Origin of the sequence: Nocardia sp. NBC_01503, from assembly GCF_036327755.1 — a bacterium.
GTDB lineage: Bacteria > Actinomycetota > Actinomycetes > Mycobacteriales > Mycobacteriaceae > Nocardia.
Genome location: NZ_CP109596.1, coordinates 3946292 through 4061634, shown reverse-complemented (window position 1 = coordinate 4061634; position 115343 = coordinate 3946292). Strand labels below are relative to the sequence as shown.

Here is a 115343-nt window from a genome sequence, read left to right as displayed (position 1 = left end):
ACTCCACTTTCGCACTCGGCGTTGCCATTTCGATCGTGGTCGGTTCGGCCATGTTCGGCGGTATGACACTGCTGCCGCAGTACCTGCAGGTGGTGCGCGGGTCCAGCCCGACGCTGGCCGGTATGCAGATGCTGCCGCTGGTGGTCGGCATGATGGTGGCCTCGATCTTCGCCGGTCAGACCATCTCTCGCACCGGGCGCTACAAGATCTTCCCGCCGCTCGGCGCGGGTCCGCTGGTGCTGGGCCTGTTCCTGCTGCACTTCATCGGCGCGGACACCCCGCTGTACCTGGCCATGCTGTTCATGCTCATCGTCGGCTTCGGCCTGGGCAATCTGATGCAGCCGCTGACCCTGGCCATCCAGAACGCGCTGCCGCCGCAGGATATGGGCGTCTCCACCGCCGCGGCGACCTTCTTCCGGCAGATCGGCGGCACGCTGGGTGTGGCGGTCTTCCTGTCGATCATGTTCTCGCAGGTCGGGCCGAATATCAGCACCGAACTGCAGTCGGCGGCGACCACGCAGGAGTTCAAGACCGCGGTTGTCGAGGGTATGCACAGCAGCAACCCGGCCGAGTCCGCACTCACCAATGGTCTTGCCACCGGCGATCATTCGGCCGCGGCGAAGGTGCTCGACGACAGCTCGGTCATCCAGCAGCTGAACCCGACACTGGCGCATCCGTTCAAGGTCGGCTTCGCCAATGCCATGGACACCGTATTCCTGGCGGCCGCGGGGGTGGCGCTCATCGCGCTCATCCTGGTGCTGTTCTGGAAGGAGGTGCCGCTGCGCACCGCGGGCGGTATCCAGGCTCGGGCGCAGAAGGTCGAAGAGGCCGCGGTCGAGGCCATCGGCTAGCGGTAGCAATTCGACTGCGATAGCAACCGACCAGCAGTTTGACACGCACACATCCGGTCGCCTTCCCAAGGAAGCGGCCGGATGTGTGCGTTACTTGTGTGTGCGTGCGTTTCCCATCTCGCCAGGTTCATTTCGACCCGAGGATGTGATGTGGTTATGTCCCCCAACCAGCGTTTTCGCACCGGCGTAGTGGCCGCCTCCGGCGCGCTGCTCCTGGCGCTGGCGTCCGGCCCGCTGACGGTGGCTACGGCGACCGCCGCGCCCGTCAACCCCAACTACCCGCTCGCGCCCGATCCGAGCGCACCCGGCCAGCAACAGAAGGACGAGAAGTCGGAGAAGGCGAGCAAGCTCGGTGGCAGTGTGACGACCAAGGTCATCGACCTCGCCACGGGCGTCGTCAAATGCGGGCTGAATATCGCCCTGCCGTCCGTGAAATGCACCCTCTGACAAACTCTCGCAACTCGCGGCTCCGCAGCCCCGCGCCGGGGCTGCGCCCCCGAACCCTCGAAAGCTCCCAGGGGCTTCGCCTCCGACGCCGAACAGCTCTTCAGGGCCGGTCAGATCAGGCTGATCTGACCGGCTTTCTCGTCCAGTTCGGCCAATAGGTCCGGGCCGTTGTTGCGGACACTGTTCACCAGGGAGGGCACTGGGCGGATGAGGATGTCCGAAACCGCTTCCACCCCAGGGGTTTCCAGGAGCTCCGCCGGGGCGGGGTGATCGGGATCCAGCCAGGCGTCCCAGTGTTCCCGGGGCATGGGCAGGGGCATGCGGTCGTGGACCTTGGTCAGATCGCCCACGGCGTCGGTGGTGAGGATGGTGCAGGAGAGCAGGGGTTTGGCGTCATCGCCCAGGCTGCGATCGCGCCAGACCGACCACAGGCCCGCCATGTAGAGGCGGCCACCATCTGCTCGGGACATGAAAAATGGCTGTTTGACGGCCTTTCCGGTCGCGCCGGGCTCGGTGACCCACTCGTACCAACCGTCCATGGGGACCAGGCAGCGGCGCTTCTTCACGGCATCGCGGAAGGATGCGGTGGTAGCGGCCTTGTCGGCGCGGGCGTTGAACAGCGGTTTGCCCTTGGCCGGAATGCCGGGCTCTCCCGCCTTGCTCCACGGGGGGATCAGACCCCAGCGCATGGCCCGCAGACGTAGCGTCGCCGGATCCTCGGGATGGTCGCGGTCGTGCCGCTCCACCACCGTGAGGACCTGGTTGGTGGGAGCCACGTTGTAGTTCGGGTTGAAGCCCGTATCGCCGGTCTCGTCCAGAGCATCCAGTTCGACGGCCAGCTTGGCGGGATTCGTCGTTGTCGCGTATCTGCCGCACATGTGGACCATGCTGCCACCGCGTACCGACAAACACCCGTCTCATCATGTGATGGCGATTGACTTCAGTTGTGACCTATGAGACGTTCGTCCCATGTCTGCTACCGACACCGCCTCGATCGATCGGGACGCCACACTGACCTCCGTCAACCCCGCCACCGGCGAAACCCTCGCCACCTACCGAATCGATGACGAGGCCGCGGTGCACGCCGCCGTCGCCAAGGCCCGTACCGCCGCCGCCACCTGGGGCGCACTGACCTACGCCGAGCGCAAGCGGCATCTGCTGCGCTGGAGCAGCAAGCTCGTCGCCAAATCCGATGAGCTCTGCGCACTCATCCACGCCGAGAACGGCAAACCCCTCGACGACGCCTATCTCGAGCTCATGCTCGCGCTCGAGCACATCAAATGGGCCGCCTCGAATGCCGAGAAGGTGCTCAAGCCCAAGAAGGTCGCGCCCGGCGCGCTGATGGCCAACTTCGCCGCCCACCTGGAGCAGCGTCCACTCGGCGTCGTCGGCATCATCGGGCCGTGGAACTACCCGGTGTACACGCCCAACGGATCCATTGCATACGCGCTCGCCGCCGGTAATGCCGTGGTGTTCAAGCCGAGCGAATTCTCCACGGGCATAGGCAATTTCGTGGCCGCCGCCTTCGCCGAAGCCAATCCGGAGCTGCCGGACGGCGTCTTCGTCACCATCAACGGGTTCGGGGCGACCGGTGCGGCACTGGTGCGCGCGGGCGTGGACAAGCTGGCCTTCACCGGGTCCACCGCGACCGGTAAGAAGATCATGGCCTCGGCCGCCGACTCGCTCACCCCGGTGTTGCTGGAGTGCGGCGGTAAGGACGCGGTGATCGTGGCCGCGGACGCCGATATCAAGGCCGCCGCCGATGCGGTGGCGTGGGGCGCGACCGCCAACTCCGGGCAGACCTGCGCGGGCGTGGAGCGGGTGTACGTCGACAAATCGATCGCGGAACCGTTCATTGCCGAGGTCAAGCGGATTCTCACCGATATCAAGCCGGGCTCGGACGCCAAGGCTTCATACGGGCCGATGACCATGCCGAGCCAGATCGATATCGTGCGACGGCATATCGAGGACGCCATCAAGAACGGCGGTAAGGCCGTACTGGGCGGGCCCGAATCCATCAAGGGGCCTTTCATCGAACCGGTGATCCTGGTCGATACCGATGAATCCTCGGATGCGGTGTGCGAGGAGACCTTCGGGCCGACCGTCACCATTCGCACCGTGAACGGGATCGACGAGGCGGTCGAGCTCACCAACCGCAGCAAGTACGGGCTGGGGTCGGCGGTGTACTCGGCCAAGCATGGGCTCGAGATCGCGCGGCGGCTGAATGTCGGTTGCACATCGGTGAATTCGGTGCTCAGCTATGCCGCGATCTCCGGGCTGCCGTTCGGGGGCGTGGGCGACTCCGGGATCGGGCGCATCCACGGTGCACCCGGACTGCTCGAATTCTCGCGGCCGCACTCCATTGCGGTGCAGCGCTTCACGATTCCGGGCATGGCGCTGCTGTCGTACTCACGGACCGACAGCACCATGAAGCTGCTGCGCAAGATCGTGCCGTTCCTGCACGGACGAAACAAGTAGGGGTATCCACGCTCAGGGCCGCCAGGGGTTTCACCCCTGAAACCGCCCCCGGACATGCGGATGCGGCGCGGCCCCCGGACATGCGGATGCGGCGCGATGCCGGTTCCCTTGCGGGAACCGGCATTCCACGTCTACGGGGTTGGGGGCAGGGTCGGGGGTGTGAAGAACTCCTCCAGCGGGATCGGGCCGGTATAGCGGCGGCAGTTGCACGGCACCCAAGCTTTGAGGCCGTTGCCGATCTTGCGGAAGGTCTCGCCGTGACACTGACCCGCGTCGCGATCGTGAACCGCGAGATCGTGGCCGCAGCCGCAGAGAGCATTGGACTGGGCAGCCTTCTTGGTGGGGCGGGAGCCGAAACGGCCGAGAACCCAGCCGCCTCCGACGAGTCCGGCACCGATGAGGAGGCTGAGGGGATCAATCACCCCGCTAGTATACGTACCTATATACGTATATTGCCAGGCACGCGGGGGGGTCATTTGGTACTCGAGCGGGCGCTATGCCGGGAAATTCACACATTTCCGGCTCCTTCACCGGACGAAAGGGGCGGGGAGCCCCGCGCGGCGGGGATCATTTGGGAAGATGAGGTGTGACTTTCTGGCCCGCGCCCCATGTCCGCACTCCCGTCCACGCCAGCGTGACCCTGCCCGGGTCCAAATCCATTACCAATCGGGCCCTCATCCTCGCCGCCCTGGCCGATGGCCCGTCCACCCTCACCGGTGCGCTGCGCAGCCGCGACACCAACCTCATGATCGACGCGCTGCGGGCCATGGGCACCGATATCGAGGGCGACGGGGACACCCTCACCGTCACTCCCCCGAAGGAATTCACCTCGGCGATGGTGGATTGCGGACTCGCCGGAACGGTCATGCGCTTCCTGCCATCCGTCGCCGCACTGGCCACCGGCGATGTCGCCTTCGACGGTGATGATCAGGCGCGCGTCCGGCCGCTCGACACCATCCTGGACGCCCTGCGCGGGCTCGGCGTCGATATCGACGGCAACGCACTGCCTTTCGTGGTGCACGGGATGGGCGCGCTGCGCGGCGGACCGGTCACCATCGACGCCTCCGGATCCTCACAGTTCGTCTCCGGACTGCTGCTCTCGGCGGCCCGGTTCGAACAGGGCATCACCGTGAATCACGATGGCGCGCCGCTGCCTTCGATGCCGCATATCGAGATGACAGTGCAGATGCTGCGCCAGGCCGATGTGCGAGTGGACGCGCCCGCCGATCCGCGCAAGGCGCAGACCTGGACCGTCTCCCCCGGCCCCATTCGGGCGGTGGACTGGGAGATCGAACCCGATCTCTCCAATGCCACCCCGTTCCTGGCGGCGGCCGCCATCACCGGCGGTGAGGTGAGCATTCCGCACTGGCCGCGCTACACCACCCAGCCCGGCGATGTGATTCGCGAAATCCTGGTGCGCATGGGTGCGGAATGCCGCATCTTCGACGGGATTCTGACCGTGCACGGCCCGGATCGCCTGGCGGGCATCGATATCGACCTGCACGATGTGGGCGAGCTGACGCCGACCGTGGCAGCCCTTGCCGCGCTTGCGGATTCGCCTTCACGACTGCGCGGGATCGCGCACCTGCGCGGGCATGAGACCGATCGACTGGCGGCGCTGTCCACCGAGATCAACCGGCTCGGCGGCAAGGTCACCGAGACCGAGGACGGACTCGCCATCACACCCGCACCGCTCTCCGGCGGGCAATGGCATTCCTACGCCGATCACCGGATGGCCACCGCCGGTGCGATTCTCGGCCTGGCGGTACCCGGAATCGAGATCGAGGATATCGGCACCACCGCCAAGACCCTGCCGAACTTCGTCGGTCTGTGGGAAGCCATGATCGATGGGCAGGGCCACTGAAGCGCCGCGAGTACGACGAGTCCGATGTCCGGATCCGTCCGGGCAAGAGTTCCCGTCCCCGCACCAAAACCCGTCCGCAGCATCTGGATGCGGAGGCGGCCATGGTGGTCGCCGTCGACCGGGGCCGCTGGGGTTGCGTGCTCGACGACGATCCGGAGCATCGGATCGTCGCCATGCGGGCCCGCGAACTCGGCCGCACCCCGATCGTGGTCGGCGATCAGGTGGATCTGGTCGGCGACCTCTCCGGTAAACCGGACACGCTCGCACGGATCGTACGGGTCGCCGAACGCCGAACGGTATTGCGCCGCACCGCCGATGACACCGATCCCTTCGAACGGATCGTGGTCGCCAATGCCGAGCAACTCTTCATCGTGGTCGCACTGGCCGACCCGCCGCCGCGCTCCGGATTCGTGGAGCGCGCCATGGTTGCCGCGTATGTCGGTGGGCTGCAACCGATTCTGTGCCTCACCAAACATGATCTGGCCGCCGACTCCGAATTCGCCGCGCTATTCGAGGATTTGGATCTGACCATCGTGTACGGCGGAACCGAGGACCCCCTCGAACCGGTACTGGAGATATTGAACGGCCGACTCACCGCACTGATCGGCCACTCCGGAGTCGGCAAGTCCACCCTGGTGAATCGCCTTGTCCCCGACGCGGATCGAGCTGTCGGCGTGGTCTCCGGTGTCGGCAAGGGTCGCCACACCTCCACCCAATCGGTGGCCCTGCCCCTCGAAGTGGGCGGCTGGGTCGTGGACACCCCGGGCATCCGTTCCTTCGGCCTGGCCCACATCACCCCCGACGATGTCATCGGCGCGTTCTCCGACCTGGCCGACGCCATCGAGGATTGCCCGCGCGGCTGCACCCACCTGGGACCGCCCGCCGATCCCGAATGCGCGCTGGACAATCTGCCGGGCAAACAAGCCCGGGTAGCGGCCATTCGACTCCTGCTCACCGCGCTCAACACCAATGATCCGTGGTTCAAGGGCGTGCAGCCGACCGTCTGAACGCGGCCACGATGGTCAACGCGAACAACGCGGCCGCGAGATAGGCGAACCAGTCGCCGAACCGGGCGTACACGGTGCGGCCGGACGCCAGGGGCAGATCGGCCAGCACCGCGCGGGTGTGGTCGAGATCCGTTCCGGCGGAGGCCGATACGTGACCTCGCGGATCGCTGGCCGTCAGTTCGCCGAGTTGCGCGGCACGCGCTACCGGGATACCGGATTCGATCCCGCGAATTACCGCCATACGGCTGTGCAGCCAGTGGTCGTCGGTGAAGTCCAGCGCGGGGACGAGCAGCAATCGGGATCCGAGATTGCGGTTGTCACGCACCAGGTTCGGGCGATCGAGGTCGAAACAGATTGCCAGGGACCAGGGTTCACCCGGCACAGGCTGATAGGCGGTGCCCGGGGTGAGATCGTCCTCCAGTCCGGGGACCAGGTAATGCTTGGCGTAGATCACGCCGGAGGGGTAATCGATTGCGGCATTGATACTTTCGCCCGCACGAGTCAACACCAGACCCGCGACGATATGGATACCGCGGCGGGTGGCCACTTCCGTCATCGGTCCGGAGAGCTGCGGCAGGGTCGATTCATCTGCCCGCCAAGCCTTCTCGGGGAGTACTATGGCCCGCGCACCACGATCGGCCAGAGCTTCGATTTCGGTGAGCGCACGGGAGATCATGTCGCGGCCGTCGGCGGAATCCACCGGAATATAGTCCGGCGGTTGGGAAACCGCGACCAGCCCCACTCGAACGGTGTCACCCCGCACCGGCGTCGCCAGCCGCCAGGCCCCGAACCCGGCCACTGCCGCCACCATCGCCAGCGCCGGAATGGCGATCCGAATTCGCTGCCGCCCGGTCGAATTCACCATTGCGGCGAGCACCGAAGGCGCCAGCAGAAGCAGGAACGTAATTCCCCAAACACCGGTAATCGACACCGACTGCATGAGCGGCAGCACGCCCGCCTGCGTATAGGCCACACTCCACCAGGCCCCGGTATTTCCCGCCAGCGAGAGTACGAACTCCAGCGTCACCCAGCCCGCGGGCAGCGCCAGGATCGCGATTGCGGGCCGATTCCGCAGCAGCAGTGCACGATTGAGAACGATCAGGGCACCGAAGACCAGGGCCGATCCGCCGAGCAGTGCGATCGTGAAGGGTGCGGGCTGTTCGAGGGTATCGCGAAAATAGGACCACAACTGGGCTTCGCCACCCAGCCACGACAGCGCTCCGGCCGCGAACGCCACCCCCGCCGAAACCCTCGGAACCAGCAGTAACACCGGCAGTGGAGCCAGGAAGGCCAACCCGGGCACGGGCCGCAACCCGGTTCCGAAGTGCCAGAGCACCCCCGACACCACGACCGCACCGAGCATGTACACGGTCTGCCGCATATGCCCCTCCTCCAATGGGATAGCACCCGCAATCCCATTCATCGTGGCGAAGGTGATTACGTTCGGCATCACCCTGGGGTACGCCCGCCATCTCACTCCCCCGTATGGGCAGCGTCATAAAAGGCGTTCTCCCACAATGTGATCGACGGGCGGGCAGCCGTGTCGTATCCCCGGCACCGAGTCCGCCGAATGACGTGGCGCCACATTGATCCCATGATTCGGTCTACCCTTGATAGGCATGGCGAATGATCAACAGGAGGGACCTCGCGCGGGCCGTCGCAGGCTGCGGCCGCGGAATCCGCTTCCGGCCGTCGGACGCGCACTCGCGCGGCGACCGATTGTCATGCGGACCGCACCCGCGGTGCGGGCATTGGAGAAGGTGACTCGGCGGCTCACCCACGGTCGGCGTGGGGTGCTGGACCTGGCCGGACTGCCCGCACTGGAATTGACCGTCGCGGGGCGCAAGACGGGGCAGCCACGTACGGTATCGCTGCTGTACATACCGGATCCGGTGGATCGGAAGGCGTATCTGCTGATCGGATCCAATTGGGGACAGCCGAAACATCCGTCGTGGTCGGCCAATCTGGCGGCCGCCGATCATGCCGAATTACACGTCGACGGTGCGCGATTCACCGTGAATGTGCGACAGCTGCGCGGGGTGGACCGGGAACGCGCCTGGGCACGCGCCGTCGCCTTCTGGCCGGGCTATGTGATGGAGCAGCGGCTCGCCGGAACCCGGATATTCCGGCTCTTCGAACTCACCAGGGCCTGAACGCCCGCCGATAGCTCGACGCCGAACATCGTTGTCACGGTATCGGATGCGGGCGCTGCCCGAACTCGCTAGATTGCCGGAGTGGATGACCATGAGCGGGGCGAATACTCGCCGCTCCTAGATGAAGACCTGGGGCCCGGCGCGCCGGTAACCCCGGAGGTGCGGGTCGGGCGCAATGACGACGGCGCGGGCCTGCCCGAGTGTGTGCGCTGCGGACGACCGGCGGCGCTGTACGTACGGGCGGTATGGCTGTCCATGCGCGCGGTCCTCAGCGGAGATACCGACGTGGACAAGATGATTCAGGTGAACGCGTGCGGACCCTGCACCGGCAGCGTCGCGGGCATGATCCTGATCAACTGGGACCCGCGACACTGGGGTGAATCGGTGAACCTGGACTGAGGATCGCGCTACAGGATTACATCGCGGGGCCGAAGCAGACCTGCTGGCCGCTCACCGACCCCCCGATCCCGCAGAGGCCGAGAATGAAGGGCAGCAGCAACCACTTCGGGTCCTTGATGATGTCCTGGATCGCCAATTCGGCCGACCCGGCGCTGCTGCCACCGGTGGTGACATCGATCGGTTGCAGTGTCACCGGTGCGGGCACGGCGGGTTCGGCGGTCGCGGTCGCGGCGCCGCTGACAATGGCGGCGGTGATCGATACGGCAGCGACGGTCGCGCGAAGTGAGCGATGCATGGGGCCATGCCTTCCAGCGGTCTTTCGTGAATAAGTGCCGGGAGCATATACACATCTGAAGTAAGAACACTTCAGATTGACCTCGAGAAAATCTGAACCCGCTGGCACACCTATGGAACGAGAGCGCCCCGGATGTCTCCACCCGGGGCGCTCCCGCACATCACACAGTCGAAATCAGCGGCGGCGCTTGGACTTCGGCGCCTTGTCCAGCTTGCCCTGGGCGCGGGCGGCCTCGCGGCGCTCGCGGCGGGTGCCGGAGTCGGAGTTACCGTCGCCGTACTCCTCGGCATCGGAGTGCACGGCACGGTGGCCGCCCTCATCCGGACCCGAGTAGCTCAGCGCGCGCGGCGCGGGCTCGTCGATTCCCTTGGCGCGCAACGCCGCCGGAGCACCATTGGCGACCGGGGCGGCCTCCTCGGTGGGCAGCGGACGATTGCCGACCGGGGACTGCAGGCCCGCGCCGACCGAGACACCGGTGGGCTGCGGCTGCTGCACCTCGACCTGGAGGTTGAACAGGAAGCCGACCGACTCCTCCTTCAAACCCTCCAGCATGGCGGCGAACATATCGAAGCCCTCACGCTGGTACTCGACCAGCGGATCGCGCTGGGCCATGGCGCGCAGGCCGATGCCCTCCTTGAGGTAATCCATCTCGTAGAGGTGCTCACGCCACTTGCGGTCCAGCACCGACAGCAGGATCTGGCGCTCGAGGTTGCGCATACTGCCCTCGCCCGCCAGACCGTCGATCTCGGCTTCGCGGTTCTCGTAGGAGGCGTGCGCGTCATCGAGAACGGCGTCCAGCAGCTCCTCGCGGGAGAGCTCACCGACCTCGCCGTCGGCGGTCTCGCCGGTGAGGTCCTTGTAGTCGATGCCGATGGGGTACAGCGTCTTCAACGCGGTCCACAGCTTGGCCAGATCCCAGTCCTCCACATAGCCCTCGGCGGTGGCGCCGTTGACATAGGCGGTGATCACATCGGTGATCATCTCCTGGACCTGACCCTCCATATCCTCACCATTGAGGATGCGGGCACGCTCGGCGTAGATGACCGTGCGCTGCTGGTTCATCACCTCGTCGTACTTCAGAACGTTCTTGCGGATCTCGAAGTTCTGCTGCTCGACCTGGGTCTGCGCGGACTTGATGGCACGCGAGACCATCTTGGCCTCGATCGGCACATCGTCCGGCAGGTTCAGGCGGGTCATGATCGACTCGAGCGCCGCGCCGTTGAAGCGCCGCATGAGCTCATCGCCCAGCGACAGGTAGAAGCGGGACTCACCCGGATCACCCTGACGGCCGGAGCGACCGCGCAGCTGATTGTCGATACGACGCGATTCGTGCCGCTCGGTGCCGAGCACGTACAGGCCACCGGCCGCACGCACCGCCTCGGCGTCCTCCTCGGTCTGCTCCTTGACGCGCTCGAGTGCGGGCAGCCAGGCCGCCTCGTACTCGGCCGGGGTCTCGACCGGGTCCAGGCCCTGCCGGCGCAGCAGAATGTCGGCGATGATGTCGGCATTGCCGCCGAGCACGATATCGGTACCACGACCGGCCATATTGGTGGCGACGGTGACCGCGCCGGGCCGACCCGCCTCGGCGATGATCTGGGCTTCCTGCTCGTGGAACTTGGCGTTCAGCACCGAGTGCGGGACACCGCGCTTGGTGAGCTGCTTGGACAGGTACTCCGAGCGCTCGACCGAGGTGGTGCCGATCAGCACCGGCTGGCCCTTCTCGTGCCGCTCGACGATATCGTCGGCGACCGCGGCGTACTTGGCCTCTTCGGTCTTGTAGATCAGGTCCGACTGGTCGGCGCGGATCATCGCCTTATTGGTCGGGATAGGCACCACGCCCAGGCCGTAGGTCTGGTGCAGCTCGGCCGCCTCGGTCTCGGCGGTACCGGTCATACCGGACAGCTTGTCGTAGAGGCGGAAGTAGTTCTGCAGCGTGATGGTGGCCAGGGTCTGGTTCTCCGGCTGGATCTCGACCGCTTCCTTGGCCTCGATCGCCTGATGCATACCCTCGTTGTAGCGGCGGCCCACCAGGATTCGACCGGTGAACTCGTCGACAATGATGACCTCACCGTCACGGACGATGTAATCCTTGTCGCGGGTGTACAGCTCCTTCGCCTTGATGGCGTTGTTCAGGTAGCTGACCAGCGGGGAGTTCGCGGCCTCGTACAGGTTGTCGATACCGAGCTGATCCTCGACGAATTCGACGCCCGCCTCGTGCACACCGATGGTGCGCTTCTTGATGTCGACCTCGTAGTGCAGGTCCTTCTTCAGCAGCGGCGCGATACGCGCGAACTCGGCGTACCACTTCGAGGAGGCATCGGCCGGGCCCGAGATGATCAACGGCGTACGCGCCTCGTCGATCAGAATCGAGTCGACCTCGTCGACGATGGCGAAGTTGTGCCCGCGCTGCACCAGATCGTCCAGCGAGTGCGTCATATTGTCGCGCAGGTAGTCGAAGCCGAACTCGTTGTTCGTGCCGTAGGTGATATCCGCGGCGTAGGCCACGCGGCGCTCGGCCGGGGTCATACCGCCCAGGATGACGCCGACATCGAAACCGAGGAACCGGTGCACGCGGCCCATCCACTCGGCATCGCGCTTGGCGAGGTAGTCGTTGACGGTGACCACGTGCACGCCCTCGCCGCTGATGGCGTTCAGGTAGGCGGGCAGCACACAGGTCAGGGTCTTGCCCTCACCGGTCTTCATCTCCGAGACATTGCCGATGTGCAGGGCGGCGCCACCCATGATCTGCACCTTGTAATGCTTCTGGTTCAGCACGCGCCAGGAGGCTTCCCGGGCGGTCGCGAAGGCCTCCAGGAGCAGCTCGTCGAGGGACTCACCCTCGGCGTAGCGCTCCTTGAACTCCTCGGTCTTGGCTTGCAACTCGGAGTCGGACAGCGCCGTGAACTCCTCGTCCAAGGCGATGACTTCATCCGCCAGGTTCGCAAGCCGCTTGACCGTGCGACCTTCACCAATCCGTAGCAACCTCGAAAGCGTCAGCGCAGGCACGGGTCTTGTAGTCCTCTGGTCGGTGTTGTCGGTAGCCCCCACCAAGGCAGGGAACGGTGCGCGCGAGCGCGCAATCACTGCCATGGTAATCCGGAGCCCAGCTTAGGTGCCGAAGTGCATGAGTGCAGGTCCGGTCAGCGGCTATCCGAGCGGCCTCCGTCATCCGGATAGTCGTGCTCCGTCATCCCGGCGCGTTTTTGGCCGGGATCCACCTCCGGCTGTGGATCCCGGCCAAAAAACATGCCGGGATGACGGGGACTTTGCTCAGCGAATGACTTTGTGTCCGAAGCTGTTTCAACCCCGCTGGCGTACCATGTACAAAGGTCCGGCGCGTAATGGCCGAACCGGGGGCGTCGGCTACGACGTGAAATATCGGGCAGTGGCGCCCGGACCGTTCCCCCAGGTGATCGGATTGCGATAGCTTGCCACCAACACCGGCGCGCGCCGCCGACGCCTCGGCGGGGGGACTTTATGCGGGCGCACGGCAGAATTAGGGAGTAGCGGGCAGCGTGATCACCAGACTGACACCGCAGGACGCATCGTTCTACCGGCTCGAATCCAGTAGTAATCCGATGCATATCGGCTCCCTCGCCATCCTGCGCAATGCGGTGCCCGCCGGAAACTCCGGGCACGCACCGCTGGATTACGACAGCCTGGTACACCTCGTCGAATCACGATTGCCGCTGGTACCGCTGTACCGGCGCAAGGTGCGCGAGATCCCGTTCGCGCTGGGCCGGCCGGTCTGGGTGGACGACGCGCATTTCGACATCACCTATCACATCCGCCGGTCCGCCCTGCCCGAACCGGGCACCGATGAACAGCTGCTCGACCTGGTCGCACGGCTGGCGTCGAGACCGCTGGACAGCACTCGGCCACTGTGGGAGATGTACCTCGTCGAGGGGCTCTCGGACGGGCGGTCGGCGGTCTTCACCAAAACGCATTCGGCGCTGGTGGACGGGGATTCCGCACTGGAGATCGGGCATGTGATCCTGGACACCTCGGCCGACCCGCGCGATGTCGCCGACGACGCCTGGATCGCGCATCGTGAACCCGCCGATCTGGAATTGCTGGTCGGGGCGGTCCTGCATCTGGCCACCCAGCCGCGCGAGGCCCTCGAGGTGATGCGCCATCACGGTGCGGAGGCGTTCGCGGTGGTCGACGCCACCGGGAAGGCCGTACAGAAGATGGTGTCCATGCTGCGGGCCGCGGCGCTGGGCGCACCGGACAGTCCGCTCAATACCCGCACCTCACGCAATCGGCGGGTGGAGGTGGTGCGCACCGATCTCGAGGATTACCGCAAGATCCGCAAGCGCTTCGACTGCTCCATCAATGATGTGATCCTGGCCGTGGTCACGGGGGCGCTGCGCAATTGGCTGCTCTCGCGCGGGCAGGTGCTCACCGAGGCCGACACCCTGCGCGCGGTCGTACCCATGTCCGTGTACGCGGACGGCGCGGAGTTGAAACCGGCGGGCGAGGTCACCTCGGTGCTGGTGGATCTGCCGGTGGGCGAACCCAATCCGGTGATCCGGATGTCCCATATCAAGCACGCCACCGAGGCGCACGCACGGCATCAACTGGGGGTGCGGGCGCGCACGCTCGTACATATGGCCGGATTCGCTCCGGCGAGCCTGCATGCCATGAGTGTGCGATCAGCGAGTACCTTTGCCGAGCACACGTTCAATCTGGTGATCACCAATGCGCCGGGTCCGCAGCAGCCGATGTACATCGGCGGAGCGCGGATGCTGGAGATGTACCCGGTGTCGCCGCTGCTGCGCAATCAGGCTTTGAGTATCGGACTCACCTCCTATGACGGGCGGGTCTGCTACGGGCTCACCGCCGATCGCGACGCAATGGCCGATATCGCGGTATTGACCGCTTCGGTGCACGAGTCGATGGAGGAGATGCTCGGTGCCTGCGTCCAGTGAGTCGTCCGGCGTGGCGAAGAAGCTACGCGTGTACGTCCCGGCCACCGTGCCGATGCTGCGGGAACTGGTCACCGACCGGGAGATCCGAGCCATCAACGACACCGCGTTCGCCGTCACGCCCGCACTGCGCGAGGCGTACGCCTCCGGGGATGACGAAGAGCTCGCCGAGGTCGCGATGGCGGAGGCGGCGCGGGCGTCGCTGCGGCTGCTGGCCGAGGACTCCGCGCTCGACGACAAGGACGACTCCGACGACGCGAGCCCCGCGCGCGGGCCGATCTTCCGCCGCGCGGTCATCGCCGCCGACGTCGACGGCGCCACGCTGCGCCCCGACCTCGACGACGCGGTGGTGCGGCTCTCCGCCGCCATCCCCTACTCGGCGATCGCCTCGGTGCACGTCGATCTGGCCGAGGCCGAGCCCACGGTGGCGAAGGCCGTGGATGTCATCGACGCCGCCGATATGGGTGATACGGACGCCGAGTTCGTCCTCGGCGATGCCGAAGACCACCAATTGGCCTGGTACGCGGCGCAGGAACTGCCGTTCCTGCTCGACCTCCTCTAGGAGCGCAGAGACAGGGGCGCTGACGCTGGGTCTTGGGGCTTCGCCCCAAACCCCGCTGCGCAGCGAGGCTGACGCCAGGTCCCGAGCCGCGCCCCGCCCCCACTGCGGCCAGAGCGCTCGGGCGCTGAGTCGTGGCGGCTCGAAGCCCCGTTCACGCTGTCGCCTTCCTCCCCTGAGTCGCGTGACCCAGCCCCGCGTAGACCCTCTTTCCTGTCTGGCGGCGACGTCGTAACCTACGATGCCGTAACCTTGCTGTGACAGCGTGCGACCGGGGTCCGAGAGGGCGTTCGGTCGTGGCGCGCGGGCATGGTGAGCAGCGATGATGCTGCGCTGTGCGGCTGCTGTCACCGCTGCGGTGGCGGGGCCTGCGACCCGTTCGGGGTCGCGTATGACGACACTGCGCTCTGAGCGCACGACCGACAGGAACGTTCGGGAAAATGGCATCGAAGAGTGGCGGATTCTCCGCGCGGGGACTCCGGGAATGGCTGGAGGCTCCGGTCTCCGAGGGCGCGACCGCGGGACGCACGAAGTTGAATGCGCTGCGTGGTGCGGCCGCACGGGTCACCACTCCCCTGCTGCCCGATGACTATCTGCATCTGGTGAATCCGCTGTGGTCCGCGCGGGAACTGCGCGGGCGCATTGTGGAGGTGCGCAAGGAGACCGCGGATTCGGTCACCCTGGTGATCAAGCCGGGCTGGGGTTTCGACTTCAAATTCGCCCCGGGCCAGTACATCGGTATCGGCGTGCTGGTGCAGGGCCGCTGGCATTGGCGCTCGTATTCGCTGACCTGCCCGCCGGATTGGACCGATCCCGAGCATAAGAGCAAGCGGCTCATCTCGATCGCGGTGAAGGCCATGCCGGAGGGGTTCCTCTCCAGCCATCTGGTCAATGGTGTCGCGGTCGGCAGTGTGGTGCGGTTGGCCGCGCCGCAGGGCGGATTCGTACTCCCCGAGCCGCCGCCGTCGAAGGTGCTGTTCCTGACCGCGGGCTCCGGTATAACCCCGGTGATGGCGATGCTGCGCACCATGGATCGGCGCGGTGTGGTCCCGGATGTGGTGCACGTGCACTCCGCGCGCACCCCCGAAGATGTCATGTTCGGCAATGATCTGCGCGAATTGCACGACAAGCACCCGAGTTTCACCGCGAACCTGCACTACACCGGCGAGAACGGCAAGTTCGCGCTGAGCGATCTGGATGAGCTGGTCCCCGACTGGCGCGAGCGCGACACCTGGGCGTGCGGCCCGCTGGGCATGCTCGACGAGATCGAAAAGCATTGGGCGACCGCCGATATCATCGAGAAGCTGCATGTGGAGCGCTTCGAGATCGAGCGTTCGGCCACCGGCGAGGGTGGCACCGTCACCTTCGCGCGCACCGGTAAGTCGGTCGAGATCGACGGTGCCACCACGCTCCTGCAGGCGGGTGAGGGTGCGGGCGTGCAGATGCCGTTCGGCTGCCGTATGGGCATCTGCCAGACCTGTGTGGTGACCATCACCGACGGTCATGTGCGCGATCTGCGCAATGGAAATGAGCGCCGGGCGGGCGACAAGGTGCAGACCTGCATCTCGGCCGCCGCCGGCGATTGCACTCTTGACGTATAACGCACACACCAGCCACCCCACGGCCGCCCTGTAACAGCTACCCTCGATGAAAGCCCCCTCCCTCCGATAACACCTTCCTCACAATTCCCCCCAAGTTCGCGGCCCGTCTCGGTTCTGGACCGAGTGGAGCGGGGGAGCGAAGCGGAGGAGCGGAGGGAGGGAAGAATCGAGACTCCCAGGGCCGCGAACCCGCCCGCTGCGAAGCGGCGGGCCAACGGCACGGCACCCGCCCGCAGCGAAGCGGCGGGCCAAAGGCACAGCACCCGCCCGGAGCGAAGCGCAGGGCAATTAGACACGGAGGATCGCCGGTGGCTATCACCGACATCAAGACGTTCGCCCACCTCACCGAGGCGGATATCGAGACCCTGGGTCAGGAGCTCGACACCATTCGCCGCAATGTCGAGCTGTCGCTGGGTGAACGGGATGCGAAGTACATTCGTCGCGTCATCCGCGCCCAGCGGGTGCTGGAGGCGGCGGGCCGCGCCACCCTGTTCGCGAGCCGGAATCGGTGGGCGTGGCTGGGCGGTACCGCGCTGCTGTCGGTGGCCAAGATCATCGAGAATATGGAGCTCGGGCACAACATCAGCCACGGGCAATGGGATTGGATGAACGATCCCGAGATCCACTCCACCACATGGGAGTGGGATATGACGGGTGCGTCGGCGCAGTGGAAGACCGCGCACAACTATTCGCATCACACCTATACGAACATCCTGGATATGGATGAGGATCTGGGCTTCGGCATCCTGCGCATGACGCGCGATGAGGAGTGGAAGCCGATCAATCTCGCTCAGCCGGTGGCGAATCTGGTGTTGGCGGCCCTGTTCGAGTGGGGTATCGCGCTGCATGATCTTTCGGCGGTGAAGGAACAGCAGGGTGTCGATCCCAAGGATTGGTTCTCCGAGCCGAACAAGGAGTTCTGGCGTAAGGCCGGTAAGCAGGTCGTCAAGGATTTCGTGATCTATCCGGCGCTGACCGGTCCGGCGTGGAAGTCCACGCTGAAGGCGAATGCCACCGCGAATCTGGTCCGCAATCTCTGGGCGTACGCGGTGATCTTCTGCGGTCACTTCCCCGATGGCGCACAGAAATTCACCGAGGAGCAGTTCGAGAACGAGACGCAGGGCGAATGGTATCTGCGGCAGATGCTGGGTAGCGCCAATTTCGAGGCGGGCCCGGCGATGGCGTTGATGAGCGGCAATCTCAGCTTCCAGATCGAGCATCACCTGTTCCCGGACATTCCGAGCAATCGGTATGCCGAGGTGTCGGTGAAGGTGAAGGAGCTGTGCGACAAGTACGACCTGCCGTACACCACCGGATCCATTGCCAAGCAATATCTGCTGGCGTTCCGCACCATTCACAAACTGGCGCTGCCGGATCAGTGGCTCAAGCGCACCTCCGATGACGCGCCGGAGACTTCTTCCGAGCGCAAGTTCGCGGGTGTCACGCTGCCGCCGCTGCCGTCCATGCCCTCGCTGCAGGATGGTCAGGAATGGCTGGCCGAGCACAATTGGACGGGTGTGGACCCGGTGACGGGTGAGCGGCGCGGCCTGCGTTCTGCCATGCAGGAGGCCAAGATCGCGCTCAAGGAGAAGGCCCGCCACGAGAAGGAAGTACTGCGCGAGGCGAAGCTGTCGCTGCAGGAAAAGGCAAGGCATGAAAAGGCTTTGCTCACCGAGAAGGCGGGGCGCCGGCGTTCGCTGAAGGATATTCTGCGCCGTAGCCGATAGCAGGTTACGATATCGAACGCAATGCGGCGTTCGACACGTTACGGATTCACTTGCCCGGAACCTACGGAGCCGTAACCTACGGTACTGTAACCTGCATGGCGATCTCGGATGTCAAGGAATACGCACACCTCACCCCGGAGGATGTCGAAGCTATCGGTGCGGAGCTCGACGCCATCCGCCGCGAAATCGAATCCTCCCGGGGCGAAAGCGATGCCCGATACATCCGCCGGGTGATCCGGCTACAGCGCGCCCTCGAAATCAGCGGACGCGGCGCGCTTTTCTTCAGTCTCTTCCCGCCGGCGTGGATCGCGGGCACGGCATTGCTCGGTACGGCCAAGATCATCGAGAATATGGAGATCGGCCATAACGTCATGCACGGCCAATGGGATTGGATGAACGATCCCGAGATCCACTCCACCTCGTGGGAATGGGACAACGCCGGTCCCTCCGAGCACTGGAAGATCACGCACAATTTCCTGCACCACAAGTACACCAATGTGCTCGGCATGGACGACGATATCGGCTACGGCCTGCTGCGCGTCACCCGCGATCAGCGCTGGAGCCCGTTCTATCTCGGCCAGCCCATCTACAACCTGCTGCTGCAGAGCTTCTTCGAATACGGCGTCGCCATCCAGCATTTGGAGCTCGGCAAGGTCGCGAAGAAGAAGTGGGCCAAGGACTCCCCTGAATGGAAGCAGTTCGAGGCCGACCGCGCGCTGGTGCTCAAGAAGATCGGTAAGCAGGCCGGTAAGGATTACCTGCTGTTCCCGCTGCTCACCGGTCCGGCGTTCTTCGGCACGCTGACCGCGAACCTGGCCGCGAATGTCATGCGCAATGTGTGGACCAACGCCATCATCTTCTGCGGTCACTTCCCCGATGGTGCGGAGAAGTTCACCAAGGGTGATGTGGCGAATGAGACGCAGGGCGAGTGGTACCTGCGCCAGATGCTCGGCAGCGCGAACATCTCCGGCGGCAAGCTGCTGCACTTCATGTCCGGCAACCTGAGCCATCAGATCGAGCACCACCTGTTCCCGGATCTGCCCTCCAACCGGTTGGCCGATATCGCGGTGCGGGTGCGCGCCATGTGCGACAAGTACGACCTGCCGTACACCACCGGTTCGCTGCCGGTGCAGTACTTCAAGTCGTGGCGCACCATCATGAAGCTGTCGCTGCCCAACAAGTACCTGCGCCGCGGCACCGACGACGCTCCGGAGACCAAGTCGGAGAAGGCGTTCGGCGGTGTGGCGAGCATCGATCCGACCACGGGTCGCCGCACCGGCCTGCGCACCGCCCTCGCCCAGGGCCGTAAGCGCCTGAGCCGTCGCGAGCCCGCCCTGGTCGGCTGACCCTCCGAAAGTACTCGCGACCGCGCCCCCACCGCTCCGGTGGGGGCGCGGTCGTATCCGGGGCCGATTCCACGGGGCGGTGCGTGGATCCCGGCCGACCGCACGCTGGGACCGGCCCGCCACCGGTATGACCGGGCTGCCTGATCACTCGGGTGGGGCCATCGGAAACGGGTGGTGGCGCGAGAAAGCGGCGAGGGTGCGGGCTGCCAGGAAGGGCCGAGGCGGGGCCTGGTTCACTGGTCGGCGTGTGTGCTGAAGGTCCCGTTACCCCTGATGAATGTCTGAGCGTCTACGACGCCATCCGTCTGCGCCGCGATGTGCGTGCGGAGTTCTCCGGGGAGGTCGTGGACGACAGCACCCTGTTGCGGATTCTGGAGGCGGCGCATCGCGCGCCGAGCGTCGGCAATTCGATGCCGTGGGATTTCATCGTGATTCGCGATCCGGCGATGCTGCGCAAGTTCGCCGACCACGTCGCGGACAAGCGGCGCGAATTCGGTGCGGCGCTGCCCGCGGATCGCTCGGAGACCTTCAATCCGATCAAGATCGAGGGGATCACCGAATCCGGTACCGGCATCGTGGTCACCCATAATCAGGCGCGCGGCGGCACCCATGTGCTGGGCCGGGCGACCGTCCCCGAAACCGGTATCTACTCAACGATTCTCGCCATCCAGAACCTGTGGTTGGCGGCCACCGCCGAGGGCGTGGGCGTGGGCTGGGTGAGCTTCTACGACACCCCGGTCCTGGCCGATCTGCTCGAATTGCCGGACCACATCAAACCGGTCGCCTGGCTCTGCGTCGGCCCGGTCACCGAATTCCAGCAGATCCCCGACCTGGAACGCCTCGGCTGGCGTACCCGCCGCCCTCTCGAAGAAGCCATCCACTGGGATCGCTTCAGCCCCGGCAACCCCTCCGAGTAGCCGATTCCACCATACGAGCAGCGCCGCTGACGGCATCGGCCGGTTACGCCAGCCGCCCCGGCATGACCCTCGCGCGGGACATACGACAGGCCCGCCGGGCCGGTCTCGGTGCGGCAGGCCTGTCGTTCGGGTGGATCAGACGCGTTCAAGGACGGCGGAGGCTCCGATGCCGCCCGCCGCGCAGATGCCGAGCAGCGCGGTGGACTTGCCGGAGCGGGTGAGTTCATTGGCCATGGTGGTGACCATGCGGGCGCCTGTCGCGCCGAACGGGTGGCCGAGGGAGACCGAGCCGCCGTGGATATTCAGTGTGGCGGGGTCGATTTCGCCTACCGCGTGGTCGCGGTCGAGGCGCTGTTTGGCCCAGTCGGTGCTCGCCAGGGCCGAGACCACGGAGAGGGTTTGGGCGGCGAAGGCTTCGTGGATGTCGACGAAATCGATGTCCGCCAAGGACAATCCGGCTTTGTCGAGGGCGCGGGGCATGGAGATGGCGGGGCCGATGAGGACCTGGTCGCGCGGGTCGACGGAGACGTAGCTCCAGGAACGGAAGGCGGCGAGCGGCTCGAAGCCGAGGGCGCGGGCCTTCTCCTCACTCATGAGCAGGACGGCCGAGGCACCGTCGGTAAGGGGGCTGGCATTGCCCGCGGTGACGGTGCCCCCCTTGGCGAAAACCGGTGCGAGCGTGGACAGTTTCTCCACGCTGGTGCCCGGCCGGACCAGGCCGTCCCGGGTGATGGTCTTACCCTCGGGCGTGGTCACCGACAACACTTCGCTGTCGAACCGCCCCGATTCGATGGCCGCGGCCGCCCGATGATGGGACCGTGCCGCGAACTCGTCCTGCGCCGCCCGCGAAATCCCGTGGATGCGAGCCATTTTCTCGGCGGATTCGCCCATGACCTCACCGGTGGTGCGCTCTTCGATCTTGGGCCGTCGCGGCACCAGGTCGATGAAGGGCGCCAATTGCGCTGCGGCCGTGAGGTAGTCCTTGGCCTTGGGCTTGCCCAGTGCCAGCGGCGCGGCGGCATGCACCACCTTCTGCGGCAGCTTCACCTCGGCATTGCTGGTGGAGTCGCTACCCCCGGCGATCATGATGTCGTACTCACCGCGCTCGATGGCGGCGGCGGCGGAGGTCACGGCCTGGAGCCCCGAAGCGCAAGCCCGCGTGACGGTGTAACCCTCACAGCCCGGATCCAATCGCAGATCGAGGGCGATCTCGCGCGCGATATTCGGTGCGGCACCGGGCAGGATCACCCCGCCCCACACGATTGCTTGGACCTCACCCTTCGGCAGTCCCGTTCGCTCCAGCAGTCCGCGCACGGCGGTATCGGCCAGGTCGATGGAGTCCATCCGCGTGTAGTCGGAGAATGCCCTGACGAACGGGGTCCGCACCCCGGACACGATGACAGCACGGCGAGCGCCCTTGGTAGCCACGGAGATTCCTTTCGAGAATGCCTTGGCTCACCAACTTACCGCGAGGTAAGAAAGAATGCGATACGCGTTGTAACAGAAACCGCAACCCACTGATCTCGGGAGATGAGGGTAACTCCCCAGCCACCTCGTACCAGGCCACCTCGCCAACCGGCGGCCCGGTACGAAAGTCGCGGGGCTCCCCGAGACCGGCAAAAGTCGCGGGGAGGCGGTTATGACAGACGGATGATGCCGTAGTCGAAGGCGTGGCGACGATAGACGACCGACGGTCGGTCGGTCTCCTTGTCCTGGAACAGGAAGAAATCGTGGCCGACGAGCTCCATCTGGTAGAGGGCGTCGTCAACCGTCATGGGGATGGCGGGATGGGTCTTGGTGCGGACGACATGACCCGGACCGGCTTCGCCGTCGAGGTCCTCACCCGCGTGATCATGCGCACCCGACGACCCGTTCGGCGACATGAACAGCGATTCGTCGATCAACCCGGCCGTCGCCCGAGACACCGAGATCGGCGTCTTGTCCCCATGATGTACGCGACGGCGGTCCTTGAGCCGGCGTAACCGGCCCTCCAGCCGCTCCACCGCCAGTTCCAGGGCGGCGTAGAAGCTGTCCGCGCAGGCTTCGGCCCGGACGACCGGACCCTTGCCGCGGGCGGTGATCTCTATTCGCTGGCAGTTCTTGCGCTGACGACGGTTGCGCTCATGTGTGAGCTCCACGTCGAACAGATAGATGGTGGGATCGAAGCGCTCGAGCCGAGAGAGCTTGTCCGCGACGTGGATTCGGAAATGTTCGGGAACGCCACCCTCACCGAGGGTACGGCCCTTGACGACTATTTCCGCCTGGGTTGCCCCGGTGGGTTGGTCGTCCTCTGGGATGAAGTCATCCAGCAGCACCGCGGTGTCTGCGTTCTTGGCTGAAGGTCGTGAAGATGTCGTCACGCGTACCTCCCGGATCTGGCCGCACAAATCGCTCACGCGGCGGGATTGAAGCGTGTGCCGATCGAAATCGCCCGGCACATCATGTCCGAGGCGCCACCTCCAAACTTCGAGTTCGGGTGTCTGATCGCCACGCTAGTTCGCCAGCGACCTGTCCGCCAGTGTTCACGCAAATTTCGAAGAATCAAGCGTGGCAGGTAACCAGCGCGGCACGAAGGGTCACTCCGGCCTCGTACAGCGCACGGGTCGATTCGCACACCGTGGCTCCCGTGGTCAACACGTCGTCGATAAGCACTACCTCGGCATTTGCCGGGAATCGGGCGCTGTCGGCGCAGCCGGGAGCTACGATGATCCGCCCTCGTAGATTGTGCTGGCGGTCGCTGGGATTCAGGCCGACCGAATCCCGCACACCCGGTCTCATACGCAGTACCCCAACCAATCGGCAATCGGGCAGCCAACTCGCCGCGACGTGCGCGGAACGCAGTACCGGGTCACCGCCGCGACGGCGGGCGGCGACCTTTCGGGTGGGCGCGGGGACCAGAATCAGGGGCCGCGAGCCGTCCCGCAAATGATCCAGCCCCCTGGCCAGGGCCACCCCCAGCGACTGTGCCAGATCGGCGCGTCGCTGCTCCTTGGCAGCGAGTACCGCGCGGCGGGGCGCGCCCCGGTAGGGCGCGAGCGCCCAGCACGGCATACCGGGATCGGCCCTGGGGCGCAGGCGGATCGGTGGTCCGGAGAGTGCGGCCGCGCAGCGCGCGCACCAAGCGGTGCCGCTCACCCCGCAGCCCCCGCAGGCGCGCGGCAGGATCAGATCCAGCAGCTCCCCCATGCTCTCCAGTGTGCGCCTAGCCGGGAACCACCGGGACCGCATTGCCGCCGAGTCCCGGAACTTCGCGCCAGTAGTATTCGCCGCCTTCGGGATTGCGGGTCAGCTCCAGCACGGCGCGTGAGTCCGCGACGTATTCGTGGTCGGGCGAGACGCTGGCGACGCGCACCGGCGGGGTGAGGTTCTGGGTGGTCTGCGGTTGAAACCCGGAGCCGTCCACCAGGACCCCCGCAACGGGGTCCACATTGCCTTCTCGCGTGACAATGACACGCTCGTCCGTCTGCCAGTCCACCGAGACGGCGTTGGTGCTCAGACCGACCGCCAGCGGCAGGGGTGAGGTGAGCGCGAACTTGCCGCCGGACTGCGGCGTGACCACCGCGACGTACACCTTGCCGTTGGCGATCAGGGCCGCGCGAGCGCCCGAGGGCGAGATGCGCAATTCGGTGATGGGTCCGCGCGGGGTGTTGGAATTGGCGGCCGCCGCGGTCAATTCGGTGATGTCGACGTCCTGTATCGAGACATTGCCGGTGCTGCGATCGTGTACGGCGCGGATCACCCGGTCGCCGTCCACGACGGCCCACGCGGAGGTGCCGTCGGACGGCCAGGACGGGCGGGTGAAGGTGCCACCGGTGGCGACCGGGAAGCCCTGTCCGTCGTAGGTGCCGATGATCAGGGTGCGGCCCGGTTCCGGTTCGGGGCGGCCGGAATTGGCGACGGCGGCGACGAGTTGCCCGTCCGGGGAGAGCGCCACCGATTGCAGGGTGTGCGTGCTGCCGAAGAAGCCGGGCGCGGCGGTGATGCCGTTATCGGTGACCGCGACCAGGGAGCCGTCGCGGACGGCGTGCAGTCCGGCGCGGTTGTGCGCGATGGCGTCCGGGCTCATGGTCTCCACGTCGGCGCGGTTCCAGCCGGTGGCGGCGTAGCGGTCGTCGAGGGGTTTGCCGTCGGCGAGCAGCAGGTACGGTCCGAGCACCTCGGCGCCCGCGAGAGTGAGTACGACCTGGGTTGCCAAGAGCTCCTTGGCCTTCGGGTCGAGCCCGGCGGCGCCGGCGAAGTCGATCTGCACCCCGCCCGAGCCGACGCCGACATTGTCGGTCTCACCATTGGCCTTGGTGATGGGGCCGCGCAGGGTCACCCCACCGGAGAGCGGATTGCGCACGGCCGGTGCCAGCGCCTGCTGTGAGCCCTCGGCGAGCAGGTCCAGGAGTCGTTGCGGCAGTTGGTCCTTGCGCGCGGAGACCCAGCGCAGGTCCGGAACCATGGCCATACCGGAGAGGTTCGGGAAGAACAGCGAGTACCGCTTGTAGGACTTGGCGAAGGCGGTCTGTTCGATGATGACGCCGGGCGGTAGTTCGTCCACCCGCCATTCGCCGTCGACCTTCACCATCTCGACCTTGTTCTCCAGGGTGCCGTCGGTGGCGCGGTAGGCGCCGTCGGCGGCGAGTTCGCCGATCTTGCGGGCGCGGATCACATAGGTGGCCGAGTCCGCGGTGCGGGATTCGCGCAGGGTGTCGGGGCGGTCCACGATGGTGGTTCCGGCGGCGTCGTCCCAGCGCACGTCGGCCGCGGGCGAGAGGAATTGCCGGGCCGCCTGATGCCGATTGGTGGGGTCGGCGGTGGCCTGGAGGAAGTCGCGCAGCAGCTGATCGGGTTCACGCCCCGAAATGGGCGGTGTCGGACCGGCACTGGTGGGTTGCCGGTCCAATGTGCCCAGCGCCTGCGGAGCCGAGGAGTCGGGTAGGTTCGCGCACGCGGTGAGGCCCATCAGGCATGCGACAACCACGAGCGCCCTCGCGAGGCGCGGCTTACCCATTCTCATGGCTTTCCGTCCCCTTGGTCGGCGAGCACGGTGTCATCGGGACTGTCCGGCGGTGTTCTGCCGGATGGGAGCGGTAACACGGTCTGCGCGCCGTCGCCGTTTTCGGATTCCGATGCGGCGGGGGCGGTTTCGAGTTCGGCGGTCGGGCTCGCCACCGGTTGTTCATAGGGTTCGGCGGTGGCGAGTTCGTAGGGTTCGCCGGTGGCCGGGTCGATGGGGTCGGCGGCGGCCAGCTCGAATTCGGTTGGGGTGGAGTCGGTGTGGTCGGTCGCGTCGACGGTGCCGATATCGAGGGCGATTTGTTCGGGGGTGATGCCGCTGCGGCTCTTGGCCGGTTCCAGTGGCAGCGGGCTGACGCCGAGCTTCTTACTGCGCACCAGCGGCAGGGTGAGGCGGAAGCTCGCGCCGACGCCGATCTCACCCCAGGCCTCGAGTTTGCCCTCGTGCAGGTTGGCGTCCTCGACACTGATGGACAGGCCCAAACCGGTTCCGCCGGAACGCCGCATGCGTGAGGGGTCCGAGCGCCAGAAGCGGTTGAAGACCAGTTTCTCCTCGCCGGGTCGCAGGCCGACGCCCTGATCGCGCACCACGATGGCGACGGCATTGGCATCGCTGTCACCGCGCATGCGCATGAGGACGGGTTTGCCCTCGCTGTGGTCGATGGCGTTGGCGAGCAGATTGCGCAGTACCCGCTCCACGCGGCGCGGATCGACCTCCGCCACAAGGGGTTCCTCGGGCATGTCGACGACGAGTTCGACACCGGATTCCTTGGCCAGATGCCGCACGGTGGAGACCGCGGCCCGCGCGCACATGCGCACATCGAGCGATTCCACTTGCAGCTCGGCCACACCCGCGTCGTGCCGGCTGATCTCGAGCAGGTCGTTGAGCAGGCCCTCGAACCGATCCAGTTCGTTCACAAGCAGTTCGGCCGAGCGCGCGAGGGCGGGATCGAGGTCGTCGCTGGAGCCGTGGATGAGATCGGCGGCCATGCGGACGGTGGTCAATGGTGTGCGTAGCTCATGGCTGACGTCGGAGGTGAAGCGCCGCTGTAGGTTTCCGAACTCCTCGAGTTGGGTGATCTGGTTGGAGAGGCTTTCGGCCATCTCATTGAACGACATGGCCAGCCTGGCCATGTCGTCCTCCCCTCTGACGAGCATTCGCTCTTTCAGGCGTCCGTCGGCGAAGCGGGAGGCGATCCGGGCGGCGGATCGAATGGGCAGCACCACCTGTCGCGTCACCAGCGCGGTGATGGCGGCGAGCAGCACCAGCAGCACGATGCCGCCGATGAGCATGGTGCCGCGCATGAGATCGAGCGAGCGTTTCTCATTGGTGAGCGGGAAGATCAGATAGATCTCCAGCGTGGGGATATCGGCGGCGGGGCTGCCGATGACCAGCGCCGAGCCGCGATAGCCGTCCGGATCGGAGACCGTCGCGAACTGGTAGCTGACCTGGCGCTCCTGCACGAAATGCCGTAGCTCGGGCGGGATCTCCTGGATCGGCCCGGCGGACAGCTCGGATTGACTGTCGCCGACCATGGCCAGCGCGGAGTCGTAACTGCCTGCCGCACCGCCGGATTGGGAGCCGCCGCCCCCGGCCAGGGCGCGGCGGGCATCCTCCAATCGGGCCAGCTGGGTGCTGGAGTCGTGCACGCCGGTGAGGGTGGCCTGCACCGTGTTCCGGGCGCGGCTCATCTCCTCGACGGCCGCATTGATCTTCGCGTCCAACAGCCTGTCGGTGATCTGCGAGGTGAGCACGACTCCGAGAATCGTGATCACGATCAGTGACAGGGTGAGGGTGGACACGACAACGCGCAGTTGCAGGGAACCACGCCAGACGTGGCCCAGTCGCTCACCTACGGTGCGGAACCAGGCCACCACTACCGCCAGCCACCGCTGAACGCGGTTTCTGGAGCCAGCGATCACGGCGGTCCGGCCTTGTAACCCACCCCGCGCACGGTCAGTACGATCTCCGGATTCTCGGGATCCTTCTCCACCTTGGCGCGCAACCGCTGGACGTGCACATTGACCAGGCGAGTATCGGCGGCGTGCCGGTAACCCCAGACCTGTTCGAGCAGTACCTCACGGGTGAACACCTGGCGGGGCTTACGAGCGAGCGCCACCAGTAGATCGAATTCCAGTGGAGTGAGCGAGATCTGCGCACCGCCGCGGGTCACCTTGTGCGCCGGCACGTCGATGACGATGTCCGCGATGGACAGCAGTTCCTGTGGCTCTTCCTCGGTGCGGCGCAGGCGGGCTCGCACGCGAGCAACGAGTTCTTTCGGCTTGAACGGCTTGACGATGTAATCGTCGGCGCCAGACTCCAACCCCAGGACGACGTCGACCGTATCGGTCTTCGCCGTCAGCATCACGATGGGCACTCCCGAATCGGCTCGCAGCACCCGGCATACATCGATACCGTTCATGCCGGGCAGCATGAGATCCAGCAACACGAGATCCGGGCGCAGCTCCCGGACCGCGGTCAGCGCCTGCGTGCCGTCACCGACGACGTGAGGGTCGAATCCCTCACCCCGCAAGACGATCGTGAGCATCTCAGCGAGAGCCATATCGTCGTCGACGACCAGAATCTTGGGCTTCATAAGACTATGTTGTCACCTCTCCGGCTCCAATCAGGCCGCCACGCCTACACTCGTGACCTGTCGGCGCACATCCAACCCTATCCGCCAACGATTTCCGCGAGCCGCGCGGCAAGTGTTGCCGGATCGTCACCGCTCCGATGCACCCACCACGTTCCGTGCCAGTTGGTTTCGGCTAGCTCACGGTAGACGGTTCCGGTGCGCCGTTGCAGCCCACCATCTTTTTCGTACGCGTCGAGTGCGCGCGTCGCGTCCTGCGCGCCGCGCGTTCGGGCGCGTTCCTCGGCGATTTCGACCGGGACATCCAGAAGGATCTGGACATCCGGGACAGGCAGGGCAAACCTCGCAAACTCCAATTCGGCTACCCAGGCCACGATTTCGCCGTCGGCGTCCTCTTTCAACCGGGCCGCCGAATAGGCGGCATTGGAGGCCACGTAGCGATCCAACAGCACAATGTCATTGTCCGCCAGCAATTTCGAGAGTTCCGCGCGCGCGTCGGCGCGATCGCGGGCGAACAGCAATGCCATGGCGTTCACCGAATCGGCGAGATCACCGTGCCGGCCGCGCAGCGCCTCCGCCGCGAGATCGGCGTATACCGAGACTCCGTACCGCGGAAACGCCAGTGTCGCCACGCGTAGACCGCGGGCGCGCAGATCCTTGATGACGGCATCGGTCAGCGTGCGTTTACCCGCGCCGTCGAGCCCTTCCACCGGAACCAGCACACCCATGGCCGCGAGCGTACCGAATGCACCCGGGTGCGGGCTCCCGTGGTAACCGCTCGAATGTCGCTATAGTCCGGCCATGACTTTCGGAAATGTTAAGTCATCCCAGCTCAAGCGCGCTTTTGCGGTCTTCGGAGTGGCCGTTGCCGCCGCCGGATTGACCGCCTGCGCGGGCTCGGACGATTCCGGCTCCACCTCGGCGAACTCCGGCACGCACGCCGATCCGCAGCGCGTCTTCGATCTACAGGCGCATCGCGGCGGGCGCGGTATGACCATCGAGGAGTCGCTGCCCGGTTTCGCCAAGGCCATCGAACTGGGTGTCGGCACGCTCGAACTCGATATCGTGCTGACCGAGGACAAGGTCCCGCTGGTGTGGCACGATCCGAAGATCCTGCCGGAGAAGTGCTCCGATACCGCGCCCGCCTTCATCGACGATCCGCAGTATCCGTATGTCGGAAAACTCGTGCACGACCTCACCTCCGCGCAGATCGACACCCTCGACTGCGGTAGCAAGCTCGCGGGTTTCCCGGAGGCGCAGGAGCTGCCGGGCAATCGGATCGCCCGCCTGCCCGAGGTCTTCGATCTGGTGCGGAGCTACCCCGGCGCGTTCGACGCGCTGCGGTACAACATCGAAACCAAGCTCGAGGCCGAGCATCCCGAACAATCCGCCACCCCAGCCGAATTCGTGGATGTCATCCTCGGTGCGATCAGCACCGCCGGAGCCACCTCGAAAGTCGAGATCCAAAGTTTCGACTGGCGCAGCCTGCCCTTGGTGAAGGCCGAGAACCCCGCAATACCCACGGTCGCCCTCTACGACGACACCACCTTCAAACCGGACAGCATGTGGCTCAGCCCCATCCGCTACGCCGACCACCCCGATGACCCCTTGGCGGCGATCAAAGCCCTCGGCGCGGACATCTCCTCCCCCGCCTACGTGAACCCCTGGGACAGCGAAGCCAAGGTCGGCGACCCCAACTTCACACTCACCACCACCGAGGCATATGTGGCCCGCGCGCACGCCCTGGGCCTGAAGGTCATCCCCTGGACGGTCAACGACAAGCAGACCATCGCCCTGGTGCTGGACCAGGGCGTCGACGGCCTCATCACCGACTACCCGAACCGAGCGCGCGAGGCAATGAAGGAAAAGGGCTACCTGCCGCCCCCGTCCTTCCACAAGTGAGCAAAACTGAAACGAACGCGATTCATCTCTTGTAGGGTGCGACGCACTGGTTCCCCCTGCAAGGAGCACACCTGATGAATTCCCGTCTTGCGCACCACCTCCCGCGTGCCGCCGTCGGCGCGTTCGCGATCGCCGCGGCCATCGCCACCGCCGGCACCGCCGCCGCGGCCCCGGTCACCCTCGACCCGGTAGCCACCTCCTCCCCCACCGGTTCGGCCGACTCCGGCTCCGGCGGTTCGGGTTCGAGCAATGTCGGCGGCACCGGCTCCAGCGCAAGCGAACTGATCAACGCCGCCATCTGCACCCTCAAGGGCGGCAAGTGGGTCCCGATCCTGGACATCTGCCTGTAGTCGAGGCTGCCTCTCGACCACAGAAACGGCCACCGCTCGCCCAAGCGACCGGTGGCCGTTTCGCATGCGCGAGACGAGCCGTCGATCTGTAGCCTCGAAGCGTGACCGACCCGTCGATCGACCACAGCCGACTCCCGGAACGGCTCACCTGGGAAGAGTTCGTCGCGCTCCCGGAGGAGCTGGCGCAACTGGTCGAGGGCCTCGAGCACGGTCGAGTTATCTGGGCGCGGACCGGTCCGCGCCGTAACCAGCGGGCGGCAGTGCGCTTCCGCAACGCACTCGAGACCGCGTGGTCGGAAATTTCCGGCGGCTCACCGGGGCAATGCTACGAGGCCGACAGCGAGCAGCCGATCTTCTTCACAGGCAAGGACGACTTCCTCAAACCGGACTTCATCCTCTATCGCTGTCTGCCGACCGACGAGGACGACGTCCCGGCGGCATCCGTGGTCATCGCGGGTGAAGTCCTGTCCCCATCCAATTCGGTATTGGACATGGCACGCAAGACCCAGCGGTACGCCGAGGCCGGGATCCCCTGGTACTGGGAGGTCGAGCCGAGCAAGGAGTCCGTCCGCGTGCGAATCAACGCGCTGCTGCCGGCGTCCGAACACCGCCCCGCCGGGGTGACACCGCTCCGGCCGTACCACTACGAACCGGTGGCGTCATGGGAAGGTGCGGGCGATCTGGCATACCACCTGCCATTTCCGTTCCGCATCCCCGCCGCAAGTCTCGCTTACACGCCAGGATCATCCAACCAAGCCGGCGGGTAATCCCACGACAGTCGAGACCAGATTCGCCGGACACTCCCCTTTCGACCACGTTCTGCGGTCTCGAGCCGGGTGCACGGATCGACACCGCCGAAAGAATCTTCGGGATAGGCGATCCGATCGCCTCTGTCGTTGTCGAGCGCGTCGACGACCGCGTTCGTGGCGGCGTTCCGAATCTTGCACAGGGCGTCGAGCGCGTAACCCGGCTGCATACCGTAAGCCTGCGGCGAAAACGCCTGCGATTGTTGCGGATACGGTTGCCCGTGACCCGAAAATCCCTGCTGCATAAGCGGTCTTCCCCCTCCAGGAACAACTCCAACCCGCACCGATCTTGGCCGGGTTCGAGCAGCCTGTCCAATCAGCCCGCAGCCCTGGAATCAGACCGGAATTGCGGTCGCGGATGAGCCGCGACCGGGCATGGCCGCGAAACCAAAGGCGCGCGGGACAGAAACGACGATCGGGCCGGTCGCGTAGGCGACCGGCCCGATCAGGTTGTGCTACAGCGTGTTCGGCTCAGTAGCGGTAGTGCTCGGGCTTGTACGGGCCTTCCACGTCCACACCGATGTACTCGGCCTGGTCCTTGGTGAGCTTGGTGAGGGTGCCGCCCAGGGCCTCGACGTGGATCTTGGCGACCTTCTCGTCCAGGTGCTTGGGAAGGCGGTAGACCTCGTTGTCGTACTCGTCGGGCTTGGTCCAGAGTTCGATCTGGGCGATCACCTGGTTGGAGAACGAGTTCGACATGACGAAGGAGGGGTGGCCCGTCGCGTTGCCGAGGTTCAGCAGGCGGCCTTCGGACAGGACGATGATGGCGCGGCCGGTGTCCGGGAACGTCCACAGGTCGACCTGGGGCTTGATGTTCAGGCGCGCAGCGCCCGAACGCTCCAGGGCGGCCATATCGATCTCATTGTCGAAGTGGCCGATATTGCCCAGGATGGCCTGGCCCTTCATCGCCTTCATGTGATCGAGGGTGATGATGTCCTTGTTGCCGGTCGAGGTGACCACGATGTCGGCATCGGCGATGGCCTGCTCGACCGTCACGACGTCGAAACCGTCCATCAGGGCCTGCAGCGCGTTGATCGGGTCGATCTCGGTGACCTGGATGCGCGCGCCCTGGCCCTTGAGCGATTCGGCGCAGCCCTTGCCGACGTCGCCGTAACCGCAGATCAGCACCTTCTTGCCACCGATGAGCACATCGGTACCACGGTTGATGCCGTCCACCAGCGAGTGGCGGGTGCCGTACTTGTTGTCGAACTTGCTCTTGGTGACCGAGTCGTTGACATTGATCGCGGGGAAGGTCAGCTCACCCGCGGCGGCGAACTGGTACAGCCGCAGCACACCGGTGGTGGTCTCCTCGGTGACACCCTTGACGCTCTCGGCGATCTTGCCCCACTTGCCCTTATCGGCTTCCAGGCTCGCGCGCAACAGGTTCAGGAACACCTTGTACTCGTCCGAATGCGTCTCGTCCTCGGGCGGAACCACACCGGACTTCTCGAACTGGGCGCCGCGCAGCACCAGCATGGTCGCGTCACCGCCGTCGTCCAGGATCATGTTCGCGGGCTCGCCCGGCCAGGTGAGCATCTGCTCGGCGGCCCACCAGTACTCCTCGAGGGTCTCGCCCTTCCACGCGAACACCGGGACGCCCTTGGGCTCCTCCTCGGTGCCGTTGGGGCCCACCACGATCGCGGCGGCGGCGTGATCCTGGGTGGAGAAGATATTGCAGGACGCCCAGCGGACCTCCGCGCCGAGCGCGACGAGGGTCTCGATCAGGACGGCGGTCTGCACGGTCATATGCAGCGAGCCCGAGACGCGCGCGCCACGCAGCGGCTGCACATCGTGGTACTCGCGGCGCAGGGCCATCAAACCCGGCATCTCGTGCTCGGCGAGCCGAATCTCCTTGCGGCCGAACTCGGCCAGTGACAGATCCGCCACCTTGAAATCGATCCCGTTGCGGACGTCGGCGGTCATCATGCTGCTCACTGCGGTCGTCATCTGCCTCTCCTGGTCGGCCTGCTTCCCCTGGCAAGGCTAGTCGGTGCCCGGGGTGGGCGACACACGACGGCAGGGTCCCGCCCTCGAAGGGTGGGACCCTGCCGTTTGCCCGGACGAATCAGATCAGGCCGCCGCCGCCATACCGTCACCGTGCTGGGCGAGGAGTCGCTCGCGTTTGCGGGGTTGGATGTTGGCTCGCGAGATGTCCCCGCCGTAATGGGCGAGGAGTCGCGTATCCATGACGTAGCGCCATAGCGGCGGGAACAGGGCCAGCAGGATCATGGTGGCGTATCCGGCCGGAAGCTGCGGCGCCTCCTCGGAGGTACGCAGAGTCTGGTACCGCCGTCCCGGATTCGCGTGGTGATCGCTGTGCCGCTGCAGATGGAACAGGAAGATATTGGTGACCAAGCGGTCGCTGTTCCAGCTGTCACGCGGTGAGCACCGCGCCCAATTGCCATTGGGTCGCCGTCGCCGCAGCAACCCGTAGTGCTCGACATAGTTCACGGTCTCCAGCAGCGCGATGCCGATCACCGCCTGCAGCAGCAGGTACGGCAGGATGCGCAGCCCGAATCCGCCCAGCAGCGCGCCGAACAGCACCACCGTCATGCTCCACGCCTGCAGCACATGGTTGTGAATGCTCCACCAGCCGTGCCCTTTTCGCCGCAGTCGCGCCCGCTCCAGCTTGATGGCGGAGCGGAATCCGCCGATCACGCTGCGTGGCAGGAACCCCCACAGCGTCTCGCCCATGCGCGCACTCGCGGGATCCTCCGGGGTGGCGACGCGCACGTGATGGCCGCGGTTGTGCTCCACGAAGAAATGCCCGTAACCCGACTGCGCCAGTGCGATTTTCGACAGCCAGCGCTCCATCCGCTCCACCCGGTGCCCGAGTTCGTGCGCGGCGTTGATGCCGATACCGCTGACGAAGCCGAGGGTGGCCGCGAGCCCTAGTTTGTCGATGACCGACAGGTCGTCACCCGCCCACATGACGGCCGCGATGAGTAGGCCGATCAACTGGACGGGCAGGAACATGTAGGTGCACCACCGGTAGTACCGGTCGTTGCTGAGTAGCTCGTAGTCCTCATCGCGCGGATTGCTGCCGTCTTCCCCGACGACCCAGTCCAGTACGGGTATGACAATCAGAACAATGATGGGTCCGATCCACCAGAACACCTCGGCCTTGGTGTGCAGCACCAGCTGTGAGGGCAACAAAGCACTCGCAGGAGCTATGAGCCCCAACACCCACAGGTGTCGTTTGGGATCCGGCGAACCCGACCGTTTGCCGACCATTTGCACGTTTGCCCCGCTAATTAGATACCTCAGAACTTCGCAGGTAGATATGTACAGACTCTATCCCCGTTACAACACCGATCCGCGGCCAAAGGTGGCAACTGTTACACCGAGATGAATCGCCACCCGGGCAACTGACCATGTGATGGCAGTCACCGCACATCACAGGCAAACCGGTGGTGAATCGGAGCTCAATGCAACCACACGTAGCGAACCTGTGGCCGCCCCGTGCGACCGTAGTCCGTCCGGCGTTCCACCACGCCGTCTTCGGCCAGACGTTCCAGGTATCGCCACGCGGTAACCCGCGAAACGCCGACGACTCGCCCGGCCTCGCCCGCCGACACCCCTTCGGGCGACGCGCGCACCGCCCGCGAGACCTCCTCCATCGTCTGCGGCGCAATGCCTTTCGGCGAGGTGGCTCGCTGATCCGGCGTGCGCAGTACCCCGAAGGCTCGGTCGATGTCCTGCTGCGAGAGCGCCGCCTCCCCCGCGGGCAGTGCCGCCCGATACTCGAGATAGCGCTCGAGCTTCTCGCGGAATGCCGAAAAGGTGAAGGGCTTCAACAGATACAGCACCACCCCGTGTGCGACGGCCGCGCGCACCATGGCGAGATCGCGCGCGGAGGTGACGGCGATGACGTCCGGGCGCGGCCGGAGCCCCGCCAGAGCCGCCGCGACGGCCAGACCGCTCATATCCGGTAAACCGATATCCATCAGGACGAGGTCTATCGAATTGTCACCGCGCTGTGACCTTCCGGCGGCGGCGATGGCATCGCGTCCGGTATGCGCGACGGCGACGACCTCGAATCCGGGCAGGCGTTCGACATAGGAGCGATGCGCCCGCGCGATAGCCGGATCATCCTCCACGATAAGCACTCTGATCATGCGCATCCCTTAGGCATCGCCGGTCTCCGTCTCCTCGGCGGCCGCCTCGGGTAGCGAAAACCGCACCACGACAGCGGATTCCGGCTCACGCCCGGCGTTGAGTTCGCCATCGTGCCGAGCCACCAGACGGCGGACCAGCGCCAATCCCAAACCGTGGTGGTCGGTTTTCGTGGAGTAGCCACGCTCGGTGGCGCGGCTGAACAGCTCCTCGGACATACCGGGTCCGCTGTCGGCAACCCGGACATACAATTCGGTCTCGTCCCGGCGCACGGTCACCTCCACCCAGGCGTCCTCATCGCGACCTACCGCGTCCAGGGCGTTGTCGACGAGATTGCCGAGCAGCGTGACCATTTCGTGCGCGGTGAGCGGTTCGGTGGAGTCCAGCAGGGTGTCACCGGTGATGGTCAGCTCCACCCCGTACTCGGCGGCCTGTTCGACCTTGCCCAGCAGCAGTGCCACCACGGCGGGTTCGGCGACCGAACCGGTCAGCCGGTCGATGAGCGCCTGGGAGAGTTCGAGTTCCGCGGTGGCGAAGGCGACGGCCTCGCGGTGGCGGCCCAGTTCGACCATGGTGACGACCGCGTGCAGCCGATTGGCCGCCTCGTGCGCCTGCGCGCGCAGCGCGTCGGCGAAACCGCGGACCGAGTTCAATTCACCCAGTACATCCCGCAATTCGGTGTGGTCGCGGAGAGTGAGCACGGTGCCCACTCGGCGTCCGCTGTACTCGACCACATCCTGATTCACCACCAGGACGCGGTCGGCGGTGACATGCATTTCATCGCGCACCACACCGGATCCCAAGCGTTGCAATGAGATGGGCAGGTCGGTACGACCAACCGGTCCGTCCGGAAGTTCGAGCAGCCGCCGCGCCTGATCGTTCACCACCTCGGCCCGCTCACCGGCCTTGTCGAAGACCAGCAGACCCTCGTGCACCGAATGCAGCACCGCGTCGTGATGGTCGTACAGGGCGCGCAGTTCCGCGGGTGCGAGTCCGACGGTCTGGCGTAACAGCCTGCGCCGCAACAGCAGTGCGCCCAGGGTCGCCAGCACCAGACCGGAGGCGGCCGCGATGAGAATCATCGGCAGCTGCTCGGTGACCTGTGCGCCGATATGGGTGCGGGTCACGCCCGCCGAGACCAGCGCGACGATCCGGCCGTCCGCATCGCGCACCGGAGTGACCGATCGAATCGACGGACCCAGAGTGCCGGTGAAGGTTTCGGTGAAGGTCTCCCCCGCCAGCGCCCGTTCGATATTGCCGCTGAACGGTTTTCCGATGCGCTGGGGATCGGTATGGGTGTACCGGGTGCGATCCGGTGCCATCACCACGATGAAGTCGACCTCGGTCTGCGTGCGAATGGCCTCGGTGACCGGTTGCAGCAGAGCCGTCGGATCCGGGCTCCGCACCGCCGCGAGCGTCGAGGGAGCCCGCGCGACCGCCACCGCGATGTCGGTGACCCGCGCGCGGGTGGCGGCATCCTGCGCATGCCGCGTCTGCAGCACCACCAGCGCCGTACCGACGCAGATGACCACGGCCAGCACCACCAACTGCACCACGAACGCCTGCCCCGCGACGGTGCGCCCGCGTCTGGGCACACCCGGGTCCGTTCTCCGACCGATCACCGCACCTCCGTGAACAAAACTTACGAAACAGTGACCGGCGTCACTGCTCCAGGACATCATTCTTCACACAGTGGGGTGAGCGGGCTCACACCAATGGAAGACGTAAGGACCGGACCAACGCATGAGTACCACGACACCGACCGCCCACCGGCGCGACCGCACGCATTGGCTGTACTTGGCCGTCATCGCCGCCGTACTGGCGGGCATTCTGGTCGGCTGGCTGGCACCGGGGTTCGGCAAACAGGTGGGTGAGCTCGGCACCCTGTTCGTGAACCTGATCAAGATGATGATCTCGCCGGTCATCTTCTGCACCATCGTGCTGGGTATCGGTTCGGTGCGGGCCGCGGCGAAGGTCGGCAAGGTCGGCGGAATGGCGCTGGCCTACTTCCTGATCATGTCGACGGTGGCCCTGGCGATCGGTCTGGTGGTCGGCAATCTGCTGCATCCGGGCAGTGGGCTCGATATCGCCGGGCACGCCAAGGAGACCGCCAAGTACGTGAAGGACGCACAGGGCGCGGGCGGCACCTGGGACTTCCTCAGGGACATCGTGCCCACCACGCTGGTCTCGTCACTGACCACCGGCAAGGTGCTGCAGACGCTGTTCGTGGCACTGCTGGTCGGCTTCGGCATCCAGGCCATGGGCGCGACCGGCGAACCGCTGCTGCGCGGTATCGGACTGGTGCAGAAGCTGGTGTTCCGAATTCTCACCATGATTCTGTGGCTGGCGCCGATCGGCGCGTTCGGCGCGATCGCGAATGTGGTGGCGCGCACCGGACTCGACGCGGTGAAGGAGTTGGCGCTGCTCATGGTGGCGTTCTATCTCACCTGCGTGGTTTTCGTCTTCGGCATTCTGGGCACACTGCTGCGCGCGGTCTCCGGGGTATCGATCTTCAAACTGGTGCGGTACCTGGCGCGGGAATACCTGCTGATCGTGGCCACCTCCTCCTCGGAGTCGGCGCTACCGCGCTTGATCGCCAAGATGGAACATCTGGGCGTGGAGCGCTCCACCGTGGGTGTCGTTGTGCCGACCGGGTATTCGTTCAATCTGGACGGCACCGCCATCTACCTGACCATGGCCACGCTCTTCGTCGCCGATGCCATGCACAAGCCGCTGTCCTGGACCGAACAGCTCGGCCTGCTGATCTTCATGATCGTGGCCTCCAAGGGCGCGGCCGGTGTCACCGGCGCGGGTCTGGCCACCCTGGCCGGCGGTTTGCAGAGCCATCGCCCCGAACTGCTGGACGGTGTCGGCCTGATCGTCGGTATCGACCGGTTCATGTCCGAAGCCCGTGCGGTGACCAACTTCTCGGGTAACGCGGTCGCCACCGTCCTCATCGGCACCTGGACCGGAACCATCGAACCCGCCCGGGTGCGGGCGGTCCTGGACCGGCAGTTGCCGTTCGACGAAACCACCATGGTCGACGATCACCCCGAGGCCGTCCCGATGGAGAAGAGCCCGGTTCCGGCGTAGCTGCCCGCGATCACCGCCGGAACCAGAATCGCTGCGGCGCAATGCCGTACCGCCGCAGCGCAGCAGTCCCGCACCCTCGCCTCCGCGATCTCGAGGGTGCGGGACTGCGTCGTCTCAGCCGACCGGAACGGTATCCAGGGCGAGGGTGGCGGCGATGGCCTTGGCCAATTCGCCACCCTTCACGGTGAAGTGCCGCGAGTAGTAGGTCAGATGCTCCTCGTGCTCATGGAAATGATGCGGGGTGAGCACCGCCGAGAAGACCGGCACATCGGTGTCCAACTGGACCCGCATGAGCGCCTCGACCACGGTGGCGGCCACGAAATCGTGCCGGTAGATACCACCGTCGACGACCAGCGCGCACGCGGCGACCGCGGCATAACGACCGCTCTTGGCCAAACGCTGTGCCTGCAAAGGGATTTCGAACGCGCCGGGCACCTCGATCACATCGACCTCGGGGTATCCGCGTTCGGCCAGACCCGCACGGGCGGCCTCGACGGCATTGTCCACGATCTCCGCATGCCAGCGCGCGGCGATGACGGCGATCCGACGGGACTCGGTGATGGGTGACATGAGTATCTCCTGTTCGCGTTGTCACCCAGGGCATGACGACGCGAACACGCCCAGCCGCGAGCGCGGACAGGTGCGAACCGTCGCGTTCTCTTTCATCCGGACTGTGACCGTCGGCTCCGGAATCACACCGGGATCTGCTGACCCGCACCATCCGAGGATGGCGCGGCGCTCGCGGGCTCATGCGTGCCGGATAGGCCGGACGCCATGACCGCCGGTGGGGATTTCCACCCCGCCCTGAGAACGTCTTACGGTTTCGGACTCTAGGCGCTGGCCCGGCCGGAATCAATGTGACGACGGCCGGTGCCCCGCTCACCGGTCAGTACAGCAGCACGTCCGCATCGGCGGGCAGCGCATCCACCGGCCACCAGCGCAGATCGGTGGATTCCGAACTGCGCACGGGGACAGCGCCTTCCGGCGCCTTGATCTTGAACAGCAGATCCAGGTGCCGGGTGGGCACGCCCAGCGAGCACTTGATCGGATGGGCCTGCGCTCCGTACAGACCTGGCTCCAGGGTCAGCCCCGCGATCCCGGACTCCTCGGTGGCCTCCCGGAACGCGGCGGCCGCGACCGTATCGTCGGACTCCTCGCAGTGCCCGCCGAGCTGAATCCAGCGACCCACGCGCGGGTGCAGCGTCAGCAGCACCCGCGATTCGTCATGCGAGAGCACGATCGCCGAGGCGGTGATATGCCCCGCCGCATGCTCGCGCAGGCATCCACGCGGCGCGGACCCCAGAAACGCCAGCATCGCCTCACGCAGCGACTGCTCGGGACCCGTTGCCGGAGCCCAGGTTTCGAGCAATTCCACCGCCGACTCGTGCAACGACTCCGCGCTCACAGGTGGGCTCCCGTCCTGATCAGCCGGCGCGCCACACCCGCCCGGTCATCCCGGCGCGCCACACCGACCCCGTCATCCCGGAACGCTTCTTGGCCGGGATCCACAGCGCCGATCACAGCTCCACCAGTCCGATCCCCGGCTCGCGCGGATCACGCGGTACGAGCTCCTCCAGTGGGTAGCCGATCGCTATGGCTCCCAGCGGATTCCAATCCGAGGCGAGACCGAGCACCTCACGGGTGATCTCCGGGGCGAAGATGGTGGAGCCGATCCAGCAGCTGCCGACGCCCTTGGTGGCGAGCGAGACCAGCAGACCCTGTACGGCCGCGCCCACCGCCACATTGAACATGGTGGCCTCGTTGGCGCGGCGGCGTTCGTCCGGATAGTCGTGCGCACCGTCGGGCACGCAGAACGGGATGATCACCTCGGGGGCGTCGAACAGGATGCGGCCCCGCGAGACTCGCTTCTCCGCGCGCTCGGGCGAGAGCCCGTCACCGGCGAGATCCTGGTGCCACTTCTGCGCCATGGCCTCGAGCAGTCGATCGCGCAGGCCGCGCTCGCGCAGCCAGACGAAGCGCACCGGGCGGGTGTGATGCGGGGCGGGAGCGGTGAGCGCCTCACCCACGGCAGCCCGAATCACCTCGGGATCGACTGCGGCATCGGCGAATTGGCGCACCGAGCGGCGCATGAGCAGGGCCTCGCCGCGCCCGCGCGCGATGGCCTCCTCGGTGCCGAGCCAGAACAGGTCCTCCGCGCCGCGGCGCAGCAGATCGACCGCGCCGGAGCCGTCGTCGGTGTACTCGAGTCCGCGCACCACCGCGACCGGGACCGCACCCAGTTTGCCCTTCACCAGATCCGCGGCCGCGGCCAGTTCATCTGCGATGGCGACCAGGGTGACGTGCAGTTCATTGCCTTGCCCGTCGATGGCGCCGTCGTAGTCGTGCATGACCATCAGTCCGGAGGATCCGATGGCGGCGTCGATCTGACCGTTGCGCCAGGCCCGGCCCATGGTGTCGGTGACGACCACGGCCACCCGCACGCCGAGGCGTTCGGCGAGCGCGGTGCGCAGCGCCTTGGCGCTGGCGTCCGGATCGACCGGCAGCAGCACCAATTCGCCCTTTTCGACATTGGAGCCGTCCACACCGGAGGCGGCCTGCACGATGCCGAGCTTGTTCTCGGTGATGAGGGTGCGGTTCTTGCGCGCGAGCACGCGCACCGCCTCCTGCCGCACCAGTTCGCGGCGCGCCGCATCGCGCTCCTCGGGATCGACGGGCGCGCTGACAATGCGCCCCTCGACCTTCGAGACGATCTTGCTGGTCACCACCAGCACATCGCCGTCCCGCAACCAAGGCGCTTGTGCCGCAATATGTTCGGCGATGTCATCGCCCGGCCGGAACTCCGGCAGCCCGGTGATCGGCAAAATGCGCAATTCGCCGCCCGACGCATGATCGCCGGGCGTTGCGGCCGGGCCCGGTACGGGAAGGCCGTCGGGCGCGTTCGATTCTGTGGTCACGCTGTCACTCCCGCGAAGTTTCGCATTCCCGTTGGCGCACTCATGGTTTCACGCCCGCGATATCCAGGGCCTGACGCACCATTTCGGCGGTGGCGGCGGGATCGGACATGAGCAGCGGGACGCTGCGCACCTCGACGCCGGGTACCTCGGCGGTATCGGTGCTGTGAATGAGCCAGCCGTCCAGGATGCCGGTGCCGGTGCGCGCGCCGTAGTGGTTGCCGACGGCCTCGGCGCTGGTCTCGACACCGATCACGGAGAGGCATTCATCGGCCATGCCGCGCAACGGTTTTCCGTCGATCACCGGCGACAGGCCGATGATCTTGGCGGTGGTGGTGCGCAGCGCGCCCCGGATACCGGGCACGGCCAGGATGGATCCGACGCTCACCACGGGGTTCGAGGGGGCCAGAAGAACGACGTCCGCGGACGCTATGATTTCCGTCACACCGGGAGCCGGTTTTGCTTGATCCGCCCCAATAGTCACGAATCCATGGGTCTCTACGTTTGCTCGGTATCGCACCCACCACTCCTGAAAATGGATCGCGCGACGTTCGCCAGGACTCTCCGGGTCCCCGATAACAACGTGCGTTTCGGACCGATCGTCGGTTGCGGGCAGCAACCGCACACCGGGCTCCCAGCGTTTACACAGGGCCTCGGTCACCGCGGAGAGCGGGTACCCCTGACGCAGCATTTCGGTGCGAATGAGATGGGTCGCGATATCGCGATCACCCAGTCCGAACCAATCGGGCTGAGCGTTGTATTTCGCCAATTCCTCTTTGGCGTTCCACGTCTCGTTCGCATGCCCCCAGCCGCGTTCGGGGTCTATGCCCCCACCCAGGGTGTACATGCAGGTGTCCAGGTCAGGACAGATGCGCAGACCGTGCATCCAGACGTCGTCACCGACATTCACAATGGCGGTTATCTCGGCCCCGGGGACCAGTGCGCGCACGCCCTGCAGGAACCGAGCGCCGCCTACTCCGCCGACCAATACCGCGATCCGCAGACCGGTGCCGGGTGCGGTGTCCGCTTGTTCTCGAGTCACATCCGCACAGCCTATGCGGTTCGGGTGCGGACACGCCCCATGGGATATTTGCTGTGAATTTGCTGTCTGATCTGCGGGAACCTTCCCGAACGGGGTCCGAGATGGTAACGGAATAGCTTCGGCGGCTTGACCATCGCCACGCCCGGCGTGTCTAATCACAGGCATGTCATTCCGGGTCCGCGCGAGAGCTCAAGGCGCGGACGGTATTTCGAACAGGCGTTCGTACATTCGGAATGGCGAACAGCTCGGGGATGGCCGCGGGACTACGTCGCGGTGTTGGGCCGTCGGTGGGATCGGTTCCGACGGATTAATCATTCTGCGCTAACACACAGTGAGGAGGCGGAGCGATGGCCGATGAGCTGGCCCCGTCGAATATTCCAGGCGGTGTATCGCAAACCGATTCCACAGCTGGCGCAGCACCTGACTTCTGCGCCGATGCTTGGAACGGAATCGAGGGGGGTGAACCGATGACGATACGGCCGGGGGGCGGTCAATGGGCTCGTGCGCAGTACCAGCCCGAACCACCGCGCCTGAGCCTGATCGTCACGGGCAATGATGAAGCGTTCGACAGTTTTTCCCGCGGCGGTCGCCAGATGACCGAGGCGGAGCAGTGGCAAGAACGGGCGCTCTGCGCCCAGACCGACCCGGAGGCGTTCTTCCCCGAGAAGGGCGGCTCCACCCGCGAGGCCAAGCGCATCTGCCTGGGCTGCGAAGTTCGCGACGAATGCCTGGAGTACGCCCTCGCCAATGATGAGCGGTTCGGCATCTGGGGCGGACTCTCCGAGCGCGAGCGCCGTCGCCTCAAGCGCGGCATCATCTGAACCGGGCTTGCTGTGTACCCAACACAGCAAGCTTTGAAACACACTGAGCGGCAGCCGTTTTCACTGCCGCCGTGTGGTCCGGAGTAATTCGCTATTCACCCGGTTCCGGATCTATCACATCCGGTTCCACTCCGAGGTAGGTGGCGATCTGCTGGACGAGAACTTCGCGCAGCAGGTCCACCAGGTCGTCCGGGTCACCCGCACGCAGCTCCAAAGGCTTGCGGAACAGCACGACTCGGGCGCGGGTCGCCTGGCCGTATCGGTCCACCCCTGCCGGGATGAGGCGCGACAGGGGTACCGGGCCGTCGGCGACGACCTCATCGGGCCACGTCACCGAATCCGGATGCAGCGGACGGATTTTCGGCACATCGTCGACCGCGATATCCAACTTCGTGAGCTGGTCGTGCCAGCGACTCTCCAGCGGTGCGAACGCCTCCAACACGAGACGGTCGAACTGCTGCCCGCGCGTACGCCGGGCAGGGACCGTCGGCGGCAACATGGGCCCGCGCACACCCCGCCCGCGGCGGATGACAGACCGCGCCGTAGGCGGCCTCTTACGGGAACGGGTCATAATACGAATCTACTGTGTCCATCTGCGCCGCCTTCGGCGACGCGGGTTCGCGGCCCCGAAGTCCCGGTTCATCCCTCCCTCCGCACGGTGTCGTCGGCGCCGCCTTCGGCGACGCGGGTTCGCGGCCCCGAAGTCCCGGTTCTTCCCTCCCTCCGCTCCCCCGCTTCGCTCCTCCGCTCCACTCAGTCCAGAACCGGGACGGCCGCGAACCTTTGGGGTGATGTCCTCTGGGGCGACGGGCCCGACGGAGCGTGCAAATCTGAAGTGAGGCCGACCTCATTGAGCGTGTCTATCCCCCTCGGCGCGCCCGGAGGGTTACCCTGCATGGCGTGATTCCCATGCGTCGTTGCTGCCGTCCAGGCTGCAAGAATCCGGCCGTTGCGACGCTGACCTATGTGTACTCGGACTCGATGGCCGTGGTCGGACCACTGGTCACCGTCGCCGAACCGCACTCCTGGGACCTTTGCGAAACACACGCCTCCCGCATCACCGCCCCCAAGGGCTGGGAATTGGTCAAGCATGAGGGCGGCTTCTCCTCCGGCACCCCCGACGACGATGACCTGACCGCCCTGGCCGAGGCCGTCCGCGAAGCCGGATTGCGGCGCCGCACACCGGAACCCGACCCGCGCGGCTACACCGATTATCCGCCCGCCACTCAGCGCCCCAATCGCACCGGTAGACGCGGGCACCTACGGGTACTCCCGGACCCACCCAGTTGAGTTGCGGCAGATAGAGCGCCGGATGTCGCGAACGGAACGACTGATTTCGCACGGTCGGGGTAACTCGTCGGGTACGCCCAAAATCGGGTTGGCACTGAACCGCTGGTACGCGTGCACAACAGTCCACGGCTCCCAAGCCGGGCGCAAAAGGCTCGGGGAGGCGGGATAGTGTGGGTGGCATGACAGAGCCCCGCTCCGCCGAGTCCGTGCATGCAGTCATCAAGGCTTATGACGTCCGCGGAGTCGTCGGTGAACAGATCGACGTGGCATTCGTCCGTGACGTGGGCGGTTCGTTCGCACGACTCATGCGGAGTGAAGGCGCGAAGCGCGTGGTGATCGGCCACGATATGCGCGACTCCTCCCCCGAACTCTCTTCCGCCTTCGCCGACGGCGTACTGGCCCAGGGCCTCGATGTCGTGCATATCGGCCTGGCCTCCACTGACGAGCTGTACTTCGCCTCCGGTCATCTGGAGTGCCCGGGCGCGATGTTCACCGCCTCGCACAATCCGGCCAAGTACAACGGCATCAAGCTGTGCCGGGCCAAGGCGCTGCCGGTCGGACAGGACACCGGATTGGCCACCATCTCCGATGAGGTCATCGCGGGCGTGCCCGAATTCGACGGCCCGCGCGGTACCGCCACCGAACAGGATCTGCTCTCGGCCTACGCCGAATTCCTGCACCGGCTGGTCGATCTGAGTTCGGCGCGCCCGCTGCGCATCGCGGTGGACGCCGGTAATGGCATGGGCGGCTTCACCGTTCCGGCCGTACTGGGCACGCTGGCGCAGTTCACCATCGAGCCGCTGTTCTTCGAACTCGACGGCAATTTCCCGAATCATGAAGCCAATCCCCTGGATCCGAAGAATCTGGTGGATCTGCAGGACTACGTCCGCAAGACGGGCTCCGATATCGGCCTGGCCTTCGACGGCGATGCCGACCGCTGCTTCGTGGTGGACGAGAAGGGCGATCCGGTCTCCCCGTCCGCCATCACCGGACTGGTGGCCGAGCGCGAACTGGCCAAGGAACCGGGCGCGACCATCATCCACAATCTGATCACCTCGCAGGCGGTGCCGGAGCTGGTGACCGAGCTCGGCGGCACGCCGGTGCGCACCCGCGTCGGCCACTCGTTCATCAAGCAGCAGATGGCCTCGACCGGGGCGATCTTCGGTGGCGAGCACTCCGCGCACTACTACTTCCGCGATTTCTGGGGCGCCGACTCCGGCATGCTGGCGGCGCTGCATGTGCTGGCCGTACTGGGCGAGAAGGATCGGCCGATGTCCGAGCTCGCGTCCGCGTACGCGACATATGCGGCCTCCGGAGAGATCAACTCCACCGTGGCTGATGCGAAGGAGCGCACCGTGGCGGTGCTCGAGGCGTTCGGCAAACGCGCCAAGTCGGTGGATCGGATGGACGGCGTCACCGTGCAACTCGCCGACCGCGCCTGGTTCAATCTGCGGGCCTCGAATACCGAACCGCTGCTTCGACTCAACGTCGAAGCCCGATCGCAGGACGAAGTAGACCAACTCGTCACCGAGATCCTGAGCATCGTCCGCGCCTGACTGGAATAGTGGAATCACAGAGCTTGGATTCACCAGCGTCTGGTGACCCGGATGAGGGGAGGTGGCAACGCCCGATGATCGCTGGGACACCCGTACTCGACCTCGATGACGTCGCCTCGCTGGAGGCGGCGGACGCCGGAGGGACATTGCGCTCGGCCGCCTCCGGTGGCGCACTGGTTCGCGCGACCGCCGCGGCACTCGCCGAGGACGCGCTCACCCGACTGCGAGAGCTACGCCCGCGCAGTCTCGTACTGGTCTCCGGAAGTGGGCGGGCCGCACGCGCCGCCGCGCTACTCGTGGCCGCGCTGGGCGATCGCACCAGCATGCCGCTGGTGGCCGCCGCCTCGATTCCACCGTGGGTGGGTCCGCTGGATGTGGTGCTGGTCGCCGGCGATGACGCGGGCGATCCGCGGCTGGCCGAGGCCGTCGACTTCGCGGTGCGCCGCGGTGCCGAGGTCGTGGTCGCCGCCCCCGACGAGGGGCCGCTACGCGCCGCCGCCGCCGGAAGAGCCACCATGCTGCCGCCGAGAGTCCGGGTCCTGGACCACAATCGGCTACTGCGCTACCTGGCCGTCGGCATGGCGGTACTGGCCGCGGTCGACCCCAATCGCACCGGGCCGATGCTGCCCGATCTGAACGCGCTCGCCGATCTGCTCGATGCCGAGGCGCTACGCGACGGACCGCAACATGAGGCGTTCCACAATCCGGCCAAGACCCTGGCGACGCGGATGCAGCAGCGCAAGCGCATGGTGCTCGCGGGTGATTCGCCTGCCGCCGCGATTCTGGCCACGCACGGTTCGGAGGTGCTGCTGGCCGCGGCCGGGCAGATCACCTCGGCCGTCACACTGGCCGAAGCCGTTGCGGCGCACGGCAGTCTGGTACAGGCCGCCGGGGTGGCCGCACCGGGCTTCGATCCACTCTTCCACGACGAGGAGCTGGACGGTCCGGCCCCGGTGGAACAGGTACGACTCTTCGTCCTCAGCTCCGATGCCGATCAGTCCGCGGCGCGGCGACGGCTCGCGGTCTTCGGCTCCGATGCCGGACTGGTCGATGCCGAACTGGTGAACGTGGATGCCGAGACCGCCGCGGCCGATCCCGAACTCGGTGCCGCGCCCGGCCCGCCCGCGAGCCGTGGGGAACTGGAACAGCTTGCGGTACTTGCGCTTCGGCTGGAGATGGCGGCAGCCTATCTACGACTACTCGGTGCCCGCCCGGCCTCGACCACGGGTAGCTACGACGGGGGACACTACTAGTGCACGAACTCGTTGGTGCGCTGCGATCCTATGCCTGGGGTTCACGCACCGCGCTCGCTCAGCTGTGCGGGCGACCGGTTCCTTCCGCGCATCCGGAGGCAGAACTCTGGTTCGGCGCTCATCCCGCAGATCCCGCACAGGTGCGGATCAACGGGCACAGCCAATCACTACTCGAGGTGGTCAATACCGACCCGCAGCGCGAACTCGGCGCTGTCGCGGGCGAATTCGGCGGGCGACTGCCCTTCCTGCTGAAGATCCTCGCCGCCGAGGAGCCGCTCTCGCTGCAGGCGCATCCGAGCCTGGAGCAGGCCCGGCACGGCTTCCAGCGCGAGAACAACGCCGGGGTGCCGATCGATTCGCCGATGCGGAACTATCGGGACGAGAACCATAAGCCCGAACTCGTGGTGGCCTTGGAGCGGTTCGAGGCGCTGGCCGGATTCCGGGAACCGGTGAAAACGGTGCGGCTGCTGCACGCGCTCGAGGTACCCGAACTGGAGTCGTATGCGGACCTGCTCGGTGCGCAACCCGATTCGGCGGGACTGCGCACGCTGTTCACCACCTGGATCGCGCTGCCCCAGACCAGCCTGAGCAAGCTGCTGCCCAAGGTCCTGGACGGCTGCGTGCGCTATCTCTCCGAGCGGGACGCCCGAACCAATGGTGCGGGAAAGGAATTCATCGCCGAGGTGCGCACGGTGCTCGAGCTCGCCGAGGCGTACCCGGGCGATGCGGGCACCCTGGCGGCGCTGCTGCTCAACCGCATCACCCTCGAACCCGGTGAGGGCCTGTTCCTGGCCGCCGGAAACCTGCACGCGTACCTGCGCGGGGTCGGCGTGGAGATCATGGCCAACTCCGACAATGTGCTGCGCGGTGGTCTGACACCCAAGCACGTGGATGTTCCCGAACTGCTTCGAGTGCTGGACTTCGAACCCCTGGACCTGCCCATCATCGAGCCGGAAGCCTTGGGCGAGGGCATCTTCCAGTACCACACCCCCGCCCCCGAATTCGCGCTGAGCCGATTCGAGCTCCTCGCCGACGCCGACCCCATCGTCATCCCGCACACCGGGCCGGGCATCGCGCTGTGCACGCATGGCACCATCCGATTCTTCCAGGGCCGCGACGAACTACGGGTCGAATGCGGACACGCGGCCTGGATCTCCGCCGCCGACGGCGCGATTCGCGCCCAGGCGATCGACGGCCCCGCGCAGTTGTTCTGCGCCACGGTCGACGAAGACTGACCGCGAGCGACGCCGTCACAGGCAGAGCGGCCCTCTCCTGTCGTCCCGGCACGACAGCCCTGTACGTCGTCCCGAAACGGCAGCCCTGTTCCTCATCCCGACACGACAACCTTTTTCGTGATCCCGGCATGCTTTTGACCGCGATCCACAGCGGCAGGTGGATCCCGGCCAAAAACGCGTCGGGAGGACCGGAGGGGAACGCGCCGGAATGACGGGGGCCGTTGCGATCTCAGTACGGCCTAGGCTGCATGGCGGGCAGGCTGTCTCGGTAGGCTGTCCACTTCAAACAGGGTTTGCGACAAAACGGACATGGTCCGGGAAGGACTGCACATTGTCTGCGGGTGGCGGTAAGAAGGCGATCCTGGCGGCGCTCAGCGCCAATGCCGGAATCGCGGTGGCGAAGTTCATCGGCGCGGCGATCACCGGATCGGCGTCGATGCTGGCCGAGGCCGTGCACTCGGTGGCCGACACCTCCAACCAGGGACTCCTGCTGCTCGGGCAGCGGCGGGCCGAACAGGACGCCGATGAGTTGCACCCGTTCGGGTACGGGCGCAATCGCTACTTCTACTCGTTCATCGTCGCGCTGGTGATCTTCGCCCTCGGCTCGGTGTACGCCATCTACGAGGGCATCCATAAGATCCAGCATCCCGAGGAGCTGTCCAGCCCGTTCGTGGCCATCGCCATCCTCGGCATCGCCATTCTGCTCGAGGGCTTCAGCTTCATCACCGCCATGCGGGAATCCAAGCCGCTCAAGGGCGACGCCAGTTGGTGGCGGTTCATCCGCAACTCGCGCAATCCGGAGCTGCCGGTGGTGCTGCTGGAGGACTCCGGCGCGCTCATCGGCCTGGTGCTGGCGTTCGCGGCCATCTCGCTGACGGTCATCACCGATGAACCGGTGTGGGACGGTATCGGCACGCTGTCGATCGGCATCCTGCTCGGCGCCATCGCGGTCATTCTGATCATCGAGATGCAGAGCCTGCTGATCGGCGAGGGCGCGACGCCCGACGAGGATCGCGCGATTCGCGAGAACCTGGTGGACGACAAGACCATCGACCGCGTCATCCACCTGCGCACCCAGTACCTGGGGCCGGAGGAGATGCTCGTGGCCGCCAAGGTCTCCATCGTCCCCGGCCTGGAGATCGCCGATATCGCCACCGCCATCGACGCCGCCGAGGCCCGGATTCGCGAGGCCGTCCCGGCCGCCCGGGTGATCTACCTCGAGCCGGACCTCTACCGCTCCCAGCCGGTCCAGGGCTGAGCACAACATCGAACCGGCCGGACCCACAGCACAATTCGGGTCCGGCCGGTGCGCGTGTACGGCCGGTACGGCCGCGCCGACGTCGGTAACGTGATCGTATGGCGTCCGGCAGCAGACAAGCGGTTCTCGCGGCATTCGCGGCGGATGTCGGTATCACCCTCGCCAAATTCGTCGGCGCGGCGATCACCGGCTCGGGATCCATGCTGGCCGAGGCGGCACACTCGCTGGCGGACAGCGCCAATCAGGGACTCCTGCTGATCGGCCGCAAACGCTCCCAGCAGGAACCGGATCAGTTGCACCCCTTCGGATATGGGCGCAACCGCTACTTCTACGCCTTCGTGGTCGCGCTGGTCATCTTCAGCGTCGGATCGCTGTACTCGATCCAGGAGGGCATCGCCAAGATCGTGCATCGCGAGCAGGTCGAGGACGCCTGGATCGCCATCGCCATTCTGGTGGTCGCGTTGGTGCTGGAATCCTTCAGCCTGCGCACCGCGACCCGCGCCTCCACGCCCCTCAAGGGCCGCAACAGTTGGTGGCGCTTCATTCGCACCACCCGCAATCCGGAGCTTCCCGTTGTGCTGCTGGAGGATTCGGGCGCGCTCATCGGCCTGGCACTGGCCTTCCTCGGTGTCGGCCTGACCGCCCTGACCGGCGACGCGATCTGGGATGGTATCGGCACCATCGCCATCGGCGTGCTGCTGGGCTGTATCGCCGTGGTGCTGATCATCGAAATGCAGAGCCTGCTCATCGGCGAGGGCGCGACCCCCGACGAGGTGGGGCGCATCCGAGCGGCGCTGGTGGACGGTGAGCGGGTGAACCGCGTGCTCAACCTCAAAACCCAGTACCTGGCCCCCAATGATCTGCTGGTCGCCGCCAAGGTCTCGATGACTCCCGGTATGGACATCACCGCGGCGGCCCTCGCCCTGGACGACGCCGAAGCCCGTGTGCGCGAAGCGGTTCCGGCCGCGGGAAACGTCTACATCGAACCCGACCTCTACCGCACCAAGCAATAGCACTACCTGGTGGAATCGACGATGAACCTGCGATTCAGGCCCAGCAGCACACCATCCGCGGTCAGCAACCGCAATCTCTCGGAGTACGCCTGCGCCACGATCAAACGGTCGAAGGGATCGTGGCGCACGAGTTCGGGAAAGTCACGGAGTCCCTCCGCGTGCTCGCCGGTGATGTCGAGCACAGCCAGTCCTTGATCAGTGATCGCTTCGGTGAATTGCGGCGGCAGCGTCAGTTTGCCGAGCATCGCCTTGATGGTGAGCTCCCAGATCGTCGCCGCGGAGACGTACACCTCGGTCGCGGACGAAATCATCGCACGAGCCTTGGCACCCAATCGTGGGTTGTCGTCCAGCAGCCACAACGCTGTCTGGCTGTCAAGCAGAAGCATCGGCATCATCCCCATAGAACATCCGCTGGATGTCGGGATCGATGCCGAAAGAACTGTCGTCGTAGGCTAGTTGCCCTTTGAGACCGCCGAAGGTCACCGGTGTACCACCGTGCGGAACCAGATCAGCGATCGGCTTTCCCGCCTTGGAAATCACGATGCGCTCCCCTTTCGCGACACGTTCAAGGAGCCGAGACAGATGCGTCTTGGCCTCGTGGATATTCACTGAGGTCATTCCCCCAGGATAAATGACTAAGTCTAGTCTAGTCCATGAGATCGAGGGTGCGATTCGGTTACAGCAAGTAGGTCGAGAGGGTCGGTGGCGATGCCGAATTCACGGCGGAGAGCGTGGCTGGCGGCGTGCAGGCCGTTCATCCCGTGCACACCGGGACCGGGCGGGGTGGCCGAGGAGCAGAAGTAGACGCCGGGCAGGGGCGTGCGGTAGGGATTCCAGCGCGGGACGGGGCGAAAGACGGTCTGACGGAAGGTCATCGCGCCCGCGGAGATATCGCCGCCGATGTAGTTGGCATTGTGGGCGGGCATGGTGGCGGCGGTGCGGACATGGGTGGCCAGGATCAGATCGCGGAAGCCGGGGGCGAAGCGCTCGACCTGGGCGGTGATCGCCTCGGTCATATCGCGGGTGGAGCCGTTGGGGACGTGGGCGTAGGTGTAGAAGGTGTGCTTGCCCGCGGGGGCGCGGGTGTCGTCGACGACACCGGGTTGGATAGCCAGGACGAACGGGTTTTCGGCGTGATCGCCCGCGGCGACGGACTTTTCGGCCGCTACCGCTTCGGCTCGACTGCCGACCAGGTGCAGGGTGCCCGCGCGTTCGCAACCGCGCGCCTGCCACGGGACCGGACCGGAGAGGGCGAAGTCGACCTTGCAGGCCGCGCCGCCATACTGGAATCTGTTCAGCGCCTTGGCATATCGGCCCGGCAACCGATCGGCGGCGATACGCTCGAGTTCGGCCGGGGCCAGATCCAGCAGAACCGCACGCGCGGAATCGAATTCGTCGATGGAGTCCACCCGGTGACCGGTGATGACGCGGCCGCCGTGGCGGCGCAGATCGGCGACGAGCGCATCGGTGATGGCCTGGCTGCCGCCGCGCGGCACCGGCCAGCCGCGCACATGCGCCAGGGTGCCCAGCAGCATGCTGACGCCCGCGCCCGGAAGGCTGCGCGGCGGCCGAATCGCATGCGCGGCAACACCTGTCAGCAGGGCGGGTGCGATATCCTCGCGAAATCGCAGATCCCACAGCCGGGTCGAGAGCTCCACCATGCGGCGCGCGGTCCGCAGTTCGATACCCGGATCGACACGCAGCAGTCCGGTCGGATCGATGGGCGGATGCCGCAGATCCGACATGATCAGCCCGACCAGGTCCTCCCATTTGCGCACCAGCGGGCCGAACAGCCGCCGCCAGGACGCGCCGTCGCGACCGAGCCCGTCGGCGGTGTGCTCCAGATCCCGCCATGCGAGTCCGGCCCGGCCGCCGTCGAGCGGATGCGCGTAGGACACCTGCGGCGTGAGCAGCTCCACGCCGTGCGCGCGCAGATCGAAGGCCCGGAAGAACGGGGAGGCCACCGCCATCGGATGCGCCCCCGCGCAGAGATCGTGCCGGAACCCGGGCAGCGTGACCTCCGCGGTACGACAGCCGCCCCCGATGGCATCGGCGGCCTCGTAGACCTCGACCCCGAGCCCCGCCCGAGCCAGGATCACCGCCGCCGCAAGCCCATTGGGCCCCGATCCGACCACCACCGCGTCAGCCATGCACACAGCCTATGCGCAGGCGCGAACTCCCCGCCGAAACCGTGATTCAAGGAACGCAAGCCGCAGCACCAGCCACAATCCCCCGTCATCCCGGCCCAACCCCAGCACTTCGTCCACTCGACGGGTTACTCCGTCCACTCGGCAGGGCAGGTCCGCCCCGGGTATTCAGGCGTCCCCAACCCATTGGGCGACAAGGATTTGCAGGCGCTCAGCACGAAAGTCGGGGCGCAGCCGCCCGCCTCGATCCAGGGTGGCCAGGCCGTGCAGGGCGGACCAGGCGACCTCGGTGAAGGTCTCCACATCGTGCGATCCGGCGAAGGGGGCGAAGGTCTGGAGCAACTCCACGAAGGAGTCCTTGAGCGCCTGCGGGGCCTCGGGGCCGAATTTCAGATCGGTGCGGAGCAGGAACAGAGCGTCGTAGAGGGCCGAGCTGTCCCGCGCGAAGGCCAGATAGCTCTCGGCGACGGCGGCCAGGGCGGCGACGGGATCGGGGGCCGATTCGCGGGCCGCGCGGGTGGCGACCGCCAGTTCGGCCGCGGCCTGTTCGGCGACCGCGGCGACAATGGCGTCCTTGCCCGCGAAGTGGCTGTACAGCACCGGCTGGCTGTATTCGATGGCATCGGCGAGGCGGCGAATGGTGACCGCGTCCCAGCCCTGGGTCTCGGCGAGTTCACGGGCGGTGTCGATGATGCGCTGATGACGATCGGCGCGTTCGCGTTCCTTGCGGGTTTGGATGGCGCTCATGAATGAACTCTAGCATCGCTAGACAAACTACCCATGCATCATCTAGCGTCATTCACATCAGTTAGCAGCGCTAGATTTTGGAGCAGAACTAATGACAATCTCCCGCATCGCCACCGCCCTCTCCGTCATCGGCGCGGCCTTCATCATCTACGTCGGCTTCGGCTTCCTGACCGACCCGGAGGCCGCCGCCAGCGGCTTCGGCATGCCCGCATGGCCGCACGGCGATGCCGCCGACTTCCTGAACGTCAAGGGCGACCGCGACGTCGTCATGGGCCTGCTCATCCTGGCCCTGCTCGCCTTCCGCCAGCGCTTCGCCCTCGGCATCACCATGCTGGTGATGGCACTCGCCCCCGTCAGCGACATGCTCATCGTCCTCGCCCACAACGGCTCCACCGCAGCCGCTTTCGGCATCCACGGCCTGACCGCCGCCCTGGTCGCCCTCACGGGTGTGCTGCTGCTCCGCGAGCCCCGCACCGCCACCATCGCCGCCTCGACTGTGAGCCCCGCCACTGTCCGATGAATTCCGAAAGCCCGAATAGTCTTTCCCTACAACCACGCACACAAAGGAGCGACACCATGGCGACCACCAAGCCGCACGGCCCGGCCTCGTACTTCCCCACCATCGAAGCCAAATACGGTCGCTCCGTGGACGACTGGTTCGCACTCCTCACCGAAACCGGCATCACCTCGCACAAGGACCTGGTCAACCACCTCAAGGCCGAGCACGAGATGGGGCACGGTCACGCCAGCGCGCTGGTCCAGTTCCATTTGAACCCCGGTAAGTGGGAGCGCTGACCCGCACCGGAAAGACGAAATCGGCCGCCCCGCAATGGGAGCGGCCGATTCGCGTTTCACCGTCTATACGTCGGTGGAGAAGCGGATGCCGCCGTCCGGGATATCGACCCCGGGCCACACCCGCGCACCGCGTAGTAGTTCACAGCGCGCACCGATGACCGCGCCATCGCCGATCACGCCGTCGCGCACCAGCGCGCGCGGACCGATGCGGGCACCGAAGCCCACGATCGAACGCTCGACGGTGGCACCGGCTTCGACACACGCGCCGTCGAAGAGGATCGCGCCGTCCAGGCGCGCGCCCGCACCGACCTCGGCGCCGCGGCCCACCACCGTACCGCCGATGAGCAGTGCCCCCGGAGCCACACCCGCACTGGGATGCACCAGGGATTCACCGCGCTGCCCCGGCAACGCCGGGGACGGGGCGATACCGCGCACGAGATCGGCCGAGCCTCGGACGAAGTCCTCGGGGGTGCCCATATCGCGCCAGTACGAGGTGTCGACATGCCCCTGGATATGCGCGCCCTCGGCGAGCAGGGACGGGAAGGTCTCGCGCTCCACCGAGACCGGGCGGCCCGCCGGAATCTTCTCGATGTACTCGCGGCGGAAGACATAGCAACCGGCATTGATCTGGTCGGTCGGCGGATCCTGGGTCTTCTCCAGGAACGCGGTCACCCGACCGGTCTCATCGGTGGGGACGCAACCGAAGGCCCGCGGATCGCCCACCCGGACCAGGTGCAGCGTCACATCGGCATTGCTGGCGTGATGCGTCTCGAGCACACCGTTGAGGTCGGTGCCGCCCAGCACATCGCCGTTGAACACCATGACGGTGTCGGCCCGCAGTTTCGGCAGCACATTGCGGATACCGCCGCCGGTGCCGAGCGCCTCCGATTCGAAGACGTACTCGAGCTCCAGCCCGAGTTCGGAGCCGTCACCGAAGTGTTCCTCGAATACCTCGGCCTTGTAGGAGGTGCCGAGCACCACGTGCGTGATGCCCGCATCGGCGATGCGGGCCAGCAGATGCTGCAGGAACGGCAGTCCGGCCGTGGGCAGCATCGGTTTCGGGGCGGACAGGGTCAGCGGACGCAGGCGGGTGCCCTGGCCTCCGACCAGGATCACCGCATCCGTGGACCCGGCAGCATTGCCGCTGTTCGCCATCATCTCCCCTGTTGTCGGGTTATCAGTGAGTCACGCCCGCCGACTCGGCCGCTGCCTTATCGCGTTCGCGCAGTGCGGATCGAACCGCAAGCCTGCAGCGGATCGCAAGTCCAGCCTTCAGCGCGACCCGGAGCGGAGCCTGCCACCAGTGCGGATGCCGATCTGCCTGGAAACGGTAGGCGCTGGCGTGATGCGCCGGGAGCATCGTCTCCGGGTGGCGTCCGGCGGCATGTCCCTTGGCGTGCGTGACCTCCGCGGACGGCACGAAGACATTGTGCCAGCCCGCCCGGCCCATGCGATCACCGAAGTCGACATCCTCCATGTACATGAAGTAGCGCGAGTCGAAACCCTCGATGGAGTCGAAGGCGGCGCGGCGCACCAGCAGGCAGGAGCCCGAAAGCCAGCCGACGGTGCGCTCGGAGATCTGCTCGTTCTCCTGGCGGTAGCGGCGGGTCCAGGGGTTACCCGCCCAGATGGTGCCGAGGATGGCGTGGCCGGCGCCATCGAGCAGGCCGGGGACCGAGCGCGCGGACGGGTAGAGGCTGCCGTCCGGTTCGAGCACCTTGGGGCCCAGGGCCCCGGCGCGCGGCCAGCGGCGGGCCGCGGCGAGCAGTTCGTCGATGGAGTCGGTATGCCAGCGAATGTCCGGGTTCACGATGACGATGAACTCGATCTCCGGATCGATCTCGGCGACCGCGCGATTGATGGCGCCGCCGTATCCGATATTGCCGCCGGTGCGTAGCAGTCGCACATGCGCGTTGGCATCGGCGATCAGCTCCGGCACACCGTCGGTGGAGCCGTTGTCGGCCAGAATGACCTGCGGCTTCTCACTGGTAGCGGTCGCTAGCGTGCTGATGAAGTGCTGCAGGTGCTCACCGGGCGAGTAGGTCACCGTGACGACGGCCAGCGTCGGCCGTTCAGCAGAATCCGAGGGGCTCACGGACGCCCAGCCTAGTCGGAGATGGCGGACAGCGCGTCGTTCAGTGCCGCTCGCCAATCTCGGAGCGGGGTGAGCCCGGCCGCGGCCCAGGATTTGCCCGAAAGGACCGAATATGCCGGGCGCGGAGCGGGTCTGGGGAAATCCGCGGTACCGCAGGGGAGTACACGGCTCGGATCAGCGCCGACACCTTCGAAGACGGCCTGCGCGAGTTCGAACCAACTGGCCTGTCCGGCATTGGTGGCGTGCAGAATTCGCGGAATCGAACCTTCCGTCATCCCGGCATGCTTGTGGCCGGGATCCATCGCGACCCACCGCTGCCCCGCGGGTGTGGATCCCGGCCAAGAACGCGCCGGGATGACGGGGGTGGTCGGCGCACCCAGACGCGCGGCCAGCTCCAGCAGCCCCGCGGCCAAATCCACTGCGTACGTCGGCGATCCGAGTTGGTCGGCGACCACGTTCACGGTCTCGCGCTCACCCTCGAGGCGACGCATGGTAGCCACGAAGTCGGTGCCCTGTCCGGTGTAGACCCAAGCGGTTCGAACTATTCGAGCGTTCGGGTCGAGATCCAGAACCGCCTGCTCCCCCGCGAGTTTCGAGCGTCCGTAGACGGTGGACGGACCGGTCGGATCGGTGGGCTCATAAGGATGAGAGGCATTGCCCGGGAAGACATAGTCGGTGGACACGGTCACCAGCCACGCCCCTACTTCGGCGCATACGGTCGCCAGTACCGCCGGTCCGGTGGCATTGACCGCGAACGCCGCCTCCACCTCGGATTCGGCGCGATCCACCGCGGTGTACGCCGCGCAGTTCAACACCACATCGCCCGGATTCACCACGGCGCGTACGGCATCGGCGTCGGTGATATCGAGTTCGGCACGCCCGTATCCCCGCGCACCGGGTGCGAGCGCCAGCAGCGCGCGGCCCAGCTGCCCGTGCGCGCCGGTCACCACGAGCCGCGCGGTGATTGGTGTCACGGCGGGAAAAGTCACGGCGGCCAGTCTGGCACGCCCGTCCGGCACCGCGCGCACCCGACTCCACCTGCGCGAACACTCCGTCGCGCGCGCGTACGCGCGCGAGACCGCACGACTCACGGAGCGTCGGCTACACGGACATGTCCGGCCGCGCGTCTAGCCTGCCTAGTGGGGGAATTCCATCGACGTCACCCGGAGTTCGGGTGTGGTCGGCCGAACACTGAGAGGAAGCCGAGGTTGTCGCAACCCACGAGGGCATCCGCGCCGCTATCGTCGCGCCGCCCACCGAGGTCGAGGTCGTGGGGCGGTCGGCACCGCGCGAATCCGCTGCGTGCGCTGTCCGCGGCGGCCGCGATACTGATCCTGGTGGTCACCGGCCTCGGCTGGCACAGCGTGGATCAGCTTGTCTCCAGCATCGAGCGGATCGGCAATCTCGGCCTGGGCGGGGGCCGCGACGGCGCGGTGGACATTCTCATGGTCGGCATCGACTCCCGGACGGACGCGCACGGCAATCCGCTCTCCGAGGATGAGCGGGCCATGCTGCACGCGGGTGACGAGGTCGGCCTCAATACCGACACCATCGTGCTCATCCGGGTGCCGAACAATGGCGAGTCGGCGACCGCCATCTCCATTCCACGGGACTCGTACGTGGATATCCCGGGTATGGGGATGGGCAAGATCAACTCGGCCTACGGCGCGACCAAACTGACCGAACAGCAGAAGCTGCTCGACAAGGGCGTGAGCTCGACCGATGCGGATAAACGCTCCACCCAGGCCGGACGGCAGGCGCTGATCAAATCCGTCGCGAGTCTGACCGGTATCACCGTGGACCATTACGCCGAGGTCGGTCTGCTCGGCTTCGTACTGCTCACCGATGCCGTCGGTGGCGTCGATGTCTGCCTGAACAATCCGGTGTACGAACCGATGTCGGGCGCGGATTTCCCCGCCGGATCCCAAAAGCTCAACGGCCCCGAGGCTTTGAGCTTCGTGCGCCAGCGCCATGAACTACCCCGTGGCGACCTGGATCGGATCGTGCGCCAGCAGGTGTACATGGCGCAGCTGGTGCATCAGGTGCTGAGCGCCAAGACGCTGACCAATCCGGGCCGTCTCAAAGAACTCAGTGATGCCGTCGGCCGCACCGTCGTCCTCGACGACGGCTGGGACGTGTTGTCATTCATGCACCAATTGCAGGATTTGTCCGGGGGCAAGGTGAAGTTCGAGACCATTCCGGTCAAGGACCTCAACGGCTGGACCGACGCGGGCGAATCGGTGGTCAAGGTCGATCCGGTCGCCGTACAGAAGTACGTCTCCAAAACCATCGGCGATGACGACGCACACGAGGAGACCGGCGGTGTCGACCCCTCCACCGTCACCGTGGACGTCTACAACGCCAGCGGCACCGGCGGTCTCGCCGGACAGGCGGCACAGGCGCTGACCGGCAAGGGATTCCGCACCGGCTCGGTGGACAATTGGATCGGCGGGCCGATCCAGAGCAGTCGGGTACTGGCGGCGAACAGTGGTGACGAGAAGGCGCGTGCCGTGGCCGCGGCGCTGGGCGGGCTGCCGGTGTTCTCGCAGAGCGGGATGCCGGAGGGCTCGATCCGGGTGGTACTGGCGAGTGACTACGCTGGTCCCGGTTCGGCGACGGGCAGCACTTCCGACTTCACCACCAGCAGTTCGAACACCATGACCCCGGTGCCGCCCGCTCCACCCATCGATGCCGGTAAGAACGGACCGAAATGCGTGAACTGAACGAGACCCTCACCGAAGCGGTGCTCGACCCCATCCTCGCCCGCGATCCGGCGGGCCCGCGCATCACCTATTACGACGACGCCACCGGGGCGCGCATCGAGCTATCGGCGCTCACCCTAGCCAACTGGGCGGCCAAGACCGCCAATATGATTCGCGACGAATTCGGACTCTCGGCCGGTTCCCGGGTCGCGGTGCTGCTGCCCGCGCACTGGCAGACCGCGGCGGTGCTGCTGGGCTGCTGGTGGGCCGGGGTCGAGGTGGTGCTGCACGCCGATCCCGATGCCGAGCTGGCACTGGTGACCGCCGATCGCATCGACGAGGCCGGTGATATTCCGGAGGTCGCCGCCTTGTCGCTGGACCCGATGGGTATGCCGGTGCGGGATCTGCCGGTCGGTGTCACCGATTACGCGACCGCCGTGCGGGTACACGGCGATCAGTTCCGCCCGAGCGGTATCGGCTGCGCCCTCGACGGCACCTCGGTCTCGGAGGTCTTCGAGGAGGCCCGCAAATCCGCTGCGCGCCAGGGCTTCACCGCCGAGGATCGGGTGCTCTCCACAACCTCGTGGGAAACACCGGCCGAATTGATCGATGGTCTGGTCGCGGTGCTCGCCTGCGGAGCGTCATTGGTGCAGGTCGCGAACCCCGACCCGGCCGCGCGGGAGCGACGCGTCAGCTCCGAGCGGGTTACCGCGCAGCGCTCCTGACTCCTGCCACGGGAGGATTTCCGATTCCCTCTTCGGGATGTTTTTCGCCACACCCGTTTTCCGTACGGTGGAGGCATCCGAGGATGGGAGTCAGCGATGATGAGCCCGCGATACTGGTTGAGGTGGCTGCTGGAACAGGGCACCCCCAGGTACGCATTGCGCATGCAGGCCCGGCGGGGTGATCCCTTCGCCCGGCTGGTCGGCAGTACCGAGGGATTGCGCGACCCCTACCCGTATATCGAGGAGCTGCGCGGTCGCGGGCGACTGTCCCGGGGTCCGGTCGGCTGGGCCACCGCCGACTATGAGCTGAGCCGGGCCATCCTGCGGGACAATCGATTCGGAATCTTCGGTGCGCACAATGTGCAGCTGCCCGCACCGCTGACCCGGCTCATCCACGCCGCACCGCTGCCGCCGAATCCGGTGGAGCCGCCGTCCATGCTCGTTGTCGATCCGCCCGAACACACCCGGCTGCGCAAATCGGTCTCGGCGGCGTTCACCCCGCGCGCCATCGGACGGCTGCGCGAGCGGATCGAATCGGTGACCGCGGAGCTGCTCGAGGCCCTGCCCGAGGACGGGTCCGCCGACCTCATCGAGGATTACGCGGCGCAGGTGCCGATCGCCATCATCGCCGAGATGCTGGGCTTCCCACAGGAATCGCGCGCGGAGTTCCTGGCGTGGGGTGATGCGGCGAGCCCACTGCTGGACTTCGGTATCGCGTGGCGCACCTGGCGGGCAGCGGCCACCGCCATGATGGATATGGACAGGTATCTCGACGAGCACATCGCGCGGCTGCGCCGCGAACCCGGCGACGATATTCTCAGCAGCCTGGTCACCGCGGGCGATCTGGACGATCGCGAGCTGAAGGCGACGGCCAGCCTGCTCATGGGCGCGGGCTTCGAGACCACGGTCAATCTCATCGGCAATGGCGTGGTGCAGTTGCTGGGCCATCCCGATCAGCTGGCGAAGCTGCGCGACGATCCGGAGCTGTGGTCACAGGCGGTCGAGGAGGTGCTGCGCTTCGACGCGCCCGTGCAGAACACGGCGCGAACGGCACTGTGCGATGCCGAGATCGGCGGGGTGTCACTGCACAAGGGCAGCGTGGTGGTGCTCTCGCTGGCGGGCGCCAATCGGGATCCGAAGATGTTCGAGCGGCCGGATCAGTTCGATGTCACGCGCACCAATGCCAAGGACCACCTGACCTTCTCCAGCGGTATCCACACCTGTCTGGGCGCGAGCCTGGCCCGGATGGAGGCCGGATACGCGCTGCGCGCGCTCTTCGACCGCTTCCCCGAGCTGTCGCTGGCGGGCACCCCGGTGCGGCGACCGCTGTACACCCTGCACGGCTACTCGAGCATGCCGGTGAATCTGGGCCGCCGCGCCACCGCGACGGTGTGATCAGTAGAAGCCGACGACCTGGTCGCCCCAGACCGAATTGCGGTCGCCGTCAGGGTCTTCCACGATCCTGTCGGCGGCATCGATCACCAGGGTCTTGCGCTCGGTGACGTTGTAGGGCGGCCAGTGTTTGGAGCCGTCGATGGCCGCCGGAACACCGTGTGCGGCGAAGGCGGTCCAGCGGCGCATCATGCGACCGGAAACCTCCTGCGCCACTTTGCGTCCGCCGAGCCAGAAGGTCGGATCGTGCTCGAAGGAGCCGAAATTGCCGAAGACATAGGGCAATTCGGTGGCATGCCCCGCACCGACCCGCGCCGCCTTGAGCATCGGCGTGGCATGGTCGAAGCGGTACATCCAGGTCGGCGAGTGCACCGAATGTGCCTCGGCCACCCAGTGCGCGGGCATCCGGAAGGCCGCATCGGTGGACAGGCCCAGCGCGCCGCGCGGGGTGGAAACCGTGTAGGCGGAGGCGATTTCGGCGATCCGCTCCGCCGACAATCCGGGATGTTCGGCCGCCACGCCCAGCAGCATGGCGTTCACCGCCTCCGGTGTGACCGGCATGATCGGCGACCGGAACAGCCGGAACATGGACGCCTCATCCTTATTGGTGCCGATGATCAACGGCACTCGATGCGAGCGGCCCTCCCGGAAGCGTTCGGTCGGATAGGCGGGCAGGAGATCGCCGTCCACCACCGGTACCGCGGCCAGGCGACCGGGCTCCTTGGTGGGTACCTCGTCGAAGAGAATGCCCGCGGCCGAGGCGATTCGCTCGATCGGCAATTCGAGGAGTTCACCGGCGCGGGATTCGGTCAGCTCCAGGATCTCCAGATAGCGCCGCGCCACGCCGGCCGTGCGCTCCGGTCCGAAAACCGTGGTGGCGGGCGGTGATTCGGCAATGGCGCGATGGAACAGTCCCGCCGAACGCGGTGAGGTGAGCAGGGCGGTCACACAGCCCGCACCGGAGGACTCACCGAAGATGGTGACATTGCCGGGATCGCCGCCGAAGGAGGCGATATTGTCGCGCACCCACTCCAGGGCGAAGATCTGATCGTGCAGGCCCAGATTCGGCACGAAGTCGGGGCCGAGGCTGGACAGGTCCAGGAAGCCGAGCGCGCCGAGTCGGTAATTCACCGTGACGACGATGAGCCCGCCGGTCTCGGCCAGCTTGCGGCCGTCGTAGATGGCCTGTGCGGCGGTGCCCAGGCAGTAGGCGCCGCCGTGCAGCCACACCATGACCGGCAGCGGTTCTTCGGTACGCACGGTGGGTGCCCACACATTGAGCCAGAGGCAGTCCTCACCCATCCGCAGTCCGGAGTCGACCGGGACGAATCCGGCGGCCTGCGGTGCGATCTCTCCGAAGGTGGCGCAATCGCGCACGCCGTCCCACTGTTGCGGGGGCTGTGGCGGCCGGAAACGATTGGGTCCGCCGGCACTGGCGGCATACGGAATTCCGCGCCAGACGGCGGTGGATCCCTCCCGTCGACCCCGGACCTGACCGTATTCGGTCCGTACCACCGGGTCGACATCCTCGTCCGGCAGTGTCTCGAAGACTCGAGTGCTCACAGCCCACCTCCTCGTACTCCGTAAATCGAGAGTACCGAGTGCATCGGAAACGACAGGCCGATCGTGACCCGCGCGCCGCCGACCGGGGCGCACGCCGATGAGTGGCGAGTACCTCCACTTCGGCCCGACGCCTCGCCTACGCTGGGCGCGTGCCGAGTTATGCGTACCGATGCCGCAGCTGCGGCGATACCTTCGAAATGTCCCGTCCGATGGCGGAGGCGTCCGATCCCGCCGACTGCCCGCGGGGGCATACGGACACCGTGAAACTGCTGACCACCTTCGGGACGGTCAGCCGCGGCGGGGCCGTACCCGCCGCCCCGCAGCTGCCCGCCATGCCGTCGGGCGGTGGCTGCTGCGGTGGCGGAGGCTGCTGCTGACGTCTCCCCGTCATCCCGGCATGCTTTTTGGCCGGGATCCACACCTCAGTCGGCGTCCTTCTTATCGGTGTGACCGAGTGAGCGCCCCGGCGCGACTCGGTCACGCACCTTCTGCTTGAGGACGGCGATATCGGGAAAACCGCCGTCCGCCTTGCGATCCCAGAGCTGCTCACCATCGACGGTGATGCGGAAGATCCCACCCTCGCCGGGCACCAGCGCCACCTCGGAGAGGTCGGTGGCGAAGGTGGTCAGCAACTCCTGAGCCATCCAGCTCGCACGCAGTAGCCAGCGGCACTGGGTGCAGTATTCGATCGCTACGCGGGACATATCGGGCACCCTACCGGTGTGTTCCGCCGCGCCGCGAGCGTGGTTCCACATTTGTTTAATTCACCTTTCGCACAGCGCTTTTCACTCATCGCCGAGAACCAATTCACCTGCGCGCACAGCAAAATATCGGCAATGCTCGATGGCGCGCACTTGTCGGTGCCCTGCGATAGACATGCGGTGAACGAAGGAAGGGGGCACGATGACCACCGCCTGGACCGCCGATCAGATCGCGGCGCTGGCTCCGGATGCCGCATCACTCACCGCCGCCCGCAAGCTGCGCGGCAAGTGGAGCGGCAGCGGGCAGCACAACACCGCCATCTGGGGCCTGTGCCAGGGCAGCGGCAGTCGGCCGTATCAGACGATCGTCGACACCGCCGGGCCCGCGTACAAATGCTCCTGCCCGAGCCGTAAATTCCCGTGTAAACACGCACTTTCACTACTGCTCGTCTGGTCCGAGGGCGATATTCCAGCTACCGGCGCCATTGCCGATTTCGCGGCCGAATGGTTGACCGGTCGCGCCGCCCGCGAAGCCAAAAAGGCCGACCCGGAATCGAACTCGGCGCGCAAGACCAAATCGGCCACCGTCGATCAGCGCCGCGCCCGCGTCACCGCCGGGCTCGCCGATCTGGATATGTGGCTCACCGACCAGGTCCGCACCGGTCTGGCCTCGGCCGACCGTTCGATCACCGCCTTCGAGACGGTCGCCGCCCGCATGGTGGACGCGCAGGCCCCCGGTATCGCCACCACCCTGCGCCAATTGCCGCGCGCCGCAACTCGTTCCGACTGGCCGCAACTGCTGCTGCGCGAATACGCCCGGCTGCATCTGCTGGCCGCCGCGCACCATCGCATGGACGACCTCTCCCCCGCCCTCCAGGCCAGCGTCCGCACCCATATCGGCTATCCGAGCCCGGCGGAGACGGTCCGCGCCGAACCGGCCGTCCGCGATATCTGGATGGTCCTGGGCGCGCGCACCACTGTCGAGGAGAACCTCTATACCCGACGAATCTGGTTGCGCGGCAGAAGTTCCGGTCACTGGGCCCTGATTGTCGAGCATCACTTCGGCAGCCCCAGCTTCCCGCAGGACACCCCTGCCCCGGGCTTCCAGATCGAGGCCGATATCCACTACTACCCCGGCGCGAACCAACTCCGCGCCATCTGGGGCACCCGCCACGCCCTGCCCGACCCCTTCACCACCGTGCCGAACGGTCGCAACCGAACACACGGCGGCGCAACCGAACTCGGCGAACAGCTCGATTCGACCGGGGTGGGCGACGAGAATCCGGCGGGCAGCGGCATGGATGCCGAAACCAGCGCGGGCGCGGCAACCGGTCCACGAGCAGGCGAACGGCAGTGGGGAATCGCCGCCGCGCTCGAGGATCACGCCCGGGCGGTCGGAGCCGATCCTTTCGTTCGGTCCTGGCCGGTGTTCTTGGCCGACGTCGTACCGATCCGCAGCGAAAGTGGTTGGTGGGTAGCCGAATCCGATGGCACTTCGCTCCCGATAGCGGTCGAGGATGGTGAACCCTGGCGACTGCTCGGGCTGTCGGGCGGGCATCCGCTGAGCGTGATCGGCGAGTGGACCGCCGATGGACTGGTGCCTGTCGCGGCACTGTGTGACGGAGCGGTGGTGGATATCGGTGTGGCGGAGGGGACCTCATACGGCGTCCCCAGCGGTTCGGCCGGATCGGATGCGGGGAGCACCGAACTGGTATCCGCGGCGCTGGTCGGCGCTGCGCGCCGGAGCATGGACCGGAATGCGCTGTCCGCACCGGTCGCGGTACTGGCGGCCCGCCTCGCGGGTGGGTTCACCACCGATCCGACGATCACCAACGCGGCTGATCCCGTGACCGATTCGACCAGCCGAGCCGAAGGCGATCCGGCCGTCCGGACGGCGGCGCACCTGCCGAGCGATCCGACCAGCCGGGTTGCAGGCGATCCGGCCGACTCGGTGGTGACACACCTGCCGAGCGATCCGACTGCCGAACCCACGAGACCGCGCGCGGTTGATTCGGCCGCCGAACTGCTCGAATCCGTTTCGCTGCAGGACTGTTTCGCGCGCGGAGGCGTGACCGCGACAGTTGTCGAATCGCCCGCGGCGGCGGATGACGACGAGCGGTTGCGGTTGTCGTCGGCCGCCGCGGCGCGGTTGGCGGAGCTGCTGACGGACAATTCGCCGTTCCTGGACGAGTGGCTGGCGGCCGCCGACGCACGGGATTTCCGGGCTCCGGACGCACTGAGCAGTCTGCTGCTGGAGCGGGCGAAAGCGCTTTCGCAGCATCGGGAACCGCTGTTGCGGTTGGCGGGGGCACGGGGGCGCTGGCTGGCCGCGCAACATCCGGGGTGGCGGACGCTGGTTCGCGCCGATGCGGCGGATGAGTCGGTGTGGTCGCATGGGCGCGCGGCGGAGCGACGAGTGTGGTTGGCGCAGTTGCGGCGTCGCGATCCGATCGCGGCGCGTGATGCCCTGGCGGGCTCATGGGGCACCGAATCCGGACCGGGTAAGGCGGAGCTGCTGGCGTGTTTCGCCGACGGTCTCTCGCTCATGGACGAGGCACTGTTGGAGACCGCCCTGGACGACCGCCGCGCCGAGGTGCGCCGGTTGGCGGCGGATCTGCTGGGCAGACTGCCGGATTCGCATTTCGCGCGGCGGATGACCGAGCGCGCCGGGGCCTGGCTCACCTTCGGCCAGCGGTTGCGCCGCCCCGAATTGACCACCACCGGTCCGGGCGTGCTCGATGATGCCGCTCGCCGCGACGGTGTCGGAGATTCCTTCGGCTACACCGCCTATCGCGCCGACGGCGCGCCCGATCTGTCCGCCGAATGGCTGCACCGGGTGGTCGCGGCCACCCCGCTGCGGCACTGGGAGCGGGTGCTCGGCCCGCCCGAACAGGCCGTGCGCACCGCCATGACCGAGACCATGCGCGGACCGATATTCGCTGGCTGGACCGATGCCACACTGGCGCAGCGGGATTCGTCCTGGGCGCAGGCGCTGTTCGCCGCCTACGCCGCGCAGGAGGCCGGTGAGTCCGACAGCGAGAAGCTGCGCGAGCTCTTCGCCCTGCAACCCCTGGACGATCAGATCCGGCGTCTGCGCCGCCTGGACAGCAGCTGGCTCGCCGAGATCGAATCCCTGCTGCGCGCCATCGCGCGGCCCTGGCCCGGCCCGATGGCCGAACATGTACTGCGCCTGCTGCTGGAGCGCGCGCAATTGAGCGCCGACCGGCCGGGCGCGCCCAGCCTGGTGCCGGGTTCCTACCGCACCCTGTTCCGCGCGGCCTCCGCGCACTTCCCGGTGACGGCCGCCGACCTGGTGACCGGTATCGCCCGCAAATGCGGAGATCCCTACTGGGAACAGGCTTTCGACCAACTCGCCCACGACCTCATCCAACGCAGAGCAATGCTCGAGGAGCTGAAGTGACCACGATTCAGGAGCAGGACGCCCTGCTGCGCCCGCATGCCGAACAAGCCTTCGCCGAGGAGCTGGCCGCGCTCGCGGCCGCCGACGACCGTCCGCGCCCGCCGTCCTGGAAGCTGTCGCCGTGGGCGGTGGTCACCTATCTGCTGGGCGGCACCCTGTCGAACGGCACCGTGATCAGCCCCAAGTACGTGGGCCCGCGCCGCCTGATGGAGGTCGCGGTCGCCACCCTGGCCACCGATCGGGCGCTGCTGCTCATCGGCGTGCCCGGTACCGCCAAAACCTGGGTCTCCGAACATCTCGCGGCCGCCGTCTCCGGTCAGTCGACCCTGCTGGTGCAGGGCACCTCCGGTACCGCGGAGGAGGCCATTCGCTACGGCTGGAACTACGCCCGCCTGCTGGCCGAAGGGCCGAGCGATGCCGCGCTGGTGCCCTCGCCGATCATGACCGCCATGCGCGCGGGTTCGATCGCCCGTTTGGAGGAGCTCACCCGCATCCCCTCCGATGTGCAGGACGCGCTCATCACCGTGCTGTCGGAGAAGACGCTCCCGGTACCGGAGCTCGGCACAGAAGTGCAGGCCGCCAAGGGTTTCAATGTGATCGCCACCGCCAATGATCGCGATCGCGGCGTGAACGAACTCTCCTCCGCGCTGCGCCGCCGCTTCAATACCGTGGTGCTGCCGCTGCCCGCCGGTGAGGACGAGGAGGTGGCGATCGTCAGCCGCCGCGTCGAACAGCTCGGTGCCGCACTGGAATTGCCCGCGGTGCCCGCCGCGGCCGAGGAGGTGCGCCGCGTGGTGCGGGTCTTCCGCGAGCTGCGCTCGGGCATGACGGCCGACGGCCGCACCAAATTGAAGTCGCCGTCCGGCACGCTCTCCACCGCCGAGGCGATCTCGGTGATCACCAATGGTCTGGCGCTGGCAGCGCACTTCGGCGACGGCATTCTGCGCCCCGCCGATATCGCGGGCGCGGTGCTGGGCGCGGTCATCAAGGATCCGGTCGCCGATTCGGTGGTGTGGACCGAGTATCTGGAGGCCGTGGTGCGGCAGCGCGCCGATTGGGCGGACTTCTACCGGGCCTGCCGTGAGGTGAGCTAGATGAGCACTGTCACCACCACAGTGACGGCCGAGACCCGAATCTTCGGTATCCGCCACCACGGTCCGGGCTCGGCGCGTTCCCTGCGCCTGGCGCTCGAGAAGTTCTCGCCGGACGCCATTCTCATCGAGGGCCCGGCCGATGCCGACCCCCTGCTGGGCTTCATCTCCGCCGAGGGAATGGAACCGCCGGTGGCCCTGCTCGGCTACCACCCGGATGAGCCGTCCAAGGCCGCGCTGTGGCCGTTCGCGGTGTTCTCGCCGGAGTGGCAGGCCATGCGGTACGGCGCGGAGAACACCGTGCCCGTGGGGTTCTTCGACCTGCCCGCCGCCATGACGCTCGCGCTGGAGGACGAGCCGGGTGATCGCTCGGATCCGCTCGCCGAGCTGGCCGAGGCGGGCGGTTACGACGATGCCGAACGCTGGTGGGACGCGATTGTCGAATCCTCCTCGGACGCCGACATTTTCGATGCGGTGAACGAGGCCATGGCGGTGCTGCGCGAAACCGCGGTCATCGATGAGCACACGCTGCGCCGCGAGGCGTATATGCGGCAGGTGATGCGAAAGTCGTTGAAGGACGGGGCACAACGCCTGGCCATCGTCTGCGGGGCCTGGCATGGTCCGGCACTGTCGGGCAAGCTCGGCCCGGCCGCCGCCGACGCCCGCGTCCTGAAGGGCCTGCCCAAGGGCAAGGCCATGCTGACCTGGGTGCCGTGGACGCATTCGCGGCTGTCGTCATCCTCCGGATACGGCGCGGGGATCACCTCGCCCGGCTGGTATCACCACCTGTTCACCCAGACCGAGCAGCCGATCGTGCGCTGGCTGACCAAGGTCGCGGGCATGCTCCGCACCCATGATCTGCCGGTGTCGAGTGCCCACATCATCGAATCGGTAAGGCTCGCGGAGACTCTCGCGACCCTGCGCGAGCGGCCGCTGGCCGGACTCTCCGAGGTCACCGAGGCGACCCGTGCGGTGCTCTGCGACGGCGACGAGACCGTGCTGCGCCTGGTCAGCTCGGAGATGGTGGTCGGTGAGGCGCTGGGCGCGGTCCCGGACGGCACCCCGACCGTGCCGCTGGAGGCCGATCTGCGGGCGCAGATCAGAACACTGCGGCTCAAACAGCAGGCCCTGGAGCGCACCATCGACCTGGACCTGCGCACCGAGCGCGATAAGGCGAAATCCCATCTGCTGCACCGGCTCCGGCTGCTCGGCATCGGCTGGGGTCAGCTCACCGACGGCCAGGTGCGCAATACCGGCACCTTCCGGGAGACCTGGACGCTGCGCTGGCGACCGGAGCTGGCCATCGCGATTATCGAGGCCGCCCGCTGGGGTACCACCCTGCGCACCGCCGCCGAGGCGAAAGTCCTTGATACCGCGGCGAATCCGGAGGCCACGGTGGGTCAGGTCTCCGCTGCCCTGGAGGCGGCGCTGCTGGCCGATCTGGGCGGCGCGACCGACGGTCTCATCGCCCGCCTGGAATCGGTTGCGGCCCTGGACCATGACGTCACCCATCTGATGGCAGCACTCCCGGGTCTGCTGCGCACCCTGCGTTACGGCGATGTGCGCGGTACCGATTCCGATGCGCTGACCCGGGTGGCCGACGGCCTGCTGGTGCGGGCCTGCGCGGGTCTGCCCAGCGCGGTCACCGGGCTGGACGGTGACGGTGCCGCCGAGCTGCGCGCTCTGATAGACGCTGTGCACCTGGCGCTTTCGGCACGGGAGAACGAATGGGCGACCGCCACCTGGCTGGCCGCACTCCAGACCCTCGCCGATCGCACCGATATCAACGGCACCCTGGTCGGCCGGGCCGTACGCCTGCTCTGCGATGCCGAGATCATCGGCTCCGCCGAATCCGCCCGCCGACTATCGGCGGCCCTCTCGGTCGGCCACAGCGCCGCCGAGAAGGCGGCGTGGATCGACGGCTTCCTCGGCGGCCGCGGCCTACTCCTGGTCCACGATCGAAACCTGTTGAGCCTCATCGACGCCTGGCTCTGCGGCCTGGACGAGGACCAGTTCGTGGCCACCCTGCCGCTGCTGCGCCGCACCTTCGGAGCCTTCGAATCCGGTGAGCGCCAGGCTATCGCACACTCCGTCCGCAATGGCGCACCGACCGCGATCGCGACGACACAGGGCGAGTACGACAGTGCCAGAGGACAGCTCGCGCTGCGGGCGGCGGCCGAAATCCTCGGGATAGCAGGATGATCCGCCGTCGATGGTGTGGATCCCGGCCAAGAACATGCCGGGATGACGGGGAGGTCGGCGCCCACACGGCGGGGGACGTCAACTCCGGGATGGCCGGGGCGTCAGCAGCATTCAGAACTCGAGAGGAATGAAATGAGCGGGGTGGACGAGGCGCAAGCGCGGCGCTGGCGGTTGGTGCTCGGGGGCGCGGCCGAGGCGGGACTCGGCGGGCTCGGCGCGGCCGAGGATGTGGCCATGGATCGGGCCATGGGCGCGCTGTACGACGCGGACGCCCGCAATGGGGCGAGCGGGCGGCGGTCCGGTGGGCTGGGTGGGTCCGCACCGCAGGTGGCACGGTGGCTCGGCGATATTCGGCGGTACTTTCCCTCGACGGTGGTCGAGGTGATGCAGCGCGATGCGGTGGATCGACTGAATCTCACCGAATTGCTTTTGGAGCCCGAGCTTTTGGAGGCCGTGGAGCCGGATGTCCATCTGGTCGGCACCCTGCTGAGCCTGAATCGGGTGATGCCCGAGACCACCAAGGCGACCGCGCGCATGGTCGTGGAGAAGGTGGTGCGCGAGATCGAGCGCAGGCTGGCCGCGCAGACCATCGCCGCGGTCGGCGGTGCGCTCAATCGCGCGGCGCGGGTCTCGCGGCCCAGGCTGCGTGATATCGACTGGGACCGCACCATTCGCAAGAATCTGGCCAACTATCTCCCGGAACAGCGCACGGTGGTGCCGGAAAGGCTTGTCGGATACGGCCGTAAAGCCCAGGCCGTGCGCCGGGATGTGGTGCTGGCGATCGACCAATCCGGGTCCATGGCGTCGAGCGTGGTGTACGCGTCGGTGTTCGGGGCCGTGCTGGCCTCCATGCGCTCGCTGAAGACCGCACTGGTGGTCTTCGATACCGCGGTGGTCGACCTGACCGAGAAGCTGTCGGATCCGGTCGACGTCCTGTTCGGCACCCAACTGGGCGGCGGTACGGATATCAATCGCGCCATCGCCTATTCGCAGTCGCTCATCACCCGTCCGGCCGACTCGCTGTTCGTGCTCATCTCCGATCTCTACGAGGGCGGTGTGCGCGCGGAGATGCTTCGCAGAATTCGCAGCATGAAGGAGTCAGGCGTCCAGGTGGTGGTGCTGCTGGCCCTCTCGGACGAGGGCGCACCCGCCTACGACCGGGATAACGCCGCCGCGCTGACCGCACTCGGCGTACCCGCTTTCGCCTGCACACCCGATCGGTTTCCGGACCTGCTGGCAGTGGCCCTGGACCGCGGCGATGTGCAGAAGTGGGCGAACACGCAAGCGAACGGCCAATAGCCCGCCGGGGACAACACCCCCAAGTTCGCGGCCCGGCCCGCTTCTGGACTGAGTGGAGCGGGGGAGCGGAGCGGAGGAGCGGAGGGAGGGAGCGTAGCGGGCTTACAGGGCCGCGAACCGGCCCGGAGCGTAGCGGAGGGCCAAATAAACTAAGCTGCCAGCTTGATCTGTCTCGTGGAAACGGGGGCTCGACTTTGCGCTCTGGTGATGTGTTCGCCGGTTTCGTCATAGAACGCGAACTCGGCCGCGGCGGTATGGGGTCGGTGTACCTGGCCCGGCATCCCCGGCTGCCGCGGAAGACCGCGTTGAAGCTGCTCAATCAGGAAATGTTCACCGATGACGAGATCCGCGCCCGGTTCATCCGGGAGGCCGATCTGGTCGCCCAGCTGGACCATCCGAATATCGTCACGGTCTACGACCGCGGCACCGAGGGTGAACAGCTGTGGATCTCCATGCAGTACATCGACGGTGTGAACGCCTCCGCCGTCAAGGCGGCTTCACTGCCGCCGCTGCGGGCCGCGCAGATCATCGCCGAGACGGCCAAGGCGCTCGACTACGCGCACGGGCGCGGCGTGCTGCACCGCGATGTGAAGCCTGCGAATATTCTGCTCGCGCGCTCCTCAGGCGGTGCGGCGGGCGAGCGGGTGTACCTCACCGACTTCGGTATCGCCCGGCTGCGCGACGACACCGGTCACCTCACCCAGACCGGTACGGTCACCGCGACCCTGGCCTACGCCTCCCCCGAGCAGTTGACCGGCGCCACCATCGACGGGCGCTCGGATCAGTACGCGCTGGCGTGCACGCTGTTCCAATTGCTCACCGGTGTGGTGCCGTTCGAGGGCACCAGTCCGGCGGCGGTGATTCGCGGCCATCTCCAGCAGCCGCCCCCGCCCGCCAGTCCGCTGCGCCCGGAGCTGCCGCGCACCATCGACGGCGTACTGACCCGGGCACTGTCCAAGCGGCCGCAGGATCGCTTCCGATCCTGTGTGGAGTTCTCCGCGGCGGTCGATCGCGCCCTCGCCACCCGGCCGGTGCCGCCGCGCCCGCCGACCCCGGTGCGACCGCAGCCGATTGTCGTCGCGCCCCGGCCGCCGACTCCGGCGCGGCCGCAGCCGGTGATTCCCACGCCGGTGCCGCAGCAGCGCCCCATGTCCGGATCGAATCCCATTCCGCCGTATCAGAATCCGGCGGTCGCACCGAATCAGCAGTATCCGAATTCGGGGCAGGGGTATCAGAGTCCCGCACCGGTGTATCAGAATCCGGTCGCGACGCCGAAACCCGCGTATCAGAATCCGTCCTCCGGTGCGGCGTTCCCGCAACAGCCGGTGCCGCAGCCGAATTACGCGCAGCAGTCCAAACAACAGCCGGTATACACCGCGCCCGAACGCGGTTCGAGCCAGATCGGCTGGATCATCGCGGGCACCACGGTCGCGCTGGTGCTGATCATCGTGGCGGTCACGGTCATTCTGTACAACCGTTGAAAATACCTGGGAGATAACGAAATCCGGCCGGTCACCCCGCGGGGACCGGCCGGATTCCTCGTCCCCCGGTCTATTACACGTCGGCGATGGCCGCCAGCGGTGGCGTGCGCGCCGCACGCACCGCGGGCCACAGCGCCGCGAGTACACCGACCACACCCGAGCTCAACACCATGAGCACGATCTGACCCCACGGCACGGTAATGGTGGCCAGCCCGAGATCCTTGAGCGTGCGCAGGAATCCGACGCCGAGCACCAGCCCCAGCGCCACGCCGACCACCGCACCGAAGACCGCGATGAGCATGGACTCCAGATAGATGGTGCGCCGCACCTGCGGACGTTGCATACCCACCGCGCGCAGCATGCCGATCTCCCGGCGGCGCTCCACCACCGACAGTGCCAGGGTGTTCACAATGCCGAGGATGGCGATCACCACCGCGAGCGCCAGCAGGCCGTACAGAATCGCGAGCATGGTGTTGATCTGCTTGCCCTGTGCGCCCTTGAAGTCCTCACGGTCCTGCACCTGAACCACCGCCCACGGCTCCACCGACTTCTCCAGGCCGGTCCGCAGGGTCTGCAGATCGGTGCCCGGCTGCGCGGTGATGAGCACGATGAAGTTGGTGCGGAAGCTGACCGGCATCACCTGGTTGTACAGCGCCAGCGGCGCGACCAGCGGGCCGAGCAGCTGGGTGTCCTTGTAGATGCCGACCACCTCGACCTGGTAGTTCTTCTTGTCCAGGCTGGTGATGTCGACCTTCTGACCGACATGCCAATTACGGTCGGCGGCTTCGGTTTCCGAGAGCATGATGCCGTTGTCGCCGAGATTGCCATTGCCCTGCACCAGGTCGTAGGTCAGCACCTTGTCCAGCGGACCCTCGGGCACGGTGCCGAGCAGCTGATCGTCACCGGCCTTGAAGGTGACGCCGTGGAACTGCACCACATCCTGTACGCCCGGCACCTTCTGTACGGCGGGCCCGGCGGCCAGTGGGACGCCGACCAGGCTGTTGGTCGGACCCTGCAGGATGAAGTCGGCCTTGACGCCCTTGTCCACCACCTCGCTGATACTGGCCTTGGCCGAGGAGCCGAGCATGCCGATGGCGGTCACCAGCATGAGCCCGAGCGTGAGCGCGAAGGCCGTCGCCGCGGTGCGCCGCGGATTGCGCAGCGCGTTGTTGCGCGCCATCGTGCCGACCGCTCCGAACGGTCGCACCAGGAAACCGAGCCCCTTCACCACCGGGCGCGAGAGCGCCGGGGAGGCCAACAGCACCGCGAAAATCAGTGCCAGCGCGCCGATTCCGACGGTGAGCGCGGCATTACCGCCGGTATGCCGGGCGCCGAGCACCACCAGCACACCACCGGCCACGGTCAGCACCGCGCCGAAAGCCGTTCGGATACGGGTGGATTCGTTGGCCGAGCCGAGTTCGGAGCGCATCGCCTCGATCGGCGGAATGGTGGCCGCCCGGCGCGCCGGTGCGTACGCGCTGACCACCGTGACTATGACACCGACGCCGATCGCCACCAGCACGGTGCGCGGCCGCAACGACATGGAACCGGTCGGCAGGCCCAGATCGAAGGCATTGAGCAGCGCCGACAATCCGAAGGCCAAACCCACACCGGCCGCGAGACCCAGTGCGCTGCCGATGATTCCGATGATCAGCGCCTCGCCGACCACCGACTGCCCCACCTGCCGACGGGATGCGCCGACCGCGCGCAGCAGCGCCAACTCCCGAAGTCGCTGTGCGACAAGCATGGAGAAGGTGTTGTAGATGATGAAGGTGCCGACGATCAGCGCGATGGCGCCGAAGGCGAGCAGGAAGTAGTTGATGAATTTGAGCGCGTCGCCGATCTGCTTCTTCATGTCCTCGCGGACCTGATCGCCGTCCTGCACCTTGTAATCCGGGTACGCCTTGGCGATCCGGTCGCGCAGATCATCGGCTTGCACACCGGGTTTGGCGGCGATATCGACGAAGGCGACATGCGCGCCGTCGGTGAACAGCTGCCGGGCCTGCGCGTCGTCGAAGTACAGATTGATGAAGCCGCCGGTATTGCCGGCCAGATCGTAGATGCCCGAGACGGTGACATCGATATTGCCCTTGGACGGGATGAGCACCTTGGTGGTGTCGCCGACATGCAGGTCGGCCCGATCGGCGCCGCCCTTGTTGATGGCGATCTGCCCGGACCGACTCGGCGGCACCCCGTCGATGAACTTGTCCGGTTCGGCGACGGCCTTGTCCGGCGGCAGGTAGGAGGTGCCGAAAGTCGGTGCGCCGCCGGTCTGTACGGCCTTACCGTCCTTGAGCAGCACCACCGGGCCGTTGATACCGGGCGCGACCGCGCGCACGCCGTCCATGGCGGTGATCTTGTCGACGGTCTCGTTCGGAATGCCCAGGGACTGGCGTTCTTTCGGACTCACCCGCACATCGACGCCCTTGGCCTGATTGGCGAAGATGTCGTCGAAAGAGCTCTGCAGGGTATCGGTGAAGACGAAAGACCCTGCGATGAAGGCTGTTCCGAGCACCACCGACAGCAGGGTGAGAAACAAACGCACCTTATGCGCGGCGAGATTGCGCAAGGCGACCTTGCGCATGGGACTACCGGCCATCAGTGCTCCGCCTCCACGCCACTGGTCTCCAGCGACTTCATCTTGTCGAGTACGGAATCGGCGGTCGGCGAACGCAATTCATCGACAATCCGGCCGTCGGCCAGGAACACCACACGATCGGCGTACGAAGCCGCGCGCGGATCGTGGGTCACGATGACCACGGTCTGCCCGAATTCGTCCACCGCGGCCCGCAGAATCGAGAGCACCTCACCCGAGGAGCGCGAATCCAGATTGCCGGTCGGCTCGTCACCGAAGATGATGTCCGGCTTACCCGCGAGCGCGCGGGCACACGCCACCCGCTGCTGCTGACCGCCGGACAGCTCACTGGGCCGGTGCGTCAGACGATCGGTGAGACCGAGCCGCTTGAGCACGGTCGACAGCCACTCCTCATCGGCCTTGCGGCCCGCGATATCCAGCGGCAGGGTGACATTCTCGAGCGCGGTCAGCGTCGGCACCAGGTTGAACGCCTGGAAGACGAATCCGATGCGATCGCGGCGCAACTGGGTCATACCCTTGTCGGAGAGTTCGGTGAGGTTGGTATCGCCGATGTGGACGGTGCCCGCCGTCGCGGCGTCCAGCCCGGCTAGGCAGTGCATGAGAGTCGACTTACCGGACCCCGAAGGCCCCATGATCGCGGTGAACTCCCCCTTGGCGAAATCCGCCGACACCCCGTCGAGTGCCCGGACCTGCGTATCGCCCGAACCGTAGATCTTCACCAGGTCGGTGGCCCGCGCGGCGACTGCGTCCGCGCTCTTGGCGAGCCCGACAGGATCGGAGACATTCGAAGTCATGGTGTCCAGTGTGTCGGGCGCGGCCCGCGCACGCCATCCGGGATCCCCCCGAGGCCACCTACCCACATGGATTCCTTAATCCCCCACCTCATCCCGACCCCGTACGCAGCCCGGCGGAACCACTGCTCGTCCAGGCGAGAAACACCGTCAGCCCGGCACGTCGTCCACCCCTCGACGGCCCGCCGGGATCGAGTGACGAATGTCAGCTCAGTGCAGGCCGAACGGGAAGACGGGCGCGGGCGCCGCCGTGGTGGTGTACTCCGGCGTAGCGCTGGCGGTCCCACCCGATGGCTCGGGCTCCGGTTCGGTGGTGGTGTCGTAGTACTCCTCGGTCGTCGTATGCGCCGGGGCGGGCGGCGGGGTCACCGCGGGCGAATTGGACGTCCCGGTCGAGCGCGCCTGGTCGATGGCCACCAGGATCACAGCCACCAACAGCAGCGGAATCAGAATGATCCCCACCAGCCACAGCAGACACCCGCGAGTCCGCGACTTCTTCTTCGGCTTCTTGGGCGGCGGCGGGAAGACTTTCTTGCCCCGGGTCTTGGAGTCCGCACGAGAGGTGGCGGCCTTCGTCACGGGCCGTTTGCCTTGCGGCGCAACGCCCGCGGACGGCCGGGCAGTCGCCGATGAGGCGGCGCCGGTCCGGCCCGTTGCCGAATAGGACGCTCCCGGAGCGGGATTGGGATGCACCGGGAATTGGCCGGAGCTGCCCGCCGCGGCATATGGCTTCCCCTGGGCGGGCGGAACCACGCCCCTGCCCTGCGCCGCTCCGGACATCCCCGGCGGCATTGCGCCCCTGCCCTGCGCCGCTCCGGCCATCCCCTGGGTCGCGAATGGCGTTGGGGGCGTGTTCGATACAGCGCGGGGGAACCGCCCGCCGGTCGGGCCGGGCGCGGGTTGACCCGCCATCGGATGGCGCGCGCCGGAGGTCTGCGCGGGCATACCGTCCAGGGCCTGCTGGGCGGCGGTGGCGAAGGCGGTGCAGGAGTCGAAGCGGGCGGTGGGGTGTTTGGCCATGGCTTTGGCCATGACCGCGTCGAGGGCGGGCGGGAGTCCGGGGCGCAGTGAGCTGACCGGGGGCGGGGGCTGGTCCAGGTGACCGCGCATGATGGCGATCGGATGCTGGGCGTCGAACGGAACAGTGCCGGTGAGCAGCCGGAACAGGGTGCAGGCCAGGGAGTACTGGTCGCAGCGGTGGTCCAGCGGTTGGCCGGAGAGTTGCTCGGGGGCGGCATAGGCCAGGGTGGCGGTGAAGGAGCCGGTCTGGGTGAGTTTGGTGTTCTCATCGCGCAAGCGCGCGATACCGAAGTCCGCCAGGAAGATTCGCTCATCCCCGTCGACACGTTCGATGAGGATGTTGGCGGGCTTCACATCCCGATGCAGCACACCCTTGCGATGCGCGAAATCGAGAGCCTTCCCGGTCTCACCGATAATCCGAACCGCCTGGCGCGGTGGCAGATTCGCGGATTCCAGCATCGAGGCGTCGATACCGTCGATGTACCGCATGGCGATCCACATCCGGTCGTCATCGAAGCCGCGATCGAAGAGCGGCACGATATTCGGATGGTCCAGCCGCGCGACCACATCCCCTTCGCGCTCGAATCGCGCGCGAACCTCACTGTCGCCGAACAATTCCGCGCTGAGCAGTTTGATCGCCACCAGTCGCGGCAACCTGGGATGCCGGGCCAGATACACCGACCCCATACCGCCACGGCCGAGCTCACGTTCGATCAGGTAACCCGCGAACGTCTCTCCGCTGCGCAGCACACGATTCCCTTCGGTACAGACTTGCCTCCGCTGCGCTACGGCTGTTCGCGGCCCCAGGGAGTCTCGATTCTTCCCTCCCTCCGCTCCTCCGCTTCGCTCCCCCGCTCCACTCAGTCCAGAATCGAGACGGGCCGCGAACCGTCGGGTGTAGCCGAGGCAGGCGGCACCGAGCTTAGTTGAGCGGAGCCGAACGCCACCAAGTCAGCACTTCGTCGATGCTGCCGACGACGCCGTCGGTGTACATCAGGTATTGGCCGCGATTGGAGTCGCCGGTGAAGGCCGTGACCATGCGCGGGCGGTCGCTACCGGTGAACTGGTAGTTCGTGTACGCCTTGCCGCCGCTGCTGTCGGAGGTCTTCTTGTCCGGGTGCAGTCCGCTGACCACCGACTGCGCCTTGGCGGCGGAGGAGTACGCGTAGATCCGGTAGAACGGGTCACCGTTGTTGCCGCCGCCGAAGCAGCGCCACTGCACCGCCCAGTCACCGAAATCGGGTTCGCCGTCGGACTTGTCCGGCGGGCTCTTGGGGTCGGCGAGCCAGCAGGTGGCGCCGTTGTAGCCGGTATCGCCGTCCTTGGTGGCGGGCACCAGGCGGGAGAATTCCGTGCTGATCGCCGAGGAGTCCACGGGCTTGTCCGAACCCGAGGCGACCGAGGTGGTCGCCGACGCGGGCGCGGATTTGGCGGTACTGCCGCCGCCGGCGGTGGTCTTGGTGTCATCGCTCGTACTGCCCAGCGCGGCCAGCCCGATGACGGCGACGATGACCAGCACCACCACACCGGCGATGATGCCGATGATCAATCCGGTATTGGATTTCTTCGGCGGCTGCGGCGGCCGCTGCCCACCCATACCCGGCGGCTGTCCGGGCGGCGGGCCGCCGTAGTTGTACTGCGGCCCGCTGGTGTTGAACTGCGGCTGGCTCGCGTTGTACTGCGGCGGGCTGGTGTACTGGTTCGTCGGCCGATTCGGCGGCTGCTGCCCGTACAGCGGCTGCGGTGCGGAGGCCGCGGTATTGCCCTGCGCCGCATAGGGGTTGGGTACGACCGGGGCGGGGGCGGCGGTATGCCGGCCACCGGTGTACATCGGGGCGTTCGCGGTGGGCTGCGGCCCGCCGGTCATGGGCATACCCATCTGCCCCATGGTCGGATTCTGCCCCTGCGTGTACGTGGGCATCGGCGGTGCGGTGCGCGGATTCACCAGCGGCATGGCGGGTGAGCTCGCCCCGGAGAGCGCCTGCTTGGCGGCGGCGGCGAAATCGGCGCAGCTGTGGAAACGGTCGTCCGGACGCTTGGCCATGGCCTTGTTCAACACCATGTCCAGCGCCTGGGGCAGGCCGGGGCGGGCGCTGCTCAACGGCGGGGGCGGCTGCTGCAGATGTCCCTGAATCACCGCCGCCGGATTGGTCGCCGAGAACGGCCCGGAACCGGTGAGCAGCCAGAAGAGCGTGCAGGCCAGCGAATACTGATCGGAGCGACCGTCCAGTGTGGAACCGGTCAACTGCTCCGGCGAGGCGTACGCCAGTGTCGCGGTGAAGGTTCCGGTCTGGGTCAGGTTCTGACCGCTGTCATCGCGCAACCGGGCGATACCGAAGTCGGTGAGGTAGACACGCTCACCCTTACCGCCGGTGGAGCGCGCCAGCAGAATGTTGGCGGGCTTGACATCCCGGTGCAGCACCTCGTTGCGGTGCGCGTAATCCAGCGCGTCGGCGGTCTCGGAGACGATCTGCACGGCCCGCTCGGGGGGCAGCGTCTGCGGATTCACGCTGGAGGCATCGACACCGTCGATGTACTGCATGGAGATCCAGAGCTGCCCGTCCTCGAGCCCGCGGTCGTAGACGGTGACGATATTGTGGTGATCCAGCTGCGCGACAAGGTCCGCCTCGCGCTCGAAGCGCGCGCGAACCTCCTTGTCGAACACCATCTCCCGGTTCAACAGCTTGAGCGCCGTCAGCCGGGGCAACCGGGGGTGCTTGGCCAGATACACCGAGCCCATGCCCCCGCGCCCCAGCTGCCGCTCGATAACGTATTCCGCAAACACATCACCGCTGGACAGCATGTCGAGCTCCCACTTCCTACGTCTGCGCCGGGACCCACCAGCGCTCGACGTACCGCAAACGATCGGCGATCGTGCTCGGGCCGATCCGGAAAACACCGAAACCATAGCGCAATCGAGTCCTACCGAACTATCTCCGCGAATCGCGCCAGCGCAACAGGAGTGATCACGATCTCCTGTCGGTGGGCGGCGATAGGCTGGCGGGCATGCGCATAGGAGCACACGTTCGGCTCGACAGCGACCCCATCGGCTTCGCCGACAAGCTGGGGGCCGACGTCATCCAGATGTTCGTGGTCGATCCGCAGAGCTGGGACAAGCCCACCCCGCACCCTTTGACGGCGGAGATCAAGGCCAGCCCCATCGATGTGGTGGTGCACTCGTCGTATCAGATCAATGTGGCCAGTCTCAACAACCGGCTGCGTATGCCCTCGCGCGGCGCGGTGGCGGCGCAGGCCGCGGCGGCGGCCGAACTCGGGGCGTTCGGTCTGGTCGTACACGGCGGGCATGTCCGCAAGGACGATGAGATCATCGAGGGAATCCTGAACTGGCGCAAGCTCTTCGAACGCCAGCAGGACAAGGGCGGGTTCGCGGTGCCGATCCTCATCGAGAACACCGCGGGTGGAAATCACGCCATGGCACGACATTTCGACGATATCGCCCGGCTCTGGGATGCCGTCGGCGATTTCGGCGCGGGCTTCTGCCTGGACACCTGCCACGCCTGGGCGGGCGGTGAGGAGCTGCTCGGCATCGTCGACCGCGTCAAAGCCATCACCGGCCGCATCGACCTGGTGCACCTGAACTCCTCCCGCGATTCCTTCGACTCCGGTGCGGACCGGCACGCGAATCTCGCCGACGGCACCATCGACACCGAACTCCTGGTGGAGGTCTGCAAGGCGGTGGGCGATGCCCCGATCGTCCTGGAGACCCCCGCCGAAGGCGTCGCCGAAGACTTGGCGTTCCTCCGCGAACACCTCGGCTGACCACCCCGGGCATCCGGGCGCACCCGCCCCGTCATCCCAGCGTGCTTTTGGCCCACCCAGCACTACGCCGTCGACGATTACGACGCCCAGCCCCGCCGCCTCACCCGCATCACCCTCGCGGGCGATATCCCGGTCGATGTGCACGCCGATCCCAGCACCGTCATCACCGGCGATGCCGAGCACTACTCGATTATCGAGCAGGTCGCCCCGCGCGCTGTCTGAGCCCTTCCCGCCCGTGCTGTTCTTGCGTGCGCCATGTGCGGGAAGCCCGGCCGATGCGACGAACCCTCGTTCTCTCGACGGCGCATCGGCCTTCTCACGTCCACCCGAGTGCCGCAGGGCAGAATTGCCCGCATGGAGATTCGGCCGCTCGACGGGGTGCGGGTTCTGGAGTTGGGCAACTACGTGGCCGCGCCGACGGCGGGGCGCATACTCGGCGACTTCGGGGCCGAGGTCATCAAGGTGGAGCGGCCGAAAACCGGTGACGAACTGCGGAATTGGCGGCTCTACGGTGGCGACACCTCGATGCTGTACCGGACCGTGAACCGGAACAAGAAGTCGATCACCCTCGATCTGCGCACCGAGGCCGGGCGCGCGATCGTGCTGGACCTGATCGCGCACTGCGATGTCCTGCTGGAGAACTTCCGCCCCGGCATGCTGGAGAAGTGGGGACTGGGACCGGAGGCGCTCGATGCGGCCAATCCGGATCTGGTGATCACCCGCATCTCCGCGTACGGGCAGACCGGACCGCTGTCACAGCGACCGGGATTCGCGGCCGTCGCCGAGGCCGTGGGCGGTTTGCGGGAACTCGTCGGCGATCCGGATCGGCCGCCGGTGCGCGTGGGCGTCTCCATCGGCGATTCGATCGCGGGCATCTACGCCGCCTTCGGCACGGTGATGGCATTGTTCCAGCGCGAGCGTGCCGATGATCGAGTTCCCCTGCCGCAGCGCATTATCGACGTGGCATTGAACGAATCCATCCTCTCGGTGATGGAGTCGCTCGTCCCGGATTATCTGGCCTACGGCATCAATCGCGAACGGGTCGGCGGGCGAATGGAGGGCATCGCCCCCAGCAACGCGTACCCGTGCGGTGACGGCTTCAGCATTATCATCGGCGGCAATGGCGATGCCATCTTCCAGCGCTATATGCAGGTCATCGACCGCCCCGATCTCGCGGCCGACCCTGAGCTGCAAGACAATGCGGGCCGCTGGCGCAATCGCGATCGCCTGGACGAGTCCATCGCCGAATGGACTCGGCGGCACACTCGCGATGAAGCCCTGCGACTTCTCGAGGCCGCCGCCATCCCCTGCGGCCCCATCTACACCGCCGCCGATATCGTCGCCGATGAACAGTACAAAGCGCGCAATATGATTCAGCACTTCCCGGTGGATGTGGGCGAACCCGAACCCAAACAGGTCGGCTTCACCGGCATCGTCCCGGTGATCGGGAACCGGTCCCTGCCCATCCGCAATGTCGGCCCCGATCTGGGCGAGCACACCCGCGAAATCCTCTCCGGGCTGCTCGGAATGTCCGATACCGAGATCGATGCGCTGGCGGCCCGATGACCACCGTGACGCGCGTGAGCAACCGGAAGGGGTTGTGATGACGGCGATCCTGCGCGATGTCACCCTGCGCGACGGTCTGCAGCTGACCGGCAAGGTGCTGCCCACCGAACGCAAGGTGGAGATCGTGCGCGAACTGCTGGCACTGGGCGTGCCGGAGCTGGAGATCGGCTCCATGGCGCGGCCGGATCTGGTGCCGCCCATGGCCAATACGCTCGAGCTGGTCGCCGCGCTCACGCCCGAGGAGCTGGCCCGCTGCTGGGTCTGGGTCGCCACGCCGCGACATGTGGAGAAGGCCGCGGCCGCCGGTGTGCGCAACTTCCAGTACTGCTTCTCGGTCTCCGATTCGCACAACAAGGCGAATATCGGGCGCACCACCGAGGAGAGCCTGGCCGCCATGCCCGCGGCCGTCGAGTTCGCGCGGGCGGTGGAGGGGCGGATTCAACTCTGTCTGGCAACGACTTTCACCTGCCCGTTCGAGGGGGCGGTGGATCCGCGGCGGGTGCTGGCCATCGCGTGCGATCCCCGGGCGGAGGGGTCGAGCGATATCGTGCTGGCCGATACGCTCGGGCAGGCACATCCCGGGCAGGTCAGCGGACTGGTGAGCGCTGTTGCCGCGCAGGGGCACTGGGGTACCCCCGAGCACCGGATCGTCTTCCACGGACATGACACCTGGGGCATGGGCGTGGCCAATTCACTGGCGGCGCTGACCGCGGGCGCAGGTGTCCTTGACGGGTCACTGGGCGGATTGGGCGGCTGCCCGTTCGCACCCGGCGCCTCCGGGAACACCTCGAGCGAGGATCTGCTCTTCGCCACTCGACCGGAATGGTTCACACCGCAGGCACTGGCGACGCTGGTGCCGATATCGGAGCGATTGCTGGCCGAACTCGGCGAACCGAATCGTTCCCGGACTGTCGAGGGAAGTCGCTCCGAAGCCGCAGCTTTCGAATGGGTTATTCGCAAATAGCGTCGATTAACCGAATGGTTGCCGAATTCGATCAGCGACCATTCGGTGTGGCGAATTCGCGTATTCTCAGCGACTCTCCGGCGCTGCCGCGTCGGCGCGCAGTTTGAGTAGGATCAAACCGGCGGTACAGGCGAGGATCAGCCCCGCGACGGTTATCTCGACCCGTAGACCCGCAATCCCGAGGATCGCGCCGACGACTCCGCCAAGGAAGATCAGCCAGGCGACGATACGGGCCAGAATTGCCGACGACCGCGGCGACTTCGCTACCGCAGGCTCCCCCGACCGCGCTATGGCGCGCTGCGGGGATGTCGAGAATGCACCCATCATCCACTCCTCGATGACGCCCACCGAGTTCGGCGAACAAGCGGCGCGTTTCTCGGCTAATTTCGGGCGTCTCACGTGTAACTTTGGACACACATTACGGCTCGGCAACGAAATGTCCATGCGACACGTATGTACAACACGCTGAGTTTATTGATTCGATATCTGAATCATTGCTGTTTGAGATAATATTGTGTCTTGCGGACCCGCCTGGCACCGCGACACCTCCTCCGTTAGGGTGAGCCCACTCGAGACGAATCAGGAGTGCTCCCCATGGACGGCAACAAGGCCGACGCGGATCACCGCGGCGACATCTCGTGGCGGCGGCTACCCGCACCCGTCGCCGGTGCCGCGGCCGCCGTCGGCGCGGTGTCGCTCGGCTTGGTACTCATCGGCGCGTGCGGCCTCGGCGGTCAGGACACCTACGTCGCGCCCCCGCCGCTGAACGCGGATCTGCAAGCGGCCCCGGTGGTTTCCCAATCGGGCACCACCACCCCCGGCATCGTCATCCCGCCCTCCCCCACCTGGCGGGTAGCGGTCGACCAGGGCCCGCGACACACCCCGATCCCCACCCTCACCACCACCTCGAAGGATCAGGATCCGGATCCGGATCCCGAGGCTCCCACCACCGCCTCGCGCACCACCCCGCTGCATCCGTCGACCACCACACGGCCGACCACCACACGGCCCCGGCCCACCACCGACCCCCCAACTCTCACAACGGAACCCGCGCGGCCCACCACCCCGCCGGTCACCACGGAACCGGCGATCGCGGTCCCCACCACCGGCGCGGACGACGAACCCGCCAGCGGCTAGCGAAACCTCACCGTCCCGGCAGGTCTCTCCTCCGTCATCCCGGCAGAACTCCCTCCGTCATCCCGGCATGTTCTTGGCCGGGATCCACACCCTCAGCGCCGCAACACCTTTCGGTGGATCCCAGCCAAAAGCACGCCGGGATGACGGGAGTACTCAATCCCCCGAACGCCGCGCGCCCCGCTCCAAATGTGGAGCGGGGCGCGAATTGCTTTGCTACAGCTTAGAACTCGACCAGGGTGTAATCGGCCACGCGGTCGGTGAGCACGCGCAGGTGCTCCAGATCGCCGCCCAGGGTGCGAGCGACGGCCGTGAGCCGGGCGACGTAATGGCTCACCGGGTACTCGGTGGTGATACCGATACCGCCGTGCATCTGGATGGCCTCCTGGCCGATATGCCGGGCGGACCGGCCCACCTGCAGTCGAGCGCGGGACGCGACCACCGGATCGGTGACATCGTCCGCCACGGCGGCGGTGGCGTACAGGCTCATACTGCGCGCCAACTCCAGTGACACATACATATTCGCCGCACGCTGGCTCAGCGTCTGGAACTTCGACAGCGTGACACCGAACTGCTTGCGGGTCTTGAGGTATTCGGTGGTCAGCCGCAAAGCCTCCTCCATCGCACCGAGCGATTCGGCGCAGAGAACGGCCTGGGCCCGCGCGGTGACCGTGGCCAGCGCGGCCTGCGCGTCGGCATTGTCACCGAGCAGTTCAGCGGCGGCCGAGGCGAATTCGATCTGCGCGCCACGACGTCCGTCGAAGGTGCGGAAAGGCGTGCGAGACACACCCTGCGCGTCACCCGCCACCAGGAAGAGGCCGAGAGCACCGCCGGGCAGCTGGGCGCTCACCACCAATTCATCGGCGCAATCACCGTGCGGGACCGGGTTTTTCACACCGGTCAGCGCATAACCGTCACCTGACGGAACGGCGGTGGTGCCGAGTTCGACTGCGGGCCAGCGCGTTCCGGGCTCGGCATGCGCGAAAGCCAACAGCTTGTCGCCGCCGACCAACGCGGGCAGCACCCGCTGCCGCTGTGCCTCGGTACCGGCGGCCGCTACCAGCCCGCCGGGCACCAGCACGGCATCGAGGATCGGCTCGGGCGCGAGCCTGCGCCCGACCTCCTCCATGACGACCATGACCTCGACCGGACCCGCGCCGACGCCGCCGTCCTCTTCACTGAAAGGCAGTCCCAGCACCCCCAATTCGGCGAGCTGACCCCAGACCTCCCGGCTCCAGCCGAGTTCGGTGTCGGTGACCTTGAGCCGGGTCTCCGGGTCGTAGGCGCGGCCGAGCAGATCGCGGACCGTGTCGCGCAGCATGACCTGTTCATCGGTGAGTTCGAAATCCATGGCGGCAGCTCACAATCCGAGGATGGTGGAGGCGATGATGGTGCGCTGCACCTCGCTGGAACCTCCGTAGATGGTTGTCTTGCGGTAATTCAGGTAGCTCGGACCGGTGCGCTGGGCCCAGTCCGGCGACGCGATACCCGCGGTGTCGACCGGCAGGGCATCGGGTCCGGCGATATCGAGCAGCAATTCCGTTGCGGCCTGCTGCAATTCGGAGCCGCGCAGCTTCAGCACCGAGGAGGCCGGATTCGGCTTGCCATCGGTGGGTTGGGAGACCACGCGCGCCAGGGTGAGCTCCAGGGCCAGCAACTCGTTCTCCAGTTCGGCGATGCGAGCGGCGAACACCGGATCGTCCAGCAGCGTCCCGGTGCCCGACTTGATCTGTGCCGCATACTCTTTCGCCACGCCCAGCTTCACCTTGGTGCGGCCGACACCGGTGATACCGGTGCGCTCGTTGCCGAGCAGGAACTTGGCATAGGTCCAGCCCATATTCTCCTCGCCGACCAGCTGATCGGCCGGAACGCGCACGTTCTCGAAGAACACCTCATTGACCTCGTGATGCCCGTCGATCAATTTGATCGGGCGAATGGTCACACCCGGGGTCTTCACATCGAAGAGCAGCATCGAGATACCGGCCTGCTTCTTGACGGTCGGGTCGGTGCGCACCAGGCAGAAGATCCAGTCGGCGTACTGGGCCAGCGTGGTCCAGATCTTCTGACCGTTGACGATGTAGGAGTCGCCGTCGCGCACCGCGGTGGTGCGCAGCGAGGCCAGATCCGAACCGGCGTCCGGCTCGGAAAAGCCCTGGCACCACCAGATGTCGAGGTTCGCGGTCGGCGGCAGGAAGCGCTGCTTCATCTCCTCGGAGCCGAATTGCGCGATTACCGGGCCGATCATCTGGGCATTGAAGGTGAGCGGCTCGGGTACCGAGGCGAGCTGCATCTCGTCTTCCCAGATGTGCAGCTGCATGGGCGACCAGTCGCGGCCGCCCCACTTCGACGGCCACTTGGGGGTGGCGTAGCCGTGCTGATTGAGAATCCGGTGCGTGGTGACGATGTCGTCGCGGGAGAGTTCGTGGCCGTATTTGACGCGGTCGCGGATCTCCGCCGGGATCTCGGTCCGGTAGAACTCGCGCAGTTCGTCCCGGAATTTCACCTCGTCGGGTGACAGGGCAAGTTTCATCGCATCTCCCAGCGTCGCTGTCGTATCAAGGTCGAACTTACCCCCCGGTAACCGGAGGGTTGTCGAGTGGATCACACTCGCGCGCCGCCTCACCCCGGCGGTTCGCGGACAGAGCTGGTACGTTGCCGGGAAGATCAGGCGCACTCCAGCCGCGCGCAGCGGCGAAAGGCAGTCGCCTGCCGCCAATCCCGGTATCCGAGAGTTCGCAGGAGCAGCACGAGTGAACGGCAGGACCCTTCCCCGGCGCGCCGCAGCGGTCGCCGCCATCGCCGCCACGGCGGTTCTCGGTGCGACCAGCACCGCCACCGCCGAGCCGAAGACCGACAATCCGGTCGATGCCGCCATCACCCACCTCACCGCGGCCGCGGGCACCGATCAGGACGCACTCGCCGCGGTCACAAGCACGGCCAAGAGTGCCCAGTTGGTTGCCGCCGCCGGACTGAAGAACATCGGCTTCACACCCTTCGGATATCAGGCGCCGACCCTGGGCTGCGGCTTCAATCTGCCGTTCACCATGACCGCCGCCTCCGCCGTCTCCGGTCAGCCGGGCCCGGACACCGGCCTCGCCGGACCGCCCGGAACGCTGCGCTTCCAGGCCGCGCCCGCCACCATCGGTATGCCGCTCGCCTCCGGCCTGAGCGTGGCCTGGCTGAATGTCGGCAACGGCCGCAGCGGTATCACGCCCCTCGACGAATTGACCGAGTACAACCTGCCGACGCTGGCCAAGACCGTGGATACCGGCCCCGGCACCGTCGTCGCCTCACTCTGGGGCAGTATCGACTACCCGGGTTCGCGCTGCCTGGTCCTGCCCACCGTCGGCCTCTTCACCGTCGCCGACCTCCCGGTGGAACCGGCCCCCGCGCCGACCGACCCCGCGCAGGTGCCCACCACCCCCGCGCAGGCCCCCGCGGACACCGGCGCGGCGGGTAGCGGCTCCAGCGACACCAACTAGCCTCAGCCCCCGTCATCCCGGCATGCATTCGGCCGGGATCCACATCCGCAGTGCAGCAACGCATCTCGGTGGATCCCGGCCAAAAGCGCGCCGGGATGACGAGAATGGCTCGCCGCGATGACGGGATGGCGCTCGCCGCGATGACTGGAATGGCTCGCCGCAGTAACGGGAATAGAATGCGCCCCGGCTCTCTCGAGCTGGGGCGCATTTCTGTGTGGGAAACGCTCGCGCCCGGCCTCTTTCACCCGCATCAGCGGGAAAGGGCTGGGCGCGTGACGATTACGTGCGGGGCTTGCGGCGGGTGTCGGCCCGCTTGAATTCGCGATCACTCGGGCCGCGACGCGGTGCGCGGCTCATCGAACGCTGTCCGGGTGCACCGGAGTCGAGCTGCAGCTGAATCAGCTGACCGCTGATCCTGGTGCGGCTCAACGCGTTCAGGGTCTCCTGCGAGAGATCGGCGGGCAGCTCCACCAGGCTGTGATCCGGTCGGATCGAGATATGCCCGAAATCGCTGCGGCGCAGACCACCCTCATTGGCGATGGCCCCGACAATGGCGCCGGGCGCGACCTTGTGCCGCTTACCCACCGAGATCCGGTAGGTCGCCAGCTCGGCACCGGTATTGCGGTGCATGGCCGGACCGCCCTCACGCGGACGACGCTCACGGCGATCACCCTCGAAGGAGGTACGCCCCTCGCGATCACCGCGCTCACGACGCGGGGCCGGCTCCGGATCGGGCTCCATGAAGAAGTTGTCACCGTCGTACGAGCCGATCGCCAGCGCGGCCGCGATATCCACCAGCGGGATATTGTGCTCGCGCTCGTAATCCTCGATCAGCTTGCGGAACAGCGGCAGATTCGCCGAGGAGAGATTCTCGGTGATGGTGTCGCCGAACTTGGCCACCCGCTGCGCGTTCACATCCTCGACCGAGGGCAACTGCATCTCGGTCAGCGGCTGCCGGGTGGCGCGCTCGATGGCATCGAGCAGGCGACGCTCGCGCGGGGCCACGAACAGCAGCGCCTCACCCGAACGACCCGCGCGACCGGTACGGCCGATGCGGTGCACATACGACTCGGTGTCATGCGGAATGTCGTAGTTCACCACATGCGAGATGCGCTCCACGTCCAGACCACGCGCGGCCACATCGGTCGCCACCAGAATGTCCAGCTGGCCGTTCTTGAGCTGACCGATGGTCCGCTCACGCTGGGCCTGCGCGATATCGCCGTTGATCGCCGCCGCGGAGTACCCACGCGAGCGCAGCTTTTCGGCAAGCTCCTCGGTGGCCTGCTTGGTGCGCACGAAGATGATCATGGCCTCGAAGGTCTCGACCTCGAGGATGCGGGTCAGCGCGTCCAGCTTGCGCTGGTACGACACCATCACATAGCGCTGACCGATATTGGTGTTGGTGGAGGTCTTGGTCTTGACCGTGATCTCCACCGGATCGTGCAGGTACTGCTTGGCGATCTTGCGGATCACCGGCGGCATGGTCGCCGAGAACAGCGCGACCTGCTTGGTGTCGGGCGTGTCGCGCAGAATGCGCTCGACATCGTCCTGGAAGCCCATCTTCAGCATCTCGTCGGCCTCGTCGAGGACCAGATACTGCAGCTGCGTCAGGTCGAGGGTGCCGCGCTCGAGATGATCGATGACACGACCCGGCGTGCCGACCACCACGTGCGCGCCCCGGCGCAGGCCGGACAGCTGCACGGCGTAGTTCTGACCGCCGTAGATGGGCAGCACGTTCAGACCCGGGATATGGGTGGCGTACCGGCCGAACGCCTCCGCAACCTGGATCGCGAGTTCACGGGTGGGTGCCAGCACCAGCGCCTTGGGCGACTTGCCGGTTACCTCGAGCCCCATGAGGATCGGAATGGCGAACGCGGCGGTCTTACCGGTACCGGTCTGCGCGAGACCCACCACATCCGCACCGCTGAGCAACGGCGGAATCGTCGCAGCCTGAATAGGCGACGGCGATTCGTAGCCGACATCGGCGATGGCCCGCAAAACGCGGTCATCGATACCGAGATCAGCGAAGGACGGGCCGTTCGCGTCCCTCTCGTCGTCAGTGGGAACGCTGTCGGCCGGTGAGGTACTCATTGACCAGGAGTTTACTGCCTTACCCTGGTCGGTCCGACCATAGGGTGAATAGGCTGGACCGTGTGCAACCGGACAACCCGCCCTCGGCCGCTGCCGCAACGCCCGTCATCTCGGCCTCCGGACTCGGTCACGCCGAACCCGTCCCGGTCCGCAACTACGTAACCGGCATGGTCACAACGCCGGAACCGGGCAGTTCGGGGGCGACGACGGTGACAGTTCACGAACCCGAGCCGCAACCGCAACCGATCACCGGCGCGGCGGATGCGGGAGTCGTCGACATCGCCGTGGTGCAGTTCGCGCCCGGCACCGATACCGTGGCCAATCTCACCGCGTTGCGTGCCGAAGTACGGGCCGCCGCCGAACTCGGGGCGCGTCTGGTGATCGCGCCGGAGTACTCGATGTACTCGGTACTGCGACTGGACGCGGGCGCGGTCGCCGCCGCCGAACCGCTCACCGGGGCATTCGTGAACGGATTGCGCGGAATCGCAGCGGAATTCGGGGTGTACCTGGTCGCGGGCGTACTCGAGACGCCCGGCGGGGACCAGCCGGAGGGGCTCATCTACAACACGCTCGTCGCGGCGACGCCCGATGCGGAGTTCGCGGCGATCTACCGCAAGGTGCACCTCTACGACGCGTTCAAGTCCCGTGAATCCGATGTGATCCTGCCCGGACCGCTGGACCAGACGCCGACCTTCACCGTCGACGGCATTGTGTTCGGTATGCAGACCTGCTTCGACCTGCGCTTCCCCGAAGGCATTCGGCGCATCGCGGCCGCGGGTGCGCACGCGCTGATCCTGCCCGCGCAGTGGATTCCCGGACCCGGCAAGGTCGACCAGTGGACGACGCTGCTGCGCGCGCGAGCCATCGAGAACACCATCTACGTCGCCGCCGCCGATCAGGCGGCGCCCCGGGGCTCCGGTGCGTCCATGATCATCGCGCCCACCGGTGCGGTCCTCGCCGAACTGGGCGACCAACCCGGTATCGCCACCGCCCGCATAGACCTCGAACACCTCGCCGAGGTCCGCACCACCAATCCGAGCCTCGCCCTGCGCCGCTTCACCATTCGCGGCGAATAAGAAGCGGCCCGTCATCCCGGCGCGCGTCCTTGGCCGGGATCCACACCGGAGAGTGATGTCCGCACCGCGTGGATCCCGGCCAAAAGCGCGCCGGGATGACGAGGGGGACCACACCCGCCTGCCAGCCAACTAGACTGGGCGGCAATGATCTACCCGAATCGGGAGGCCGCGGGCCGGGCGCTGGGTGGGGTGCTCGAGCATTTGCGCGCGGCCGATCCGCTGATCCTGGGGTTGCCGCGCGGCGGAGTTCCGGTGGCGGTCGCGATTCGCGCGGTGATCGGCGGGGATGTCGATGTCCTGCTGGTCCGCAAACTCGGCGTGCCCTGGCAGCCCGAACTGGCCATGGGCGCCATCGGCGAGGACGGGGTGCGGGTGCTCAATGCCGATGTGGTGCGGAGCACCGGGGTATCCCCCGCAGAGTTCGCCGAGATCGAGGAGCTCGAGCGGGCCGAACTCGAGCGACGGCGACAGGTACTGCGCAGCGCCGCACCCATCCCGCTGAAGGATCGCACGGTGATCATCGCCGATGACGGTATGGCCACCGGCGCGACGGCCGCCGCCGCCTGCGAAATCGCCCGCATGCACGAACCGCGCCGCGTGGTGGTCGCCATACCCGTCTCGTCTCCCGAAGCGCTGCAACGGATTCGAGCCCTCGCCGACGAGGTGATCTGCCCGCTGATCCCGCGCCATCTCGGCGGAGTCGGCGGTGTCTACCGCGACTTCCACCAACTCGACGATGACGAGGTTGTCGCGCTACTCACCGAATCTCGTTGATGCCCTTGCAGTGTCGCTGGGCCAGCTCGGCGTAGTACGAGGGATTCACCTTCACCCAGAGCTCGGCGGCCGTGCCCTCGATGGACTTCCGCACCTGTGCGGGCGAGCCCGCGGCCAGCACCCCATCGGGAATCTCCGCCCCCGGCGGGACCAGGGAATGCGCCGCGATCATGGTCCCGCTGCCGATCTTGGCCATATCCAGCACCGTACTACCGTTGCCCACAATCGATTCCGCCCCGAGCGTGGCCCCGTGGAACACCACCGCATGCGCGATGGTCGACCCCGTCCCGATCTCCACCGGCACATCTTCCGGCACGTGAATCACGGCATTGTCCTGCACATTCGCTCGCTCGCGAATAATGATCGGCGCGAGATCCGCCCGCAATACGGCCCCGTACCAGACCGACGCCCCCGCCTCGACCCGCACATCCCCGATCAGCGTCGCCGTAGGCGCGATGAACGCCGTCGGATCAACCGTCGGCCTCTTACCCTCGAATTCATAAAGTGGCACGCCTAGCACCGTAAACCCCGGCCCCGCCGAATAGTTCACATTACCGGCCACGGGCGTGAACTCCGCTCAGCGAGCCACGACCGCCCCGATCCACTCCGCGATATCGGCGGTGACGGTCCCCTGAACCGGTTCGTGCAACAGATCGTGCCCCGCGTCCGGGTACTCCCGAAAGTCTGCCGATATACCCCGAGCCCACTCCCGCACCGGCTCCATCGGAGCTCGCCGATCATCCACGCCGTGCACGATCAACACCGGAACACCCTCCGGTACAACAGGTCCCGCCGCCTGCCCGGCTCGCGTACGATCCGGGTTCCGGCGACTCGCCGCAGCGTTCTCGCTGCCCCTGGCGGACTTCGGAGCTTGGCCCAGCAGCACCGCGCGCGGAGTCCCGCAGAGGATCAAGCCGGAAAGTGCGGTAGCCACCCCGGAAGTCGCGGCTCGCGGCCCCGAATCGAGCGCGGCCAGTGCGGTGGCCGCGCCGAGCGAGTGGCCCATCAGCAGGAGCGGTCCGGGTTCGGCGGCGATCAGGTCGAGGAATGCCCGTGCGTCACCGGCCAATTCGGGCAGGGTCCCGGGCCGATCCGGGTCACCCTCACTGAGTCCGTGCCCGGCGGTATCGAGGGTCCACAGTTCGATACCCGCTGCCTCGAGGGCGCGCCCGAACCGGTGATAGTGCCCGCTGTGCTGTCCGGTGCCCGGTAGCAGCGCGACCCTGGCCGCGGGATCGGTGACCGACTGGCGGCGATAGTGCAGCCGCCCGCGGCCGCCATCGAAATACGGCATCCGCCGATTCTCGCACCTCGGCATCGCCGAGATTCCGGTCGGTCGGACAACAGGAATCGGGTCGCACACATCGGACGATTCGGGTGCGGTGCGACGGCGCGGAGGGGCGACACGCCGAGGTCAGAGGGCGGTTTTCCAGGGGCCCACCGGGAGAAGAAGGTGGCGCGTGCATGAGGCGTGACGCGAGTCGTGTTGTGTCACAACGGGGCCCGGAAATCCGGTGCCGATGAGCGGGGCGCGAAGGGTGCGGCGGCGGCCCGCGGGGGCTACCTGGCGACAACGGGTGGGAGGTGGAGTCACTACGCTGTTCGCGACTCGGCACGCAATGGCGCGTGTCCGGGTCGCGGGTGTCGGCGGAGAGACACAGGAGGGCCGCGATTGATTCTGTTCGGTGATCGTGTCGTGTGCAGCACCGGTGACCTGGTGTCGGCGGCGCGTTGTGAGTTCGCGCTGTTGCGCGCGCTCGACGCCGAACTGGGGCTGGTGACGTCGATCGGATATCCGGCGCCCGGTGTGCTGACGCATGCCTGGAATCCGGCGGTCGAACATCGGCTCGCGGATCTGCGCGACCGGTACGGGACGGGCGTGGTGCGCGTAGGCGTTCCCGCCGAGCCCGCCGATCCGGAGGCGACCGTTGCCGGGCTGCGGGACGCGCACGAGCAAACCTTGACCGCGCTGCGGGGGCATGCCGAAGCGGTCGCGGGGGCCGTCGTCTTCGATGGCGCGTTCGCCACCCGATGCGATTTCCTGGTCCGGGACAGTGATCCCGAAACGCATGACTATCTGCCCGCGGCGGTCGCGAATCGGAATACCCGGATTCCGGCGCTGCTGACGCTCGCCGCTACCGCGGATGCACTGCGGCAGTTCGGGTTCCGGCCCGCCGCGCGAGCCAGGCTATGGGTGGACGGGGTGGCGAGTACGCATTCGCTGGCCGATATCGCCGTGGTGCATCGGGCCCGCCGCGACCGGCTGAACCGGATTCTGGACGATAAGCTCGGCGAACTGCTGCCCGTGCAGTGGGGAGATCGGCGGTTCCTGGCGTGCGGCCACTGCACCGCCTGCACCGCCGAGCTGGAGACGCGCCGGGATCTGCTGCTGGTCGCCGGTATGCGCCCCGCCACTCGCGCCCAACTCCGCGATGCCGGTATCACCACCGTCGACCGGCTGGCCGATGCCGACGCCACCGTCACCGGTGTACCCACACCCACTTTCAGCGCACTGCGCCGCCAGGCCGAACTCCAATTGGAGCGCGAGAGCACCGGCCATCCCACGCATACCCTCATCGACGCCGCCGCCCTGGCCGCGCTCCCCCGACCCAGTCGCGGCGATCTCTTCGTCAGCGTCACGGCCCCGGATCGGCTCGAAGTGTGGTCCAACTGGTCCGCGGATCGCGTGCACACCTTCACCATTCGCACCGGCGAGACCATTCCCGACACTGAAACCGTTGCCGCACAAGATCTTCCAGTCTGGGATGATGACGCCGACGCACTGCTGGACTTCCTCACCGAACGCCAGTGGGAGCATCCGGACCTGCGCATCCACCACTACCGCGGTAACCTCCGCCCGCTGCTGAGCACCGTCGGCGAGCGCTATCCGGACGGTGAAGACGTTGTGGCCGAACTCCTTCCGGCCCTGGTCGACCTCTACCCGATCGTCCGCGCCGCCATGATCGTCGGCGAACGCTCATACGACCTGCGCCAACTACCCCCGAATCAGACCTCGGCAACACCCGATTCGACAGGGACCGACGGCCTGGCCGGCAGCGGACCGGAAGCCGTACGGCGACTGCGCGATTGGCTGCTCGAGCTGGCCGGAGAGCACGGCATTCACCCCGCCCGGCGCATGTCCTACGACTACTGGGAGACCGGCCCCGACGAGGTCGAGGCCGCCCTGCGCGAGTTCGCCGAGACCGGCTATCGCGATGGCAGCGAACGCGGTACCGCCCAGGTGGCCGCCGCGTTCACCGCGGCCGCGGTGGGCTATTTCCGGCGCGAACGCAAACCGCTGAGCTGGGCACACGACGATCGACTGGATCATCCGGTCGAGGAGTGGGCGGAGACGCCGGGCGTCCTGGTCGCCGACTGGGGCACCGTGGACACCAAGTGGCACAGCACCGGTCAGCGCCCCATGCGCCGTTACCTCACCCTCACCGGAAGACTCGGCACCGGGAACGCCCCGCCACCGGGCACCCGGGTCCTGACGCTCTACGACCGGCCCGCCCCCGGGATGACCGCCACCCCCGGACAGCGCGCGGCCGCGCACGCGACGGTGCTGGGCTGCGCCCTGGACACCAATTTCGAGGATGTGGTGCGCGTCGTCGAACTCCTGCCCGAGGGCTGTGAACCCTATGACGATCTGCCCACCGCCATCGCGCCCTGCCCGCCTCGCCGCGATGACCACCTGGAGGAGTCGCTCGAAGACATTGCGCACCAACTGCTCGTGACCCTCCCCGAGGTGCCGGGTAATGCCGTCTTCGACCTTCTGTGCGGCCGCCCGCCCCGGCTGCGCGAGGGCAAACCGCTCCCCGAGGTCTTCGGCGATCACGCCGCCGCCGTCACCGCCGCCATTCTCGATCTGGAGAATTCCTATGTGGCGGTGCAGGGTCCACCCGGCACCGGGAAGACCGACACCACCGCCCGCGTGGTGGAAAGACTTGTGACACGGTACAAGTGGCGCGTCGGGGTGGTCGGTCGCACGCACGCGGTGGTCGAACATGTGCTGGACGCGGTCGTTCAGGTGGGCGTGCTGCCCGAACTCGTCGCCAAGGCCGAAGCACAGTCGGTTGCCGCGGAGTGGCTGCCGATCGACGCCTCCAAATACGGCCGCTTCCTCGACAATGCCGTCAATGGCGGTGTGGTGGGCGGACTTTCGAACGATTTCACCGATCCCGAGCGCATCACCCGGGACAGCCTGGATCTGCTGGTGATCGCCGATGCCGGGAAGTTCCCACTCGCCGATGCCGCCGCCGTAGCGCTCTGCGCACGAAATCTGCTGCTGGTCGGCGATCCCGCCCCCGCCACCGGACACGGCATCCATCCCGAATCCGTGGACGAGTCAGCGCTGGGCCGCCTGGTGGGCGCGCATCGCACGCTGCCCGCCGCCTTCGGTTACTTCCTGGATCGCACCTGGCGGATGCATCCGCGCGTCTGCGGGCCCGTCTCCCGGCTGCGCTATGACAATCGGCTGCGATCCAATGAAACCGTCACCCTGGCAAGAGAACTCGAGGGCATCGAGCCGGGTGTGCGCACGGTGACCATCGAACATCACGGCAACAGCACCGAATCCGCCGAGGAGGCCCGCGAGATCGTGCGGCAGGTGCGCAATCTACTGGGCCTGCCGTGGCAGACCGGTGCGGTCACCCGCCGCCTGCACCCGCACGACATTCTGGTGGTCGCGCCGTATCACGCGCAGGTGGCGCGGATTCGAACCCTGTTGTCCCGCGCCAGGATCGAGGATGTCCTGGTCGGCACGGCGGACCATTTCCAGGGCCGCGAGGCCGCCGTGGTGCTGGTCTCCATGGCCACCTCGGCCCCCAAGGACGCCCCGCACGGTATCGGCGCGCTGCTGTCCCGGCACTGGCTGACCAGCGCCATCTCGCGGGCCATGTGGTCGGCGATCATCGTGCGCTCACCGCTGCTCACCGAATACCTGCCCGCCACGACGACCGAGCTCAGCGATCTGGCGGCTGTGCTGCAACTGGACCGGGTGTGAGCTGAAGGTGTGCATCCCGGCCGAAAGCACGCCGGGATAACGGATGGCGGCCACCCGGATGACAGATGGCGGCCACGCCGGATGACGGGACCGGGGGGAGCCTCAGCCGAAGTTCTGGCCTTCGCCGCGGTAGCTGGGAACCTGGGTGCGGGTGCCGTCGGCGACGAGTTGGACCTCGTTGAAGCGTTCGAGGAGTTCGCCCGCCTTGGCGTGGCGGAACCAGACACGGTCGCCGATGGCGAGGTGGCCGGCACCGGTCAGCGGGGTTTGGACCTCGCCCGCGCCCTCGGTGCCGATGAGGCTCAAACCTTTGGGCCACACCGGCTTCGGGACACGCGAGGCACCGGCCGGACCGGAGGCGATATACCCACCGGAGTAGACCGTGGCGATACCGTCGGCCGGATGCCGCAGCACCGGCATGGCGAAGTACATCGCGGGGCGCGGAGCCAGATTGCGGTAGCCGTCGAAAAGCGTTGGCAGGTAAAGTCCGGAGCCCGCCGTCACCTCGGTGACATCGGGATCGGAGATGCTCACCTCGATGGAGCCGGTGCCACCGCTGTTGACGATCTCCAGCACACCGACTTCGCTGCGCACGGCATCGACGACCTGCTTGCGGCGACGGCCGATTTCGAGCGCGGACGCCTTCTTCACCAGTCGCACAGCGGGATTCGAATCCGGCAGCCCGGCGATCTGCGCCTCATAGGTCATGACGCCCACGACATCGAACCCGCGCCGCCGCGCCACACCGGCGACCCGTGCGGCCTGTTCCGGCGTACGAATCGGCGAGCGCCGCACACCCAGGTGCAGCGGCCCGATGCGCAGCGAGGCATCCACATCGATACACACACGGGGAGAGACCTTTTCGCCGATGGCTGCGCGAATCAGATCCAGCTGATCGATATCGTCGATCATGAGTGTGATCGATTCCAGCAGCACCGGATCGGTGGCCAGCTTCGCCAGCGCACCGCGATCGACGGTCGGATAGCCGAGCAGAATATCGCGCGCACCCAGTCCGGCAAGCCAAATGGCTTCGGCGAGTGAGTAACCCATGATTCCGGCGAACCCGCCGGAGGCGGTGAGATCGCCGCCGAGCACCTCTTCCAGGACGGCGCGGCAGCGCACGGATTTACTGGCCACCCGGATCGGCACCCCGCGGGCGCGGCGCACCAGATCGGCGGCATTGGCGCGCAGCGCGGCCAGATCGACGGCGGCCAGGGGCGGGTCGAGTTCGGCGGTCGCCGCGTGCAGCCCGGCGATAGGCGACGGTTCGCTCACTATTTCATTCGACCACGAAACTGGTCATGCGTCCAGCAATTCGGCGAACCGGAAACGAACAGCTCGAATCAGAGATCGACGGCCTTGGTGGACAGGTACGACACCAGGTCATCCAGTACGACCAGCGATATCTCGTCATCACAGTCGGCCAGCCAGCGCAGCACCATGCCCTGGATCACGGCGAGCAGGTACGCGGCAATGGCATCCACCGGCTCCAGCCACTGCGTGCCCGAGCGCTGCGCGCACAGGCCGAGGAATTCGGTGACCTCGGTATCCAACTCACGGAACATGGCCGCACCCGCGGGATCGGGGGTGCAGACGGTCTGACCGCCCTCCTGCCAACGCCGGCGCAGTACCGCCAGCGTGGACTCATAGGCGCGTAACTGTCGATCCGGCGACGACTTCAGCATCGGCCACAGCGTGCTCACACCCGCGTGCAACAGCACTCGAAGAGCGCGATTACCGGTGATGTCGAGCGACGCGGCGGCCTTCTCGATGGCCTCGGTCATGGCCGATCGCAATCCGACCTGGACGATTTCTCCACTAGCGCTCAACGACGACTCCCTTTAGCGAAAAGAACTCGCGCATCTCGCTTGCGCGGCTCGCTCAACGGGTGTGCAGATCAGCGCTGATCCCCGAGCAGGACCCCGGCGTACCCGTTCAACAGGTATCAACGATACGTCGTTTTCTGGGTTCGTGACCAGGTTTGATAGCCGATTTCGTACCGGAGGATTGTTTCGTTACCTAATCGCTACTCGCTCGCGATCGAATGGGAATGGCTGAAATTCCCAGATCGCCCGGTAAAGCAGACATTAGGACCGAGCGGTATTTTACGGATGCCCGTACCGCTAAAGATAGCGACTGTGCCCGAACACACAGGTCCGAACCGCGCGAGCATTCGCAACGCGCCGGTCACGACACGAAATTCACATCCCGCAAGCGCATTCGTCATACTGCGTTAGGACGCCCACCGATAGCCTGATCGAGTGACTTCAGCGCGCCACGACCCCCACCTGCTCACCGGCACCTTCAACTTCCGTGATGTGGGCGGGGCCCGCACCACCGGCGGTTCCCAAGTGCGCGGCGGAGTGCTGCTACGTTCGGCCCAGCTCAGCCGATTGAACGATGCGGGCCGCACTCGACTCCTGGAACTCGGCATCACCGATGTGCACGATCTGCGCGGCTTCGCCGAAATCGACCTGATCGGCCATGACGCCCTGCCCGAGCAGGTCCGCCTGCACGTCACACCCTTCGACCCGCGCATGGGCGAGACCCCGCCGCACGAGGCGCGCCGCCATGTCACCGCGGCCAATCACATGCTCGAGGTCTACCGGCTCTTCCCCGCCATGCCCGAGGCGCACGCCGCCATCAAGGCACTGGCCGACTCCGCCCTCACCGGCAGCGCCCTGGTGCACTGCGCCGCGGGCAAGGACCGCACCGGCTGGGCCGTGGCCACGCTGCTGCGCGCCGTCGACGTCGTCGAGGAGGACGTCTACGCCGACTACCTGCTCAGCAATGACGCCGTCCCCACCCTGCGCGCCTTCATGGCGGGCGAGACCGACGAGGAACTCTCCGACGACCTGCTCGGCGTCCGACCCGACTACCTCGAATCCGGCACCGCCACCATGAACGAGATGTACGGGGGCCTGGACGGGTACCTCACCGAGATCGGCATCACCACCGACCATCGAGAAGCCCTGCGCGCCCGCATGATCGAGTAGCGCCCAGCCGGATCGGGTGGCGTCGAACAGACCTCGGCCGGACCGAATGGCGCTACTCCGCCGGAGCGCGGCGAACCAGACCGTCCGGATCGATGCTCACATGATTGCCGGTGTGGAACCACGGGCCGGTGAAGCGCGATTCGGTGGTCTGGGGATCGTTCCAGTAGCGCGGGGCCACATTCGGGCCACGGCACAGCAGTTCACCGTGCCCGGTTCCGGCACGTGGGCCGAAGAGTGCGAGCTCGGTTCCCCCGAAAGGGAATCCGAGCACATCGCGGGGTGCCGCCCCGTCATCACGGGCCAGGCCGATACCGCTGGTTTCGGTGGCACCCCAGACCGACCACTGCCGGGCCTCGGGGAAGACCTCACGAAGGGTGGCGGCCACCGAATCCGAGGTGGTGGGATCGGCGGCGGCGAGTTCGGCGCGGTGCCCCGCGCTACACACCTGTCTGACGCGGTCCAATCGCTGGCCCGCGAGTTCGGGCAGTAGGCCCGCAAAGATTCTGGGGGTCGCGGAGACCATATCTATTCGTTCGGCGACAAGGGTTTTCGCTATCGCCGCCGGATCCGGGGCCAGCACCACCGTGCCGCCGACGGCGAAGGTCGGCAGCAGCTGATCGACACAGCCGCTGGCATGCGCCAGCGGCAGCAGCACCAGATTGCGCAGCCCCTCCGACGGCAACTCCAGCGCGCCGACCACGGAACGGATTGCCGACAGCAGGTTTTCGTTGGTCAACTCCACCCCGCGCGGCCCGACCTCGGAGGCCGGACTGGTGTAGCAGAGCAGCGCCAACTCACCCAGCGACGCACCATCGTCGATGAATGCCGCGCCATCGGGCAGCGCCGCACGGTAATTCGCCGCACTGCCACCGCCGTCGAGGATGTAGTCCGCGGCGGCATCCCGAATCACCCGCTCCGCCACCGCATCAGACAGGCCGTCATGCACCAGCACCGGCACCGCGCCCGAGAGCAGCGCGCCCAGGAACGCCTGCACCCAGCGCGCGCCGACCGGCATCCGCACCGCGACCCGATCCCCGTAACCGATTCCGTGCTCCTGCAATCCACCTGCGATCCGGGAGGCGGAGTACCAGAGCTCCCGATATGTGAGGCGGGGGCCGCCGATCTCGACCACCGCCTCCCGGGCGGCAAACGTATGCACCTGGATATCGAGCAACTCCGTGAGCGCCGGCGTCAGATTCCCATAGCGCAGGATGCCATCGGCGCCGCGCGCAACGGGGTTGTCGCACCAGGCATTTCGCGAGTGCGGGTATTCGACCAGTAACTGCGACATCCGTCCCTCCGAGCGCCTCGAGCCTGCAGGCACCAGTGACTATATGATGCACATCACATCTATGGGCGGATTGTCGGCAAACGTAGTCGAGACGTCACGGCACCGAAACGACTAGCGCCCGGTGTACTCGGCCTTCCCCGGGCCGACCTCGAGGAAACTCTTGACCGCGCCACGCAGATCGTCGGTCGCGAAGAGATGGCCCGAGACCTGCGACGTCACCGAATCGGCATGCGCCACACCACCCGAGCGCCAGGCGCCGATGATCTCCTTGGTGGCGGCGTGCGCGCGGGTCGGCCCCTCGGCGAGTTTGGCGAGCAGAGTGCGCGCGGCCGTGTCGACATCCTCGTGCACACCATTGACCACACCCCAGTCCGCCATGGTCTGCGCGTCGTAGAGATCGGCGGTCATGACGAATTCGCGGGCGCGACCCGAACCGGCGCGCTCGGCCAGCCGCTGCGGGCCACCCATGGACGGGGTCAGCCCGACCACCGTCTCCACCAGACCGAACTTCGCCTTGGGCGCGGCCAGAATGATGTCGCAGGCCAGCGCGATCTCGAAGGCCGCGGTCAGGCACAGCGAATGCGCGGCGAAGATCACCGGACACGGCAGCGCCTCCAGCGGATGAATGATGCGCGCGAACAGCGTCTGCCACAGCTGCGCGCCCTCGGCCGGGGACAGCCCGTCGAAGACGTGCACATCCACACCGCCCGAGACGAGTTTGCCCTCGGCGCGCAGCAGTACCGCGCGCGGCGGGTCGGCGGCCAGATCCTCGATATCGGCGGCGATCGCCTCGAACAGCGCCTTGTCGAAGAGGTTCAGCGGCGGATGCGCGATGGTGAGGATCGCGGCCTGCGCCCCGCCCTCGGTGACAATGCGTTCCAGACGGGTGGGCTTGGAGTCGGTCATGAACCGAATGTATGCGCAGTCACTTCGCCGGAAAAGGTCCGGCTCGCCGCTCACCACCGCCCATTCGTCCCATCTGACAGACTGGCCGGGTGACCACCTCGGAATCGGAGCAGGGCGCATACGTGGAGCCCGGCGAGTTCAAGCGGGACACCAACTACATCACCACGCGGATCACCGCGGACGGGCGCGACGGCTACCCCGTCGAACCCGGACGGTATCGCCTGGTCGCGGCGCGGGCCTGCCCCTGGGCCAATCGCACGCTCATCGTGCGGCGGCTACTCGGACTGGAATCGGTGCTGTCACTGGGGCTTTGCGGTCCCACCCACGACAAGCGCAGCTGGACCTTCGATCTGGATCCCGGCGAGGTGGATCCGGTGCTTGGTATCCACTTCCTGCGGGACGCGTATCTGGCGCGGTATCCGGAGTATCCGCGCGGCATCACCGTGCCCGCGATCGTCGAGGTCTCGACCGGTCAGGTCGTTACCAACGACTACGCGCAGATGACGCTGGACTTCTCCACCGAATGGACGCGGTACCACCGGGAGGGAGCGCCCCGGCTGTACCCCGAGGAGCTGCGCGAGGAGATCGATCTGGTCAACCGGCGGGTCTACACCGAGGTCAACAATGGTGTCTACCGGTGCGGATTCGCCGGGGATCAAACCGCCTACGACGCGGCCTACGACCGGCTCTTCACCGCCCTGGACTGGCTCGAGCAACGACTCACCGATCAGCGATACCTGGTGGGAGACACCATCACCGAAGCCGACGTGCGACTCTTCACCACACTCGCGCGCTTCGATCCGGTGTATCACGGGCACTTCAAATGCAATCGCCAGAAGCTGGACGAGTTCCCGGCGCTCTGGGGTTATGCCCGGGATCTGTACCAGACCCCGGGTTTCGGTGACACCACCGACTTCACCCAGATCAAACAGCACTACTACATCGTGCACACGGATATAAACCCCACGCAGATCGTCCCCGAGGGGCCGGAGCTGGGCAACTGGCTGACCCCGCACGGCCGGGAAACCTTGGGCGGCAACCCCTTCGGCAAGGGCACGCCACCCGCCGCGCCGCTACCGGCCGAGCGGGTACCCGCCGGGCACCAGCCCGCCTGATCAGCGGGATTCGCCGCCGTAGGTGCCGAAGCTCCAGTACACGCCCTCGGGATCGCGGCAGACGAAACCCCTTGACTCGTAACCGTCTTCATCGCGAAGTTCACGAGTGATGTTGGCGCCCGCGGCTTTCGCCCGGGCGTACAGGGCATCGGGATCGGGGACGACGATGTAGATGGAGCCGACGCCGGGCGGCTGGCAATCCAGGGCCATACCCTCGCGGGTGGCGCCGAGCATGATGGCGCCACCGGCGGGCCAGGCCAATTCGGCGTGCACGACGATATCGCCGTCGGCATGGCGGGCGACGGTCTCGAAACCGAAGGCCCGCTCCAGGAAGTCGATCGCGGCGGTGGCATCGCGGTAGACCAGGGTCGGCCACACGACGACGGTGCCGGTCGGCGTTGCGGTGGAGGCTGCTGAGGTTGTCGTATCGGTCATGAACTCAGCCTCGTACCTCGAGGGACTGTTGGTCTTGGACGAATGGGAACTCCTCGCGTTCCCGCCACACCGACGGCGGTAGACCCGCGAGTTCACGCCATTCCCGGGCCATATGCGCCTGGTCGTAATAGCCGGACAGCGCCGCGACCTCCGCCAGCGATCCGGGTTCGGGGGTGCGCAGCAGGGCGTGCGAACGTTCGAAACGCGCGATCCGCGCCAGATCCTTGGGCGTCACCCCGAACTCGGCACCGAACCGATTACCGAGATGCCTACGGCTCCAACCGATCTCATCGGCGACCGCCGCCACCCGCACCGCCGGGTCCGGTCCGGCCAGCAGATCCCAGGCGCGCGTCAGCTCGCCGTCCCAGGCGACCGGTCGCACACAGCGCAGCAGCATCTCATCCAGGATCTCGAACCGCCGCGGCCACGCGGACGCGGCGGCCAGCCGTTCCCGCAACTCCCGCGCGGGCGCGCCCAGCACCTCGGGCAGATCGACGATCCACGAGCCCAGCGCCGCCGCGGGCACCCCGAACAACGCCCGGCACCCCAGCGGTGTCAAAGCCAACTGCACCCCGTGCTGATACCCGTGATGCGCGATCACACACGGCCGCGTGGTGAGCCCACTGGCCAACATCTCCCAGCTCCCACCCGCCTGCTCCGGATGCGAGGAGACCGGCACCTCGATCGGCTCATCGATGGTGATGATCACCGTCAACACCGACCCGGGCATCCCCACATGCGTCCCCGGGGTGAAGCCATGCAGCAGATAGCCCTCATAACCGAGGACGTACGGGCGCAACCGCGGATCGGGAACCCCGCTCGCGCCTTCGGACACACCTGCCACGAATCCCACGATATGCTCCCCCGCCTGCCCGCACCTCCTACCGGCCACCGGGCGCCCCACAGGTCTCGTACCGGACTCCCGGTCAGCGCCGAAACAGTTCCGGAGGTACCCCTGGAGTTACCCATATCGGTTGGCGTGTGAGTAGGCCCGGTACCGCAGCACGCTCCGCACGGTTGCCCGAGGAGGTTCCGGGTATGACCGGAGAGTGACTCGTCCGCTCATCGAATCCGTTGCCGGGAGGTTCGGCGCGGGGCCGGGCGGACGGAACCGGCTGGTCTCGCGAATCGTTGGATCGGTGCAATAGAGTTTCGGTCGGAAGACCGCGCGATTTAAGGGGTATGCCGATGTTCAAGGCCGGGCTCGAGAAGGCGGTCGTCTCGCTGCTCGACAATGGGGCGCAGGTGCAGGCTCCCGCTGTCGCGAAGTATGTGGGCAAGCTGCGCGACAGCCATCCGGGTGAGACCCCGGCACAGATCATTTCGCGAATCGAGAAGCTGTACCTGACCGCGGTCACCGGCAGCGGTACCGCCGTCGGCGCCACCGCCGCCGTTCCAGGCGTCGGGACCATGGCCTCCATCGCCGCCATGAGCGCGGAGACCGCCTTCTTCCTGGAGGCTTCCGCCGTGTACACCCTGGCCGTCGCGGCCGTGCACGGCGTCGCGCCGGAGGACAATGAACGCCGCCGCGCCCTGGTGCTGGCCGTGGTCATGGGTGAGAGCGGAATGGAGATCGTGCAGAAGAGCGTCGGCAGCTCCGCCAAGAACTGGGGCACGCTGCTCGCGGGCAAGATCCCGGGCATCAGCGGTATGAACGACACGCTGCTCAAGCGATTCGTCATGCAGTTCCTCGCCAAGCGCAGCGCACTCATGGTCGGCAAGATCATTCCGGCCGGAATCGGCGCTGCCATCGGCGGATTCGGCAACCGGGCCCTCGGCCACGGCGTGGTCGACAATTCACGCAAGGCCTTCGGCGCACCGCCGCGGACATGGCCGCAACCGCTGGTCATCGATGCCGATCCACTGCCCGCCGTGGAGTCCGCACCCCGGACCAAGCAGCCGTGAGCAAGACGCGGCCGCTCGCCTTCGCCGTCGGCGGACTGAGCAAGACCTTCGATACCACCACCGTCGTCGACGAGGTGAGTTTCGTGGTGCCCGCGGGCAAGGTGGCGGCGCTGGTCGGCCCGTCCGGTGCGGGTAAGACCACGGTATTGCGGCTGCTGCTGGGCCAGCTCACCCCGAGCTCGGGGACCGCGAGCGTCGGCGGACCGGGCTCCGGCGCACGACGCGGACGGCAGGTGCTGGGCGCGGTGCAATCTCCGCGCGGCCTGCATCCGGCGCGCACGGTACGCGGGCAGTTGAGCGTATTCGCCGCTGCCGCAGGCGTTTCCGGCGATCGAGTCGACGAACTGCTGAGCTTGACGCGGCTGGAACCGTTCGCGCGGGAGCGCACCGGCAAGCTGCCCGCCGGGGCGCAGACCCGGCTCGCCCTGGCCATCGCACTGCTCGGGAATCCGCCGCTATTGGTACTGGATGATCCGTTCGACGGACTGGATCAGGCCGAAATCGCCTGGCTCACCGAGTATCTGCACGCGCACGCCCGGCGCGGCGGTACGGTCCTGCTCACCTCGCGGACCCTCAGCGCCGCACTGCCGGTGGCCGATGAGCTGATCGTGCTGGATCGCGGCAAGATCACCTATCAGGGCAGCCCGGCCCGCCTGCGCCGCAGCCATCCGGACCGCCTGCTGGTCCGGGCCTCCAGCCCGATCGCTCTGGCCACCACCCTGGCCGCGCAGGGCTTCACCGACGCCGTCATGCGCCCCGACGGCCGCCTCGCCGTCGCCGAAGCCTCACTCGCCCAGGTGGAATCGGCCGCCTCCCAAGCCCGGGTCCAGCTCACCGAGATCACCCCCGAACACATCCACCCCGACCAGGTCCTGGCCGCCCTCACCCATACCGGCCAAGTCTCCTCCCCCTACCCGGCCCCCACCGCGTACGGAATGCCCCGTTGATTCCGCAGCACACCGATTCCACCCCGCGCACCGGGCCGTTCTCGCACGCACACCGTGCCAGGTCGAGTCCACCTGGTGCCGGGCCGATCCCGCACCGCCCAGGGCTGTTTTCGCGCCACACCAAGCCGTTCCCGCACCACGCCCGGTCGCTTCCACACCACGCCGGACCGTTCCTGTACCCACGTCGTACCGGGCCGGTCTTCCCCCGTCACACCGGATCGATTCCGCCGCACGCCGAGTCGGTTCCGCACAACGCCGGGTCGATTCCGCCGCACGCCGAGTCGGTTCAGCAGCGTGGTGAATTGCGCCCGCAACATGGCGGGGTGAGCCCGCACCATGTCGAATCGTGCTGTGCCGGGCCGGTTTCCGGCGCGGATGCGGCTCGGCCGTTACGAGAGGACCTTCGATGATTCTGACCGCTGTGCCGGATTCTGTGCTGCGGGCGGCCAATTCGGAGGTTCGGAAGATCACCTCGGTGCGGATGCAGCGCCTGGTCGCCATCTGCCTCATCGGATACGCCATGGTGGCGTTCGCCGTCATGGGGCTGACGTTCAAGCCCGACGCCGTCACGCGCGGGAAGTCGATGTTCCTCACGGGCGGGTCGGCCATCGCGGCGGGGCTGGCGCTGCTGGCCGCCATCGTGCTGGCGGCGGTGCTCGGGGCCGTCGCCTCGGGTGAGGAGTATCGGCTGGGTTCGCTGCGGATCACCACGCTGTTCACGCCGGATCGGAATGTGCTGTTCGGCGCGAAACTCGGTGTGGTGGCGCTGGTTTCCCTGGCCACCGTCTTGGTGCTGGAGCTGCTCGGCGGTGCGGCCTACGCGCTGATCGGTCGGGACCGGGTGCACCTCACCGGAGAGATGCTCGCCATCTTCGGCGGTGTGGCGCTGGCCGCGGTGTGCTGGTCGGTGATCGGCGCGGCGCTGGGATTCCTACTGCGCACCCCGATTCAGGCGATCGCGGTCATGGTGGGCGTGGCGATCCTCGAACCGCTGGTGTGGATTACCGCGCGCGCCATCGGATTCGGCGGCTTCGCGAGCATTCTGCCGATCTCGGCGACCATCGGGACGATCACCAATGGCGCCTACGCCAAGGGTGACTTCATCGCGCAGACCCCGGCCGCCATCCTGGTCCTGCTGCTGTGGACCATGGGCTCGGCCGGCGCGGCGTGGTGGTTCTTCACCCGCCGCGACCTCTGAAACCTTCGCGCCGCAACCCCGTTCAGCGACCGGCGAACAGGCGACGCCACACCTCATGATCGGTGCGCGGCCCGCCCGGGGTGTCCCCGCCGTACTTGGCGATAAGACCGGGTAGGTCCAGCGGCATGGTCGGCGCGGCCATATTCGTGAGCTCGTCCTCCACCGCGGAATCCGGTACCAGCCAGCACACTTCGAATTCGATACCGTCCGGATCGGCGGCGTACAGCGCCTTGGTGGAGCCGTGATCGGAGGCTCCGGTCAACGCGCCCGCGGCGGTGAGCACCTCGCGCACACGCCGCAGTTCCTCGAGCGTGTCCACCTCCCAGGCCAGGTGGTACAGCCCCACCCGCCCGGTGCGATGCGCGACGGACGGATCCGGCGATTGGAACAGGCCGAGGTCATGATCGTTGGCCGATCCGGCCGCCTGGAGGAAGGCCGCGCCCGGGAAGCCGCCGGGCAGGCGGCGGAAGCCGAGCACCTCTTCGTAGAAGGCCACCGAACGCTCCAATTCGGAGACGAACAGTACGGCGTGATTGAGACGCTGGATCGGCATGGGTGCGGCTCCATTTCGAGTTGTCGTAAGTCCTCTCCAGCGGACCATGGTCCCGCGCGGGGCACAAGCGGGAGTCCGACTTCGCGCACCGACACGCCCGCGACCTGGAGTTTGTCGGTGGCAGGGAACAAACTGGGGGTGGTGCCGTCGTTACGGCTCCAGGTGAGTGCGATGAAGGTGGATGAGGCCGGGGTGGAGAAACCAGGGGTGGGACAAGCGCGAGCGGCGACGCCGCGGGCGGAAGTAGCCGTGCCCGGAACGAGCACCGAGCCGGAGGAGACCGGTCCCGGTTGGTTGCGGCGACTCTGGGAACGATGTCGCCAGCACCCATGGCTGCTCGCCGCCATCGCGCTGGCGGTCCTGCTCGGTGCGGCGGTGGAGGTCACCGGCCCGCTGCTGGCCAAGCGCGCCCTGGACGGCGCGACCGCCGGGAACACCGGAATCATCACGGCCATGGCCGGATTGCTGGTGCTGCTCGCCGCCGGCCGCTTCCTCGCTTCGTTCGGTCGTCGTATGGCCGCCGGAAAACTCGCGCTCGATGTGCAGCATGAATTGCGTGTCGATCTGCTCAACGCGCTCCAGCGCCTGGACGGCCCCGGCCAGGACGCCCTGCGCACCGGCCAGGTGGTCTCCCGTTCCATCAGCGATCTGACGCTGGTGCAGGGCCTGCTGGCCATGGGCCCGTGGTCCTCGGTCGCCGCACTGCAATTCGTGCTCGCCGCCGCCATCATGCTCTGGCTCTCGCCGCTGCTGGCACTGACCGCACTGCTGGTGGTCCCGGTGCTCGCGCTGGTCGTCTATCGGGTGCGGCCGAAGCTCTACGCCGCCACCTGGTCGGCGCAGCAGCGCGGTTCGGATCTGGCCCAGCATGTGGAGGAGACCGTCACCGGCGTGCGCGTGGTGAAGGGGTTCGGGCAGGAGGCCCGAATGGTGGATCTGTTGGAACGGCACGGCAAACGGCTCTTCGCCGAACGCATGCGCGCGGCCCGCATCGACGCCCGATTCGGGCCGACCTTGTCGGCCATTCCGCAGGCCGGAATGGTCGGGGTCATTGCCGCGGGCGGTGTGCTGGCCCTGCACGGCGCGATCGGCCTGGGCACCTTCCTGGCGTTCACCGCCTACGTGGCCACCATGACCAATGCCACCCGGACCATTTCCATGGTGGTGGTGATGGCGCAGCTCACCCGCGCCGCCGCCGAGCGCGTGCATCAGGTCATCGACAGCGCGCCGGAGCAGACCGATCCGCCGCATCCGGCGCCGCTGCCTGCCGGGCCGCTGGGCATCGAAATATCATCTCTCACTTTCGGATTCGACCCGGATCGCCCGATTCTGGATAGCTTCGACCTGACCGTCGCCCCGGGCGAGACGGTCGCGATCATCGGCCCGGCGGGTTCGGGTAAATCCACCCTGTCGCTACTGCTCCCCCGCTTCTACACGCCGAACTCGGGCCGGATCACGCTGTACGGCAACGACTCCCACACCGATATCGCCGACCTGCGCGCCACCGAACTGCGGGCCGCGGTGGGTGTGGTCTTCGACGAGGCTTTCCTGTTGTCGGACACCATCTCCGCCAATATCGCGCTGGGGCGACCGGAGGCCACCGAAGCCGAAATCCACACGGCGGCGGTCCAGGCCGCCGCGGATGAGTTCATTCGGGCGCTACCCAACGGCTATGACACCGTGGTCGGTGAACGCGGCCTCACCCTTTCCGGTGGTCAGCGCCAGCGCATCGCCCTGGCCCGCGCGCTGCTGGCGAACCCGCGCATCCTGATCCTGGACGACGCCACCTCCGCGGTGGACGCGCTCACCGAGGCGGCCATTTTCGCCGCCCTGCCGACGGATTCGTCCCGCACCACGCTCATCCTGGCGCACCGCGAATCCACTCTCACCCACGCCGATCGCATCATCCGGCTGCCCGGGCCGAGCGGCAGCTCCACGGACGAGAACGCACAACCGGTCGATCGAGACGGTGACACGCGGCCCGCACCGGTGGGGCTGGAGGCGGAGACCGGTACCGAGCTGGATCCGGACACCCCCGCGGAGGTAAGGCGGTCCCTGGTGACGCTGCCGCCCGCGGTGGAACAGCCGGGTCTCGATCCGGCCGAGCTGCGTACCCCCGATACCGACTTCCGATTGGTCAAGGCCATCCGGACGGTGCGCTGGCCGGTCCTCGCGGCGATGCTGCTGCTGGCGGTGGATGCCCTTGTCAGCGTGGGCTTTCCGTCGATCGTGCGCTATGCCATCGACTCCGGGGTGACCGAACACGACGGTGCCGCGTTGACCCGCGCGGTGCTCATCGGCGCGGTGCTCGCCGCGATCGGCTGGCTGGCCGCCTCCACCGCGCTGTTGTGGGGTTCGCGCGCGGGTGAGCGGGTGCTCTACGGTCTGCGCGTGCGCAGTTACGCGCAGCTGCAGCGACTCGGACTCGACTACTACGAGCGGGAACTCTCCGGTCGCATCCTCACCCGCATGACCACCGATATCGACGCCCTCTCGACCTTCCTGCAAACCGGCCTGCCCGATGCGCTGGTGAGCCTGCTGATGGTGATCGGCATCGTGATCGCGCTGCTGCTCATCGACGCGCAACTGGCACTTGTGGTCTTCCTCTCCGTGCCCGCGCTACTGCTGGCCACCTGGCTGTTCCGGCGCGCCTCCGATGCGGCGTACACCGAATCGCGAGAGCACTCGGCCACCGTGAACGCGGACTTCGCCGAGAATGTCGCGGGATTGCGTGTGGTGCAGGCGAATCGGCATGAGCGCAGCGCCTCGGAACGCTTCACCGTCTACTCGCATCGGTATCGGATCAGCCGAATGCGGGCGCAACGGGCCATCTCGCTTTTCTTCGCCTTCGTCGGCGCGTGGGCCGATCTGGCGTTGGCCGCGGTCGTTTTCGTGGGTGCGCGGGCGGTCGCCGACGGCGCGGCCACGGCGGGCACCCTGGTGGCCTTCGTGCTGTATCTGGAGCTGCTGTTCGGCCCGATCTATCAGCTCTCGCAACTCTTCGACGGTTATCAGCAGGCACGGGTCGGCCTGCGCCGCATTCGGGAGCTGCTGAAGACGCCGTCCTCGATCGCCCCGGATCCCGCCGACCCGGCCGTGATCGACGGCCGACTGCGTGGGGAGGTGGTCTTCGACGAGGTGCGTTTCAGCTATCCGGGTACCGAGTCCCTGGCCCTGGACGGTGTCAGCCTGCGCATCCCGGCGGGCACCAGCCTCGCTCTCGTCGGCGCGACCGGCGCGGGTAAATCGACCATCGTGAAACTGCTGGCCCGGCTCTACGACATGCCCTATGACGGAAATCACGATCACGAACGTGATGAATTACCCGATTCGATAGCCAATTCCTATGAACCGCAACGGATTGCCGGTGAAAACGGTGCGATCAGGGTGGATGGCATCGATATCCGCGACTACCGCCTCACCGACTACCGATCGCGGCTGGGAGTTGTTCCACAGGAAGCTCACTTATTCACCGGGGACATTGCCAGCAACATTGCATTCGGCAAACCTTTTGCGAATCCCGCGGAGATCGAGGCGGCCGCCGCGGCGGTCGGCGCACTCGACACCATCAACGCGCTACCGCTGCGAATGCGTCAGCCGGTGGGCGAACGCGGGCGCGGCCTCTCGGCCGGGCAGCGCCAGCTGATCGCACTGGCCCGCGCCGAACTGGTCGGTCCGGATCTACTGCTGCTCGATGAGGCAACCGCCGTACTCGATCCGGCGGCCGAGGCATCGGTGCTGGTAGCGAGCGAATCGGTGACGCGCGGCCGCACCGCGGTGATTGTCGCGCACCGCCTGGCCACCGCCGCGCAGGCCGACTTGATCGCCGTTGTCGAACAGGGCCGGATCATCGAAATCGGCTCACATGACGAGCTGCTCTCGACACACGGCGCTTACTCCCAGCTCTGGGCTGCGGCACAGGCCACCGAAGGAATATTCTCAGCGGAGGACGAGTCGTCACTAAGGAATGTGTCCGCTCGGTGGTAGTCCATGCCCATGGGCGAACAGGGGTGGGCATATCCTCAGAGGGGGCGCGTCGGCGCGCATCCGCCGATTACCCGTGCCGGGCACGTCACAAACGTCGCAGCGCGAAGAACGAAATGAGGCGAACACCTGCTGTGAGCAGCTCAACAGACCAGTTCGGACAGAACCAGTGGCTTGTCGACGAGATGTATCAGAAGTACAAGCAAGACCCGTCGTCGGTCGATGAGAGCTGGCACGAGTTCCTCGCCGATTACACGCCGGAAACCTCCGGCGAGACCGGCAACAGCGGCCGACCGGCTACCCCGGCCGCCGCGGCTCCTGTCCCCGCGGCCCCTGTCGCCCCCGCGGCCCCCGCCGCGCCGGCGGTGACGCCGTCCTCGAACAGCACGCCGACCTCCGTCGCGAACAACGCGCAGGCCGCCAAGCCCGCGTCCGCGGCGCTCGCGAACGGCGCAACGGCCGCCCCCGCGCAGGTTCGCGCACCGCAGACCACTCCGGCTCCGACCTCCAACGCCGCCCCCACCACGGGCGCGCCGAAGGCCGCGACCACCGACGAGGCCAAGATTCTGCGCGGCGCCGCCGCCGCGATCGTCAAGAACATGTCGGCGTCGCTGACCATTCCGACGGCCACCAGCGTGCGGGCCATCCCCGCCAAGCTGATGATCGACAACCGGCTGGTCATCAACAACCATCTCGCGCGTACCCGCGGTGGCAAGATCTCCTTCACCCACCTGCTGGGTTACGCGATCGTGCAGGGCATCAAGTCCTTCCCGAATATGAACCGGCACTTCGCGGAAGTGGACGGCAAGCCGAACGCGGTCACCCCGGCGCACACCAATCTGGGTCTGGCCATCGACCTGCCCGGTAAGGACGGCAACCGCACGCTGGCCGTCGCCGCCATCAAGAACACCGAGGACATGACCTTCGCGCAGTTCCACGCTGCGTACGAGGACATCGTGCGCCGGGCGCGCGCCGGCAAGCTGACCGGCGAAGACATGTCCGGTGTCACCATCTCGCTGACCAACCCGGGCACCATCGGCACCAATCACTCGGTGCCGCGACTGATGCCGGGTCAGGGCGCGATTATCGGCGCGGGCGCCATGGAGTACCCGGCCGAGTTCCAGGGCATGGCCGATGAGCAGCTGGCCGATATCGGCATCGGCAAGCTCATGACGCTGACCTCGACCTACGATCACCGCATCATTCAGGGCGCGGAGTCCGGCGACTTCCTGCGGACCGTGCACAACCTGCTGATCTCGGACGAGTTCTACGACGAGATCTTCCACGGCATGGGTGTCCCCTACGAGCCGGTGCGCTGGCGCAAGGACATCAAGGAACGCGGTATCGACAAGTCGACCCGCGTCCAGGAGATGATCACCGCGTACCGCAACCGCGGTCACCTCATGGCCGATACCGATCCACTGCGGTTGGTGCACGACAAGTTCCGCTCGCATCCGGACCTGGATGTCACCCAGCACGGCCTGACCCTGTGGGATCTGGATCGCGAATTCAATGTCGCGGGCTTCCACGGCCAGGAGCGCATGAAGCTGCGCGATGTGCTGTCCATCCTGCGCGATGCCTACTGCCGCCACGTGGGTGTCGAGTACACGCACATCCTGGATCCCGAACAGCTGCACTGGATTCAGGAACGCGTCGAGCAGAAGCATGAGAAGCCTTCTGTCGCCGAGCAGAAGTACATCATGTCCCGGCTCAATGCCGCCGAGGCGTTCGAAACCTTCCTGGCCACCAAATACGTTGGCCAGAAGCGCTTCTCGCTCGAGGGCGCCGAGTCCGTCATTCCGATGATGGACGGAGTCATCGACCAGTGCGCCGAGTACGCGCTCGACGAGGTCGTCATCGGTATGCCGCACCGCGGCCGCCTGAACGTGCTCGCGAACATCGTCGGCAAGCCCTACTCGAAGATCTTCACCGAGTTCGAGGGCAATATGAACCCGGCCGCCACGCACGGCTCGGGCGATGTGAAGTACCACCTGGGCGCGCGCGGCACCTACATCCAGATGTTCGGTGACAACGACATCGAGGTCTCGCTGACGGCCAACCCGTCGCACCTCGAGGCCGTCGACCCGGTGCTGGAGGGTCTGGTTCGCGCCAAGCAGGATCTGCTCACCAAGGAAGACCTGGTCACCAAGGGTGAAGAGGCGCGCAGCTTCTCCGTCGTGCCGCTCATGCTGCACGGTGACGCGGCGTTCGCGGGTCAGGGCGTGGTCGCCGAGACCCTGAACCTCTCGGGTCTGCGCGGCTACCGCACCGGTGGCACCGTGCACATCGTGGTGAACAACCAGATCGGCTTCACCACCGCGCCGGAGTACTCGCGTTCCACCGAATACTCCACCGATATCGCGAAGTTCATCGGTGCGCCGGTGTTCCACGTGAACGGCGATGACCCGGAAGCCTGTGTGTGGGTTGCGAAGCTGGCCGTCGACTACCGCCAGCGGTTCAACCGCGACGTGGTCATCGATATGATCTGCTACCGCCGTCGCGGCCACAACGAGGGCGACGACCCGTCGATGACGCAGCCGAATATGTACGACGCGATCG

At 66.9% G+C, this 115343-nt stretch carries 97 protein-coding genes, 1 pseudogene and 1 riboswitch (2 of these 99 running past the window's edge); of the genes and pseudogenes, 51 read left to right on the top strand and 47 right to left on the bottom strand.

The window, feature by feature from the left end; genetic code table 11:
* Both OHB26_RS18235 and OHB26_RS18230 read left to right on the top strand, forming a co-directional pair.
* On the top strand, window positions 1-851 hold the 3' portion of the coding sequence (locus OHB26_RS18235; RefSeq protein WP_442943026.1) for an MDR family MFS transporter. It extends 778 nt beyond the left edge of the window; only the last 851 of its 1629 coding nucleotides appear in the window; its start codon lies off the left edge, out of view; it ends in the stop codon at window positions 849-851.
* Between the two features lie 156 nt (window positions 852-1007).
* A complete protein-coding gene (locus OHB26_RS18230) occupies window positions 1008-1298 on the top strand; it encodes a hypothetical protein (protein WP_330185344.1) in 291 nt (96 codons plus the stop codon).
* A 110-nt stretch (window positions 1299-1408) separates the two neighbouring features.
* Here the strand turns inward: OHB26_RS18230 and OHB26_RS18225 are convergent, their stop codons facing one another.
* Entirely contained in the window at window positions 1409-2176 is a 768-nt protein-coding gene (locus OHB26_RS18225; RefSeq protein WP_330185343.1) for an SOS response-associated peptidase, read from the bottom strand.
* A 91-nt stretch (window positions 2177-2267) separates the two neighbouring features.
* On the opposite strand from OHB26_RS18225, the gene OHB26_RS18220 reads away from it, so the two are divergent.
* Window positions 2268-3776: an aldehyde dehydrogenase family protein gene (locus tag OHB26_RS18220; protein WP_330185342.1), complete on the top strand. Its 1509-nt coding sequence runs from the start codon at window positions 2268-2270 to the stop codon at window positions 3774-3776.
* 131 nt (window positions 3777-3907) lie between these two features.
* Here the strand turns inward: OHB26_RS18220 and OHB26_RS18215 are convergent, their stop codons facing one another.
* Window positions 3908-4198, bottom strand: coding sequence for a hypothetical protein (locus tag OHB26_RS18215; protein WP_330185341.1), 291 nt, complete (start codon window positions 4196-4198; stop codon window positions 3908-3910).
* Between the two features lie 164 nt (window positions 4199-4362).
* Here OHB26_RS18215 and aroA point away from each other — a divergent pair, with 164 nt between their 5' ends.
* Both aroA and rsgA read left to right on the top strand, forming a co-directional pair.
* Complete coding sequence (aroA, locus tag OHB26_RS18210; RefSeq protein WP_330185340.1) at window positions 4363-5640, top strand: 3-phosphoshikimate 1-carboxyvinyltransferase; 1278 nt, start codon at window positions 4363-4365, stop codon at window positions 5638-5640.
* The gene (rsgA, locus tag OHB26_RS18205) at window positions 5607-6647 is read left to right on the top strand and encodes a ribosome small subunit-dependent GTPase A (RefSeq protein WP_330185339.1); all 1041 of its coding nucleotides are present in this window, start codon (window positions 5607-5609) and stop codon (window positions 6645-6647) included. The genes aroA and rsgA overlap by 34 nt, the downstream gene beginning before the upstream one ends.
* On the opposite strand, the gene OHB26_RS18200 is transcribed toward rsgA, so the two are convergent.
* Complete coding sequence (locus tag OHB26_RS18200) at window positions 6622-8028, bottom strand: nitrilase-related carbon-nitrogen hydrolase (RefSeq protein WP_330185338.1); 1407 nt, start codon at window positions 8026-8028, stop codon at window positions 6622-6624. The two genes, rsgA and OHB26_RS18200, sit on opposite strands and share 26 nt — an antisense overlap.
* A gap of 238 nt (window positions 8029-8266) precedes the next feature.
* Here OHB26_RS18200 and OHB26_RS18195 point away from each other — a divergent pair, with 238 nt between their 5' ends.
* Window positions 8267-8800: a nitroreductase family deazaflavin-dependent oxidoreductase gene (locus OHB26_RS18195; protein WP_330185337.1), complete on the top strand. Its 534-nt coding sequence runs from the start codon at window positions 8267-8269 to the stop codon at window positions 8798-8800.
* Between the two features lie 81 nt (window positions 8801-8881).
* Window positions 8882-9199, top strand: a complete 318-nt coding sequence (locus OHB26_RS18190; RefSeq protein ID WP_330185336.1) for a hypothetical protein — start codon at window positions 8882-8884, stop codon at window positions 9197-9199.
* A 16-nt stretch (window positions 9200-9215) separates the two neighbouring features.
* Here OHB26_RS18190 and OHB26_RS18185 read toward each other — a convergent pair whose 3' ends face one another.
* Window positions 9216-9494 carry a hypothetical protein gene (locus OHB26_RS18185; protein WP_330185335.1) on the bottom strand — a complete coding sequence of 93 codons (279 nt, stop codon included), beginning with the start codon at window positions 9492-9494 and terminating at the stop codon, window positions 9216-9218.
* Between the two features lie 174 nt (window positions 9495-9668).
* Entirely contained in the window at window positions 9669-12500 is a 2832-nt protein-coding gene (secA, locus tag OHB26_RS18180) for a preprotein translocase subunit SecA (protein WP_330185334.1), read from the bottom strand.
* Between the two features lie 509 nt (window positions 12501-13009).
* Between secA and OHB26_RS18175 the strand changes: the two genes are divergently transcribed.
* The 6 genes from OHB26_RS18175 (at window position 13010) to bluB (ending at window position 20572) form a co-directional block, all read left to right on the top strand.
* Window positions 13010-14425, top strand: coding sequence for a WS/DGAT/MGAT family O-acyltransferase (locus OHB26_RS18175; protein WP_330185333.1), 1416 nt, complete (start codon window positions 13010-13012; stop codon window positions 14423-14425).
* Entirely contained in the window at window positions 14409-14984 is a 576-nt protein-coding gene (locus OHB26_RS18170; RefSeq protein WP_442942968.1) for a DUF6912 family protein, read from the top strand. Before OHB26_RS18175 ends, OHB26_RS18170 begins: the two co-directional genes overlap by 17 nt.
* Window positions 14985-15421: 437 nt before the next feature.
* The gene (locus OHB26_RS18165; protein ID WP_330185332.1) at window positions 15422-16582 is read left to right on the top strand and encodes a ferredoxin reductase; all 1161 of its coding nucleotides are present in this window, start codon (window positions 15422-15424) and stop codon (window positions 16580-16582) included.
* A 308-nt stretch (window positions 16583-16890) separates the two neighbouring features.
* The gene (locus OHB26_RS18160; RefSeq protein ID WP_330185331.1) at window positions 16891-18309 is read left to right on the top strand and encodes a fatty acid desaturase family protein; all 1419 of its coding nucleotides are present in this window, start codon (window positions 16891-16893) and stop codon (window positions 18307-18309) included.
* A 95-nt stretch (window positions 18310-18404) separates the two neighbouring features.
* Window positions 18405-19655 (top strand): fatty acid desaturase family protein, encoded by a 1251-nt coding sequence (locus tag OHB26_RS18155; RefSeq protein ID WP_330185330.1) that lies wholly within the window; start codon window positions 18405-18407, stop codon window positions 19653-19655.
* A gap of 281 nt (window positions 19656-19936) precedes the next feature.
* A complete protein-coding gene (bluB, locus tag OHB26_RS18150; protein ID WP_330185692.1) occupies window positions 19937-20572 on the top strand; it encodes a 5,6-dimethylbenzimidazole synthase in 636 nt (211 codons plus the stop codon).
* A 135-nt stretch (window positions 20573-20707) separates the two neighbouring features.
* On the opposite strand, the gene OHB26_RS18145 is transcribed toward bluB, so the two are convergent.
* From OHB26_RS18145 to OHB26_RS18115, 7 genes are all read right to left on the bottom strand, one after another.
* On the bottom strand, window positions 20708-22000 hold the full coding sequence (locus OHB26_RS18145; RefSeq protein ID WP_330185329.1) for an acetyl-CoA C-acyltransferase: 1293 nt from the start codon (window positions 21998-22000) through the stop codon (window positions 20708-20710).
* A gap of 209 nt (window positions 22001-22209) precedes the next feature.
* Complete coding sequence (hpf, locus tag OHB26_RS18140) at window positions 22210-22884, bottom strand: ribosome hibernation-promoting factor, HPF/YfiA family (protein ID WP_442943025.1); 675 nt, start codon at window positions 22882-22884, stop codon at window positions 22210-22212.
* A gap of 229 nt (window positions 22885-23113) precedes the next feature.
* Window positions 23114-23758, bottom strand: a complete 645-nt coding sequence (locus OHB26_RS18135) for a ComF family protein (protein ID WP_330185328.1) — start codon at window positions 23756-23758, stop codon at window positions 23114-23116.
* A 16-nt stretch (window positions 23759-23774) separates the two neighbouring features.
* Window positions 23775-25568 carry an MtrAB system accessory lipoprotein LpqB gene (gene lpqB / locus OHB26_RS18130; RefSeq protein ID WP_442943024.1) on the bottom strand — a complete coding sequence of 598 codons (1794 nt, stop codon included), beginning with the start codon at window positions 25566-25568 and terminating at the stop codon, window positions 23775-23777.
* Between the two features lie 2 nt (window positions 25569-25570).
* Window positions 25571-27448 carry an MtrAB system histidine kinase MtrB gene (gene mtrB, locus OHB26_RS18125; RefSeq protein ID WP_330185690.1) on the bottom strand — a complete coding sequence of 626 codons (1878 nt, stop codon included), beginning with the start codon at window positions 27446-27448 and terminating at the stop codon, window positions 25571-25573.
* Window positions 27449-27492: 44 nt separating this feature from the next.
* Window positions 27493-28170 carry an MtrAB system response regulator MtrA gene (gene mtrA, locus OHB26_RS18120; protein WP_033090495.1) on the bottom strand — a complete coding sequence of 226 codons (678 nt, stop codon included), beginning with the start codon at window positions 28168-28170 and terminating at the stop codon, window positions 27493-27495.
* A 77-nt stretch (window positions 28171-28247) separates the two neighbouring features.
* Window positions 28248-28895: a dTMP kinase gene (locus tag OHB26_RS18115; protein WP_330185326.1), complete on the bottom strand. Its 648-nt coding sequence runs from the start codon at window positions 28893-28895 to the stop codon at window positions 28248-28250.
* A 73-nt stretch (window positions 28896-28968) separates the two neighbouring features.
* Between OHB26_RS18115 and OHB26_RS18110 the strand changes: the two genes are divergently transcribed.
* The 3 genes from OHB26_RS18110 to OHB26_RS18100 all read left to right on the top strand — a co-directional run bounded on the left by OHB26_RS18110 (window position 28969) and on the right by OHB26_RS18100 (window position 31186).
* Window positions 28969-30069, top strand: coding sequence for a glycerophosphodiester phosphodiesterase (locus OHB26_RS18110; RefSeq protein ID WP_330185325.1), 1101 nt, complete (start codon window positions 28969-28971; stop codon window positions 30067-30069).
* Between the two features lie 74 nt (window positions 30070-30143).
* Complete coding sequence (locus tag OHB26_RS18105; RefSeq protein ID WP_330185324.1) at window positions 30144-30419, top strand: hypothetical protein; 276 nt, start codon at window positions 30144-30146, stop codon at window positions 30417-30419.
* A gap of 101 nt (window positions 30420-30520) precedes the next feature.
* On the top strand, window positions 30521-31186 hold the full coding sequence (locus OHB26_RS18100) for a Uma2 family endonuclease (RefSeq protein ID WP_330185323.1): 666 nt from the start codon (window positions 30521-30523) through the stop codon (window positions 31184-31186).
* 510 nt (window positions 31187-31696) lie between these two features.
* Here the strand turns inward: OHB26_RS18100 and ahcY are convergent.
* The 4 genes from ahcY to OHB26_RS18080 all read right to left on the bottom strand — a co-directional run bounded on the left by ahcY (window position 31697) and on the right by OHB26_RS18080 (window position 37020).
* The gene (gene ahcY / locus OHB26_RS18095) at window positions 31697-33172 is read right to left on the bottom strand and encodes an adenosylhomocysteinase (protein ID WP_330185322.1); all 1476 of its coding nucleotides are present in this window, start codon (window positions 33170-33172) and stop codon (window positions 31697-31699) included.
* Window positions 33173-33295: 123 nt separating this feature from the next.
* A complete protein-coding gene (locus tag OHB26_RS18090; RefSeq protein ID WP_330185321.1) occupies window positions 33296-34459 on the bottom strand; it encodes an alkane 1-monooxygenase in 1164 nt (387 codons plus the stop codon).
* A 191-nt stretch (window positions 34460-34650) separates the two neighbouring features.
* Complete coding sequence (locus tag OHB26_RS18085; RefSeq protein ID WP_330185320.1) at window positions 34651-35343, bottom strand: response regulator; 693 nt, start codon at window positions 35341-35343, stop codon at window positions 34651-34653.
* A gap of 9 nt (window positions 35344-35352) precedes the next feature.
* Window positions 35353-37020 (bottom strand): sensor histidine kinase, encoded by a 1668-nt coding sequence (locus OHB26_RS18080; protein WP_442943023.1) that lies wholly within the window; start codon window positions 37018-37020, stop codon window positions 35353-35355.
* A 64-nt stretch (window positions 37021-37084) separates the two neighbouring features.
* Between OHB26_RS18080 and OHB26_RS18075 the strand changes: the two genes are divergently transcribed.
* Window positions 37085-38434 (top strand): cation:dicarboxylate symporter family transporter, encoded by a 1350-nt coding sequence (locus tag OHB26_RS18075; protein ID WP_330185318.1) that lies wholly within the window; start codon window positions 37085-37087, stop codon window positions 38432-38434.
* A 114-nt stretch (window positions 38435-38548) separates the two neighbouring features.
* On the opposite strand, the gene OHB26_RS18070 is transcribed toward OHB26_RS18075, so the two are convergent.
* The 4 genes from OHB26_RS18070 to cofD form a co-directional block, all read right to left on the bottom strand.
* Window positions 38549-39004, bottom strand: coding sequence for a 6,7-dimethyl-8-ribityllumazine synthase (locus tag OHB26_RS18070; RefSeq protein WP_330185317.1), 456 nt, complete (start codon window positions 39002-39004; stop codon window positions 38549-38551).
* An 80-nt stretch (window positions 39005-39084) separates the two neighbouring features.
* A riboswitch (FMN riboswitch) is annotated at window positions 39085-39250 on the bottom strand.
* Window positions 39251-39320: 70 nt separating this feature from the next.
* Window positions 39321-39839 (bottom strand): NUDIX hydrolase, encoded by a 519-nt coding sequence (locus OHB26_RS18065; RefSeq protein WP_330185316.1) that lies wholly within the window; start codon window positions 39837-39839, stop codon window positions 39321-39323.
* A gap of 112 nt (window positions 39840-39951) precedes the next feature.
* A complete protein-coding gene (locus OHB26_RS18060) occupies window positions 39952-41349 on the bottom strand; it encodes a coenzyme F420-0:L-glutamate ligase (protein ID WP_330185315.1) in 1398 nt (465 codons plus the stop codon).
* Window positions 41350-41389: 40 nt separating this feature from the next.
* On the bottom strand, window positions 41390-42349 hold the full coding sequence (cofD, locus tag OHB26_RS18055; RefSeq protein ID WP_330185689.1) for a 2-phospho-L-lactate transferase: 960 nt from the start codon (window positions 42347-42349) through the stop codon (window positions 41390-41392).
* Between the two features lie 632 nt (window positions 42350-42981).
* Between cofD and OHB26_RS18050 the strand changes: the two genes are divergently transcribed.
* Window positions 42982-43209 carry a WhiB family transcriptional regulator gene (locus OHB26_RS18050; RefSeq protein WP_033089244.1) on the top strand — a complete coding sequence of 76 codons (228 nt, stop codon included), beginning with the start codon at window positions 42982-42984 and terminating at the stop codon, window positions 43207-43209.
* A gap of 91 nt (window positions 43210-43300) precedes the next feature.
* On the opposite strand, the gene OHB26_RS18045 is transcribed toward OHB26_RS18050, so the two are convergent.
* The gene (locus OHB26_RS18045; protein ID WP_194853038.1) at window positions 43301-43780 is read right to left on the bottom strand and encodes a metallopeptidase family protein; all 480 of its coding nucleotides are present in this window, start codon (window positions 43778-43780) and stop codon (window positions 43301-43303) included.
* Window positions 43781-44118: 338 nt separating this feature from the next.
* Between OHB26_RS18045 and OHB26_RS18040 the strand changes: the two genes are divergently transcribed.
* The 6 genes from OHB26_RS18040 (at window position 44119) to OHB26_RS18015 (ending at window position 50814) form a co-directional block, all read left to right on the top strand.
* Window positions 44119-44499 carry a DUF3499 domain-containing protein gene (locus OHB26_RS18040; protein ID WP_442943022.1) on the top strand — a complete coding sequence of 127 codons (381 nt, stop codon included), beginning with the start codon at window positions 44119-44121 and terminating at the stop codon, window positions 44497-44499.
* Window positions 44500-44678: 179 nt separating this feature from the next.
* Window positions 44679-46055, top strand: coding sequence for a phosphomannomutase/phosphoglucomutase (locus OHB26_RS18035; RefSeq protein ID WP_330185313.1), 1377 nt, complete (start codon window positions 44679-44681; stop codon window positions 46053-46055).
* Window positions 46056-46129: 74 nt separating this feature from the next.
* On the top strand, window positions 46130-47308 hold the full coding sequence (locus OHB26_RS18030; protein WP_330185312.1) for a tobH protein: 1179 nt from the start codon (window positions 46130-46132) through the stop codon (window positions 47306-47308).
* Window positions 47308-48543, top strand: a complete 1236-nt coding sequence (gene manA, locus OHB26_RS18025) for a mannose-6-phosphate isomerase, class I (RefSeq protein ID WP_330185311.1) — start codon at window positions 47308-47310, stop codon at window positions 48541-48543. Before OHB26_RS18030 ends, manA begins: the two co-directional genes overlap by 1 nt.
* 331 nt (window positions 48544-48874) lie before the next feature.
* Window positions 48875-49801, top strand: coding sequence for a cation diffusion facilitator family transporter (locus OHB26_RS18020; protein ID WP_330185310.1), 927 nt, complete (start codon window positions 48875-48877; stop codon window positions 49799-49801).
* 98 nt (window positions 49802-49899) lie between these two features.
* Complete coding sequence (locus OHB26_RS18015) at window positions 49900-50814, top strand: cation diffusion facilitator family transporter (protein WP_330185309.1); 915 nt, start codon at window positions 49900-49902, stop codon at window positions 50812-50814.
* A gap of 2 nt (window positions 50815-50816) precedes the next feature.
* Here OHB26_RS18015 and OHB26_RS18010 read toward each other — a convergent pair whose 3' ends face one another.
* From OHB26_RS18010 to OHB26_RS17995, 4 genes are all read right to left on the bottom strand, one after another.
* Window positions 50817-51200 (bottom strand): type II toxin-antitoxin system VapC family toxin, encoded by a 384-nt coding sequence (locus OHB26_RS18010; RefSeq protein WP_330185308.1) that lies wholly within the window; start codon window positions 51198-51200, stop codon window positions 50817-50819.
* The gene (locus OHB26_RS18005) at window positions 51187-51432 is read right to left on the bottom strand and encodes a type II toxin-antitoxin system Phd/YefM family antitoxin (protein WP_330185307.1); all 246 of its coding nucleotides are present in this window, start codon (window positions 51430-51432) and stop codon (window positions 51187-51189) included. Before OHB26_RS18005 ends, OHB26_RS18010 begins: the two co-directional genes overlap by 14 nt.
* 23 nt (window positions 51433-51455) lie before the next feature.
* Window positions 51456-52964 (bottom strand): phytoene desaturase family protein, encoded by a 1509-nt coding sequence (locus tag OHB26_RS18000; protein WP_330185306.1) that lies wholly within the window; start codon window positions 52962-52964, stop codon window positions 51456-51458.
* Between the two features lie 165 nt (window positions 52965-53129).
* Window positions 53130-53708: a TetR/AcrR family transcriptional regulator gene (locus OHB26_RS17995; RefSeq protein ID WP_330185305.1), complete on the bottom strand. Its 579-nt coding sequence runs from the start codon at window positions 53706-53708 to the stop codon at window positions 53130-53132.
* 91 nt (window positions 53709-53799) lie between these two features.
* Here OHB26_RS17995 and OHB26_RS17990 point away from each other — a divergent pair, with 91 nt between their 5' ends.
* Together OHB26_RS17990 and OHB26_RS17985 are read left to right on the top strand one after the other, a co-directional pair.
* On the top strand, window positions 53800-54228 hold the full coding sequence (locus OHB26_RS17990; RefSeq protein WP_330185304.1) for a DUF4267 domain-containing protein: 429 nt from the start codon (window positions 53800-53802) through the stop codon (window positions 54226-54228).
* Window positions 54229-54284: 56 nt separating this feature from the next.
* Complete coding sequence (locus OHB26_RS17985; RefSeq protein ID WP_330185303.1) at window positions 54285-54503, top strand: DUF4287 domain-containing protein; 219 nt, start codon at window positions 54285-54287, stop codon at window positions 54501-54503.
* A 63-nt stretch (window positions 54504-54566) separates the two neighbouring features.
* Here the strand turns inward: OHB26_RS17985 and OHB26_RS17980 are convergent, their stop codons facing one another.
* From OHB26_RS17980 to rfbD, 3 genes are read right to left on the bottom strand one after another with little or no spacing between them, the layout of a single operon-like run.
* Window positions 54567-55658, bottom strand: a complete 1092-nt coding sequence (locus OHB26_RS17980) for a sugar phosphate nucleotidyltransferase (RefSeq protein WP_442943021.1) — start codon at window positions 55656-55658, stop codon at window positions 54567-54569.
* 22 nt (window positions 55659-55680) lie between these two features.
* On the bottom strand, window positions 55681-56598 hold the full coding sequence (locus OHB26_RS17975; protein ID WP_330185301.1) for a glycosyltransferase family 2 protein: 918 nt from the start codon (window positions 56596-56598) through the stop codon (window positions 55681-55683).
* A gap of 11 nt (window positions 56599-56609) precedes the next feature.
* Entirely contained in the window at window positions 56610-57596 is a 987-nt protein-coding gene (rfbD, locus tag OHB26_RS17970; RefSeq protein WP_330185688.1) for a dTDP-4-dehydrorhamnose reductase, read from the bottom strand.
* 300 nt (window positions 57597-57896) lie between these two features.
* Between rfbD and OHB26_RS17965 the strand changes: the two genes are divergently transcribed.
* The 3 genes from OHB26_RS17965 (at window position 57897) to OHB26_RS17955 (ending at window position 61420) form a co-directional block, all read left to right on the top strand.
* Entirely contained in the window at window positions 57897-59321 is a 1425-nt protein-coding gene (locus tag OHB26_RS17965) for an LCP family protein (protein ID WP_330185687.1), read from the top strand.
* Window positions 59309-60025, top strand: a complete 717-nt coding sequence (locus OHB26_RS17960; protein ID WP_330185300.1) for a TIGR03089 family protein — start codon at window positions 59309-59311, stop codon at window positions 60023-60025. Before OHB26_RS17965 ends, OHB26_RS17960 begins: the two co-directional genes overlap by 13 nt.
* A gap of 99 nt (window positions 60026-60124) precedes the next feature.
* Window positions 60125-61420, top strand: a complete 1296-nt coding sequence (locus OHB26_RS17955) for a cytochrome P450 (protein WP_330185686.1) — start codon at window positions 60125-60127, stop codon at window positions 61418-61420.
* Here the strand turns inward: OHB26_RS17955 and OHB26_RS17950 are convergent, their stop codons facing one another.
* Window positions 61421-62980, bottom strand: coding sequence for a carboxylesterase/lipase family protein (locus OHB26_RS17950; RefSeq protein WP_330185299.1), 1560 nt, complete (start codon window positions 62978-62980; stop codon window positions 61421-61423). It abuts the gene before it with no gap.
* Window positions 62981-63129: 149 nt separating this feature from the next.
* Here OHB26_RS17950 and OHB26_RS17945 point away from each other — a divergent pair, with 149 nt between their 5' ends.
* Window positions 63130-63357 (top strand): FmdB family zinc ribbon protein, encoded by a 228-nt coding sequence (locus OHB26_RS17945; protein ID WP_330185298.1) that lies wholly within the window; start codon window positions 63130-63132, stop codon window positions 63355-63357.
* A 45-nt stretch (window positions 63358-63402) separates the two neighbouring features.
* On the opposite strand, the gene OHB26_RS17940 is transcribed toward OHB26_RS17945, so the two are convergent.
* Window positions 63403-63684 (bottom strand): SelT/SelW/SelH family protein, encoded by a 282-nt coding sequence (locus OHB26_RS17940; protein WP_330185297.1) that lies wholly within the window; start codon window positions 63682-63684, stop codon window positions 63403-63405.
* A gap of 199 nt (window positions 63685-63883) precedes the next feature.
* Here OHB26_RS17940 and OHB26_RS17935 point away from each other — a divergent pair, with 199 nt between their 5' ends.
* The 5 genes from OHB26_RS17935 (at window position 63884) to OHB26_RS17915 (ending at window position 73175) form a co-directional block, all read left to right on the top strand.
* Window positions 63884-67102, top strand: coding sequence for a DUF5691 domain-containing protein (locus tag OHB26_RS17935; protein ID WP_330185296.1), 3219 nt, complete (start codon window positions 63884-63886; stop codon window positions 67100-67102).
* A complete protein-coding gene (locus tag OHB26_RS17930) occupies window positions 67099-68196 on the top strand; it encodes an ATP-binding protein (RefSeq protein ID WP_330185295.1) in 1098 nt (365 codons plus the stop codon). The genes OHB26_RS17935 and OHB26_RS17930 overlap by 4 nt, the downstream gene beginning before the upstream one ends.
* A complete protein-coding gene (locus OHB26_RS17925; RefSeq protein WP_330185294.1) occupies window positions 68197-70395 on the top strand; it encodes a DUF5682 family protein in 2199 nt (732 codons plus the stop codon).
* Between the two features lie 132 nt (window positions 70396-70527).
* Window positions 70528-71694 carry a VWA domain-containing protein gene (locus OHB26_RS17920; protein ID WP_330185293.1) on the top strand — a complete coding sequence of 389 codons (1167 nt, stop codon included), beginning with the start codon at window positions 70528-70530 and terminating at the stop codon, window positions 71692-71694.
* Between the two features lie 194 nt (window positions 71695-71888).
* A complete protein-coding gene (locus tag OHB26_RS17915) occupies window positions 71889-73175 on the top strand; it encodes a serine/threonine-protein kinase (protein ID WP_330185292.1) in 1287 nt (428 codons plus the stop codon).
* Window positions 73176-73248: 73 nt separating this feature from the next.
* On the opposite strand, the gene OHB26_RS17910 is transcribed toward OHB26_RS17915, so the two are convergent.
* The 4 genes from OHB26_RS17910 to OHB26_RS17895 form a co-directional block, all read right to left on the bottom strand.
* Window positions 73249-75774, bottom strand: a complete 2526-nt coding sequence (locus OHB26_RS17910) for an ABC transporter permease (RefSeq protein WP_330185291.1) — start codon at window positions 75772-75774, stop codon at window positions 73249-73251.
* Window positions 75774-76565: an ABC transporter ATP-binding protein gene (locus OHB26_RS17905; RefSeq protein WP_330185290.1), complete on the bottom strand. Its 792-nt coding sequence runs from the start codon at window positions 76563-76565 to the stop codon at window positions 75774-75776. Before OHB26_RS17905 ends, OHB26_RS17910 begins: the two co-directional genes overlap by 1 nt.
* Window positions 76566-76772: 207 nt before the next feature.
* Window positions 76773-78332 carry a serine/threonine-protein kinase gene (locus tag OHB26_RS17900; RefSeq protein WP_330185289.1) on the bottom strand — a complete coding sequence of 520 codons (1560 nt, stop codon included), beginning with the start codon at window positions 78330-78332 and terminating at the stop codon, window positions 76773-76775.
* A 172-nt stretch (window positions 78333-78504) separates the two neighbouring features.
* Complete coding sequence (locus OHB26_RS17895; protein ID WP_330185288.1) at window positions 78505-80385, bottom strand: serine/threonine protein kinase; 1881 nt, start codon at window positions 80383-80385, stop codon at window positions 78505-78507.
* A 203-nt stretch (window positions 80386-80588) separates the two neighbouring features.
* On the opposite strand from OHB26_RS17895, the gene OHB26_RS17890 reads away from it, so the two are divergent.
* The 4 genes and pseudogenes from OHB26_RS17890 to OHB26_RS17875 all read left to right on the top strand — a co-directional run bounded on the left by OHB26_RS17890 (window position 80589) and on the right by OHB26_RS17875 (window position 83892).
* Window positions 80589-81362 (top strand): deoxyribonuclease IV, encoded by a 774-nt coding sequence (locus OHB26_RS17890; RefSeq protein ID WP_330185287.1) that lies wholly within the window; start codon window positions 80589-80591, stop codon window positions 81360-81362.
* Between the two features lie 54 nt (window positions 81363-81416).
* Window positions 81417-81584, top strand: a pseudogene (locus OHB26_RS17885) (taurine catabolism dioxygenase); the annotation flags it as partial.
* 132 nt (window positions 81585-81716) lie between these two features.
* Window positions 81717-82928, top strand: a complete 1212-nt coding sequence (locus OHB26_RS17880; protein WP_330185286.1) for a CaiB/BaiF CoA transferase family protein — start codon at window positions 81717-81719, stop codon at window positions 82926-82928.
* Window positions 82929-82965: 37 nt separating this feature from the next.
* A complete protein-coding gene (locus OHB26_RS17875) occupies window positions 82966-83892 on the top strand; it encodes a hydroxymethylglutaryl-CoA lyase (protein ID WP_330185285.1) in 927 nt (308 codons plus the stop codon).
* A gap of 66 nt (window positions 83893-83958) precedes the next feature.
* Here OHB26_RS17875 and OHB26_RS17870 read toward each other — a convergent pair whose 3' ends face one another.
* Window positions 83959-84240: a hypothetical protein gene (locus OHB26_RS17870; protein WP_330185284.1), complete on the bottom strand. Its 282-nt coding sequence runs from the start codon at window positions 84238-84240 to the stop codon at window positions 83959-83961.
* 246 nt (window positions 84241-84486) lie between these two features.
* Here OHB26_RS17870 and OHB26_RS17865 point away from each other — a divergent pair, with 246 nt between their 5' ends.
* Window positions 84487-85029 carry a hypothetical protein gene (locus tag OHB26_RS17865; RefSeq protein WP_330185283.1) on the top strand — a complete coding sequence of 181 codons (543 nt, stop codon included), beginning with the start codon at window positions 84487-84489 and terminating at the stop codon, window positions 85027-85029.
* A gap of 220 nt (window positions 85030-85249) precedes the next feature.
* On the opposite strand, the gene OHB26_RS17860 is transcribed toward OHB26_RS17865, so the two are convergent.
* A complete protein-coding gene (locus tag OHB26_RS17860) occupies window positions 85250-86377 on the bottom strand; it encodes an acyl-CoA dehydrogenase family protein (RefSeq protein WP_330185282.1) in 1128 nt (375 codons plus the stop codon).
* A 9-nt stretch (window positions 86378-86386) separates the two neighbouring features.
* Window positions 86387-87556 carry an acyl-CoA dehydrogenase family protein gene (locus OHB26_RS17855; RefSeq protein WP_330185281.1) on the bottom strand — a complete coding sequence of 390 codons (1170 nt, stop codon included), beginning with the start codon at window positions 87554-87556 and terminating at the stop codon, window positions 86387-86389.
* A 220-nt stretch (window positions 87557-87776) separates the two neighbouring features.
* Between OHB26_RS17855 and OHB26_RS17850 the strand changes: the two genes are divergently transcribed.
* Entirely contained in the window at window positions 87777-88508 is a 732-nt protein-coding gene (locus OHB26_RS17850; RefSeq protein ID WP_330185280.1) for a hypothetical protein, read from the top strand.
* Between the two features lie 279 nt (window positions 88509-88787).
* Here the strand turns inward: OHB26_RS17850 and OHB26_RS17845 are convergent, their stop codons facing one another.
* Window positions 88788-90599, bottom strand: coding sequence for a DEAD/DEAH box helicase (locus tag OHB26_RS17845; protein WP_330185279.1), 1812 nt, complete (start codon window positions 90597-90599; stop codon window positions 88788-88790).
* A 167-nt stretch (window positions 90600-90766) separates the two neighbouring features.
* Here OHB26_RS17845 and OHB26_RS17840 point away from each other — a divergent pair, with 167 nt between their 5' ends.
* Both OHB26_RS17840 and OHB26_RS17835 read left to right on the top strand, forming a co-directional pair.
* Window positions 90767-91675 carry a carbon-nitrogen hydrolase family protein gene (locus OHB26_RS17840; protein ID WP_442943020.1) on the top strand — a complete coding sequence of 303 codons (909 nt, stop codon included), beginning with the start codon at window positions 90767-90769 and terminating at the stop codon, window positions 91673-91675.
* Between the two features lie 144 nt (window positions 91676-91819).
* The gene (locus OHB26_RS17835; protein WP_330185278.1) at window positions 91820-92449 is read left to right on the top strand and encodes a phosphoribosyltransferase; all 630 of its coding nucleotides are present in this window, start codon (window positions 91820-91822) and stop codon (window positions 92447-92449) included.
* Here the strand turns inward: OHB26_RS17835 and OHB26_RS17830 are convergent.
* Both OHB26_RS17830 and OHB26_RS17825 read right to left on the bottom strand, forming a co-directional pair.
* Complete coding sequence (locus OHB26_RS17830) at window positions 92433-92960, bottom strand: gamma carbonic anhydrase family protein (RefSeq protein WP_330185277.1); 528 nt, start codon at window positions 92958-92960, stop codon at window positions 92433-92435. The two genes, OHB26_RS17835 and OHB26_RS17830, sit on opposite strands and share 17 nt — an antisense overlap.
* Before the next feature lie 66 nt (window positions 92961-93026).
* Entirely contained in the window at window positions 93027-93743 is a 717-nt protein-coding gene (locus tag OHB26_RS17825) for an alpha/beta hydrolase (RefSeq protein WP_330185276.1), read from the bottom strand.
* A 378-nt stretch (window positions 93744-94121) separates the two neighbouring features.
* Here OHB26_RS17825 and OHB26_RS17820 point away from each other — a divergent pair, with 378 nt between their 5' ends.
* A complete protein-coding gene (locus tag OHB26_RS17820) occupies window positions 94122-97454 on the top strand; it encodes an AAA domain-containing protein (protein WP_330185275.1) in 3333 nt (1110 codons plus the stop codon).
* A 102-nt stretch (window positions 97455-97556) separates the two neighbouring features.
* Here the strand turns inward: OHB26_RS17820 and OHB26_RS17815 are convergent, their stop codons facing one another.
* Both OHB26_RS17815 and OHB26_RS17810 read right to left on the bottom strand, forming a co-directional pair.
* On the bottom strand, window positions 97557-98729 hold the full coding sequence (locus OHB26_RS17815) for an amino acid deaminase/aldolase (protein ID WP_330185274.1): 1173 nt from the start codon (window positions 98727-98729) through the stop codon (window positions 97557-97559).
* Between the two features lie 68 nt (window positions 98730-98797).
* Window positions 98798-99283 carry a TetR family transcriptional regulator gene (locus OHB26_RS17810; protein ID WP_330185273.1) on the bottom strand — a complete coding sequence of 162 codons (486 nt, stop codon included), beginning with the start codon at window positions 99281-99283 and terminating at the stop codon, window positions 98798-98800.
* 432 nt (window positions 99284-99715) lie between these two features.
* Between OHB26_RS17810 and OHB26_RS17805 the strand changes: the two genes are divergently transcribed.
* Window positions 99716-100450 (top strand): tyrosine-protein phosphatase, encoded by a 735-nt coding sequence (locus OHB26_RS17805; RefSeq protein ID WP_330185272.1) that lies wholly within the window; start codon window positions 99716-99718, stop codon window positions 100448-100450.
* Window positions 100451-100502: 52 nt separating this feature from the next.
* On the opposite strand, the gene OHB26_RS17800 is transcribed toward OHB26_RS17805, so the two are convergent.
* Window positions 100503-101741 carry a class I adenylate-forming enzyme family protein gene (locus tag OHB26_RS17800; protein WP_330185271.1) on the bottom strand — a complete coding sequence of 413 codons (1239 nt, stop codon included), beginning with the start codon at window positions 101739-101741 and terminating at the stop codon, window positions 100503-100505.
* Window positions 101742-101852: 111 nt separating this feature from the next.
* On the bottom strand, window positions 101853-102647 hold the full coding sequence (locus OHB26_RS17795) for an enoyl-CoA hydratase/isomerase family protein (protein ID WP_330185270.1): 795 nt from the start codon (window positions 102645-102647) through the stop codon (window positions 101853-101855).
* Between the two features lie 89 nt (window positions 102648-102736).
* Between OHB26_RS17795 and OHB26_RS17790 the strand changes: the two genes are divergently transcribed.
* Window positions 102737-103762: a glutathione S-transferase family protein gene (locus OHB26_RS17790; RefSeq protein ID WP_330185269.1), complete on the top strand. Its 1026-nt coding sequence runs from the start codon at window positions 102737-102739 to the stop codon at window positions 103760-103762.
* On the opposite strand, the gene OHB26_RS17785 is transcribed toward OHB26_RS17790, so the two are convergent.
* Complete coding sequence (locus tag OHB26_RS17785) at window positions 103763-104197, bottom strand: VOC family protein (RefSeq protein WP_330185268.1); 435 nt, start codon at window positions 104195-104197, stop codon at window positions 103763-103765.
* Window positions 104198-104201: 4 nt separating this feature from the next.
* The gene (locus OHB26_RS17780; protein WP_330185267.1) at window positions 104202-105041 is read right to left on the bottom strand and encodes a helix-turn-helix domain-containing protein; all 840 of its coding nucleotides are present in this window, start codon (window positions 105039-105041) and stop codon (window positions 104202-104204) included.
* A gap of 344 nt (window positions 105042-105385) precedes the next feature.
* Here OHB26_RS17780 and OHB26_RS17775 point away from each other — a divergent pair, with 344 nt between their 5' ends.
* The 3 genes from OHB26_RS17775 to OHB26_RS17765 all read left to right on the top strand — a co-directional run bounded on the left by OHB26_RS17775 (window position 105386) and on the right by OHB26_RS17765 (window position 108247).
* On the top strand, window positions 105386-106102 hold the full coding sequence (locus OHB26_RS17775; protein ID WP_330185266.1) for a hypothetical protein: 717 nt from the start codon (window positions 105386-105388) through the stop codon (window positions 106100-106102).
* Complete coding sequence (locus OHB26_RS17770) at window positions 106099-107049, top strand: ABC transporter ATP-binding protein (protein WP_330185265.1); 951 nt, start codon at window positions 106099-106101, stop codon at window positions 107047-107049. The genes OHB26_RS17775 and OHB26_RS17770 overlap by 4 nt, the downstream gene beginning before the upstream one ends.
* A 406-nt stretch (window positions 107050-107455) precedes the next feature.
* Window positions 107456-108247 carry an ABC transporter permease gene (locus OHB26_RS17765; protein ID WP_330185264.1) on the top strand — a complete coding sequence of 264 codons (792 nt, stop codon included), beginning with the start codon at window positions 107456-107458 and terminating at the stop codon, window positions 108245-108247.
* Window positions 108248-108269: 22 nt separating this feature from the next.
* Here the strand turns inward: OHB26_RS17765 and OHB26_RS17760 are convergent, their stop codons facing one another.
* Entirely contained in the window at window positions 108270-108800 is a 531-nt protein-coding gene (locus tag OHB26_RS17760; protein WP_330185263.1) for a VOC family protein, read from the bottom strand.
* A gap of 171 nt (window positions 108801-108971) precedes the next feature.
* On the opposite strand from OHB26_RS17760, the gene OHB26_RS17755 reads away from it, so the two are divergent.
* Both OHB26_RS17755 and OHB26_RS17750 read left to right on the top strand, forming a co-directional pair.
* Window positions 108972-112787, top strand: a complete 3816-nt coding sequence (locus OHB26_RS17755; RefSeq protein WP_330185684.1) for an ABC transporter ATP-binding protein — start codon at window positions 108972-108974, stop codon at window positions 112785-112787.
* A 113-nt stretch (window positions 112788-112900) separates the two neighbouring features.
* Window positions 112901-115343: the 5' portion of a multifunctional oxoglutarate decarboxylase/oxoglutarate dehydrogenase thiamine pyrophosphate-binding subunit/dihydrolipoyllysine-residue succinyltransferase subunit gene (locus tag OHB26_RS17750; RefSeq protein WP_330185262.1), read on the top strand. 1385 nt of this gene lie beyond the right edge of the window; 2443 of the gene's 3828 nt are visible here — the first part of the coding sequence; its start codon is at window positions 112901-112903; its stop codon lies off the right edge, out of view.

Coding starts and splice junctions, on each gene's coding strand:
- OHB26_RS18195 (WP_330185337.1), top strand. CDS start 8,267: ATGGCGAATGATCAACAGGAGGGACCTCGCGCGGGCCGTCGCAGGCTG.
- OHB26_RS17940 (WP_330185297.1), bottom strand. CDS start 63,684: ATGTCCCGCGTAGCGATCGAATACTGCACCCAGTGCCGCTGGCTACTG.
- OHB26_RS17835 (WP_330185278.1), top strand. CDS start 91,820: ATGATCTACCCGAATCGGGAGGCCGCGGGCCGGGCGCTGGGTGGGGTG.
- OHB26_RS18165 (WP_330185332.1), top strand. CDS start 15,422: ATGGCATCGAAGAGTGGCGGATTCTCCGCGCGGGGACTCCGGGAATGG.
- OHB26_RS18080 (WP_442943023.1), bottom strand. CDS start 37,020: ATGTCCTGGAGCAGTGACGCCGGTCACTGTTTCGTAAGTTTTGTTCAC.
- OHB26_RS17860 (WP_330185282.1), bottom strand. CDS start 86,377: ATGGATTTCGAACTCACCGATGAACAGGTCATGCTGCGCGACACGGTC.
- OHB26_RS17795 (WP_330185270.1), bottom strand. CDS start 102,647: ATGACCGACTCCAAGCCCACCCGTCTGGAACGCATTGTCACCGAGGGC.
- OHB26_RS18225 (WP_330185343.1), bottom strand. CDS start 2,176: ATGTGCGGCAGATACGCGACAACGACGAATCCCGCCAAGCTGGCCGTC.
- OHB26_RS17910 (WP_330185291.1), bottom strand. CDS start 75,774: ATGGCCGGTAGTCCCATGCGCAAGGTCGCCTTGCGCAATCTCGCCGCG.
- OHB26_RS18000 (WP_330185306.1), bottom strand. CDS start 52,964: ATGGCTGACGCGGTGGTGGTCGGATCGGGGCCCAATGGGCTTGCGGCG.
- OHB26_RS18015 (WP_330185309.1), top strand. CDS start 49,900: ATGGCGTCCGGCAGCAGACAAGCGGTTCTCGCGGCATTCGCGGCGGAT.
- OHB26_RS17890 (WP_330185287.1), top strand. CDS start 80,589: ATGCGCATAGGAGCACACGTTCGGCTCGACAGCGACCCCATCGGCTTC.
- OHB26_RS18185 (WP_330185335.1), bottom strand. CDS start 9,494: ATGCATCGCTCACTTCGCGCGACCGTCGCTGCCGTATCGATCACCGCC.
- mtrA (WP_033090495.1), bottom strand. CDS start 28,170: ATGAAGCCCAAGATTCTGGTCGTCGACGACGATATGGCTCTCGCTGAG.
- OHB26_RS17905 (WP_330185290.1), bottom strand. CDS start 76,565: ATGACTTCGAATGTCTCCGATCCTGTCGGGCTCGCCAAGAGCGCGGAC.
- OHB26_RS17825 (WP_330185276.1), bottom strand. CDS start 93,743: ATGCCGTATTTCGATGGCGGCCGCGGGCGGCTGCACTATCGCCGCCAG.
- OHB26_RS17955 (WP_330185686.1), top strand. CDS start 60,125: ATGAGCCCGCGATACTGGTTGAGGTGGCTGCTGGAACAGGGCACCCCC.
- OHB26_RS17775 (WP_330185266.1), top strand. CDS start 105,386: ATGTTCAAGGCCGGGCTCGAGAAGGCGGTCGTCTCGCTGCTCGACAAT.
- OHB26_RS17845 (WP_330185279.1), bottom strand. CDS start 90,599: ATGAGTACCTCACCGGCCGACAGCGTTCCCACTGACGACGAGAGGGAC.
- OHB26_RS17755 (WP_330185684.1), top strand. CDS start 108,972: ATGAAGGTGGATGAGGCCGGGGTGGAGAAACCAGGGGTGGGACAAGCG.
- OHB26_RS18040 (WP_442943022.1), top strand. CDS start 44,119: ATGCGTCGTTGCTGCCGTCCAGGCTGCAAGAATCCGGCCGTTGCGACG.
- OHB26_RS18010 (WP_330185308.1), bottom strand. CDS start 51,200: ATGCTTCTGCTTGACAGCCAGACAGCGTTGTGGCTGCTGGACGACAAC.
- OHB26_RS18090 (WP_330185321.1), bottom strand. CDS start 34,459: ATGGTCGGCAAACGGTCGGGTTCGCCGGATCCCAAACGACACCTGTGG.
- OHB26_RS18070 (WP_330185317.1), bottom strand. CDS start 39,004: ATGTCACCCATCACCGAGTCCCGTCGGATCGCCGTCATCGCCGCGCGC.
- OHB26_RS17875 (WP_330185285.1), top strand. CDS start 82,966: ATGACGGCGATCCTGCGCGATGTCACCCTGCGCGACGGTCTGCAGCTG.
- OHB26_RS18035 (WP_330185313.1), top strand. CDS start 44,679: ATGACAGAGCCCCGCTCCGCCGAGTCCGTGCATGCAGTCATCAAGGCT.
- OHB26_RS18135 (WP_330185328.1), bottom strand. CDS start 23,758: ATGGGGGAGCTGCTGGATCTGATCCTGCCGCGCGCCTGCGGGGGCTGC.
- OHB26_RS17990 (WP_330185304.1), top strand. CDS start 53,800: ATGACAATCTCCCGCATCGCCACCGCCCTCTCCGTCATCGGCGCGGCC.
- OHB26_RS17880 (WP_330185286.1), top strand. CDS start 81,717: ATGGAGATTCGGCCGCTCGACGGGGTGCGGGTTCTGGAGTTGGGCAAC.
- OHB26_RS18115 (WP_330185326.1), bottom strand. CDS start 28,895: ATGGGTGTGCTGGTTCCGGTGGAAGGGCTCGACGGCGCGGGTAAACGC.
- OHB26_RS18050 (WP_033089244.1), top strand. CDS start 42,982: ATGACCGAGGCGGAGCAGTGGCAAGAACGGGCGCTCTGCGCCCAGACC.
- OHB26_RS17800 (WP_330185271.1), bottom strand. CDS start 101,741: ATGTCGCAGTTACTGGTCGAATACCCGCACTCGCGAAATGCCTGGTGC.
- OHB26_RS18200 (WP_330185338.1), bottom strand. CDS start 8,028: ATGCGGCAGACCGTGTACATGCTCGGTGCGGTCGTGGTGTCGGGGGTG.
- OHB26_RS18075 (WP_330185318.1), top strand. CDS start 37,085: ATGAGTACCACGACACCGACCGCCCACCGGCGCGACCGCACGCATTGG.
- lpqB (WP_442943024.1), bottom strand. CDS start 25,568: ATGGGTAAGCCGCGCCTCGCGAGGGCGCTCGTGGTTGTCGCATGCCTG.
- OHB26_RS17980 (WP_442943021.1), bottom strand. CDS start 55,658: ATGGCGAACAGCGGCAATGCTGCCGGGTCCACGGATGCGGTGATCCTG.
- OHB26_RS17865 (WP_330185283.1), top strand. CDS start 84,487: ATGGACGGCAACAAGGCCGACGCGGATCACCGCGGCGACATCTCGTGG.
- OHB26_RS18005 (WP_330185307.1), bottom strand. CDS start 51,432: ATGACCTCAGTGAATATCCACGAGGCCAAGACGCATCTGTCTCGGCTC.
- OHB26_RS17895 (WP_330185288.1), bottom strand. CDS start 80,385: ATGCTGTCCAGCGGTGATGTGTTTGCGGAATACGTTATCGAGCGGCAG.
- OHB26_RS17855 (WP_330185281.1), bottom strand. CDS start 87,556: ATGAAACTTGCCCTGTCACCCGACGAGGTGAAATTCCGGGACGAACTG.
- OHB26_RS17995 (WP_330185305.1), bottom strand. CDS start 53,708: ATGAGCGCCATCCAAACCCGCAAGGAACGCGAACGCGCCGATCGTCAT.
- OHB26_RS18045 (WP_194853038.1), bottom strand. CDS start 43,780: ATGACCCGTTCCCGTAAGAGGCCGCCTACGGCGCGGTCTGTCATCCGC.
- OHB26_RS18110 (WP_330185325.1), top strand. CDS start 28,969: ATGACTTTCGGAAATGTTAAGTCATCCCAGCTCAAGCGCGCTTTTGCG.
- OHB26_RS17960 (WP_330185300.1), top strand. CDS start 59,309: ATGCGTGAACTGAACGAGACCCTCACCGAAGCGGTGCTCGACCCCATC.
- OHB26_RS18220 (WP_330185342.1), top strand. CDS start 2,268: ATGTCTGCTACCGACACCGCCTCGATCGATCGGGACGCCACACTGACC.
- OHB26_RS17920 (WP_330185293.1), top strand. CDS start 70,528: ATGAGCGGGGTGGACGAGGCGCAAGCGCGGCGCTGGCGGTTGGTGCTC.
- OHB26_RS18155 (WP_330185330.1), top strand. CDS start 18,405: ATGGCGATCTCGGATGTCAAGGAATACGCACACCTCACCCCGGAGGAT.
- OHB26_RS17785 (WP_330185268.1), bottom strand. CDS start 104,197: ATGACCGATACGACAACCTCAGCAGCCTCCACCGCAACGCCGACCGGC.
- OHB26_RS17925 (WP_330185294.1), top strand. CDS start 68,197: ATGAGCACTGTCACCACCACAGTGACGGCCGAGACCCGAATCTTCGGT.
- OHB26_RS17765 (WP_330185264.1), top strand. CDS start 107,456: ATGATTCTGACCGCTGTGCCGGATTCTGTGCTGCGGGCGGCCAATTCG.
- OHB26_RS18105 (WP_330185324.1), top strand. CDS start 30,144: ATGAATTCCCGTCTTGCGCACCACCTCCCGCGTGCCGCCGTCGGCGCG.
- ahcY (WP_330185322.1), bottom strand. CDS start 33,172: ATGACGACCGCAGTGAGCAGCATGATGACCGCCGACGTCCGCAACGGG.
- OHB26_RS17985 (WP_330185303.1), top strand. CDS start 54,285: ATGGCGACCACCAAGCCGCACGGCCCGGCCTCGTACTTCCCCACCATC.
- OHB26_RS17840 (WP_442943020.1), top strand. CDS start 90,767: ATGGTCACAACGCCGGAACCGGGCAGTTCGGGGGCGACGACGGTGACA.
- OHB26_RS18085 (WP_330185320.1), bottom strand. CDS start 35,343: ATGATCAGAGTGCTTATCGTGGAGGATGATCCGGCTATCGCGCGGGCG.
- OHB26_RS17935 (WP_330185296.1), top strand. CDS start 63,884: ATGACCACCGCCTGGACCGCCGATCAGATCGCGGCGCTGGCTCCGGAT.
- OHB26_RS18030 (WP_330185312.1), top strand. CDS start 46,130: ATGATCGCTGGGACACCCGTACTCGACCTCGATGACGTCGCCTCGCTG.
- OHB26_RS18230 (WP_330185344.1), top strand. CDS start 1,008: ATGTCCCCCAACCAGCGTTTTCGCACCGGCGTAGTGGCCGCCTCCGGC.
- OHB26_RS17760 (WP_330185263.1), bottom strand. CDS start 108,800: ATGCCGATCCAGCGTCTCAATCACGCCGTACTGTTCGTCTCCGAATTG.